Genomic DNA, 114,902 nt, shown 5'->3' on the forward strand with positions numbered 1-114,902 from the left:
CGAACTGGCTGCCAGCTACGAAAAACCGGCTGATGTGGTGCGTTGGTACTACGGCGACAACCGCCGTATGGCCGAAGTGGAAGCCATCGTCATCGAAAACAACGTGACCGAGTTCGTGTTGTCCAAAGCCAAGGTGTCCGAAAAGGCTATGTCCTTTGACGACCTGATGGCACAGAACTAAAGCGTTTTGAGTTTTTAAGTCAATGGGGGTGGTGTGCGGATTGAACTCCTGCATACCAGCCCCATTTGTTTTGGGTAAAGTCGCATTTATTCAACCTCTGGAGCCATTTCATGTACAAAAACCAAACTGACAGTATCCCGTTCGGCGCGTACGATTCCATTCAAACCGAGGGTTTGGGGCTTGTACCCATGGTGATTGAGCAATCGGGCCGTGGCGAGCGCTCGTATGACATCTACTCGCGTTTGCTCAAGGAACGCGTGATTTTCCTCGTCGGCCCGGTCGAAGACTACATGGCCAATCTGGTGGTCGCCCAGTTGCTTTTTCTGGAAAGCGAAAATCCGGACAAAGACATTTCCCTCTACATCAACTCACCGGGTGGCTCTGTCAGTGCTGGTCTGGCGATTTTTGACACCATGAACTTCATCAAGCCCGATGTGTCAACCCTGTGCACGGGTATGTCTGCCAGCATGGGCTCGTTCCTGTTGGCTGCCGGTGCCAAGGGCAAGCGTTTTGCATTGCCCAATTCCAGCGTCATGATTCACCAACCTTCAGGTGGCGCGCGCGGGATGGCGAGCGATATTGAAATTTCCGCACGGGAAATTCTGAAAACCCGCGAACAGCTCAATAAAATCTATGCGGAACGCACGGGCCAGCCGATCGAAAAGATTGCGCGGGACATGGAGCGCGATTACTGGTTGTCGGCCAACGAGGCCAAAGAGTATGGCCTGGTGGACCACGTGATCGCCAAGCGCCCTTAAGCGGATTCGCGAAAGCATCTCCCAACGGTGCCCTCCTGGCGGAACGGCACCGTTTTTATTTGGTTATCATTGAGCAACTTAGCGGAAAAGGCAGTCTCCCCATGGCCGAGAAAAAAGGCTCTTCCAGCGAAAAAACCCTTTATTGCTCTTTTTGCGGCAAAAGCCAGCACGAAGTCAAAAAGCTGATCGCCGGACCATCGGTGTTTGTCTGTGACGAATGCATCGAACTGTGTAATGAAATCATCCGTGATGAGTTGCCAGCCACCACAGAGGGGAAAGACGCGCGCGGCGATTTGCCCACACCGTCCGAAATCAAAGCCAACCTCGACAACTACGTGATCGGACAAGAGCCTGCCAAGCGTACGCTGGCGGTCGCTGTCTACAACCACTACAAGCGCTTGCGCCACAAGGAAAAGTCCAAGAAGGACGACGTGGAGCTGGCCAAGAGCAATATTTTGCTGATAGGCCCCACGGGTTCGGGCAAGACGCTGCTGGCCCAAACGCTGGCGCGCATGCTGGATGTGCCCTTTGTAATGGCCGATGCCACGACATTGACCGAAGCCGGTTATGTGGGCGAAGACGTGGAAAACATCGTGCTCAAGTTGCTGCAAAGCTGCAATTACGAAGTCGAACGCGCCCAGCGTGGCATCGTCTACATCGACGAAATCGACAAGATCTCCCGCAAATCCGATAACCCATCCATCACCCGCGACGTGTCGGGTGAGGGCGTGCAACAGGCTTTGCTCAAGCTGATTGAAGGCACCATGGCCAGCGTGCCACCGCAGGGGGGGCGCAAGCACCCGAACCAGGACTTCGTGCAGATTGATACGACCAACATCCTGTTTATCTGTGGTGGCGCCTTCTCGGGATTGGAAAAGGTTATTGAAAACCGCACCCAGTCGTCCGGTATTGGCTTTGGCGCCTCCGTCAAGAGCAAGCAGCAACGCAGCCTGACCGAGGTGTTCAAGGATGTGGAGCCGGAAGACCTGATCAAGTTTGGTTTGATACCTGAGCTGGTGGGCCGTATGCCCGTGGTGGCCACGTTGGCGGAATTGACCGAAGACGCATTGGTGCAAATCCTGACTGAGCCCAAGAACGCTTTGGTCAAGCAATATGCCAAGCTGCTGCAGATGGAAGGCGCCGAGCTGGAAATCCGCCCCAATGCGCTCAAGGCGATTGCCAAGCGTGCCTTGGCCCGCAAGACGGGTGCGCGGGGTCTGCGCTCCATTCTGGAGCAGTCGCTCATCGACACGATGTACGAACTGCCCAATGCGGCCAATGTCGAAAAAGTGGTGGTGGACGAGTCCACTATCGAAGAAAACAAGCCCCCGCTGCTCGTTTATCGCGAGACGGCCAAGAAGGCCTGAACCATGCCCGCGCAAATGCCTGATATGACGGGCTTTTGTGCGGGTTTCGAAGAATTTTCTCCCGGTCGCTGCTTTGATAATGGTTGCAAGCTTGAAATTCAAGCCTTACCGACCATATTCAACAGGTAACTAAAAGGTTCCCCATGTCTGGCCAAACTCCCCTGCCTGCAACTCCCATTGATTTGCCCCTGTTGCCTTTGCGTGATGTGGTGGTGTTCCCCCATATGGTCATCCCGCTGTTCGTCGGGCGACCCAAGAGCATCAAGGCGCTCGAAGCGGCCATGGAAGCCGAGCGTCGCATCATGCTGGTAGCCCAGAAAGCTGCTGCCAAGGATGATCCGCTCGTTTCCGACATGTTCGATGTTGGCTGCGTGTCCACGATCCTGCAGATGCTCAAGCTGCCTGATGGCACGGTGAAGGTTTTGGTGGAAGGCCACCAACGCGCCTCGGTCAACAAGATCGAAGAGGGAGAGTCCCACTTCACTGCCAATGTGACACCGATTGAGGTGGTCGAGGTTTCTACCGACAAGGCCCGTAGCAAGGGCAGTGAGGTGGAGGCTTTGCGCCGCGCTGTGATGCAGCAGTTTGACCAGTACGTCAAACTCAACAAAAAAATTCCTCCTGAAATTCTCACGTCGATTTCCAGCATTGATGACGCGGGCCGCCTGGCGGACACCATCGCTGCCCATCTGCCGCTCAAGCTGGACAGCAAGCAGGCTGTGCTGAGCCTGCCCAGCGTTAAGGATCGCTTGGAAAATCTGTTTGAGCAGATCGAGCGTGAGGTCGACATTCTCAACGTGGACAAGAAGATCCGTGGTCGCGTCAAGCGCCAGATGGAGAAGAACCAGCGTGACTTCTACCTGAACGAGCAGGTCAAGGCCATCCAGAAGGAACTGGGCGAAGGCGAAGAGGGCGCAGACATCGAAGAGATCGAGAAAAAGATCAAATCTGCCAAGATGCCCAAAGAGGCCCTGAAGAAGGCCGAGGCAGAGCTGAAGAAACTCAAGCTGATGTCGCCTATGTCGGCAGAGGCCACCGTCGTGCGCAATTACATTGATGTGCTCACTGGTCTGCCCTGGACCACCAAGACCAAGATCAAACACAACCTGGCCAATGCAGAGGCCGTGTTGAATGAAGACCATTACGGCCTTGACAAGGTCAAGGACCGTATCCTGGAATATCTCGCAGTGCAACAGCGCGTGGACAAGGTCAAGGCACCTATCCTGTGTCTGGTCGGCCCTCCGGGCGTAGGCAAAACCTCTTTGGGCCAGTCGATTGCGAAAGCAACCGGGCGCAAGTACGTGCGTATGGCGTTGGGGGGGATGCGTGACGAGGCCGAGATTCGTGGCCACCGCCGCACCTACATCGGCGCGATGCCGGGCAAGGTGCTGCAGAGCCTGTCAAAGGTGGGTACCCGTAACCCGCTGTTCCTGCTCGACGAGATCGACAAGCTGGGCACGGACTTCCGTGGTGACCCGAGCAGCGCGTTGCTGGAAGTACTGGATCCTGAGCAGAACCACAAGTTTGGCGACCACTACGTCGAAGTCGATTACGACCTGAGCGACGTGATGTTTGTGGCAACGTCCAACTCGATGAACATTCCGCCAGCGCTGCTGGACCGGATGGAAGTGATTCGCCTGTCGGGTTACACCGAAGACGAAAAGACCAATATCGCCATCACCTACCTGTTGCCCAAGCAGATGAAGAACAACGGCGTCAAAGATGCCGAGTTGTCGATCAGCGAAGAAGCGGTGCGTGACATCGTGCGTTACTACACCCGTGAGGCCGGCGTGCGGTCTCTGGAGCGCGAACTGTCCAAGATTTGCCGCAAGGTGGTCAAGGGCCTGTTGCTCAAGAAATTGGAGCCCCAGGTACAGGTCACGGTCGACAACCTCAACGACTACCTGGGAGTGCGCAAGTACACCTATGGCCGTGCAGAGGATCAGAACCAGGTCGGTCAAGTGGTTGGCCTGGCTTGGACTGAAGTCGGTGGCGACCTGCTGACCATTGAGGCCGCACTCACGCCGGGCAAAGGCGTCATCACCCGCACCGGCTCACTGGGCGATGTGATGAAGGAATCTGTGGAAGCTGCGCGTACCGTGGTGCGCAGCCGCTCGCGCCGCCTGGGCATCAAGGATGAAGTGTTCGAGAAGAAGGACATTCACATCCACGTACCCGATGGTGCGACGCCCAAGGATGGCCCTAGCGCGGGGGCCGCCATGGCGACCGCGTTTGTGTCTGCGTTGACCGGCATTCCTGTGCGTGGTGATGTGGCCATGACGGGCGAAATCACCTTGCGCGGTGAGATCACTGAAATTGGTGGTTTGAAAGAAAAGCTGCTGGCCGCGCTGCGCGGAGGCATCAAGACTGTGCTGATTCCAGAAGCCAATGCCAAGGATTTGCAGGACATTCCCGAGAACGTGAAGAACGGTCTGGAGATTGTGCCTGTGCGCTGGATCGACAAGGTGCTGGAACTGGCTCTGGAAACCATGCCTGTGCCTTTGCCAGAGGAAGAAGTCGTTGCCACGCCCGCAGTTGCGGCGGCCGTCCCTGCAGCGGTTCCACAGGAGTCTGTGAAGCATTGAGGAAGTTTGTGCGGACTTTTTTCGTGACTTTCAAAATCGCCAAAAAAGTGCGCTATAATTCGAGGCTTGAAATGCGGGAATAGCTCAGTTGGTAGAGCGATACCTTGCCAAGGTATAGGTCGAGAGTTCGAACCTCTTTTCCCGCTCCAAATTTCGAAAAGGGAAGCAGTCGCTTCCCTTTTTCTTTAGTTGGAAATAACACGGCGCGGTAGCAAAGCGGTTATGCCCCGGATTGCAAATCCGGTTAGTCCGGTTCGACTCCGGACCGCGCCTCCAGAATATTCTGGATTCAAGTGCCCCGTCGGCTCCGGTTGACGGGGCATTTTAATTTCGACGGATCCTTTTCAAGGCCAGTCTTCTCTGAAGACTGCGCTTTTGTTTGACAATAGACCGTCTGTGCCCGAGTGGTGAAATAGGTAGACACATCGGACTTAAAATCCGCCGCTTCGTGAATAACGGGCGTACCGGTTCGATTCCGGTCTCGGGCACCATTACACTCATCCCATGCCACGCTACAACGCTCCCTTCGAGATCCATGTGCACGGACAGGTGCTGCTGCGGGCTGACGTGCAATTCGACCAGCTTCAGGATGCACTCAAGCCGCTGTGGAAGTACGCGGGGGCACGGTCCCTGTCGGACGGCGCGAGCAGCTCCTACGAAGACGAGCCTGGCATCAAATTCGATGCGCAGGAGCACTTGCTGCAGATGTGCTGGACGGTTGCGGGTGACGATGATTTCCGCCAGACGCTGGATGAAGTCTGCATGAACCTCAACGAGTTGGCGGAAGCCGGTGCGGCGATTGAGGTGACCTTTTACGACGCTGACTTTGACGAGGAAGAGGGGCAATCCGGCGCCGAATCGCGTGACGATTTCATGATGCTGTTTGTAGGGCCCAATCCTGCAGCCATCATGCAGGTGCAACGCGACCTGTTGGTGCAAGACCTTATCAACATGATGGAGCGCCACTTCGATGGTGCGGAACTCGGCGGTGTGGTGGCTGAAGTAGACAAACTGTTTACCCAGCGGTTTGACGCACTGGTCAGCTCACTGGAGATTGGCCGTCCACCGCGGGGGCCGGGTGGCGGTCATGGCGGTGGTCACGGCGGTGGCAGAAAGCCCCGGCATCTGCACTGACATTCCGCGTCAGCTCGCTTGAAGACGGCTCACCTATACTGTTACTACACGCCTGACCCGCAGTTGGCATCCCCCTTATTCAGCGCTTGGTGAACCGAAGAACGACGCATACATGCTCAAGAAGATCAGCGTAGAACAGCTTACCCTTGGCATGCACCTGAAGGAGTTTTGTGGCTCCTGGATGGAGCACCCTTTTTGGCGCAGCGGTTTCGTTATCACCGACCCCAAAGACATCACCACCATTCTTGCCAGCAGCATCAAGGAAGTCTGGATTGACTGCGACAAAGGGCTTGACGTAGCGGTTGGCCAGTCGGCCATGTCTGAAGAAGAATCCGAAGCGCAGGTCGAGGCAGAACTACTACAGGCGGTTACCGAGCAGCGGGAGCTGGCCCCGGTCTCCGCCGATATGGAATTCGAGCGTGCTGCCAAAATTTGCCTGCAGTCCAAGCAGGCCGTGATATCCATGTTCCAGGAAGCACGCATGGGCAAGGCGGTTGATACCGGCGGTGCCCGGCGCTTGGTCGAGGAGATTACCGACTCTGTCACCCGCAACCCTGGGGCTCTGATCAGTCTGGCCCGGTTGAAGACTGCGGATGACTACACCTACATGCATTCGGTCGCTGTGTGCGCCATGATGGTTGCGCTGGCCCGGCAATTGGGACTGGACGAAGAACAGACCCGTTTGGCGGGTATCGCTGGTTTGATGCATGACTTGGGCAAGGCGGCCATGCCCATGGAGGTGCTGAACAAGCCCGGCAAACTGACGGATGGCGAATTCGCCATCATCAAGACCCACCCAGAGGAAGGTTACCGCCTGTTGCTGACGGGCCAGGACGTTGCTCCGCTGGTGCTGGATGTCTGTTTGCACCACCACGAGAAAACAGACGGCTCAGGCTACCCCAAAGGCCTCAAAGGGGATGCAATAAGCCTGTTTGCCAAGATGGGGGCGGTGTGTGACGTGTACGACGCGATTACCTCCAATCGGCCCTACAAGTCTGGGTGGGATCCGGCGGAGTCTTTGCGAAAAATGGCAGAGTGGGCCAATGGGCACTTTGATCCCAAGGTGTTCCAGGCCTTCGTGAAAAGCCTGGGCATCTACCCTATTGGCTCACTGGTGCAGCTGAGTTCGGGGCGTCTGGGGGTGGTGATTGAGCAGACCGGAAAATCCCTGACCACACCGTGCGTCAAGGTGTTTTTCTCCACCAAGTCGAATATGCGCATCGTGCCCGAGGTGATCGATCTCTCCAAGCCGGGCACCACCGAAAAAATTGCGAGCCGTGAAGATCCCGCCAAATGGCGTTTTGCGGATTTGAACGAGCTCTGGTCCGGTTTGCCCAGTGCCGCACGTTGAGAGTGAAATAGCGCTCTAGCCCTTATGGGCCCTGCGCGAGCAGCTATAAAAAAAGGAGCGAATGCCCGTTGCCAGGCATTCGCTCCTTTTTGCTTCAGCAGCCGCGCGTAATCGGCATTTCTACCGGTTTCGGGTTGACCGCGTACTTGCCCAGCTCCAGCTTGGCAATCGCGTTGCGGTGTACTTCGTCCGGGCCATCGGCAAAACGCAGTGTGCGCGCTGCGGTGTAGCTGTAGGCAAGCGGGAAGTCGTCGCACATGCCGCCGCCGCCGTGCACCTGCATGGCCCAGTCGATGACCTCGCAGGCCATACTGGGGGCGACCACCTTGATCATGGCGATCTCGTTCTTGGCGAATTTGTTGCCACCCATGTCCATCATCCACGCCGCCTTGAGTGTCAGCAGGCGTGCCATATCGATCTTGCAGCGGGCTTCGGCAATGCGTTCTTGCGTCACGGTTTGTGCGGCCACCGGTTTACCAAAGGCGATGCGGCTGGAAGCGCGCTTGCACATCAGCTCCAGCGCGCGCTCGGCCAGGCCGATCAGGCGCATGCAGTGGTGAATCCGACCGGGGCCAAGGCGGCCTTGGGCGATCTCAAAGCCACGGCCTTCGCCCAGCAGGATGTTGCTGACGGGCACACGCACGTTCTCGAACAGGATTTCCATGTGGCCGTGCGGCGCATCGTCGTAGCCGAACACATTGAGCGGTCGTACGACGGTAATGCCTTTGGTGTCGGCCGGGACCAGCACCATGCTTTGCTGCGAGTGACGTGGGGCTTCCGGGTCGGTCTTGCCCATGGTGATGTAGATCGCGCAGCGTGGGTCTCCTGCGCCCGAGATCCACCATTTGCGGCCGTTGATCACGTACTCGTCACCCTGGCGCTCGATACGGGTGGCGATGTTGGTCGCGTCACTGGAGGCCACATCGGGTTCGGTCATGGCGAACGCGGAGCGGATCTTGCCTTCCAGCAGGGGCTTGAGCCAGCGTGCCTTGTTTTCTTCGGAGCCATAACGGGCGATGGTTTCCATGTTGCCGGTGTCGGGCGCCGAGCAGTTGAATACTTCGCTGGACCAGAGCACGCGACCCATGATTTCGGCCAGGGGGGCGTATTCCTGGTTGGTCAGTCCGGCACCGTGGTAGCCCGAGGCTTCAGCGCTGTCCACCGGCAGAAACAGGTTCCACAAACCGGCGGCTTGTGCCTTGGGTTTGAGGTTCTCGATGGTTTGCAGCGGTGTCCAGCGTTTGCCGGCTGCCGTGTTGGCCGTGATCTCGGCGTGGTAAGCGGCTTCGGACGGGTAGATGTGCTCATCCATGAACTTTTGCAGTCGTGCCTGAAGCTCTTTTGTTTTGGGGGAATAGTCAAAGTCCATGGGGTCTCCGTTGAAATAAGGTGCGTTTGAAGTGTTGAGGACTGAGCTGCGTTATGCGAAGGTCTGCCCCTCAAGGGTTCATGATTTCTGTGCAAACTGCCAGGCCATTTCCGCCAGTGGGCGCGCACCGGCAGCTGAGCTAACGGCCTGGGCGCTGGAGGCGGTGCCGGCCTCCACGCGTTTGGCAATGCCTTGCATGATGGCTGCGATGCGAAACATGTTGTAGGCCATGTAGAAATTCCAGTCGGCCTTGAGCTGTTCGGGGCGGACCAGGCCGGTGCGTTCGCAGTACAGGCGGATGTAATCGTCTTCCAGCGGGATGCCCAGCGCCGCAAAGTCCAGCCCGCCGATACCGCGGAACACGCCCGACGGAATGTGCCAGGCCATGCAGTGGTAGCTGAAGTCGGCCAGCGGGTGGCCCAGTGTGGAGAGTTCCCAGTCCAGAATGGCGATGACCTTGGGGTTTTCGGCGTCGAACATCAGGTTGTCCAGGCGGAAGTCGCCGTGCACGATGCTCACCATGCTGTCATCCTTGGCCATCGCCGGAATGTGCTGCGGCAGCCATTCCATCAGTTTGTCCATCTCGGGAATAGGCTGGGTGATGGAGGCGACGTACTGCTTGCTCCAGCGGCCAATCTGGCGTTCAAAGTAGTTGCCCGGCTTGCCGTAACCTGCCAGCCCGCGTTCTGCAAACTTGACGGTGTGCAGCGCAGAGATCACACGGTTCATTTCATCGTAAATGGCGCCGCGCTCAGCAGGTGTCATGCCGGGTAAGGCCTGGTCCCACAGCACACGCCCCTGCATGAACTCCATCACGTAAAAGGCACGGCCAATCACGGACTCGTCTTCACACAGGCAGTACATGCGGGGCACCGGCACGCCGGTTCCATGCAGCCCGCCCATCACTGCAAACTCACGCTCTACGGCGTGGGCCGAGGGCAGCAACTTTGCCACGGGTCCGGGCTTGGCGCGCATCACATAACTCTTGGCGGGCGTGATGAGTTTGTAGGTGGGGTTGGATTGGCCACCCTTGAACATTTCCACACTCAACGGGCCGACAAAACCTGCCAGATTTTTGTCCAGCCAGGCAGTCAGGGCAGCCGTATCAAAAGCGTGTTTTTCGGACACGGAACGCGTACCTACAAAATGGTCGAAATCGCTCATGGGGTGGTCGTGGGTTGGCTCAGTTGTCAGATTCAATGATGCGCATCAGCAATGCGCGGTCGCGTATCACCAGGCCGCCCGGCTCGATGCGGATGGCGTCCTCGCGCTCCATGGCCTTGAGCTCCTGGTTCACGCGCTGGCGTGAAGCGCCCAGCAACTGCGCCAACTCCTCCTGCGCCAGTTGCAGGCCAATGCGTATTTCGCTGCCGTCGCTCAGGGAGGGTACGCCGTAGCTGCGCACCAGGTGCAGCAGCTGCTTGGCCAGGCGTGCGCGCAGGGGCAGGGTGTTGAGGTCTTCCACCAGGCCGTAGAGCTGGCGTATGCGGCGCGAGTGCAGGCGCAACAGCGCTTCGTACAACTCCACATGCGAAGCCAGAATTTTCTTGAAGTCGGCCTTGGCCACACACAGGATGGTGCTTTCCCCGTGGGCGTAAGCATCGTGGGTGCGCCGCTCGCCGTCGAAGATCGACACATCGCCAAACCAGATGCCCGGCTCCACATAGGTCAGCGTGATCTGCTTGCCCGAGATGGAGGTGGAGCTCACGCGTATCGCGCCCTTGGCGCAGGCAATCCATTCCTCCGGCGGTTCTCCGCGCGCACCAATCAGGTCGCCGTCTTTGAAGCGTTTGACATAAGCACATCGGAGGATGTCGTGTTTGAGGGATGGGGAGAGCGAAGAGAACCAGCGACCGCCGTTGATCGCTGCGCGTTCCTCAATGGTAAGAATGGGTTCGTCCATAGCCTGTCTTTTCGGTGACTGTGTGCATTGGTGCAGACCTGTGCATTGTCACCCCCGCGACCCCATCCTGCGCAGGTCTTTGTCACCTGCGTGTCTGCGCCTCTGAGTCCGTCTTATGCCTCGACGTGCAACAGGCTCAAACCGATGGCGCCGCGCCTGCGCAGCCAGGGGCTGGGGCGGTAGCGCTGGTCGCCATACACCGTTTGCATGTTGAACAGTACTTCCAGCACATTGGTAGGGCCATACAGGTTGCCCATGGCCAATGGGCCCAGCGGGTAACCCAGGCCCAGTGTGACGGCGGTTTCCAGATCCTCGGGTGAACAGATGGATTGCTGGCAGATGTCGCTGGCGATATTGACGATGTTGGCCACCACGCGCTGGCTCACAAAACCCGCGCTGTCGCGGATCACGCTGACGGCCTTGCCATCGCGCGCAAAAAGCGCATGCGCTGCATCACGCATGTCGGTACGCGTGGCAGGGTTGGTCGCCAGCACACGCCGTTTGGTCGTGGCATCGTCCACCAGCATGTCAATGCCCACGGTACGTGCCGGGTCCAGCCTTTCCACCACGGCCACCGTCGTCACGTCAAAGCCCAAAGGCGCCACCAAGGTCAGCGCTGTGGGTGAGGGCGATTGGCCCGTCTCGATGGTGGCGCCCAGGTTTTTCAGCAGCATCAGCAGTTCCACACGCCGTGCGGCGCGCGGAGACAGCCACACGGGCGGCATTTCTTCCACCACGGGTACCGCGGGTTCTGGCGCCGTTTGCGCCGCACCGTCGATGTATTTGTAAAAACCTTCACCGACCTTGCGCCCAGTCATTCCACCGGTCAGGCGCTGTGCGGTGATGACGCTGGGGCGGTAGCGTGCTTCCTCGTAGTACTGGTGGTAAATCGACTCCATCACCGGGTGGGAGACATCCAGCCCGGTCAGGTCCATCAACTCAAAAGGTCCGAGCTTGAAGCCGATCTGGTCGCGCAGGATGCGGTCCACGGTGGTGAAATCGGCCACGCCTTCCGACACGATACGCAGCGCTTCGGTGCCGTAACCACGCCCTGCATGGTTGACGATGAAGCCGGGCGTGTCCTGGGCCTGTACCGGTGTGTGCCCCATCTGCCGCGCATAGTCAGCCAGTGCTTTGCAGACTGCGGCATCGGTCTTCAACCCGCCAATGACTTCCACCACCTTCATAAGCGGGACCGGGTTGAAGAAGTGAAAGCCCGCAAAGCGCTGCGGATGCTGCAGACCCGCCGCAATGGCGGTCACCGACAGGGACGATGTGTTGGTGGCCAGCACGGTACCCGGCGAGACCACCGCTTCGAGTTCCTGGAACAGGCGTGTCTTGATATCGAGGCGCTCCACGATAGCTTCGATGACCAGATCACATGCGGCCAGTTCACGCAGCTCCTGCACGGTGGTCACGCGGTCCTGGTAGGCCTGCGCATCCTGCGGGCTGATGCGCTCCTTGTCGCGCAGTTTTTCCCACTGGGTTTTTAAATGCGCCTGGGCGGCCGTGGCCGCTTGGGCCTGTGTGTCATACAGATAGACCTTGCTACCCGCCTGTGCGGCAATTTGGGCAATGTCCCTGCCCATGGCGCCGGTACCGACGATTCCGATGTGTGCGTAATGTGGTGTCATGCCTTAATTATCGCCATGCCTTGGTGGCAGCCCAAACGCGTAACTATCCGGGTATGCGAAAATCAAATCCATAAATGAAGCCATCCTTAACGTTGAAATCGTCGCTGCTGGGGTTTATCTTGTTGTGCCTAGCGGCAGGCAGTTCCGCATTGACTCTCGGCCGTGTCCGCGGCGCAGTGATGCTGGGGCAGCCGCTGGAAGTCAGCGTACCGGTCCAGGTGGATGCCGAAGAGGGTGGTGTGGCCCAGTGTTTTGAGGCCGATGTTTTCTACGGTGATACGCGATTGGAAGCCAGCCGCGTGGTGATCAGTGCCGACGCGGCGACCCAGGGAAACACGGTGCTGGTCCGCGTATCAGCCTCCCCGCGTGTGGATGAGCCAGTGGTCACGGTGTATCTGCGCGCCGGCTGCGCCCAGAAAACATCGCGCCGTTATGTGCTGCTGGCAGACCTGGCCAGTGAAGTATCTCCCCCGGTCGCAACCCCTGCACCTGCGGCCAGAGCGGTGCCTGCACCAGAGCCTGTACGCGCGGCACCTGTCGCTCCCCAAGAGCCTGCCCGCTCCACTGTTGCGGCACCCCAGAAAGCTCAGAAGGCCCAACCTGCCCGGGTGGAAAAGACCGAACCTGTAGCCTCCGCACCGCGCAAGCCGGAACAGGCCGCACCGTCCCGCAAACAGGCCCGTTTGAAACTGGCGCCGCTGGATTTGCCCGAACGTGACCCAACCCTGAAGCTCAGCTCCGAGCTTCTTTCTGCCCCGCTGGAAGACTTGCAAAAACGCGCCGAAGCCATTGCAACGTGGCGCGCGCTGAACGCCACACCGGAAGACATGCTGCGCGAAGATGCCCGCATGCACGCGATGGAAGGCGACCTGAAGAATCTGCAGGCATTGACGGCCAAGAACAAGCAGAGCTTGTCGGATATCACCACCCGGCTGGAGCAGGCAGAAGCCCAGCGTTATGCCAATCCGATGATCTACGGCCTGATTGCGCTTCTGGTGCTCTTTGGTGCTGCGCTGGTATTCGCATGGACGCGTTTGCGCGATGCCAGCCGCAGTTCTGCGCCCTGGTGGCGTGATTCGGTGAAGCCGGAGACCGCGCGTACTACATCCGGTGTTGCGGCTGAGCAGGACGAAGACCATTTCTCGGGAACACGGGGCGACACGGATTCGCCCATCACGCTGGCTCCTGCTCCGTTTGCTGCGGCACCAGTCGGCATGGCCTCGGTGGATATTGATCTGGAGCTGGGCGAGCCGGACTTTGCCAGTGCGATCAAAGCACCGCCTGTTGCGCAAATGGCCGCGCGCCCGACGGCGCAAGACCACCATGGTTTTTCTTCGAGTGCATTGGGCTCGCTGCGTGCCATCAATACCAAGGAGATGCTGGACGTGCGCCAGCAGGCTGAGTTCTTCATGACACTGGGGCAGTACGAAGAAGCTATCACGCTCTTGAAACACAGCATCAGCGACAGTGGAGAGGCCAATCCGCTGGTCTACCTGGATTTGCTCAAGGTGTTTCACACCCTGAGCCGCAAGGACGACTACGACCACTACCGCGACGATTTCAACCGCTTGTTTACCGGCCATGTGCCCGTGTACACGGCGTTTAACCGGGGCGGCAACAGCCTGGACGCCTACCCCGAGGTGTGCCAGCGCATCGCAGAACTCTGGCCGTCACAAGATGCGGTGGACTACATCGAGCGCTGTCTGGCGCGTACGCCAGGCGCATCGGAAAACCAGGAATTCGATCTGGAGGCCTACCGCGAGCTGTTGATGCTGCACGGGGTGGCCCAGCGCATGGACGGTGCATCGGATTCGGCCCTGGCGCCTTTCAGCGCTGTCCGAAGCGTGCCTTACCTGAGCGGTGGCGGGTCTTACGGGGCCGAACCCACTATCGCGGTGCCTGTCGTGCAGGTTGAATCCGCATCGGTGGACCTGGATTTGTCGGAGCCGGAGCACAACCTCATTGATTTTGAGGTGTCCGGTTTTTCCCAAACAGGCCCACTTACCCCGCCCAAGCCCAAGGCCTGAACCCAATCTAGCGGCGCACCTGCAGGGCGCCGGGGTTGATGATGTTGGTAGGTGTGCCGCGGATGAAGTTGATCACGTTGTCAAAGGCGGCGCCAAAGTACATCTCATAACTGTCCTGCTCCACGTAGCCGATGTGGGGAGAGCAGACACAGTTCTCCAGACGCAGCAGGGCGTGCCCTTGCAGGATGGGCTCGGTTTCAAACACGTCGACCGCCGCCATGCCGGGGCGGCCCCGGTTAAGTCCACCAATCAAGGCATCGGTTTCTATCAGCTCGGCGCGGGAGGTGTTGACCAGCAGCGCCGTGGGCTTCATGAGCGCCAGGTCGGACGTATTGACGATGCCGCGCGTCGCTTCGTTAAGCCGCAGGTGGAGCGACAACACATCGCAATGCGAGAAAAATGCCTCGCGGCTGGCCGCCGCCGCGTAACCATCCTGTGCGGCCTTGGCGCGCGATGTTTCGCTGCCCCACACCAGCACCTGCATGCCAAACGCCTTGCCGTAACCGGCAACCAGTTGGCCAATCTTGCCGTAGCCCCAGATGCCCAGTGTCTTGCCGTGCAGGCGCGTGCCCAGACCAAAATTGGGGGGCATGGAGCCGACTTTTAAGCCGGATTGCTGCCACGCGCCGTGTTTGAGGTTGCCGATGTAGTGGGGCAGACGGCGCATGGCGGCCATGACCAGTGCCCAGGTCAACTCGGCGGGCGCAATGGGTGAGCCCACGCCTTCGGCCACGGCAATGCCGCGTTCGGTACAGGCCTGCACGTCCACATGCTCACCAGCGCGCCCGGTTTGGGCAATCAGCTTGAGTCGGGGGAGTTTGTCGATCAGTTGCCGCGTCATGTGGGTGCGTTCGCGGATCAGCACCACGATATCGGCGTCCTTCAGGCGGACAGCCAACTGTCCCATGCCTTTGACCGTATTGGTATAGACCTTGGCCTGGTAGGCATCGAGCTTGGCAGCGCACTCCAGCTTGCGCACAGCATCTTGATAGTCATCCAGAATCACAATATTCATGCCGTCATTGTGCCTTGTTGGTAGGGGCTCCAAGCGGGGTATCTCTGTAACCGACAGCAAAGTTGCCACCAAAGCACTACTATCCGCGCTTCTGTTTTCCAAAGGCCAACTATGTCCATCTCCATGTCATCCGCCAGCGTTCCGGTATTCACCCACATGTTGGGCAATCTAAGCCATTTGCTGGACAAGGCGCAGACCTATATTGATGAAAAAGGCTGCGATCCGGTCGCCCTCACCCAATTCCGCCTGGCACCCGACATGCTGCCGTTCACGGGGCAGATACTGATTGCCTGTGATGCCGCCAAGAACGGCGTGGCCCGTATCTCGGGTGTGGAAGCCCCCAAATTTGCCGACACCGAGCAAACCATTGCGGAGCTCAAGGCGCGCATCCAGAAAACGCGGGACTATCTGGCCACCGTACCGGCAGCGGCGCTGGACGGTACCGAAGACAAGGACATCACCTTTCCCGTGGGGCGCGAGCGCACCCGCACCATGAAGGCCGAGGACTATCTCAAATTGTGGGTGTTACCCAATATGTTCTTCCACATCACCACGGCCTACGCCATCCTGCGCCACAACGGTGTGCCAGTGGGCAAGCAGGACTACCTGGTGGGCGGTCAGGGCTGATGTGAAGGGGCCCTGCGCGCAGCCGGGCGTTCTGTTGCGTAGCCCAAAAAGACCTAGAACAGGCTCTCAGTGGCAGGTGGCTTCGCTGGCGGCCAGGCGGTCCAGCTCGGCGCATACGTCGGCCATGCGCCCGGAGATCACCATGCGGCCCACGCTGGCGCGGGTCTGGCCGGCCTCCAGCACACGCACCACACGCAAGGGCTTGCGATGGGCATGAATTGGGGCTATAGCCCGCGCGGGTATTGCGCAAGCAGCTACCAATTTAGGAGCAATTTTAGTAACCGCCGACGCATGTGTCGCGGTTCGCTGCGGGTTGGCAATGGCATGTGGCAGCGGACGGGCCGGGGTGCCGATCCAGCGCAGCAAACCCTGCAGGGGCAGAAAAACACCGGAATGGGCAAAAAGCGCGAGGTTCATAAGAGGCCTTGTAAGTGCTGCTGGTTCACATGAGCATGGTGTTGCGGATCAGGCCGACGGCCAGGCCTTCAATCTCGAAAGGCTCGCCGGGTTCCACCACGATGGTCTGGTAGTCGGGGTTCTCGGGGTGCAGCTCGATCAGGTGTTTGTTGCGGCGAAAACGCTTGACCGTGACCTCGTCGCCCAGGCGGGCCACCACGATCTGGCCATTCTTGGCGTCTTTGGTGGCTTGCACGGCCAGCAGGTCGCCGTCCATGATGCCGGCGTCGCGCATGGACATGCCGCGTACCTTGAGCAGGTAATCGGGCTGGCGCTGGAACAGGCTGTTTTCTACATAGTAGGTCTGGTCCACATGCTCCTGGGCGAGAATGGGCGAGCCTGCGGCTACCCGACCAATCAGCGGCAGGGCCAGTTGGGCCAGGTTGGGGAAGGAGAGCTGCTTGAGGCGTGTTTCGTGGATGGAGCGCAGCGTGTCACTCTTGAGGCGGATGCCGCGCGAGGTGCCGCTGACCAGTTCGATGACACCCTTGCGCGCCAGCGCCTGCAAATGCTCTTCGGCGGCGTTGGCAGACTTGAAGCCCAGCTCAGTCGCGATTTCGGCGCGCGTGGGGGGCGCACCGGTGCGGGCAATGGCGCTCTGGATCAGGTCCAGAATCTGCTGTTGGCGGGCGGTGAGTTTGGGACTCTCAAGCATGGCTGACTCCTTAAAAATGGGTCGGTACTGGCTGTGGGTCTATACACACTGTTTTATCATCCAGTACCTGTATTTTTAACCAGTTTTATTTTCTTTGCAAGCAGGACGTTGAAATATGTCGAAAAAAGTGGTGTTTCTGGGCATGGGCGGCACGATTGCGGGCCAGGCCCAGAGTGCGACCGACAACGTGGGCTACAAGTCCGCCCAAGTGGGCGTGGCCCAGTTGCTGCAGGCCGTGCCCGCTCTGAAAGAGGCGCTGGGCAAGCGGACGTTGGTCTCCGAGCAGGTGGCCCAGGTGGACAGCAAGGACATGGAATTTGCCCACTGGTCCCTGCTGGCCCAGCGCGTCGTGCACCACCTTGCCTCGCCGGATGTGGATGGCGTGGTCATCACCCACGGCACCGATACGCTGGAGGAAACCGCGTACTTTTTGTCCTGCGTGGTGTCCGCAGCCTTGCTGGCGGCCAAACCGGTGGTGTTGACCTGCGCCATGCGGCCCGCCTCGGCTCTGGTGCCCGATGGGCCGCAAAACCTGCTCGATGCCACAGCGGTGGTGTGCACTGCGGGCGCGCACGGCGTGCTGGTGGTCTGCGCGGGTAGCATCCATGACGCGCGGGAGGTGCAAAAGGTGCATCCCTACCGCGTGGACGCGTTTGACTCTGGGGATGCCGGCCCTTTGGGCGTGGTGGAAGAGGGCGCTGTGCGCCTGATGCATGGCTGGCCCGCCGCAGAGGCGCAGACGGGTCCGAGCCTGGACACCATCGCCACCCACACCTGGCCCCGCGTGGAGATCGTGATGAACTACGCCGGTGCCACCGGGGCCACGGTGCGTGCCCTGTGCGCGGCACCTGCAGACGGCAGCGCAGCGGTGCGCGGGCTGGTGGTTGCAGGCACGGGCAACGGCACCATCCACAAAGACCTGGAAGCCGCCTTGCTGCAAGCGCAGGCCCAGGGCGTGCGCGTGGTGCGCACCACGCGTTGCGCGCGCGGGCAGGTGGTGCCGGGGTCGGTGCGCGGTTTTGCCTTTGTCGATTCGCAGGGGCTGTCACCGGTCAAGGCGCGTATTGCCTTGATGCTGGCGCTGATGGCTTAGCTGGACGCCTGGGACTCTGCAAACTCACCCGTTTGGGGGATACCCAATCTCTGGAGCATCGGGTACCGTGCGTTCACAGTCAGGCAGTCACTAGGCTTGGCCTTCATTCAGTCGGAGTGGGATGACATTTGCTATCAAAAGAGAAGCTGCTTGCGCAGGTGCAGTAAGGGCTAGAGGCCAATTTGATCAATATTTCCCCTCCAGCCCGCCGTCCATTCATCGAAATTCGCACAACAACAATCGAATATGCCCACCGCGCACACGCCTAACTCTCTACGTAGCTGGTTGCAAGCTGCAACAAGCCGGACCCTGCTGGCTGTGGGCTTGTTTGTTGGCCTGAGTGCCTGCATCGGCGTAGCTGGGGCCGCTGGTTCTGGTGGCGACACCTGGCAAGAAGAAGTGCTGCTGCACGACGGGCAAACCGTGGTCGTGCAGCGCAGCCAAACTTATCGGGGCCGTTTTGAGCCCGGCAGCAGCGCGCCGGTAGGCGACCACACCGTGCGCTTTGTACTGCCACGTGAACAGCGTGAATGGAGCTGGACCAGCGACTACGGCCCCGAGCTGGGCCGCACCAACTTCAATCTGGTGGCCATCCACGCGAAAGACGGCGTGCCCTACATCGTGGCCACGCCCAACCTGTGCCTGTCCTACAACAAATGGGGGCGCCCCAACCCGCCCTATGTCCTATTCAAGGGCGAGGACAACGGGCAATGGAAGCGAATCACTATGGAGCAGTTGCCAGCGGAGTTCACCACCATCAATGTGGCCGTCTCCGCCGTTTCCCATTTCCGGATCAAACAGTTTCAAGAATACCCAGTGGTGCCTGCCGCAAAGGTACGGGAATTCAACAGTGCACAAGGGTCTCCTGAATACAAAACCATTGTTCGGGAGCCGATGACCTCCGAGCAGATTCTTTCCATGTGCGATGAGTTGGTTAACTACAAAGGATATTGGATAGATCCTCGCAACCCTTTTGCACGCAGAAATATCGATGACAAGCAGAAGTAAGCAATACCTCTCAATCGCAGTCAAGGCACGTATCAGTTTGAAATCTGGGAAACAAAAAAGGCCGCAGTAGCGGCCTTTTTTATTGCAGAAGCGCAGTATCAACCAGCCAGCGCCGCATACACCCGTGCCGTGATCGCATCCACGTCCCCCATGCCGCTGATGGCGCGGTATTTGGGGGCCTTGGCGGCGTCTTGCTTGGCCCAACTGGAGTAGTACTCCACCAGAGGGCGGGTTTGGGCGCTGTAGACGTCCAGGCGCTTCTTGACGGTTTCTTCCTTGTCGTCGTCGCGCTGGATCAGGGGTTCACCGGTCACGTCGTCCTTGCCTTCCACCTTGGGTGGGTTGAACTTGACGTGGTAGGTGCGGCCCGATGCGGGGTGCGAGCGGCGGCCGCTCATGCGTTCGATGATGGCTTCAAAGGGCACATCGATTTCGACCACATAGTCCAGCGCCACGCCGGCGGCCTTCATGGCATCGGCCTGGGGGATGGTGCGGGGGAAGCCGTCAAACAGGAAACCCTTGGCGCAGTCGGGCTGGGCGATGCGTTCCTTGACCAGGTTGATGATCAGGTCGTCGCTGACCAAGCCGCCAGACTTCATGATGGCGTCGGCTTGTTGGCCCAGGGGGGTGCCTGCCTTGACGGCAGCGCGCAGCATGTCACCCGTCGAAATTTGTGGAATTCCATATTTTTGGCAAATGAATGTGGCTTGCGTGCCTTTGCCTGCGCCTGGTGCGCCCAATAGTATGAGTCTCATGGATATCCTCGGATAGTTCTAAAACCGTACGCGCCGCGATGGGCACTCTGATGGTGCATATCGGCGTGTGATTAACGCAGAAGAATAGCACGGGGCGCCCCCGCGCTAACTTACAGCGGGGCCGCCTGTGCGGAAAACAGCGCGCGCACGCGGGCCAGGTCTTCCGGCGTGTCCACGCCCGGGCCTGGCGCGTGGGGGCTGACGTGCACTGCGATGCGGTAGCCATGCCACAGCGCACGCAGTTGCTCCAGCGCTTCGCAGACCTCGATAGGGGCCTGGGGCAACTGGGGGAAGCGGCGCAGAAAGCCCACGCGGTAGGAATAGATGCCGATGTGGCGCAAGGGGGTGAGTGGGGCGGGCAGGGCGGTAATGCCTTGCGCAAAGCCGTCACGCCACCAGGCGATGGGCGCACGGCTGAAGTACAGCGCCAGATGGTTAACGTCGGTCACCACCTTGACCACGTTGGGGTTGGCAAAGTCTTCGACCTTGTCGATGGCGTGGGCTGCCGTGCCCATGCTTGCGTCGGCATGGGTGCGCAGCAGGTCGGCCACGGCATTCACCAGGGCCGGGTCGATCAGCGGCTCGTCACCCTGCACGTTGACCACAATCTCGGCCGCATCGAGGCCCAGCAGGTCGCAGGCTTCGGCCAGGCGGTCGCTGCCAGAGGGGTGGTCTTCACGCGTGAGCACGGCCAGCACGCCGTGCGCCTGGCAGGCTTCGACGATGGCGGGGCTGTCGGCGGCGACCACGATGCGGATGGCCGGGTCCACACCTTGGCGCACACGCTGCGCCACGCGCACCACCATGGGTACGCCGGCGATGTCGGCCAGGGGTTTGTTGGGCAGGCGGCTGGAGGCCAGCCGGGCGGGGATGAGAACGGTGTAACCCATGGGCAGCGCGTTACAGACCGAGTTCGGCGTCGCTGAGGGTGCGGGCTTCGTTTTCCAGCAGCACCGGAATACCGTCGCGCACCGGGTAGGCCAGGCGTGCGCTGCGGGAGATCAGCTCCTGCTTTTCGCGGTCGTATTCGAGGGGGCCCTTGGTGACGGGGCAAACCAGCAGTTCAAGAAGTCGTGTGTCCATGGGGGGATGATAACTTTGGAGTCAGATGCGTCGCCACCGCATCATCCAGCGCAGTGAAGAAGGCCGCATCCATGGTTTGCACCAGCGGAATGGCCAGCGCATCAGGCACGTGCTGCCACAGCTTCATGGCGTCTTTTTCGGTGCAAATAAGCTGGTAGCCCTCATGGATACTGCGCGGCAAGCTATCAAAATCATAGTGGTCCGGCAACGCCAGGGTGTGCGCCAGCGTCAGCCCACCGGCACGCAGCATGGCGAAGAAGGATTCCGGTTGCGCAATGCCGGCCAGTGCCAGCAGGGGTTTGGCGTCCGCGGTTTGCAACGCACTCCATGGCACGGTGCTGCCATCACGGCGGACAGCGTACGGAGCCAGCCTGCGCTGCGCGGTGTAACCCGCAAAGGCGGGGTGGCTACCGGTGTGCAGCATCAGCAGGCGGTTGTCCGCTTGCCCCACGCTTGCTACCTGCGTGCGCGGCCAGGGTTCACGCAACGGCCCGGCGGGCAGCACAAAACCGTTGCCCGTGCCGCGGTCGTCAAACACACACACTTCGAGATCGCGGTAAAAGGCGTAGTGCTGCAGGCCGTCGTCGCAGACCAGTATCTGCGTCTTCGGGTGGCGTGCCAGCAGGGCGGTGGCTGCCGCATGGCGCGTGCGGGCGACAAACACTGGCGCTCCGGTAGTGCGCTGCACCAGCAGGGGTTCGTCGCCCACGTCTTGCGGTAGCGCGCCTGGCAGCACTTCCAGACATTCCTGGCTGCTGCGGCCATAGCCGCGGGAAATCACACCAACCTGCAACCCTTGCGCCTGCAGATGCAGCACCAGCGAAATAACGGTAGGCGTTTTGCCCGCACCACCGGCGACCACGTTGCCCACCACGATGACCATGGCGTCCACGCGCTGGCTGTGCAGCCAACCCCTTTGGTAGAGCTGGCGGCGCAAGGCCACCAAGGTGCGAAAAACCAGGGAGACGGGCCACAAGGCCCAGGCCAGCGGCCCGCGCCGCGTCCAGCTGCGCAGCAGCGCGCCTTGCATGAGACTACTTGCCGCCCGCCTGTGCGGACGATTGGGTGGCAAAGGTGATCTGGTTGAGTCCGGCGCGGCGCGCGGCTTCCATCACGGTGACAACGGCCTGGTGTTTGGCGCTGGCGTCGGCGCTGATGATGACCACGGTGTCCTTGCCGGCCTTGGCGGCTTCCGTCAGGGCGGTAGCCAGGTTTTCCAGGCTGCGGCCGGAGACGGCGGTTTGATTGACGCTGTAGGCACCGTCGGCGCCCACGCTGACGATCATTTCCTTTGGGTAGTTGCGCTGCGCGTCGGTGTCGGCTACGGGCAAGGTCAGCTGCATTTCGGTGAACTTGCTGTAGGTGGTGGACAGCATCAGAAAAATCAGCACCACCAGGAGCACGTCGATGAACGGGATCAGGTTGATCTCGGGCTCTTCCTTGGTGCGGGGGCGAAAGTTCATGGGCGAATTGGGTAACTAGCGGATGACTTAGCGGCGCAGGGCCTTGAGGTGGCGTGCCAGGCGTTCGGCGGACAGCTCCAGCGTGAGCAGGTAGGCGTCCACCACACCGCGGAAGTAGCGCCAGAAAATCAGCGAAGGAATGGCAATGATCAGCCCAAACGCGGTGTTGTACAGCGCGATGGAAATGCCGTGGGCCAGTTGGGCCGGGTTACCGCCGGTCGCGCCACCCGGGGCTTGGGAGCCGAAGATTTCAATCATGCCGACCACGGTGCCAAACAGGCCCATCAAGGGGGCGGCGGATGCGATGGTGGCCAGGGCGCTGAGGTAATGCTCCAGGCGGTGGGCTACAGCGCGGCCCGAGCCTTCCATGGCGGCGCGCAGGTCGCTTTCGGTGCAACGGGGGTCGGAGTTGAGTGCGCGCAGGCCGCTGGCGAGCACCTCGCCCAGCGCGGAGTTCCTTTCCAGTTGTGCCACCACGTCAGGCGCGGGCACGCTGGTGCGTGTCACGCTCAGCACTTCCTCGAGCAATTTGGGCGGGGCCACCTTGCTGGTTTTCAGGCTGACGAAGCGTTCAATGATGATGGCCAGGGCCAGTATGGAGCAGGCGATCAGCGGCCAAATGGGCCAGCCTGCAGCTTGTATGATGGAAAACAAAAGGTAGCTCCATGCGGAAGTAGGGCCACGCGATTATGGCCCACGCTTGCTGCCCCGCAGCCCACAGAACTTGTGGATAACTTTGGGGAGAACATGGCTGGGTGGTGGCGTGAAGCCGCGCCAATGCGCTGTTTTGACAGATTGATGACAAATGCAGCACGCAAAAATTCAATGAAATCAATGACTTTTCACGAAAAGACTGGTGTTCCACAGGGTTGTGTATGCAACCCGGCGCTTTCCCGCCGGGTGTGGAGCGTTTCATAGTGGCAGCCGTCATGCCAACTTCGGTATCGCGCGTATGGCCGGTCGGTGCGCTGTGCCGTGCCATCGCCGACGCGCTGGACGCCCGCTTCAACCCGGTGAGTGTGGGCGGCGAGATCACCGGTTTCACCCGCGCTGCCAGCGGGCACTGCTACTTTTCCCTGAAGGACGAAAGCGGCCAGTTGCGCTGCGCCATGTTCAAGCGGGCAGCAGGCATGTTGGACTTCAGCCCGCGCGACGGCGAACGTGTGGAAGTGCGCGGCCGATTGGGCGTGTACGAGCCGCGCGGCGAACTTCAACTGATTGTGGAGACCATGCGCCGCGCGGGCCAGGGCACGCTGTTTGAGCAGTTCCTGCAACTCAAGGCCAAGCTGGAAGCAGAAGGCCTGTTTGCCCCCGAGCGCAAACGCGCGTTGCCAGTCTTGCCCCGGGGCATTGGCCTGGTGACCTCTCTGGGCGCCGCGGCCCTGCACGATGTGGTGACGGCCTTGCAACGGCGCGTGCCGCATATCCCGGTGGTGCTGGCGCCGGCTTCGGTGCAGGGGGGCCAAGCGCCCGCCGAGCTGGCCCAGGCGCTATCAAATTTATATCTGCTCGCGCAAGATCCGCGCGGTCTGGAGGCCGAAAAGGCTTCAAAAAATGCCCCAATGGTCGATGTGATCCTGCTGGTGCGGGGTGGCGGCTCCATGGAAGATTTGTGGGCCTTCAACGACGAACAACTGGCGCGCACCATTGCGGCCAGCCCGGTACCGGTGATTAGCGGCGTGGGGCATGAAACCGACTTCACTATTGCCGACTTTGTGGCCGATATGCGCGCGCCCACGCCCACGGCCGCAGCCGAGCTGGTGTGTGAACCCACGCAGGTCTGGCTGGGTGCCACACAAATGCTGGAAGACCGGCTGCACGACGCGATGCAGCGGTATCTGGACCGGCAGTCCCAGCGCATGGACCTGGTGTCCAGCCGCATTGGCCGGCCTTCCGCGCTGTCGGCCCAGCAGCGCTTGCGCCTGGCCACGGCGGAGCAGCAACTGCAGCATGCCCTGCGCACCGCCATGCAGAGCCGCCGCACCGAGGTGCAGCGCTGGCAGCAGGCTTTGACCCCGGCAGTGGGCCGGGTGGCACAGGCACAGCGTGAGCGTGTCGCGCGGGCTGCGTTGCGGCTGGAGTTGCTCGATCCTTCGCTGGTGCTGCAGCGCGGGTACGCGTGGCTCTGCGACGAAGCAGGGCAGGCAATTACCAGCGTGGCCCAAGTCCATGTAGGGCAGGGCGTGCGTGCCACCCTTGCTGATGGTGCGGTCGATCTGGTAGCGCACGGACGCAGCACCAATTAGTTTCTACAATCGGCCTTTTCTTGCCAACCAACTGAGAGGACTCCATGGAACATACCTTGCCCGCACTGCCTTACGCCATTGACGCTTTGGCACCCGCTTACTCCAAAGAAACTTTGGAATTCCACCACGGCAAGCACCACAACGCCTATGTGGTCAACCTCAACAATCTGCAAAAGGGCACCGAGTTTGAAAGCATGTCCCTGGAAGAAATCATCAAGAAATCCAGCGGCGGCATCTACAACAACTCGGCCCAGATCTGGAACCACACTTTCTTCTGGAACTGCATGAAGCCCGCTGGCGGCGGCGAACCCACCGGTGCACTGGCTGCGGCCATCAATGCCAAGTGGGGCAGCTACGCAGCCTTCAAGGAAGCCTTCGTGAAGTCCGCCGTGGGCAACTTCGGTTCGGGCTGGACCTGGTTGGTCAAGAAGGCTGACGGTTCGGTGGACATCGTCAACACCGGCGCTGCCGGCACACCCCTGACCACCGCTGACAAGGCCTTGCTGACCGTGGACGTTTGGGAACACGCTTACTACATCGACTACCGCAACATGCGTCCCAAGTTTGTCGAGACTTTCCTCGACAAACTGGTGAACTGGGGCTTTGCAGAAGCCAACTTCGCCTGAAGTTGATGCGTTCGCACAAAAGGCTCGAGGGGTGACCTTCGGGCCTTTTTTGTTGGCTTGTTGCAGCCCTTGCGTAAAAAATATTTTCCCCCAATGGTTCTAAATTTCATTAAATGAAATTTTCTGGCAAAAAAGCGGGTTCGGGTCAGACCACTGAAAGCACAATCACGCACTATCCGGCGTCTGCCGTCCGAGGCCCCTGCGGACAGGCGACAGTTGCCATAACAATTTTTGGAGACAAGAGATGAGTACCCAGCAACCCACCATCATCTACACCCTGACCGACGAGGCCCCGCGCCTGGCCACGGCTTCTTTCCTGCCCATCGTGCGCGCCTTTGCAGCACCCGCGGGCATCCATTTTGCAGAGGCGGACATCTCGGTGGCCGCGCGTGTTCTGGGTGAGTTTCCGGAAAGCCTGACAGAGAGCCAAAAGCTGCCCAACACGCTGGCCGAGCTGGGCAAAAAGACCCTGCAAGCGGACGCCAACATCATCAAGCTGCCCAACATCAGCGCCTCGGTAGGCCAGTTGCAAGCCTGTATCAAGGAACTGCAGTCCAAGGGTTACGCCATTCCGGATTACCCCGAAGCACCCAAGACCGAAGAAGAAAAAGCCATCCGGGCCCGTTACGCCCGTTGCATCGGCTCGGCCGTCAACCCGGTGCTGCGCGAAGGCAACTCGGATCGCCGCGCGCCCAAGGCCGTGAAGGAATACGCCCGCAAGAACCCGCACAGCATGGCCGAGTGGAGCCAGGCCTCGCGTTCACACGTGTCGCACATGCACGCTGGTGACTTCTACCATGGCGAAAAATCCCTCACACTGGACCGCGCCCGTGACGTCAAGATGGAGCTGATCACCAAGAGTGGCCAGACCATCGTGCTCAAGCCCAAGGTGTCGCTGCTGGATCGCGAAATCATCGACAGCATGTTCATGAGCAAGAAAGCCCTTCTGGAGTTCTACGAACGCGAAATTGAAGACGCGCGCAAGACGGGCGTGATGTTCTCGCTGCACGTGAAGGCGACCATGATGAAGGTGTCTCACCCCATCGTGTTTGGCCACTGCGTGCGGATTTTCTACAAGGAAGCGTTTGAAAAACACGGCGCCCTGTTCAAGGAACTGGGCGTCAACGTCAACAACGGCATGGCCGATCTGTACGCCAAGATCGCCACCTTGCCGCAAAGCAAGCAAGACGAGATCAAGCGTGACCTGCACGCCTGCCACGAACACCGCCCCGAGTTGGCCATGGTGGACTCTGCCAAGGGCATCACCAACTTCCACTCGCCCAACGACATCATCGTCGACGCGTCCATGCCCGCCATGATCCGCAACGGCGGCAAGATGTGGGACGCCAACGGCCGCCTGAAGGACGTGAAGGCCGTGATGCCTGAATCGACCTTTGCGCGCATCTACCAGGAGATCATCAACTTCTGCAAATGGCACGGCAACTTCGACCCCAAGACCATGGGCACCGTGCCCAACGTGGGCTTGATGGCCCAGCAAGCTGAGGAATACGGATCGCACGACAAGACGTTTGAGATCTCCGAAGACGGTGTGGCCAACATCACCGACCTGGCCACTGGCGAAGTGCTGCTGAGCCAGAACGTGGAAGCGGGCGACATCTGGCGCATGTGCCAGGTCAAGGACGCTGCGATCCGTGACTGGGTCAAGCTGGCGGTGAACCGCGCGCGGAACTCCGGCATGCCGGTGGTTTTCTGGCTCGATTCCTATCGCCCGCACGAAGCGCAATTGATCACCAAGGTCAAGATGTACCTGCACGAGCACGACACCAACGGTCTGGACATCCAGATCATGAGCCAGGTGCGTGCGATGCGTTACACGCTGGAGCGCGTGATCCGCGGCCAGGACACCATCAGCGCCACGGGCAACATCCTGCGCGACTACCTGACCGATCTGTTCCCCATCATGGAACTGGGTACCTCGGCCAAGATGTTGTCCATCGTGCCCCTTATGGCCGGTGGCGGCATGTACGAAACCGGTGCCGGCGGTTCTGCACCGAAACACGTGCAGCAGCTGGTGGAAGAAAACCACCTGCGTTGGGATTCGCTGGGTGAGTTCCTCGCGCTGGCGGTGTCCTTGGAAGACCTGGGCCTGAAAACGGGCAACGCCAAAGCCAAGGTGCTGGCGAATACGCTGGACGCCGCGACGGGCCAACTGTTGGACAACAACAAGAACCCTTCGCCCAAAACCGGTCAGCTCGACAACCGTGGCAGCCAGTTCTACCTGGCCCTGTACTGGGCCCAGGAACTGGCCGCGCAAAAGGACGATGCCGCTTTGGCCAAACAGTTTGCGCCGTTGGCCAAACAATTGGCGGACAACGAGCAAGCCATCGTGGCCGAGCTGGCCGCCGTACAAGGCAAGCCCGCGGACATCGGTGGTTACTACCTGCCCGACGTTGCCAAGCTGGACGCCATCATGCGCCCGAGCGCTACCTTGAACAAGGCGCTTGCTTCTGTGAAGGCCTAAGGGATTTGCAGGCTGAGTGCCTGCGCCCCAAAACGCTTAAAGGCGATCCAGACTTTAGTCTGGATCGCCTTTATTCATTGGAGCTGGCAGAAACTATTTAAACGGTACACCCGCCAATTTGGTGCCGGCCTTGATGCCGCGCTTGGCGAACCAACCTTGGTTCATCTCCAGCACATAACGCACCGGTTTGGTGGCGCAGTGCGAGTCGGTGGTCTGGGGCTTCATGTCGGCGAGGTTGACGATGGTGCCATCATCGGCCACGAAGGCTGCGGTGAGCGGCAGCAGGGTGTTCTTCATCCAGAAGCACAGGCTGGAAGGCTGTTCGAAGACAAACAACATTCCCTCGTATTGGGGCATCTCGCGGCGGAACATCAGACCGGTGGTGCGTTGCTCCGGGGCCTGCGCCACTTGTGCATCGATTTGGTACATCCCGGCCGTGATCTGGATGCGGGGCAAGTTGAGCTGCGGATTGTCCTGCGCCTGGGCAGCGCCCGTGAGCAGCAGAACGAAGGAAAGCAGGTGGGTGACTAAGGGTTTCATGCGTTGTGCTTTGACTGGTTTGGTGCGCCAATGGTTCCCTGAATTGTCTGGCATCCCAATGCAGGGCAGTTTTGAATTTGCAACTAAAATTGTTTGATTAAAGTTTAAGCACTCATGGTTCCGCTCAGGTGCCTGGAGTCCATTGTCATCGCATTGAACACGGAGTTCCATTTTTATGTACCAGCACATCAAGGTGCCTGCCGAAGGCCAAAAGATCACCGTCAACGCGGACATGTCGTTGAACGTCCCTGATCAACCCATCATCCCGTTCATCGAAGGTGACGGTACGGGGTTGGACATTACGCCGGTGATGCTGAAGGTGGTGGACGCCGCGGTGGCTAAAGCCTATGGCGGCAAGAAAAAAATCCACTGGATGGAAGTCTATGCGGGTGAAAAATCCACCAAGGTGTACGGTCCGGATGTCTGGTTGCCCGAAGAAACCCTGCAGGTCCTGCGCGAGTATGTTGTCTCCATCAAAGGCCCGCTGACTACGCCGGTGGGCGGTGGTATCCGTTCGTTGAACGTGGCGTTGCGCCAGGAGCTGGACCTGTATGTTTGCCTGCGCCCGGTGCAGTATTTTGCGGGTGTGCCTTCGCCCGTGAAAGAACCGCACAAGACCAATATGGTGATCTTCCGCGAGAACTCGGAAGACATTTATGCGGGCATCGAATACGAAGCCGAATCCGACAAGGCCAAGAAGCTGATCAAGTTTTTGATCGAGGAAATGGGCGTCAAGAAAATCCGCTTTCCGAACACGTCGGGTATTGGCATCAAGCCGGTGTCCCGTGAGGGTACGGAGCGTCTGGTGCGCAAGGCCATCCAGTACGCGATCGACAATGACAAGCCCAGTGTGACCATCGTGCACAAGGGCAACATCATGAAGTTCACCGAAGGGGGCTTCCGTGACTGGAGCTATGCCTTGGCGCAACGTGAGTTTGGTGCCGAGCTGATGGACGGCGGCCCCTGGATGAAGTTCAAGAACCCGAAGACGGGCAAGGACATCATCATCAAGGATTCGATTGCAGATGCCTTCTTGCAGCAAATTTTGCTGCGTCCTGCCGAATACAGCGTGATCGCCACGCTCAATCTGAATGGTGACTACATCTCGGATGCCCTGGCAGCCCAGGTGGGAGGCATTGGTATTGCGCCCGGCGCCAACCTGTCGGACTCCGTGGCCTGTTTTGAAGCCACACACGGCACAGCCCCCAAGTACGCGGGCAAGGACTACGTCAATCCGGGGTCCGAAATCCTGTCCGCAGAGATGATGCTGCGTCACATGGGCTGGTTGGAAGCCGCGGACCTGATCATCAAGTCCATGGAAAAATCCATTCTGAGCAAGAAGGTGACCTACGATTTCGCCCGCCTGATGGAGGGGGCGACCCAGGTGAGCTGCTCTGGTTTTGGCAAGGTGATGATCGATAATATGTAAATACCGTCTGTTTGTGGTTGCTAAAGCCACAATTGAGCGTATTCCCGGAGAAGCCGCCCTGGATGCCGATTCCAGGGCGGCTTTTTCTTTGTGGCGTCACTTGAATGTGGTGAATCAGTCTCCAATTCGGATGAGTGATGCAGCAAGAGTGGGTGACCGATAGAATCAATCGCATGGCTACAAATAACCCCGTTAAACCACCCGAAGTCCCATTGCAGAACCCGCAGAAGGACGACGGTGGCTCCGTGGTGCTGGAGCGCCGCACCCAGCGCGTGGGGCCGCCCCAGATGTACCAGGTGTTGATGCTGAATGACGATTACACGCCCATGGAGTTTGTGGTCGTGGTGATTCAGGAGTTTTTTGGCAAGGATTTGCAGGCCGCCACGCAAATCATGCTGAAGATCCATCTGGATGGCAAAGGTGTGTGCGGGGTGTACTCCAAAGACATCGCTGCGACCAAGGTGGATCAGGTACTGGAGGCCGCGCACAAAGCGGGGCATCCACTCAAGTGCGTCATGGAACCCGTAGATTTTTAGGGCAATACCGCAAGTAAAAGCCTGGTGTCGGGAAAACGGTTTACAGTTAATCATCAACGCAAGGCAGAGAAGGATTTCACATGATTGCCCAAGAATTGGAAGTCAGCTTGCACATGGCGTTTGTCGAGGCACGCCAGCAGCGCCACGAATTCATTACTGTCGAGCATTTGCTACTGGCTCTGCTCGACAACCCCAGTGCTGCGGAGGTATTGCGCGCCTGCTCGGCCAATATCGATGATCTGCGCAAATCGCTGTCAAATTTCATCAAGGACAACACGCCCCAGGTCGCGGGTACGGATGATGTGGACACACAGCCTACACTGGGCTTCCAGCGTGTCATTCAGCGTGCCATCATGCATGTGCAATCCACAGGCAGCGGCAAGAAGGAAGTGACCGGCGCCAATGTGCTCGTCGCCATTTTTGGCGAGAAGGATTCGCATGCCGTGTATTACCTGCACCAGCAAGGCGTGACGCGCCTGGATGTGGTGAACTTCATTGCCCACGGCATCAAGAAAAGCGATCCACCCGAAAGCACCAAATCCAGCGAGAGCCCGTCCGAGAGCGAAGAGGGCGGTAACGAGAAGAATGAGAAGGCTTCTCCCCTGGAGCAGTACACCGTCAACCTGAACCAGCTCGCCAAGGATGGCAAGATTGATCCGCTGATCGGGCGCGAGTATGAAGTTGAGCGCGTGATCCAGATCCTGTGCCGCCGTCGCAAGAACAACCCGCTGTTGGTGGGTGAAGCTGGCGTGGGCAAAACAGCCATCGCCGAGGGCCTGGCCTGGCGCATTACGCAAAACGATGTGCCCGAGATTCTGGGCGATTCCGTGGTGTATTCACTCGATATGGGCGCATTGCTCGCGGGTACCAAATACCGCGGCGATTTTGAGCAACGCCTGAAGGGTGTGTTGAAAGCGCTCAAGGACAAGCCCAATGCCGTGTTGTTCATTGATGAAATTCACACGCTGATTGGTGCGGGCGCAGCTTCGGGTGGCACGCTGGATGCATCGAACCTGCTCAAGCCCGGCCTGAGCTCGGGTCAGCTGAAATGCATTGGCGCCACCACATTTACCGAATACCGTGGCATCTTCGAAAAAGACGCTGCGTTGTCGCGCCGCTTCCAGAAAATCGATGTAGTTGAGCCCACGATCGACCAGACGGTCGAAATCCTCAAGGGCTTGAAGTCCCGCTTTGAAGAACACCACAACGTCAAGTACGCCATGGCCGCCCTGCAGGCTGCTGCGGAGCTGAGCGCCAAGTACATCAATGATCGGCATTTGCCTGACAAGGCGATTGACGTCATCGACGAGGCTGGCGCAGCCCAGCGCATCCTGCCGCCGAGCAAACGCAAGAAGACCATCAGCAAAACTGAGGTGGAAGAGATCGTGGCCAAGATTGCCCGCATTCCCCCTGCCAATGTGTCCAATGACGACCGCGGTAAGCTCAAGACGCTGGAACGCGACCTGAAGAACGTGGTGTTCGGCCAGGACAAGGCGCTGGATGTGCTGGCCTCTGCCGTGAAGATGGCACGCTCGGGTCTGGGCAAGGGTGACAAGCCGATTGGCTCGTTCCTGTTCAGCGGCCCCACTGGCGTCGGCAAGACCGAGGCGGCCAAGCAACTGGCCTACATCATGGGCATTGACCTGATTCGCTTTGACATGAGCGAATACATGGAGCAACACGCGGTAAGTCGCCTGATTGGTGCGCCTCCTGGTTATGTCGGTTTTGACCAAGGCGGTCTGCTCACCGAGCAAATCACCAAGAAGCCGCATTGCGTGTTGCTGCTCGATGAAATCGAGAAGGCGCACCCGGCCATATTCAACGTGCTGCTGCAGGTGATGGACCATGGCACGCTGACCGACAACAACGGACGCAAGGCCGACTTCCGCAACGTGATCATTGTGATGACCACCAATGCGGGTGCCGAGACCATGAACAAGGCGACCATTGGGTTCACCAACCCGCGTGAGGCGGGTGATGAGGCTGCAGACATCAAACGTCTGTTTACGCCTGAGTTCCGTAACCGCCTGGACGCGACTGTCAGCTTCAAGGCGCTGGATGAAAACGTAATCCTGCGTGTGGTCGACAAATTCCTGTTGCAACTGGAGACCCAGTTGGCCGACAAGAAAGTCGACGTGACCTTTACCGACAAGTTGCGCAAGCACCTGGCCAAGAAGGGCTTTGATCCCCTGATGGGCGCGCGTCCGATGCAGCGTCTGATTCAGGACACCATTCGCCGTGCCTTGGCGGACGAACTGCTGTTTGGCCGCCTGACCGACGGTGGCCGCCTGACGGTGGATATGACGATCACCACCGACGACAAGGGTGTCGAGACCGGTGAGGTGGTGCTGGATATTCAGCCGCTGCCGAAAAAAGAGGGCAAGTCCAAGCCGGAAGAGGCTACCGCTGGTTAATTTGGTAGCCTAAAGCGATAGGATTTCGGGCTCAGTTTGTCGTGAACTGGGCCCGAATACTTTCTACCCGCTCGCGGTTGACGTTGAAATCCTTCTGGCCCAGACGGCTGGCAGATCGCACGTGGATGACGCCTGCCGACTTGTCCAACCAGAATTCGATGTCGTCAGTGAACTTCAGCAATTTTGTCGTGCATTGGGCGTACAGGTAACCCGGCTCCTGGGTAACAACAACCGTGCGATCAGTGCGCTTCAGTATTTCTGCAATGCGGGCCATCGCTTTTTCTCCGTCACCGCTGAACTGGAAGGGTGCGATAAGGGCATAGTCCTTTTGCGGATGGTCAGGGTACAAGTTTGCCTGGCTGCTGACGCTGTTGGGAGTTTGCGACGGTGGTTTCAGTCGACCGTCTTGTACCCCCAGATTCTTGGGTGTGCGACCGGTCAGCAAACCTACTTGGCCCGCTACCAACAGAGCAGCAGCCACCGCGATGAAAAACAGCACCGCAAATCCAAGAATTTTCATGACCCATGCCCCGTTAAAAATGCACAGCTTACCCCGAAGTGGTTGTTTGTGAGGGCATTGCCAAACCAAGCCGTTAAGCTACCCCCATGTTTCAGTGCAAATTGTCAGTTCTCATGAAGTCCTTGGTGATGTCTGTGTGTGCAGCTCTTTTGGTGGGCTGCAGCACCACGACCCCTCCAGTCGTTCCCGTTATAGAGCCGCCCTCGGTGGCTTTGCCAGCCGCCAAAGTTCCTCCGCGCATTGGATTGGCTCTGGGTGGTGGCGCTGCGCGTGGGTTCGCCCATGTTGGTGTGATTCAGGTCCTCGAGGAAGCCGGTATTCGTCCTGCCCTGGTGGCGGGTACTTCTGCAGGAAGTCTTGTGGCGGCGATCTACGCCAGTGGGAAGAATGGCGCGCAGTTACAGCGCGTAGCGGAGACCATGGAGGAGGCGGCGATTGCCGACTGGACACTGCCGATCTTCAGCCGCGGCATGTTGCGCGGCGAGGCGCTGGCCCGTTACGTGAATACACAGGTGGGCGGGCACCCGATCGAAGACATGCCCATGCCTTTGGGCATTGTGGCCACCGATCTGAACAGCGGGCGCGATGTGCTGTTCCAACGCGGAGATACCGGTATGGCGGTGCGTGCGTCCAGCGCAGTGCCTGCCGTGTTTCAGCCCGTCCGGATTTCCGGGCGTGAGTATGTCGATGGTGGGTTGGTATCTCCCGTGCCCGTGCGCGCCGCCCGCAGGATGGGGGCGGATCTGGTGATTGCCGTGGATATCTCCAGTCCACCGGAGGGCAGTCTGACGGGCGGCACGCTGGACATTCTGCTGCAAACCTTTTCCATCATGGGTAAAAGCATCAACAGCCTGGAATTAAAGGATGCCGATGTGGTGGTTCGGCCCGCATTGCAGGGCATCTCCAGCTCGGATTTCAGTGCCCGCAAGCGTTCTATTGAGGCCGGGCGCCAAGCCATGTTGCAAGCTTTGCCGTTGTTGCGTGCGGCGATTGAAACCAAAACGCGCTGAACAACGTGTGACTGTGTGCCGTTGGGCTAAAAAAAAGGCCCCGTTTTGCAACGAGGCCTTGAAGGGATCCCTGAACCTGAAGGTTTCGAAAGGACCCGAGGAGACAACCGGTAGAAACAAACTGGGTCTGTTTCTGATGAATTGAATTATCTCAGGGTTTTCCCTTGGTTGTTAGAGAGTTCACACAAAAAGATGAACTCTTTTGCAAACCTGAGACAGATTAGCGTTTTTTGGCAGCTTGCTTGGTAGCGTTGGTCGCTGTAGCGGCGACTGCATTGAAGTTGGCTTCTGCCACTTCAGTCGCTTGCTTCACAGCCTTTTGAACCGATTCCAGCGCGTTGTTGGCAGCAGCCACGGCGCTTTTCATCACTGCCACTGCGGCTTCGGAACCTGCGGGTGCGTTCTTGGCGGCGTTGTCTACCAAGCCCATGAATTTCTTCTGTGCATCGGAAGCCTGGCCTTCAAAGGTCTTGGTGAAATCAGCGCTGGCGCTGGTGGCGATGTCGTACAGGTGACGGCTGTAAGCAGCGGTCTTTTCTGTCAGGGGCTGGAGCAGGCCGGATTGCAGGGCCAACAGTTCCTGGGCATCTTTGACGCTCAGCAGGGACTGGGTATGGGCATTGGCTTCAGAGAGGGCAGCCTTGGAAGCGGTCAGATTGAGTTCAACAATCTTTTCCACGCCTTCGAAAGCCTTGCTGGTCAGACCAAACAGGGTTTCGAGATTGGTTTTTTGGGAAGCAACAACTTGTTCAACGGTCAGCATATGAGTATCTCCAGAAGTAAGGGTTAGAAATCACTATCTGCTCCGTAACTGGGTCCTCTGACCGTTTATGTTGCAGTGCAGCATGGATTGAATTATAGGGATGCTGCAGTGCAATGCAAGCATTATTTGTTGCAGTGCAGCAAATTAGTGGGGGTTTTCTAAAAACCGGTCTTTCCAGCCTTCAACCAGATGGGAAACACGGGGGAAGTTGGGCACTGTGGGCTGGCAGAATCAGACCATGCAGGAATCCACGCCCCCCAAACCCAGCCCCGAACCGCGCAGCGCCTACCGGGCTTTCCGTTCCATTGCCACGCGCTGGATGGACAATGATGCGTATGGCCATGTGAACAACGTCGTCTATTACAGCTGGTTCGATACGGCGGTCAACGCCCACCTGATAGAGCAGGGCGCGCTTGATATCCACGAAGGCCAAGCCATCGGTCTGGTGATAGAGACGCAGTGCAACTACTTTGCCTCGTTGGCCTTTCCGCAAGTGATTGAGACGGGCATTCGCGTGGCGCGTATAGGCACCAGCAGCGTGCGCTACGAAGTCGGCATTTTCGGAGAGGGCGAGATGACTGCCGCCAAAGGCCACTTTGTGCATGTGTACGTGGACAAGACCACACGCCGCCCGGTGCCCCTGCCCGAAAAATTGAAAACTGTTCTGGAGACTTTGGTATGAGCGTTTCTGCTGTGGATGCGGCCATCACATCGCGTATGTCCGTGCGGGCCTTTACCGATCAGTCGGTGGCGCGGTCCGATATTGAAGCGCTGTTGCAGGTGGCAAGCCGTGCTCCCTCGGGTACCAACACGCAGCCCTGGAAGGCGTATGTCTTGCAGGGCGCCAGCCGCAATGCGCTGGCGGACAAGGTTTGTGCCGCACACGATACGGTACGTGCTGACCCGGCCTTGGCTGCCCAGTACGTGGAAGAGTACGACTACTACCCGCAGAAATGGGTCAGCCCCTATATTGACCGGCGCCGTGAAAATGGCTGGGGTCTGTACGGCTTGCTGGGGATCGGCAAAGCCGACAAGGACAAGATGCACGCCCAGCACCAGCGCAACTACCGCTTCTTTGATGCGCCCGTAGGCTTGATGTTCACGGTTGACCGGGTTCTGGGCCGTGGCTCGCTGGTGGACTACGGTATGTTCCTGCAGAACATCATGGTGGCGGCGCGCGGGCGGGGTCTGCACACCTGTCCGCAGGCGGCGTGGAACGGGTTTGCCAAGATCATCTTGCCGCATATCGGGGCTGGACCCGATGAAATGCTGGTGTGCGGCATGGCGCTGGGTTATGCGGACGACAGCGCGACAGTCAACACCTTCCACACCCCACGCGTGCCAGTGCAGGACTTTACGACCTGGCTCGAATAGCGGGCAGTCTTGAATTTGCTATATTTTTAGTAGCTGGTTGCGCAATAGGGGTAAGGGCTAGAGGCCATTTCTGCTTGAAATTCCCCTGCAGGGGGTGTTGTCCCCTGTGTTGCGCGGCGCGCCGATAGGTGCGGCTTATTACACTGGCAGCAGTACCGCTTGCCTAAACACTCTTCACCATGATCATCACCAGCCTGCTGGACACCGACCTGTACAAGTTCACCATGATGCAGGTGGTGTTGCACCAGTTTCCTGGCGCGCAGGTGGAATACCGCTTCAAGTGCCGCAACCCCGGCGCCAACCTGGCCATACACGCGCAGGAAATTCGGGAAGAAATACGCTCCCTTTGCAGTCTGCATTTCCAGGAAAGCGAGCTGGCCTATCTGCGCTCCATGCGCTTTATCAAAAGCGACTTTGTTGATTTTCTGGGCCTGTTTCGGCTTAACGACAAATACATCACCGTCACGCCGTTGGCCAACGGGGATATCGACATCGTCATCGTTGGCCCGTGGTTGCACACCATCCTGTTTGAGATCCCGGTGCTGGCCATCGTCAACGAGGTCTATTTCCGCAACACGCAAAAAGTGCCCGACTTTGTGGAAGGCCGCAAGCGGCTGGACCTGAAGATCAGCCAGTTGCGCGGCGAGGGTCTGGGGGAACTCAAGATTGCAGACTACGGCACGCGCCGACGTTTTTCCCGCGCTTGGCATGACGAAGTGCTGCGTGTACTCACGGCGCGTTTGGGCACGATCCACCGTCCAGAGCATCCCGGTGGTCTGCCCGGGCAACTGGCGGGCACTAGCAATGTGCTGCTGGCCCTGAAGCTGGGCCTGACCCCACTGGGTACCATGGCGCACGAGTATTTGCAGGCCTCACAGGCACTGGGGCCGCGTTTGCGCGACAGCCAGATTTTTGCCTTCGAGTCATGGGCAAAGGAGTACCGCGGAGACTTGGGCATCGCCTTGTCAGATGTGTATGGCATGAGCGCGTTTCTGCGCGACTTTGACATGTACTTCTGCAAACTCTTTGACGGCGCCCGCCACGACAGTGGTGACCCGTTCAACTGGGGTGAACGCATGCTGGGCCACTATGTCAACAACCGGGTCGACCCTCTGACCAAGACGCTGATCTTTAGCGACGGCCTGACCGTGCCGCGCACCATCGAGCTGTACCAGCAGTTCCGCGGGCGCTGCCAACTGGCTTTCGGCATTGGCACGAACCTGACCAATGACCTGGGTTACGAGCCGCTGCAGATCGTCATCAAGATGGTGCGCTGCAATGGCCAACCGGTGGCCAAGTTGTCGGATACACCTGCCAAGAACATGTGTGAAGACGAGAAGTACCTGGCCTATCTGCGCCAGGTGTTTGAGATTGCACAGCCCACCGCCTGAAAGCCGCATACCGTATGTCACCTATTTCTGCCAAGCCCCGAGTGCTAGTTACCCGGTCCATTTTTCCGGAAATCATTGCCAGCCTGGAAGCCCACTTTGAAGTGACATCCAACCAGTCGGACGAAGCTTGGTCACTCGAGCAACTGACGGCGCAGTTGCAAGGAAAGCAGGGGGTATTCACCACCGGGGGCGACCGCATTGATGCTGCGTTGCTGGCTGCATGTCCGGAACTGAAAATTTGCGCCAACATGGCCGTGGGCTACAACAACTTTGACGTGGATGCCATGACGGCTGCGGGTGTGCTGGGTACCAATGCGCCGGATGTACTGACGGAGACCACTGCCGATTTTGGTTTTGCGCTTTTGATGGCGACGGCGCGCCGCGTGAGCGAGAGCGAACACTTCTTGCGTGCAGGCTTGTGGAAGCGCTGGCGGTACGACATGTTCTCAGGCACCGAGATCCATGGTTCCACACTGGGCATCATCGGCATGGGGCGCATAGGGCAGGGCATTGCCAGGCGTGGTGCGCATGGCTTTGGCATGCAGGTGATTTACCACAACCGCAGCCGCCTGGATGCCGCAACCGAAGCCGATTGCCGCGCGCGCTACGTCGAGAAGACCGAGCTGCTGCAAACCGCAGACCATGTGGTGCTCGTGGTGCCGTACTCGGCCGCCTCACACCACACGATTGGTGCGGCAGAGCTGGCGCTGATGAAACCCACGGCAACCCTGGTCAACATTGCACGCGGCGGTATCGTGGACGATTCCGCTTTGGCTGTGGCCCTGCGTGAGAAACGCATTGCAGCGGCTGGTCTGGACGTGTTTGAAGGTGAGCCATCGGTGCACCCGGACCTGCTCACGGTGCCCAATGTCGTGCTCACGCCGCACATTGCCAGTGCTACCGTCGGAACGCGCCGGGCCATGGCACAACTGGCGGTGGACAACCTGATTGGCTACCTCGTCCATGGGCAAGCCCGTACACCTGTCAACACGCTGGTCCAGGACCGCGTCTGACGCCGATGATCTGATCTTTGCGGGGCCACGCCAGTTTCATGTTGACGACGTCTGACCAGGACAACCTCGCTGCGGTCGCCCGCGGTTTCAATGCCAGCCTTTTGTGGGCCGTTGGGCTGGGGCTGGCCATCGCGGCGGGTCTCGGACTGTTTTCAGATTGGGACAACCTGATCATTACCGGGGCGGTACTGCTGGTGATGGGTGGGTTGCAGGTATTTCTCGTGCGGGGCTGGGTGCGAGCTACCTCGTTGGCCATGTTGCTGCTTTTGTTTTTCGGAATTTTCTATTCCATGGTGCGCTTTGGCTCGGTCAGCATTGCACAGGCTTCGCTGGCGGGAATCCCTCTGATTTACTGCGTAGTGATCCTGGGCGAGCTCGCGGGTGCCACGTTGTTGTTGGTTTGTGTAGCGGGCAGTGCGTGGATTACTTGGAGCCAGGTGAATGGCCAATTGCGGCCCGCGGCCCCTACGGTGCCTGCCGCGCAGTGGGTTGTTCTGACAGTGGGCTTTGTGGTGGCCTACTGCATGGCCATCTTGTTCAAACGGCACCTGATGGATGCAAGCCGCAAGCTAAATGCAACGCAGGCCTTGCTGTTGCAAGAGCGTGAGCGCAGTAACACCCGGGTCATGGAAACCCTGGCCGAACTCGAACGGCAAAAACACGTGATCGACCAGCATGCCATCGTCGTCACCATCAGCCTGGCTTCCAAGATCACTTACGGCAATCAGAAGTTTGAGCAGGTGAGCGGCTACAGCCCTGCTGAGTTCCTGGGGAACGACTTCACCAAGATGCGCTCAGGTGTGCATGATGATCGTTTTTTTCAAGACATCCGCACAGCCGTGGAAGACGGTGCAATCTGGCAGGGCGCTGTATGCCTTCGGGCCAAGGACGGTCGCCTGTTCTGGCTCGATTCCACCCTCATGACGTTCAGGAATGCAGATGGAACGGCCCGCGAATACATCGCTGTAAGCACCGACGTGACCCAGCGCCGCCAGGCCCAGGAGGCCGCGCAGGCGGCGAACCGCGCCAAATCCCAGTTCCTGGCCAACATGAGCCATGAAATTCGCACGCCCATGAACGGTGTGGTGGGTACCGTGGATATTCTGCGCGCCACGGCGCTGGATGCGGGGCAACAGCGCTTGGTCTCCACTATCCACGACTCGTCGGTGGCCCTTTTGCAGATCCTGAACGATGTGCTGGATTTTTCCAAAATCGAGTCCGGCAAGCTGGAGGTGGAAAGTGCCGCGACGGATTTGCGTGAACTGGTGGAGGGCGTGGCCCGCCTGATGGACAGCATTGCTCTGGCCAAAGGCATCGCGCTTCAGATCGATTGGGGCACTGATGTACCCCGCTGGATTTACACCGATCCCATGCGGCTGCGCCAGGTGCTCTACAACCTGGTGGGCAACGCATTGAAATTCACACCAGGCGATACGGGGCGCGCGGGCCAGGTGACTTTACGGGTGGCGGTGCTTGCTGTCGATGACAGTGCACAGGGACTGGAGTTCCGCGTGGTGGACAATGGCATTGGTATGCGACCGCAGGATGTTGAAAGCGTCTTTGAAGCTTTTACCCAGGCGGATGTCAGTACCGCACGCACCTTTGGCGGAACTGGTCTGGGCCTGTCCATCACCCAAGGGTTGCTGCGCATGATGGGTGGAAGTATTGCCATGCACAGCACGCTGGGGCAGGGCTCCGAAGTGGTGGTGGTGTTGCCCTTGCGCCTAGCGCCTACTCCTGTTGTGGCTCCTGATTGCACAGACTCCCTTGACGTGCGCAATGCGCGTGCGGGGGGCGCGGTCGTTGGGTTGGATGAACGCAGGGTGCTGCTGGCAGAGGACAACGCGACCAACCGCGAGGTCATACAGGCACAACTTCGCCTGCTGGGTTTTGATTGTGATTGCGCCCCCGACGGGGTGTCTGCATTGCAGCTATGGCGCACTGGGAACTATGCACTTTTGCTCACGGATTGCCAGATGCCGGGTATGGATGGCTTTGTATTGGCCGACTCCATCCGTGCCGCAGAAGATCCCAAGGTCCACATGCCCATCATCGCTGTCACAGCCAACACCCAGCCAGCGGATCTGCAGCGCTGCATGGATTACGGCATGGACGACACCTTGGCCAAACCGCTGCGTTTGCAGGCGTTGGGAGCCATGATGGCCAAGTGGCTGCCGCCGCTGGCGCCTGGCCCGGATAACGACCGTGTCTGGGATACCCGGATTTTGGGACAACTGTTGGGAGAGGACACACACCTGCAAGATGGGGTGTTGCATCGGTTTCTGGTGGACACCCAGCAGACCTTGGTTCAACTGGATGCATTGCAGGCGGCCGAAGACGCACCCGGTCTGGCGGCGCTGCTGCATAAAATGAAGTCCTCTGCCCGCACCGTGGGTGCCCTGCAATTGGGAGACTTGTGCCAGACACTTGAATCGCATGCAGGTACTGCGAACTGGGCTGCGCTCAAGCCTGGCCTGAATGCGGTGCCGGCGGCATTTACTGCACTGTCGAATCGCATCCAGACCAGCCGTGGCTTGCCATTTATCTGATTTTTATGAGAACCCTGTCGCGTGAATGAATTTGTACTGTGGGCCATCGTCGCCCTTGCTGTGCTCAATGCCATCGTGCTGGCCTGGCTGGTGGCCCAACGCATGGCGGGTTCCGATACGGCCGCCCAACAGCAACAGGATTTGCAAGCGCTGTTGCAAGCCAGTACCGAACGGCTGGAGCGCGAGCTGCGCCGCGAGATTACCGAGTCGTCCCGCGGTGCGCGGCAAGAGGCCACGCAAAACCTGGCGACCTTCCAGCAGACGCTGACGCAACAAGGTGCCGAAGCCACACGCACGCAAAACACGCAGATCGACGCCTTTGGCCAGCAATTGACCTTGCTCCAGAAAAGCCTGTCAGACACGCTGGCCAATCAGCTTAATGCCTTAAGTGAGTCCAACGCGCGGCGCATGGCCGAAGTGCGTCAGACACTGGAAGCCCAACTGGCCCAGTTGCAGACCACCAATGCCACCAAGCTCGACGAAATGCGCGCCACGGTGGATGAAAAGTTGCAGTCCACGCTGCAGACTCGCTTGAGCGAGAGCTTCAAGCAGGTGGCCGAGCGGCTGGAGCAGGTGCACAAAGGCCTGGGTGAAATGCAGACGCTGGCGCAAGGTGTGGGTGACCTTAAACATTTGCTCACCAACGTCAAAACCCGTGGCATGTTTGGCGAGGCGCAACTGGAAAGCCTACTGGAGCAGGTGTTCGTACCCGACCAGTACGCCGTGCAGGTGGCCACCCGCCCAGGCAGCAAAAACGTGGTCGACTTCGCCATCAAGCTGCCGGGCCGCTCGGACAGTGGCGAGCCGCTGTGGTTGCCTATAGACGCCAAATTTCCCAATGAAGACTACGAACGCCTGCTGGATGCACAAGGGCGCGCCGATGCATTGGGCGCCGAGGCTGCAGGCCGGGCGCTGGAAGCACGTATCCGGCTGGAGGCCAAGTCCATGGCCGAAAAATACGTGGAGCCACCGTACACCACCGACTTTGCGATTCTGTTTTTACCCACCGAAGGGCTGTATGCCGAAGTGCTACGCCGGCCCGGCTTGATGGAAGGCCTGCAGCGCGAACACCGCATCACACTGGCCGGCCCCACCACGCTGCTGGCCATGCTGAGCTCGCTGCAAATGGGCTTTCGCACACTGGCTCTGGAGAAGCGCTCCAGCGAAGTCTGGCAGGTGCTGGGTGCCGTCAAGACCGAGTTCGGCAAATTCGGCGATGTGCTGGCCAAAGTCAAGGCCCAGACCCAGACCGTGCTCAACACGCTGGACAACGCCGAGACGCGTAGCCGTGCCATGGGCCGTGCACTCAAAAAAGTAGAGGCGTTGTCTGACGGCCAAGCGCAGGCGTTGATCCCGGTGGACAAGGAGCTGGACCGCGACGCTGATGCAGACGCGGCTTCCACGTGAGTCGTACGGATACCAACAGCACCACGCCACGCGGGGCGCTGGCCCGATTAATCTGCGGCCAGATCTGCCTGCACGGCAGCATGGCGGGCATGCGCATGGCTGCACCGCTGCTGGCCTTGCGCGATGGTTACAGCGCCTTGTCGGTGGGCGTCTTGCTCGCGCTGTTTTCACTAACACAGGTGTTTCTGGCGATACCCGCCGGCCGTTATGCCGACCGGCATGGCCTGCTCAAACCCATGGGCTTGGGCGTGTCCTCCGCCATGCTGGGTGCGGGGCTGGCAGTGCTTTTCCCCAACTTTCCCATGCTGTGTGTCAGCGCGCTGCTGATGGGTGGCGCCACGGGCGTGGCCATCGTTGCCTTGCAACGGCATGTAGGGCGTGCTGCACAGGATGCGACCGAACTCAAGCAGGTCTTCAGCTGGTTGGCCATCGGCCCTGCGGTGTCCAACTTTCTGGGCCCGGTGGCGGCCGGGCTACTGATTGACCATGCCGGTGTGTGGCTGGGCGGTACCGCCGGTGACACCAATGGTTTTCGGGCTGCGTTCCTGTTCATGGTGTTTATGCCCTTGATGACCTGGTTCTGGGTGCGCCATACGCAGGAGTTACCTCCGGTGGTGCATTCCGAGCAGACCCGCAACGCCAAGGTCTGGCATCTGCTGCGTGAGCCACAGATGCGGCGCCTGTTGCTGGTGAACTGGCTGCTCTCCAGTTGTTGGGACGTGCATACCTTTGTAGTGCCCATGCTGGGCCATGAGCGCGGCTTCAGCGCTTCGGTTATCGGTACAGTGTTGGGTTCCATGGCGGTGGCGGGCGCCAGCGTTCGCGTGCTGATGCCGCTGGTGGCGGCGCATCTGCGCGAGTGGGCGGTGATCACGGGAGCCATGGTGGTGACGGCCGTGATTTTTGCGATCTACCCCTTGATGATGTCACCTTGGACCATGGGTCTGTGCTCGGTGCTGCTGGGGCTGTCTCTGGGCGCGGTTCAGCCCATGATCCTGAGCACCCTGCACCAGATCACGCCCCACGCACTGCACGGCCAGGCCATCGGGCTGCGGATGATGACGATCAACCTCTCCAGCGTGCTAATGCCCATGTTGTTTGGCACGGCGGGGCTGGTGCTGGGGGTGTCCGTGGTCTTCTGGACCGTGGGCGCGATGGTGGGGGCAGGCGCACGCATGGCCTGGAAACTGCGGCCCTAGGGCCGTTCCCACCGCCTAAGGCGCTGGTCCGGCGCCGATGGCGCCTACAGGTTGTAGAAGTTGCGGATGAAGTCCCAGGCTTCCTGGGGATCGTCTGAGTACTTGAACAACGACAGGTCTTCAGGCGAGATGGCGCCTTCTTCCACCAGCACATCAAAGTTGATCAGGCGTTTCCAGTAGTCCGAGCCAAACAGCACGATGGGCACGGGCTTGGCCTTTTTGGTCTGCACCAGGGTGATCACTTCAAATAGCTCGTCCAGCGTGCCAAAGCCGCCGGGAAACGCCACCAGCGCTTTCGCACGCATCATGAAATGCATCTTGCGCAGCGCGAAGTAATGGAACTTGAAGGAGAGCGATGGCGTGACGTAAGGGTTGGCCTGTTGTTCGTGGGGCAGGGCGATGTTCAGGCCCGGTGTCAGTGCGCCCATTTCAAATGCACCCCGGTTGGCTGCTTCCATGATGCCGGGGCCGCCACCGGTGCAGATGAACAGTCGGTCTTTCAGCGGCTTGCGTGCGCTGTGGCCAGCCACCAGGCGGGCAAACAGGCGGGCGTTTTCGTAGTGCATCGAATTGCGTACCTGGCGCTGAGCGTTGGCAATCTGCGCTGCATCTCCGCCACTTTGTGCGCTACGCAATGCCTGCTTGGCTGTTTCGGGGGAGGGAAAGCGGGCGCTGCCAAATACCACGATGGTGTGCTCCACACCTTGGGCAGCCTGGTCCAGATCGGGTTTGAGCATCTCCAACTGCATGCGCAGGCCGCGTGTCTCGCGCCGCAGCAGGAACTCGGGGTCGGCAAACGCCATGCGGTAGGCATCTGCCTGCAGCAGGTTGCCCTTGTCGGCGTGGGCGTGAAGATCAGCCCAGGCATTGGCCAGGCGGCTTACATCAAGGTTTTGGGTGTTTTCCATGGGTGAATTGTGTTCCTATTTGCGGAGCATGGGGCGCCTGCAGTCCGTGCAATAGCGGCAGCATCCTGCCACTCCTCGATAATTTATAAACCACCGCTTGCCGTCACAACCCATGCTGCCGCTCACGACGTCCCCGCTATCCACAAACACCGGTGCCAAAGCAGCCTTGCTGCAATGGCTGCGGGCCTTCTGGCCGGCGCCTGTGACCATCGATGCGCGGGAGCGCTGGCGTTCTCTGCTGGGGGCTGCGTTGGGCATGGGTTTGACTGCACTGATCAGCCACTGGTGGTTGGGTGGTACGCCGGGCGGCTTGTGGTTGTTGGCGCCCATGGGGGCCAGTGCGGTGTTGGTGTTTGGTGTGCCGGCCAGCCCGCTGGCACAACCCTGGGCGGTGCTGGGTGGCAACGGTTTGTCGGCCCTAGTCGGTGTGGCTTGTGCACGCTGGATCGCAGACCCGGTGCTGGCGGCAGCGATTGCCGTGCCGCTGGCAATACTGGTCATGTTGTGGCTGCGTTGCTTGCATCCACCTGGCGGTGCCATGGCCCTGTCTGCCGTGTTGAGCCACTGGATGGGACTGGAATGGGTTTGGCACCCATTGGTGGTCAATATGGTGCTGATGGTTGGCGTGGGGGTTGTCTACAACACCTTGAGCGGGCGCCCCTATCCCCATGTGCAAACCCGTGCACAGGGTCATGCCACCGATGCCCGCGCCATGCACTTTACCGAGGCTGACCTGGATGTCGCTCTGGCCCAATACAACCAGATTCTGGACGTGAGCCGTGACGATTTGCAGGACCTGCTGCAGCACGCCGAGATGGCGGCGTACCGCCGCACCTTGGGTGGTCTGGCCTGTGCCGATGTGATGTCCAGCGACCCGATCGCCGTGGAGTTTGGTACGTCCCTGCAAGAGGCCTGGGACCTGATCCACAAACACCATGTCAAAGCCTTGCCGGTAGTGGACCGGGTGCGGCGCATTGTGGGCATCGCATCGTGACGGTGGCGGACTTCCTGCGCCACGCCGAGTTGGGGCAGACCGATGATCTGGGCCTCCGGTTTCGCGCATTCATCCGGCGTTCCGGTAAGACCCGCTCAGACAAGCCCGAAGTGGTGGGCCAGATCATGACGCGTCAGGTGCGTGTGGCCAGTGCCCACAGGCTGTTGACCGAGTTGGTGCCGCTGTTCTCCGAAGGTGGGCACCACCACATTCCCATCATCGACGGCGAGTCGCGCCTGGTGGGCATCATCACGCAGTCGGACTTGGTGCGGGCGCTGTACCGCGCGGTGCGGGTGGACGCCTGAAACAAAAAAGGCTTCCGAAGAAGCCCTTTTATTGAGTGCGACTGGTTAGACGCGCTTGCGGTATTCGCCAGTGCGGGTGTCGATTTCGACCTTGTCACCTTGGGCCACGAAGATTGGCACGCCGATCTCAAAACCGGTGGCGATCTTGGCAGGCTTCAGCACCTTGCCGGAGGTGTCGCCCTTGACGGCGGGCTCAGTCCAGGTGATTTCGCGCACAACGCTGGTGGGCAGTTCGACCGAGATGGCCTTGCCGTCGTAGAACACCACTTCAACGGCCATACCGTCTTCCAGGTAGTTCAGCGAGTCTCCCATGTTTTCGGCTTCGACTTCGTACTGGTTGAATTCTTCGTCCATGCAGACGTACATCGGGTCCGCGAAGTAGGAGTAGGTGCAATCCTTCTTGTCGAGGATGACCTGGTCGATCTTGTCATCGGCCTTGAACACGACTTCGGTACCGAAGTTGGCGATCAGGCTCTTGAGCTTCATGCGCACGGTGGCAGAGTTGCGGCCGCCGCGGCTGTATTCGGTCTTCAGGACGACCATAGGGTCTTTGCCGTGCATGATCACATTGCCGGCGCGGATTTCTTGAGCGATTTTCATAGCGAACTAGGGTTCAGTTGTCGCTGGCAAAATTACCAGCGGTTAGGCCGCACACGGCGACGAAGACGCCGTAAAGTCCGTTGACTTGCGGCGGGGCATGATTTGCCCTTCAAACTCGCGGCAAATTCAGCAAAGCCTCACATTTTAACGGCTTTTTGCCACGAAGCTGGCCAGTTGGCTTGCCAGGTCGTCCATTTGCAGCAACCGCGCCCGGGCCGACTGGGCGGTTTGCGCCCAAGGGCCAAGCTCCAGCGGCGGCAGATCGCCTTGGTTCAAACCATTCCATGCATGGTGAAACTGCCGCAGGGAAATCCCGGCCCCCAGTTGGTCGAGAAAAGCATCCAGCTTGTCGTGGTGCGCCGCGTCGTCCTGCGGGTAGATCTGCCAGACCAGCGGTTTGCCGGCCCACAGCGCGCGGATAACCGAATCCTCGCCACGCACGAAATTCAGGTCGCATGCCCACAGCAGGTGGTCAAAATCCTGCTGGCTGAAGCTGGGTAAGTATGAAATTGATAGCGCCTTGCGCTCATTCCATAAGGGCTGCAGCCTGTTTTTATCCAAAACTGCGGCCTGCACCGCGGCGCTTGCACGCCCGACGGTCACCATCAGGCGGGTGGGTTCGCTGTGGTTGGCAAGTTGTGCCAGCAACTGGGGCAGGGCGGCGGGCTCGTAGCAAAACAGCGAGATCAGGCGTTCAGCGGGTTGGCGCGCAACGCCTTGCTGCGCCAGCCATGCGGCAGCGTCGAACTGGGCCATGCGTGCCGTCAGGTCGGTTTCTCGCAGCAAGCCGCCCGTACGCTGCGTGAAGCCGGGGTAGAAGAAATGTTTGGTTGCCCCTTGCGCCGGGCCCTGCATCACGGGGGAGGGCAGGCCGTGGGAACGCTCTACATACGCCTCGGCTGACAGATACTCCAGATTGATCCACACTGGAAATTCCAAGCCTTTTTGGCCTGTAGCCCCCGTGGATTGTGCGCGGAAAGCTATGAATTCAGGAGCAATTTCGCAGCCAAAGCTCTCTACCCAGACATCTGCAGGTGGCATCTGTGTCAGCAATGCAAGGTCTCGCGACTGCTCCCAGTCCAGCACTTGCACGCCCGGCCAATGCCCTTGCCGCGCACCCGGCGCCATCCAGCCCAGCGCGCTGGTGTCGTCCACCCACAGTCGCACGTGATGACCGCGCGTTGCCAAGTCGGCGCACAGGCGCCAGCAGACGCCGATGTCGCCAAAGTTGTCGATGACCCTGCAAAAAATATCCCAACGCATAAACAGCATTGTCCACGCTGCACAATAGCCACCCATGTCCGACGCCCCATCCGCGCCCTCCCACTCTGACGAACTGTTGCGCCAGGTCGCGGCCTTGCCATTGCTGCCGGGGGTGTACCGCTACTTCGATGCGCAGGACCAGTTGCTCTATGTAGGCAAAGCCATCAGCCTGAAGAAGCGCGTCTCCAGCTATTTCCAGAAGAACCATGGCGGCACGCGCATTGGCCACATGGTCAGCAAGATTGTGCGTATGGAGACCACGGTCGTGCGCTCCGAAGCCGAGGCACTGCTGCTCGAAAACAACCTGATCAAGACGCTCAACCCGAAGTACAACATTCTGTTTCGGGACGACAAGAGCTACCCGTATTTGAAGATGAGCGGCGTGGCCAAACTCCCCAAGGCTATGGCGGAAAAATCCGTTCGCGTTGAGCCTGTCGAAACGCAGCCTCCGCACGTCAAGGACCTGCAGAAGGCTTCGACAGGCTCAGCCCGAACGGAGGTACTTGTTCAGCGTACGTCCAATGCGGCAGAGTTTTCCCGCGTGTCCTACTACCGCGGCGCGGTGGAAAAGAAGCACCGCTACTTCGGTCCGTACCCCAGCGCGTGGGCGGTGAAAGAGGCGATTTTGCTTATGCAAAAAGTCTTTCGCCTGCGCACCTGCGAAGACCCGGTGTTCAGCAACCGCACGCGGCCCTGTTTGCTGTACCAGATCAAACGTTGCTCCGCGCCGTGCGTGGGCCATATCTCGGCGCAGGACTACGCCGAAGACGTGGCCAACGCAGAAAAGTTTTTGCGCGGCGATGCGCAGGAAGTGATGCGCGAGCTGGAAGTCCGCATGATGGCGCACAGCGACAAGCTGGAGTTTGAGCAGGCCGCCGAGCTACGCAACCAGGTGTCTGCGTTGTCCAACGTGCTGCACCAGCAATCGATGGACAACGTGGCAGATCGCGATGTGGACATCCTGGCTGTCAAGGTGCAGGGCGGCAAAGCCTGCGTGAACCTGGCCATGGTGCGCGGTGGGCGGCACTTGGGCGATCGGCCGTACTTCCCGGTGCATGTGGACGATGCCTTCACGCTCAGTGAAGAAGAGGCCGCGGAGGTGCAGCCCGACGCCGTTGAAGTGCAAGTGCTCGAAGCGTTTCTGGCGCAGCACTATGTAGAGGTAGCCATTCCGCCCACGCTGCTCGTGAGCCACCCGGTCAGCAAGAGTTTGTTGGCTGCCTTGTCGGAGCAAACGGGCGTCAAGATCAGCGCGGTGCATCAACCGCGCGAACAACGCCGCGCCTGGCTGGAGATGGCGCAGACCAATGCCGCGCTGCAGCTAGCGCGCCTGTTGGCCGAAGAAGGTTCGCAACAAGCGCGCACCCGTGCATTGGCCGAAGCGCTGGACATGCCGCAGGAAGATCTGGATTCTTTGCGCATCGAATGCTTTGACATTTCGCATACGGGGGGCGAGAACACCCAAGCGTCGTGCGTGGTGTTCCAGCACCACAAGATGCAAAACGCCGAGTACCGCCGTTTCAACATTACCGATATCACCCCCGGCGACGATTACGCCGCGATGCGCCAGGTGCTGACGCGCCGTTACAGCAAGCTGGCCGAAACTTTGCAGGAAGCCAAGCACAACGGCACCACGCCTGCCGGCACCGGGCGCCTGCCCGACCTGGTGCTGGTCGACGGCGGCAAGGGCCAAGTCTCGATGGCGCGCGAGGTGTTTGCGGAATTGGGGCTGGACCTGTCGCTGATCGTTGGCGTAGAGAAGGGTGAGGGCCGCAAGGTCGGGCTGGAAGAACTGGTGTTTGCGGATGGCCGTGAGAAGGTCTATCTGGGCATGGACTCGGCGGCGCTAATGCTGGTTGCGCAAATCCGTGACGAGGCCCACCGTTTTGCGATCACCGGCATGCGCGCTGCGCGGGCCAAGGTGCGTATCGGTGGCGGCAAGCTGGAAGAAATTCCCGGCATTGGCCCCAAACGGCGTGCGCGTTTGCTGCAGCGCTTCGGTGGCGTGCGTGGTGTGGCGCTGGCCAGCGCGGAAGATCTGTCCACGGTGGAAGGCATCTCACGCGAGCTGGCCGAAGAAATTTACCGGGCCCTGCATTAGCCATGCCACAATTGCCGCATATGTTTATGACGATACCAACCATCATGACCTGGACGCGCATCTTCGCGATCCCTCTCATCGTCGGTGTCTTCTACCTGCCGGAGTCGATGGCGTCCACTGCCGACAAGAATCTGGTGGCCACCATCATGTTCGTGGTGTTCGCGCTGACTGACTGGTTGGATGGTTATCTGGCGCGCAAGCTGAACCAGACCTCATCCTTTGGCGCCTTTCTCGATCCAGTGGCGGACAAGTTTCTGGTTTGCGCCTGTGTACTGGTTTTAGTACACCTGCAGCGCGCGGATGTATTTGTGGCGCTCATCATCATTGGGAGAGAGATTGCCATCTCCGCCCTGCGTGAATGGATGGCCCAAATCGGCGCCTCCAAGAGCGTGGCCGTGCACATGATAGGCAAGCTCAAAACGGTGGTGCAGATGGTGGCCATTCCGTTTTTGCTCTTCGACGGCATGCTGTTTGGGCTGATTGACACGCACCAGTGGGGTGTGGCACTGATCTGGGCAGCGGCGGTGCTAACCGTCTGGTCCATGGTGTATTACCTGCAGAAAGCCATTCCCGAGATTCGTGCCAAGGCGCGCTGACGCTGCCCCGAAGCGGTGCATTTTTATTCGGATGGTGCACCTTTCTTCGCACTTACATTTAGCACAAAAATTCTTGGGTTCTGCGGAAAAAATGAATCACAAATGCGACTAGAATTCGCGTCCGCACTGTCGTAATGCTGCACGACGTATTGACATGGGTTGGCCCCGTGGCTTTAATGGAAAACAGCAGTTGCGACTGCTACCTAAGAATATTTTGAAGAGACAAATCGTTTAACACTGCTTGCATACAAGGGGTCTTTGTGAATAAAACTGAATTGATTGAGCACATCGCAAAACACGCTGACATTTCCAAGGCCGCTGCCACGCGCGCACTGGAATCCACCATTGGTGCTGTGAAGACGACCTTGAAAAAAGGCGGCTCCGTTTCTCTGGTTGGTTTTGGTACGTTTGCGGTGGGTAAACGTGCTGCACGCACCGGTCGCAATCCCCGCACCGGCGATGCGATTAAAATCAAAGCTGCAAAGGTCCCCAAGTTCCGTCCAGGCAAAGCGTTGAAAGACGCTCTGAACTGATACGGTCAAGAGTTTCAGGTTTCAGGTGGGGTGATTAGCTCAGTTGGTAGAGCAACGCCTTTACACGGCGTGGGTCGGCGGTTCGAGCCCGTCATCACCCACCACCACCCAACAAAGGCGAACTTTATGTTCGCCTTTTTTGTTATTTTCCGAAAGAGTTAGCGCATGTTCGATTTTGTTCGCAAGCACACCAAGGTCATGATGTTCCTCATGTTCTTGCTGATCATCCCGGCGTTTGTGCTGGTGGGCATCGATGGCTTCAAAAGCATGGGGTCCGATGGCGCTGTTGTCGCCAAGGTCGGCAGCCACAGCATCAAGCAGGGCGAATGGGATGCCGCACACAAGATGGAAGTGGACCGCATGCGTGCTTCCATGCCGAACCTGGATGCCAAGTTGTTGGACTCTCCCCAGGCCCGTTATGTCACGCTGGAGCGTCTGGTGCGAGAACGTGTGCTGGCCGAGGCGGCGCTGGTATCGCACCTGACCACTACCAACGCGCGCCTGGCCAACGAACTGCAACAAAACCCCACGATTGCATCCTTGCGCAAACCTGATGGCTCACTGGACATGGACCGTTATCGCCAACTGGCTGCGAGCCAGGGTTTCACCCCTGAAGGTTTTGAGGCCCGTGTGCGCAACGATCTGTCGGTGCGCCAGGTGGAGTCGGGTGTGGTGGCCACCGCGTTTTCCACGGCGGCTGTTGCCGACGTCTCGCTGAATGCCTTCTTTGAAAAGCGCGAGATACAAATTGCCCGCTTCAACCCCGCTGATTTCACCAGCAAGGTGGTGCTGACGGACGCCGATATCGAAGCCTTCTACCAGGCCAATGCGCCCTTGTTCCAGGCGCCCGAATCTGCAAGCATTGAATACGTGTTGCTGGACTTGGATACCGTGAAGAAAGGCATTGTTCCCGATGCGCAGGAGGTGAAGTCTTACTACGAGCAAAACGTCGCCCGCCTGAGCGGCAAGGAAGAGCGCCGTGCCAGCCACATTCTGATCAATGCGCCCAAAGACATGCCCGCAGCAGAGCGTGAGAAAGCCAAGGCGCGTGCTGCTGCCCTGCTGGAGCAGGTGCGCAAGGCCCCCGCTTCTTTTGCAGAGGTTGCGCGCAAGAATTCGCAAGACACGGGCTCTGCCCCCAATGGCGGTGATCTGGATTTCTTTGGCCATGGCGCCATGGTCAAGCCATTTGAAGATGCGGTATTCGCCATGAAAAAGGGTGACATCAGCGACGTGGTGGAGTCCGACTTCGGTTTTCACATCATCAAACTGACCGACGTGAAGACCCCCAAGCAAAAGAGCTTTGAAGAGCTGCGTGCCGGGATCGAAGCCGACTTGCGCACCCAGCAAGCCCAGCGCAAGTTCGCCGAAATCGCAGAGTCATTCACCAATGGTGTGTACGAACAGTCCGACACCCTCAAACCGATTGCCGACAAGCTCAAGCTCGAAGTAAAAACCGCAACCGGACTGCAGCGCAATCCCGCACCCGGTGCAACAGGCGTGCTGGCCAATCCCAAGCTGTTGGCCGCCGTCTTCAGCCCCGAATCGGTGGACAAGAAACGCAACACCGAAGCTTTGGAAATCGCCCCCAACCAACTGGCATCTGCCCGTATTACCCAATACACCGCAGCCCGTACTCTGCCGTTGACCGAAGTGCGCGCCAATGTGCGTGAACGCCTGTTGGCAAGCCGCTCCGCCGAACTGGCGAAGAAAGAAGGCGAGAGCAAACTGGCCGCGTGGAAGGCAGATGCCAGCGGCGCCAACTTGCCTGCTGCCGTGGTGGTGTCGCGCGAACCTGGACAAACTATCCAGGGCGCAGTGCTGAACGCTGCATTGAGCACCGACACCAGCAAGCTGCCCGGTTGGAGTGGTGTGGACTTGGGGGCCCAAGGCTACGCCGTGCTGCGCGTCAACAAGGTGATGCCGCGTACCCCGGTCGCGGATTCCACCTCCAAACAGGAACGTGCACAGTACGCCCAATGGGTGGCCAACGCAGAAAACCAGGCCTACTACCAGTTGCTCAAAGACCGCTTCAAGGCACAGATCAAGGTACCACGCCCCACGGGAGCGGTGGGAAGTGCCTCCGCTTCGGCGGAATAGCCCAAAACAGCAGCTATAATGCTGCTTCTGCGGTGGCTGTAGCTCAGTTGGTAGAGTCCAGGATTGTGATTCCTGTTGTCGTGGGTTCGAGCCCCATCAGCCACCCCATTTAGCGTTTTTCATGTGGTAAGTCCTTGATTTCCTTGTAAATCAAGGGTTTCCAGCCAGATATAAAGTCTGGTTGTTACACAGCCTGTTACACAACTCAGTGATACAGGACCACATGAAAGCAATCGCAAAACACCTCGCCGTACGCGGCATTTCTAGCAGTATTTATTACCGCCGCCGTATCCCAACGGCGATTCGTAGAGCCTATCCGCCCAAACAAACGCACATCATTGAGTGTTTGTTCACGTCGGACCTGGCTACCGCGAAAAAACTTCAAAAAGTTATTGACCTTCGTGTAGAGGCTGAATTTAGTCAGCACGCACGGAATTTGAAGCAACAGCATGTTGAATTGCGCTGAACCCTGACCCAACCTTTCCATCAAATCTTGACCCACACGATTTGTGTGCACAAGGTGCTCACGTTGTGGATAAGTTCTTGATCTCCTTCTTCTTGGGTTGAGTTTTTGCAGTACTGTTGTGTAGATCTGCTTCAAATTGCGCCGCTGTTTCCGCGATTTAGTTGCCTCCATTCCGAGCCAGATGGCCAGCTTCTCGGCAAATGGATCGAGCTTGCTTGAGCTCACCCGCTTTGCGTAGGTGGGCTCAGTCTCATCTGATCGCAGGTACTTCTTTACGGTGTTGCGAGCCATGCCTGTACGCCTGGAAATCTCGCGGATGGACATGTTTTCTCGCAATGCCCAACGCCTGATGACATTCAATGTCGCCACGTTTATCACTCCTAAATTCCCCCCGCTTTAAAAACTAGCAGGGTAGGTCCTACGTGGGTCAGTTTTGAATGGAAATTACTGTCCTAAGTGGGTCAGATTTCGACGGAATTCAACATCGGGGGGAGATTTCTGAAGGTGCCTAGACGTTTCGACAGCAATTGGCTGTCGTTTTCAGAGAACCCCGTATGCAAAACGAAGGCAAAACCCCGGTAGGTAGGCGAAGCCCGCCGCCGCTCCGGCAGGATGAACAGGCGCTCCTTCAGTTTTTGGTGGCAGAGGCGAAACGGCGTGGTGACTCCATGACGCAACTGGCTAAATCACTGGGAGTGACATATGCGCGACTTGCGCAGTGGCGAAGGGAGGACGCACGTATTGAGAATTCCGGGCGGCCAGTATTTGAAAAGGCTGCGCTTTATCTTGGATGGCCGACGTTGTTTGTGCTTCTGCATGCAGGCGTTGTCAGACTGTCGGACATAGCGTGGCCTGGCAAAGGCAGTTTGGCGGATTGCATGGCCCGAGAAATCGAGCGCATGCGCCAGCATCCGCGGATTGGTCCCTGGATACCTCCTGCAATCGAAAAAGCCAACCTAGGCATTCGTCTCTTCGTTGCGTTTCTATTCAATGAATACGAACGGGCAACAAAGGCTGACGAATCTCGACTGGACTGGCTGGAGGAGCTGCGCAACGTATCTCAGACGCATTTGAAAGAAGCTAAGACCGCATTGAGAGGCCGGGCGCGTACAGCGAAGAAGAGGGACAACTAGGCTTATTCCAGAGTATTGATTTGCGCCTCCCTCATGGAGGCGCTTTTTTGCAGCCACAAACGCTGCCGGTGATGCTCAGGTCTAGGGCAGGGATGTCCCGTGAGTCGGAGCCGTGTGGGCGGGATGTTTATACGTGTTGCACGTCTCCCTTATTGCGGGTGCAAGTGATGTGACTGCCACCGATGACGGGACTTGACCTGCAGTGCTCATTGGGGAAGTAATCTGATTGCATGAAAAATTCTTAAATATTCCCCCTAAAGGGGAATATTTGTAATTTATATATCCTAGTATTCAATATTTCACCGGGTTTCGGCTTGACGTTTGCATAAATTAGTTGCTAATATTCCCCCCAAATGGGAACTTCTCCAACTTTTTCATTCAAGACGCTCCTCTCTGAGCGACCTCGCGGCCAGCCTCTTGGGACACGCTGGATGGGTGAGCACGGATTAACGGCCAAGCACGCTGCGCGGCTTGCAAAAGAAGGTTGGCTGGAACGGCTAGGGCATGGCACTTATGCCTTGCCGGGTGAGACCCTGGACCGTGATGCAAGCCTCGCCTCGTTAGTGCCGGCCGTGCCTGGCTTACACGTTGCTGGAAAGACGGCACTTAGCTGGCGGGGAGTGCGGCACAACCTCGCTTTCCGAGAGACGCTAACACTGTGGGGCGACAAGCCGACCAAACTTCCGGTTTGGTTCACTACGCGCTTTCCCGCTCACTACCAGGCTACGCACCTCTTCGATGCGGAGATGCCGCCGGAGCTGGGAATAGCACCCTTGCCAGCCGGGCGACCTGATGTCCCCGTATCAACGCCAGAGAGGGCCCTGCTGGAGCTCCTGAGCGACGTCGGAACGCGGCAGACATTGGAAGAGGCGCGCCATCTTGTCGAAGGTGCCCGTTCATTGCGGTTGCCAGTGCTTGAAGAACTCTTTTCGCATCTGACCCGCATCAAAGTTGTGCGGTTGGCGCATGCCCTTGCAGACGAGCTCAGTCTCCCTTGGGCGTCCCTCGCACAGCAGCACAGCGAGCGTCTAGGCGGTGGCAAGCGCTGGGTGAGTGTCGGAAAAAATGGGGAACGCCTGGACCTCAAACGCAACCCATGAATCAAGCCTACACATCAACGGTCCAGCTCCTGCTGGCTATCGCACCTGCAATCTTCGAGAGCCCGCTCTTTGCTATGAAGGGCGGAACAGCACTCAACCTGTTCGTCCAGGACTTGCCTCGGCTGTCAGTGGACATTGACGTGGTCTTCCTGCGGCATGACCTGACACGCGATGAAGCGCTCAAGGCCATCAAAGAGGAACTAGCAGTCGCGAAAACGCGAATCGAACGCATGGGATTTAAAGCTGAAGTTCGTCCAAACAATGTTGGAGACGAGGCAAAGATGTTCGTCACAGACGGCACATCCGAGGTCAAGGTTGAGGTGAATTTCGTATTCCGGGGCACCGTGCTGCCACCTGTCCGCACCTCGCTAACCGCAGCGGCGCAAACACTTTTTGCGGCGAACGTAGAGGTGCCTGTACTGGCGGTTCCCGAGCTGTATGGCAGCAAATTGGTGGCGGCCATGGACCGGCAGCATCCGCGGGACATTTTTGATGTTCAGCATATGTTTGACCGGTTTGGCATGCCATCTGACTTCGTCGACTGCTTTGTGGTCTACCTGGCAGGCCACAACCGTCCCGTGCATGAGGTTTTATTCGCGCAGTTGCAACCTCTTGCGGAGGTGTTTGCCAATGAATTCGTTGGTATGACCGCTGTACCGGTTACTTTGGAACAGTTGGAGGCCACAAGGGCTCGGCTGTTTGAATCCCTGCCAAGAGCGCTAACCCCAGCGCACCGCACCTTTTTACTCACCCTTGTCCAGGGTGAACCTGACTGGGACCAGATGCCATTCGCGCATTTGCGGGAACTCCCGGCGATTCGCTGGAAGTTGATGAATCTCGCCAAGCTAAAGAAGAGCAATCCGAAGCGGTTCATGCAGCAACACGATGAGCTTGCGGCGCGCTTGGCCGCCGCCGTTTAAGTAGTGGGTTTGCCACGGGGCGATGAGCGGGGCAAGACCTTATGCAGCAAACTTCAATCGCTCACAACGCACCGGTTGATGTGCATGCACTTTCGTCCCTGGAATTGAAATGGCCCAAACGTATAAAACAAAAAGGGTAGGGCCAAAGTTGTGCCGCGTATAAAAATCAGAACCAATAAATGTGGAGGCTAGACATGAGTCCAGTCTTGGATTGTGAAGGTGGATTTTTGGGCATAAATAGTGTTCAAAAGGACCGAAAATTGTTACACTAACTGCTACACACGGCTGTGTAACAACCTCTGGAAACCCGCATGGATACTGGGGTTCTAGCTTGGTCAGTGGCTCCCCATCAGCCACCCCAAAAATATGAAAACCCCGCTATCTCTCTGGTAGCGGGGTTTTTTCTTGTCTGTCGCTCGGTACCGGACACAAAACCGGACAGCCCGCCTGCCCAAGTCGCTCCGGTTCACAAGAGCAGGCTGCAGATATGTGTCTCCCTCATCTGGCCCACACAAATACTGGTAATCCCGCTACTCAAAAGATAGCGACCGTTTTTGCTTTTAGGCAACACAATGCTTTTGCCGCGGGGGCAAGCCTTATAAACTACGCCCCCAAGCAGCCATGTAGTGATGTGGGTCCGCATGCACAGACACATCAGGGATGACCGTACGAATGAATGCCAAACCTTTGGCCGTTGATAGCCCGCCCGAAAAGCCAATGATCCTGGTCGTGGACAACACACCGGGCAGTCAGGCTTGGGTGCAGCATCTGCTGGAAGACCTGTATGAGGTGCAGGGTGCGGGTACGGCTGAAGCTACTTGGGCTGCGGCCTTGTCGGATAGCCCACCCGATCTGATCCTGCTGGCCGCCGTGTTGCCGGATGCCGATGGTTACGCGGTGTGCCGCAAACTCAAGGCCAATGCCAAAACGCGCGACATCCCGGTCATCATGCTCACGGCCGACGTGGGCGCGGTGGACGACCACATGCTGTTCACCGTGGGGGCATCGGACTACATTGCCAAACCGCTGAGCCCACCCACGGTGCGGGCCCGCATCAAGACCCATCTGGCGCTCAAGGGGGCGGCAGATTTCTTGAACGACAAATACAGTTTTCTCCAAAGTGAGATCACCGCGCGTACGCGCGAAGCCAACGCCATCCAGGACGGCACCATCATGGCCATGGCCTTGCTGGCCGAAACCCGTGACGCCGATACCGGCAACCACATTCGCCGCACCCAGTTGTATGTGCGTGCGCTGGGCTGGAAGCTGTGCAACCACCCGCGCTTCAAGACCTACCTGACAGTGGCCAACATAACCTTGCTGTTCAAGGCAGCGCCTCTGCACGACATTGGCAAGGTGGGCGTGCCCGACCGCATTCTGCAAAAGCCCGGCAAGCTCACGCCCGAAGAATTCGAGATCATGAAGACCCACACCACGCTGGGGCGCGATGCCATTGCACACGCGGAGCTGGAGTTGGGAACCGAAGTGCCGTTTTTGACCATGGCCCGCGAAATTGCCTACTGCCACCAGGAGAAATGGGATGGCAGTGGTTACCCGCAAGGGCTGGTGGGTGACGACATACCGATTGCCGCGCGGCTGATGGCACTGGCCGATGTGTATGACGCGCTGATCAGCCGGCGCATTTACCGCGCCGCGATGTCACATGCCGAGGCGGTGAAGGTGATTGAACACGTCAAAGGCAAGCACTTTGACCCTGACGTGGTGGATGCATTTTTGGAGATCCATGAGCAGTTCAACGCCATTGCCATGAGTTACCACGACTCGGACGCGGACCTGCAAAAGAAAGCCGACTTCCTGGAGCTCTCCAGGGCCTCGACTCCCGGCGAACTCTCATAGTGCATCAAGGAGCGATCGGGGCCACAACTCACCGCCGGGCCGCCCCAAGGTGAGTTAACCCCCTTTGGGGGGGCAGCGACCCGCGCAGCGGCGGAGCGTGGGGGCCAATTTCCTTTAGTTCACCATTACCAGCTTGCCCTTGACGCCGCGCGAGCCCATGTGGGCGTAGGCGGCCTTCAGGTCGGCCATGGGCATGGTGCTGTCGATCACAGGTTTGATCTTGCCCGCGCCGTACCACTGGGCCAGCTCGCCCATCATGGCGGCGTTGGCCTTGGGTTCCCTCTTGGCGAAGTCGCCCCAGAACACACCGACGATGGAAGCGCCCTTGAGCAATGCCAGGTTGAAGGGCAGGGCGGGAATGGGGCCAGAGGCAAAACCTACCACCAGGTAACGGCCGCGCCAGGCGATGGAGCGGAAGGCGGGCTCGGCGAAATCGCCACCCACGGGGTCGTAAATCACGTCCGGGCCCTTGCCGTCGGTCAGTGCCTTGATGGCGTCGCGCAGATTCTCTGTGCTGTAGTTGATGGTGGCATCGGCACCAATCGATTTGCACAAGTCGCACTTCTCTTGTGTAGACGCCGCTGCAATCACGCGAGCGCCCATGGCCTTGGCGATCTGGATGGCCGAGGTGCCGACACCACCGGCCGCGCCCAGCACCAGCACAGTTTCACCGGCCTTCAGTTGTGCGCGGTCTACCAGCGCGTGGTAGGACGTGGCATAGATCATGATGAAAGCGGCCGCATCCACAAAGGGAAATCCGGCCGGAAGCGGCATGCAGATTGCGGAAGGCGCTATGGTATGTGTAGCAAATCCGCCAGTGCCGCTGAGGCAGGCCACGTTCTGGCCGACCTTGAGGTGGGTCACGCCTTCGCCCACGGCCTGCACTACGCCAGCATATTCTGAACCCGGCACAAAGGGCAGGGCGGGTTTCATCTGGTACTTGTTTTGCACGATCAGGATGTCGGGGAAGTTCAGGCTGGCCGCCTTGATTTCCAGCAGCACCTCGCCGGCCTTGGGGCTGGGTGTGGGCAGCTCCTTCCAGGTCAGTGCGTCGATACCAGTGGGGTTTTCACAAAGCCAAGCGTGCATGGGATGTCTCCAAAAATTATGGGGCCATCATAGGGGGCGACAGCCGCATTGCCAGCATTTCTCCAGCGGGAAATGTCTCTCGCGCGACGCGCTGCCAGCGCGCCAACCTACAATGAACGGCAACTTGCAGTACTTATGAAAATCCTGATTTCCAACGACGACGGTTACCTGGCGCCCGGCATTGTGGCGCTCTACGAGGCACTCAAAGACATCGCCGAGGTGGACGTCATTGCGCCCGAGCAAAACAACAGCGCCAAGTCCAACGCGCTGACCCTGCATTCCCCGCTGTACGTGCACCGTGCGGCCAATGGTTTTCGGTTTGTGAATGGCACGCCGGCAGACTGTGTGCACATTGCGCTGTCCGGCCTGCTGAACTACCGCCCTGATCTGGTTGTCTCTGGCATCAACAACGGCGCCAACATGGGCGACGACACCATCTACTCCGGTACCGTGGGTGCAGCCATGGAAGGGTTCCTGTTCGGCGTCCCGGCGATTGCGTTTTCGCAGGTGGAGAAAGACTGGGTCCACCTGGACTCGGCCGCGCGCAAGGCGCGTGAGTTGGTGCTCAGCATGCAGCAACAGCAGTTGATCACGCCTACGCCCTGGCTGCTCAACGTGAACATTCCCAACCGCCCGTTTGCCGAAATTGGCAGCATGAAACTGTGTCGTTTGGGTAAGCGCCACGCGGCGGAGAAGGTGATCCCGCAGCGCAGCCCGCGCGGCGAAACCATGTACTGGATCGGCGCGGCCGGCCCGGTAAAAGATGATGCCGAGGGCACGGACTTCCATGCCACGGCCCAGGGCCATATGGCCATGACCCCGCTCAAGGTTGATCTGACCGACCACGACAGCCTGGGTTACTGGGCACAAACGGCGGCCCGCTTGACCAGCCACACGCCACCTGCGCCATGACCACGAAGCAGCGGCCCTCTTTCCCTGCGCGGCTGGATGCCAAGCCGGTGGCGACACCTGCCAAGACGGCGGTGCCGGTGTTGAAATCCGTGCCTGCGACGCCGCAGGGCGTGGGCATGGACTCCAGTGCGGTGCGCATGCGCATGGTGCAAAAACTTCAGGGTCAAGGGGTCAGCCATCCGCTGGTGCTGGGTGCCATGGGCGCCGTGGAGCGCCACCGGTTTGTCGACAGTGCGCTGGTCAACCAGGCGTATGAAGACACCAGCCTGCCCATCGGCTTGGGGCAGACCATTTCCAAACCGGGAGTGGTCTCGCGCATGGCCGAGTTGCTGCTGCAAGGCGGTGCCAAGGGCCCGCACGGCAAACTCGGGCGGGTGCTGGAGATTGGCACCGGCTGCGGCTACCAGGCTGCTGTGCTGAGCCTGCTGGCCGATGAGGTTTACAGCATCGAGCGCCTGCGCGGCCTGCATGACAAGGCGCGTGAAAACCTGCGCCATCTGCGCTTGCCCAATGTGCATCTGCTGTTTGGCGATGGCATGGAAGGGTATGCCAAGGGCGGGCCTTACGCGGCCATCATTTCGGCCGCGGGTGGCGATAGGCTTCCGCAAGCCTGGGTGGACCAGTTGGCGATGGGCGGGCGCCTCGTAGCGCCGACGGTAATGCCCGGTAGCGCCGGGAATACACAGGCCTTGCTGGTGCTGGACAAGACGCCACAGGGCATCCGCCAGTCGATTTTGGAGGCGGTGCACTTTGTCCCCCTAAAATCGGGTGTTGCTTGAAAGAAAGTGTTTATGACCGGTTTGTCGTATCGTGGTTCGTGGTCGGTGGGTATTGCAGCAGCCTTGCTCTTGTCGGGCTGCGGCTCCAGTGTGCACAATCGTCCGCCGGTGGAAGACCGTGGTACCAGCGTCAAGTCGGGCGCTGCCCTGGATCCACGGACCCAGGCGGTCAAGCAGCCCCCGGGCTTTGAGAACGCCGGCAAGGCGGGTTATTACACCGTCAAGCCCGGTGACACCCTGATCCGCATTGGCCTGGAGAGCGGCCAAAGCCACCAGGACATCACGCGCTGGAACGCGCTGGAAAACCCCAACAAGATTGAGGTTGGTCAGGTGTTGCGCATCGTGCCTCCGGTGGCCGGAGAAACTGCCGTCGTGACCAAGCCGGTCACGACGAGCACCGCAACGACCACGCCGATTGCTGCCGCTTCCGCGCCTGCCAAGGCGGCGTCTGCGCCCACGACTGCCACCTCTACGCCCGCACCTGCACCGGTGGCCGCAGCAGGCGGTGATGACGATCTGAACTGGATCTGGCCCGGCAACGGCCCGGTACTGGCCGGGTTTGACGAAGTCAAGAACAAGGGGCTGGACATTGGCGGCGCTGCGGGTGACACCGTGCTGGCTGCGGCCGATGGCAAGGTGGTCTACGCCGGTGCTGGCCTGCGCGGCTACGGCAACCTGATCATCCTCAAGCACAACAACACCTATCTGACGGCCTATGCCCACAACCAGAGCCTGATGGTCAAGGAAGACCAGACGGTGAAGAAGGGCCAGAAGATTGCCGAGATGGGCAGCAGCGATGCCGACCGGGTCAAGCTGCACTTTGAGGTGCGTCGGCAAGGCAAGCCGGTAGACCCGGCCAAATACCTGCCCGCCAAATAGAGGCCCTATGCCGTGAAAACTCCCCGCCCCCCCCGTCTGGACAGCAGTGCTTCCAAGCGCGGTGTGGCAGGGGAGATTCATGTGCCAAATAGCCTTCTAGCCCCCGAGGACAGTGCGCAAGAAGCTATCGAATTTATAGCGCCCACCGGGCTGGACGCGCTGGCCAAAGAGTCCCAAGCGGGTGACGAGTCGGCCGATGCGCTGGCGGTCTACCTGCGCGGCGTGCGCCGCACCGAGCTGTTCACCCCCCAGGAAGAGTTTGAAGCCGCCACCCGTGCCCGCGCCGGTGACTTTGCCGCGCGCCAAAGCATGATCGAGCACAACCTGCGCCTGGTGGTCAGCATTGCCAAGGGTTACATGGGCCGCGGTGTGCCCATGGCCGACCTGATCGAGGAAGGTAATCTGGGGCTGATGCACGCGATCGACAAGTTCGAACCCGAGCGGGGCTTTCGTTTCTCGACCTACGCCACTTGGTGGATACGCCAGTCGGTAGACCGTGCGCTGATGTACCAGGGCCGCGCGGTGCGCCTGCCGGTGAACGTGGTGCGCGAGGTGCAGCAGGTGTTGCGCGCACGCCGTGTGCTGGAAAACGATCCGGTGCTGGCCGCGCAGCGGCCCGAGGGCATCCGCGTGGAAGACATTGCCGCGCTGCTGGGCCAGGAGCCCAGCCATGTGTCCGATCTGCTGGCCATGGCCGAGGCGCCGCGTTCGCTCGACGCTTCGTTGGACCATTCGGGGGAGGAGCAAACACTCGGCGACAGCCTGGTGGATGTGCTGGCGCTGGACCCGTCGGACGTGACCCAGGCGCATGAGGTGGACCACTTGCTGGAGTCCTGGGTGGCCACGTTGTCCGGGCGTGAGCGCGAGGTGCTGGAAGGGCGTTTTGGCCTGCACGACCGCGATCCCGAAACCCTGGATGTGTTGAGCCAGCGCCTGGGCCTGACCCGCGAGCGCGTGCGCCAGGTGCAAAACGAAGCCTTGCAGAAACTCAAGCGCCACATCCTGCGCCGCGGTATCAAGCGCGAATTCCTGATGTAGGGTGTGGCCCCCACGCTCCGCTACTGTGTGGGGCGCTGCCCGGCGAAAAATTACTCGCCCTCTGACCTGAGACAATTCAGGCATGACAGACGCAATTTTGACCGTTCCTACGACAACTTCCCCCGCAGACAACGCCTTGCCCGAAGGCTGGCTGGCCGTGAAATCCCTGGACCTGGAGGCGCAGGGCGTGGCCCACCGTCCCGATGGCAAGGTGGTATTTATCGACGGCGCCTTGCCCTTTGAGGTGGTGAGCGCCAATATCCACCGCAGCAAAAGCAGCTTTGAGAAAGGCACGCTGACCCAGATCCACCGCGAGTCTTCGCAGCGCGTGCGCCCGGACTGCCCGCACTTCGGTCTGAGCCCCCAGTCCTGTGGCGGTTGCAAGATGCAGCACCTGCATATTGGCGCCCAGGTGGCGGTCAAGCAGCGGGTGCTGGAAGACAACCTGTGGCACATCGGCAAGGTCAAGCCCGGCAATATGCTGCGGCCCATCGAGGGGCCAACCTGGGGCTACCGCTACCGGGCGCGCCTGTCGGTGCGTTTTGTGCGCAAGAAGGGCGAGGTGCTGATCGGTTTCCACGAGCGCAAGAGCCACTATGTGGCCGATATCAAGGAATGCCGGGTGCTGGTGCCGCACGTCAGCGCCATGCTGCTGCCGCTGCGCGCGCTGATTGCCTCCATGGACGCCATAGAGACGCTGCCGCAGATTGAACTCGCCGTGGGCGACATGGGACTGGGCGCGGCAGAAGTGACGGCCATGGTGCTGCGGCACATGGAGCCCTTGAGCGAGGCCGATCTGAACCGCCTGCGCCAGTTTGCCGTTGCGCACCCGGGCGTGCAGTGGTGGTTGCAGTCCAAGGGGCCGGACACGGTGAAACGCCTGGACGAGCTGCCCGGCCATGAGACTGGCCAGTTGGCCTACACGCTGCCGCAGTTTGGCATCACCATGCCGTTTCGGCCCATCGACTTCACGCAGGTCAATCCGCATATCAACCGCGTGCTGGTGCAAAAAGCGCTGGCGCTGTTGCAGGTGGAAAAGACAGAGCGTGTGATTGACTGGTTCTGCGGTCTGGGCAACTTCACACTACCGCTGGCCACCCAGGCGCGTGAGGTACTGGGTGTGGAGGGCGCCGAATCGCTGGTCGCCCGTTCGCGTGAAAATCTGACGTTCAATCGGTCTCAAGCCCAGGCAGGGATTGCGCTGGCGGCTACTGAATTTGTAGCGCGTAACCTGTTTGAAATGACACCGGAGTTGCTGGTGGGTGACGGCGCCGCCGATAAGTGGCTGGTCGACCCGCCGCGGGAAGGCGCATTTTCGCTGGTGCAAGCGCTGGCGGCCTTGAAACAGTCACCTGAACTGCGTGGAGCGTTAGGTGCCGGGTGGACGCCGCCCAAGCGCATCGTTTACGTGAGTTGCAACCCGGCCACGCTGGCGCGTGACGCGGGTGTGCTGGTGCAGGAGGCGGGCTACTGCTGCGCGGCAGCGGGGGTGGTCAACATGTTCCCCCACACGGCGCACGTGGAGAGCATTGCGGTGTTTGAGCTGGAGGCTTGACCCGTCGGGCGGCCGATCAGGCCGCCTTGGCGCCCGTTTTGGGCTTGGCTTTGTCTTCTTCGATGATTTCCTCAACAGGCGCGGCTGGTGCGGCCGGCTTGGCGACGGTGGACGGCACGCCGTCGATCTTGTTGTCGCGCATGTACTGGTCCATGTCTTTCCAGCCCTGGAACACCAGCGATTTGGACGCCTTCTCGTTGAGGGTGTAGCAGTCCTCAATGCTGCGCATGGCATAGCGGCAGGCGCCGCCTATGGCCTTGGCATCGGCCTCGCGCTGGACGGCCTTGGGGTCGGCCAGCAGCGCGGCGATGTCACACCCGGCCAGCAGCAGGGTTAAAGCGATAGGAATCAGGCGTGAAATCATGCGACAAAGGTGAGGGTGTTAGGGTCATATCGGCAAATTTTGCCGCGTATTGAGCAAAGCACTCCGGTTCAAGCCAAAGAAAAGGCCCCTTTCGGGGCCTTTCACGCAAAGGCCTCGACGGAAACCTCTGACTTTGGTGGTGCGTTGAAGTTCAGTCGCGTTCGCCACCAAAGATGCCCAACAAGGCCAGCAGGTTGCTGAAGATGTTGTACAGGCTGATGTACACGCCCAGTGTGGCGCTGATGTAGTTGGTTTCTTCGCCGTTTTGTACGCGCTTGAGGTCGTACAGGATAAAGGCCGACGAGATACCGATCACCAGCACCGATAGCGTGATCATCAGGGCGCTGCTTTGCAGGAAGATGTTGGCCACCGCTGCAATCAGCACCATGATCATGCCGATGAACAGGAACTTGCCCATGGACGACAGATCGCGCTTGATCACGGTCGACAAGGTCGCCATGCCGAAAAACACGCCACCGGTGCCGGCAAAGGCCAGCATGATCAGGCTGGCGCCGTTGCTCAGGCCCAGCACGGAGCCAATCAGCCGCGACAGCATCAGGCCCATGAAGAAGGTGAAGCCCAGCAGGAGGGGGACACCAGCGGCCGAATTTTTGAACTTTTCGACGGCGAACATCAGGCCGAAGGCGCCCACCATGAACACAATCATGCTGATGCCGGGTGTCAACGCGGCGGTGATGCCGGTGGCGACGCCAAGCCAGGCACCCAGGATGGTGGGGACCATGGAGAGGGATAACAGCCAATAGGTGTTGCGCAGCACTTTGTTGCGCTGCTCGGACGATGCCGCGTAGCCAAAGCGGTTGTCCAGAGTGGTGATGCGATCGGTCATGTAGTTACTCCTTCTAGGTCTGCAGTCTGCAGATGACACCATTCTAGGGTTTATCAAGTTCTGCGCCGTCAAATTCCGGGGGATTGGCCGGACGGATTGCAGGGCTGTTATGCCTGTGGCGCGGGGAATCGGCGGGCAGGCACGCGGTATGGCGCGTTATGCTTGGGGTATTCCATTACTTCCAAGGTCTTGCCCCATGAAAACCAAAGCCGTTCTCGAATTTGCTGACATCAAAGCCATTGCCGCCGCTGCAGAGGCCGAGGCCCTGAAAAACAACTGGGCCGTGAGCATTGCCATCGTCGACGACGGCGGCCACCTGCTGCACTTCCAGCGCTTGGATGGCGCTGCGCCCATTTCTTCCCATATCGCGCCGGGCAAGGCGCGCACCGCGGCCACCGGCCGGCGCGAAAGCAAGGTCTATGAAGACATGATCAACGGCGGACGGGTGTCGTTCCTGAGCGCGCCTGGTCTGGAAGGCATGCTGGAGGGCGGAGTGCCAATCCTCAAAGACGGCCAATGCCTGGGTGCGGTAGGGGTAAGTGGTGTGAAATCTACCGAAGACGCGCAGATCGCCAAGGCCGGGATTGCCGCCATCGGCCTCTGATTTGCTATTAAAAGAATAGCTGCTTGCGCACTTTCCATGTGCGCTAGCGGCTATTTTTACCTCTATTTGGTGAGGATGAGCTTGCCCGAGCGGGTGCTTTGCAGGCGGTAGACCAAGCCGTTGTGCTCGATCTCCACCGCCTGCTGGGCACCCAACAGGTCGGTCGACCGCAGCGGGCCAGGCCGCCCACCGGCCTGCGGCGCAGCCTGCACCATGGCGGGTGCCGGTGGTGCGCTGACGGGCGGGTTGGGGGGCTGGGTCACCATGGTTTTACTTGGCGGGTTCGGTGATGAAGCCGATCTTGCGCAGACCGGCCTGCTGTGCGGCCGCCATGGCCTGTGCCACAAACTCGTAACGCACGGCCTTGTCGCCACGGATGTGCAGTTCGGGCTGGGGCTCCTTGCCCGCTTCGGCTTGCAGCAGGGTGGGCAGGGTGCCGTCGGCTACCTTGTTCTGGTTCCAGTAGTAGCTGCCCTGGGCATCCACGCTGAGCTGGATGGTTTCGGGCTTGGCGTTTTGCGGCTGGCTGGTGGCGCTGGGAAGCTCCACGTTGACCGCATGTTTCATCACCGGCACGGTGATGATGAAGATGATCAGGAGTACCAGCATCACGTCCACCAGGGGCGTCATGTTGATCTCGTTCATCACCTCGGTATCACCGTCCGAGGTGGCGTCTTGCATTCCGAAGGCCATAGGGGTTCCTTAACCTCAGGCTTTCTTCATCGCGACGACTTTGCCGTCCACACTGCCATTGCCGACGCGGGCGCCGGTGACAAAGTAGGCGTGCAGGTCATGCGCAAAGCGGTTGAGCTTGGTCAGGATGGACTTGTTGCCACGCACCAGCGCGTTGTAGCCCAGCACGGCAGGGATGGCCACGGCCAGACCCAGCGCGGTCATGATCAGCGCCTCGCCAATGGGGCCGGCGACCTTGTCGATGGTTGCTTGGCCCGCGCTGCTGATACCCATCAGTGCGTGGTAAATGCCCCAAACCGTGCCAAACAGACCCACGAATGGCGCGGTGGAGCCAACCGAAGCCAGGATGGCCAGACCGGACTGCAGGCGTGCGGTGCTGTCGTCAATCGAGTTGCGCAATGAGCGGCTGATCCAGTCGCTGATGTCCAGCGAATCGTGCAGTTGGGTCTGGGTGTTGCGGTGGTGGGCGGTTGCCTCGCGGCCGGCATGTGCCAGTTGTACGAAGGGATTGCCATCCTGTGTGCCCAACTGGCGCAAGCCGCTGGCGTAATCCTCGCTGTGCCAGAAGGCTTCGGTGCGCTCGCCTAAGGACTTGAACTTGAAGATGTCCAGCGCCTTGATCAGGATCACGATCCATGATGCCAGCGACATGACCAGCAACAGCAGGGCGACGGCCCTAGTGACCCAGTCGCCTTCGGTCCACAGTGTGATTAATCCGAGTTGAGAATCCATAACTACTCCGCTAAAAAAATGGGGTGAACTATTCAAGTACAAAGGTAAAGGGCACGTTGAACCACATGGCCTCGGGCACACCGGCCCGTTTGCCGGGCACGTAGCGCCACTTCAACGCGGTGGCCAGGGCGGCCTGGTCCAGCCGGTCAAAGCCGCTGGACTGTTTGATGCTGGCTTCCTTGGCAATGCCATCGGCGCCAATCAGCGTGCGTACGACCACCTTGCCTTGTTCGCCCAGCCGTTTGCTCAGGGGCGGGTACGGCGGCTTGGGGTTGTTCAGGTAGTCGGCATCGCTGGAGGGCAGCTCAAGCTTGGCGATTGGCTGGGCGTTGGCGCTGGGGGCCGTGCCCGCAGACGCATTGGCATTAGCAGAAGCGGCGGCAGGCGCCACACTGGCCGGAGCGATGGCACTGGGGGCGGGCGCAGCAGCCGTTTCAGGCAGCGCCATGGGCGTTGGCAATGGCGCGGCTTGGGGTGCTGGTGCCTTGGGTGTGGGCTGCTGGGTGGGCAGGGGCTTGGGTGCAGGTTTGGGTTGCACCACGGCGGGCGGGGCTTCGGCAGCCGGCGGCGCCATCATTTCCACCAGAATTTCCGCAGGTACCACGATTTCAACTACTCGGCGCAGCAGGCCGGATTGCAGCGCCCACAGGGCACCGATGTGCAGCAGCACGACACTCACGGCAATGGTCGTGTTGCGACTCATGGCGGGTACGGTCCTGGAGGGGGCTGCGGCGGGAGAAGAGAGGGTAGCCATAGTGTAAAAGTCTGCCAGTGGTTCAGGTGTCTGCCCACATGCGCAGGAGGTTGTGGTACACGCCGGTCAGGGCGGTGGTGTTTTCGTTGTCGCCATGGCGCTGGCGCATGCCCAGCAAGTTCATGTCCAGCTCATACAAAGTTCGCCGTTGTTCGTCGCTGCGCACCATGCTTTCAATCCAGAAGAAACAGGCCAGACGCTCACCGCGCGTGACCGGTTTGACCTGGTGCAGGCTGGTGCCGGGGTACAGCACCATGTGGCCGGCAGGCAGTTTGAAGGACTGTTCGCCATAGGTGTCGGCAATACACAGCTCACCACCGTCATAGTCTTTCGGGTCGGACAGAAACACCGTACAGGAAATGTCGGTACGCAGCCGTGTGCCACTGCCCGGCATGTAACGCACAGCGCCGTCGATATGGTTGCCATAAAAGTTGCTGTCACCGCCATAACGGTTCAGGCGTGGCGGGAACACTTTCTTGGGCAAAGCTGCGGAGAAGAACGTCGGGTTGCGGTCCAGCCCGCGCAGCACCATCTCGCGGATGGCCCGCGCTGCGTCACTGTCGTGGTCCAGTTGCTCGTTGTTCTTGACTTGCCGGGCCAGCTCGCCCGCACCTGCTTTTCCATCGGCCCACGGCGCAGTCGCCAGCAAGGTTTGTGCTTGTTGTACTTCGTCTAGGGTCAGGATGTCGGGCAGGTGCAGGAGCATGGCGGCGGCTAGCTTTTGTGGAAGGGTTAGAACTTGATGTTCATCGTGGCCTGGATGTTGCGGGCGGAGCCAGGAACATAGGTATTGGTATACAACGCATCGGCATACAGTTTGTCCAGTGCATTGGTCACATTGACCTTGAGCACATAACGCTCGCTGAATTTGTACTCACCCATGAGATCCAGTGTGGCAAAACCAGGCACCATAAAACCAGGATTGGTCGCAGGAGCTTGCTCGCTGCGGAAGTTAACACCAGTACCCAGGCGCAGTTCGGGGGTGAACTGGTAGGTCGTCCACACGGTACCGCTGTGGATAGGTGTCAGACCAGGGCGTTCGCCTTTACGGGCGCCCGCGCCAGCGGTAGAGGCCGCCTCATCAATCATGGCATCTGGCATCCACATGTAAGATGCATACACTTCCCATTGAGGGGTCAGCTTGCCAGAAGCGTCGATCTCCAATCCGGTGGTGTGGCGTGCACCTGACAGCAGAAGCTGAGTGGCCGCGGAATCGGGGTCAGTATTGCGCTCGTTGAACTTGGTGGACTGGAAGATAGCCAGGCGTGTTGTGTAGCGCTTATCGGCCGAGTCCAGCTTGGCACCGATTTCGATATTGCGGCTTTGTTCTGGCGGCGTGTTTGCAGCCTGCTGTCTCGCTTTGTCCGTATTTCCCGCATACGAATAAGTGTCTGCAGACGTATTGAACGAAGTGCCCCAGGAAAAGTGGTAAGAACTCAATTCGTCGGGTTGATAAAGCACACCGAGCCGTTGGCTCCAATTGGACAACTCTTGGTCATAAGCACCTGTTTTGGCACCTGTGGTGTTGTAGTTGGCGAAGTTGGCGCGCATACGGTCAAAGCGCAACCCCCCCAAGACTTTCCAGTACTCCGCGACCTGCACCAGATCCATCCCGTATAGCCCCAAATTATCCGCTTGGAATGCGCTGGAGCGTGTAATGGTGCGTGAGGCTTCATCAAACCACGCTCCATCATCTGGTGTTCCTACCCGTGTGGGAGTTTTATTGGTACCTTGGCCTGAAGAGGTGTATACATTTTTGTTTTCTTGCCCGAGATCTGCGCCAGCGAAGACCTCATGCTTGAAGCCCAAAGCGGAGAATTTTTTGGTGTAGTCACTCTGTGCATACACGGAGTTCAGATCCTGAATTTTGTTTTGTGTTTGACGCGTCAGAGTCGTGGCGTCCGAGAACGTGTCCGCCGCGGTTCCGCCCCCAATAAAGGAGGCGCGCTGGTCGCGGGTGTAGACACCTCTGCGAACCGAGGTTTTCAATTCGCTGTCATCGTCAAATCGATGGGTGTGGCTGGCGGTGATGTAATCCGCCGTGCCTTTGTTGTAGTCGCTGGCCATGCCGTAGTAAGTATTGGCGGCAATGCGATCATTTACCGTAGACGTGGAGGCCGGGGATGTTGCAGTAGGCCTGATGTAACGCACGCCGTAGTTCATACCGTTGTCGTTTTTCAGTGTGTAAAGCCCCACGGAAAATTCATCCGCGGTGCCGATACCGAAGCGGTAGTTCGCTGCCAGGCCCCGCTTGTCGAGTTTGGTACCTGCGCCGTTGGTGTCCGCCTTGGTGGCCATCGCATTGATACGCAAACCGGCATCTTCGCCGGTCTGGATATTGAAGTCACCGGTGACGCGGCGGTAGTTGTAGCTGCCCAACGTGGTGCTTACTTCGTTGTCACTGAATGCGCGGGCCTGTTTGCTCGCCTGGTTGACGGCACCGCCGGTGGAGCCGCGACCAAACAGCATGGAGGCTGAGCCACGCAGTACTTCGATGCGGTCACTGTTGAAGGTGTCTCGCTCGTAGAAGGCGGGGTCGCGCATGCCATCCACGTAAATGTCACCGGTGGTCGCCAGCGAGAAGCCGCGCAAGCGGATGTCTTCTTCACCACCTTCGGCGGCCAGGAATGTCACACCTGCAGTGTTGTGCAACACCTCTTTCAGCGTGTCCAGATTGCGGTCATCAATCAGCTTTTCCGTCACCACGGTGATCGATTGGGGAATGTCGCGGAGATCCTGCTTGCCTTTGCCGATCGTCGTGGTCGTCGCGCGCACGGAGTCTTTGCCTTCGGCAGCTTCAGCCTTTTCCTTGATGACGACAGGCTTGAGGGTCTTATCTTCCGTTGGCGCATCCTGTTGCGCCATGGCGCTCATGGAGCCCGCCAGCAGCATGGCGCCGATGGGTAGCAGGTTGCCGGGTGCTACTGTTTTAGTAGCTGCTTGCGCAGAAGGGGCAAGGGTCAGGCGGGTCTTTTGCTTGGAAATATGGATGTGTGACATAGCAGTGGAGGTTCAGTCAAGAAAATTCGCTGGCTATGTCGTGGGTGACGGAAGGCACTGCACGATGTGGCTTGCTGTTAGACAAAAAAGATCTTGGCTATTGTAAATCAAATGCGAATCATTCTTATTGCATTTGTAAATTTTATGGATTTGTGAGGCGCATTTCCCACATAGCCGTGCGTGGACTGCCAGCACGACCAGCGTCCCGGTGTTCAGGGAAAGACGTGCGCCTGGCCTATGACCTGGATCTGCACCTGTGCACCTATGGCAGGTACATGGTTGGCAGGGCCGTGCACACGCAGCGGCATTTCATCGCTGTGCAGCAGGCGCACAACCACCTCACACGTGGGGCCACAAAAATCGGCTTCCAGCACGACGGCAGCGCGACTTGCGGCGTTGGGGTTTTGCAATGCCTGTGGGTGCGACAAATCTTCGAGTCGCAATTGCTCAGGGCGCAGCATGATCTGGCCCGATCCGCTGTACTGCGTATTACCCACAGGGATACGCCCTAACGAACATTCCGCCCAGCCGTTCGATATCTGCGCAGACAAGACCATGGCTTCACCCAGAAAGCGGGCCGTCACCGGATCGGCAGGGCGTTGGTACAGGTCCAGCGGTTTACCCACCTGGGCCAATTGCCCGTTGCGCATGACGGCGACTTGGTCGGCAAACGACAGGGCTTCGGCCTGGTCGTGGGTGACCAGAATGGTGGTGATGCCCGCCGACTGCAGCAGTTGAGCGACAGCCTTGCGCGTGGCGGCGCGCAGGCCGGTGTCCAAGGCGGAGAACGGTTCGTCCAGCAGCATCAGCCGGGGCCTTTGTGCCAGGGCGCGCGCCAATGCCACGCGCTGCTGCTGTCCACCGGAAAGTTCATGCGGGTAGCGCTGCAGCATGGCGGTATCCAGTGCCACCATGTCCATGAGCTCGGCGATGCGGGCCTGGCGTTGTGGTGTATCGCGTGGCAGCCCGAAGCCCACGTTGTCGGCAATACGCAGATGCGGAAACAGCGCGCCGTCCTGCGCCACATAACCAATGCCGCGCTGGTGCGCGGGCACTGCCTGCGGGCCATCGGCCAGTAACTGTCCACCCAGCACCACTTTTCCTGCATCCGGCAGATCGAAGCCGGCGATGATGCGCAGCAGGGTGGTCTTGCCCGAGCCGGACGCGCCCACGATGGCCGTGCGGCTACCTTCAGGCACCGCCAGCGATACCGTATCGAGGGCCACCACCGGCCCGTAGGATTTGCGCACTGCGCTGAGGTCAAGAAAGGTCATGGCGGATAGGGCCTGTTCACACTATTTTTAGAAGTGCGAACGTGGTTAAAACAGCGCCAATCTAGGCGCACAGAATTTCTTGCTTTGGCGCCCAGACCGGGAGTCTGGGTTAGGAGTGCAACAACGAATGGCGCTGTTTTAACCACGTTCCCTTCGGGTTGTGGCCAAAACCGCAGGTTTCTATAAAACAGCCATGCGCAGCGTTGCGAAGCCTTGCCGGGGGGATACCCCGGCCGCGTTTCGCGCCTTGCGCATGGCTGTTTTGATCCGCAACGCATCTTGTAAAAATAGTGTGAACAGGCCCTAGCGCCCTGCGGAGCGTTTGGATTGAAGGTAGAGCAGCCAAGTCAGTGGCATGGAGAGCAGCACCATCAGCAGGGCATACGGTGCCGCCCCGGTGTAGTCGATTTCGCTGCTGTGTGCCCAGAAGGCGGTGGCCAGGGTTTGCGTGCCGCTGGGCGCCAGCAGCAACGTGGCGGTGAGTTCGTTGGTAATGGCTAAAAACACCATGGCCACGCCCGAGGCTACGCCGGGTGCGGCCAGACGCAAGGTGATCTGCCACAGCGCTTGGGTGGGGGTGCGCCCCAGACTGCGCGCGGCCTGTTCCAGCTCGACCGGTGCCTGGGCGATACCAGCCCGGAGGTTGACCAGCGCGCGCGGCAAAAACATCAGCACATAGGCCAGCAACACGGTCACCACGGTCTGGTAGATCGGCAAGGCCACCCGCACGGTGATGGTCACCAGGGCCAGCGCCACCACGATGCCGGGCAGTGAGCCCACCAGGTAGTTGCTGCCCTCAATCACACGCTGCAGTCGCCCTGGTGCGCGTATCGACAGCCAGGCCATGGGGATCGCCACCAGTGTGGTCAACAGAGCGCCCACGGCGGCCAGGCCCAGGGTCTGGCTCAGCGCGGGCATCAGGTCAGGCAGGCTCCATACGCTGGTGCCGCCGAGCACCAGCCAGCGCAGCAAGGTGATCAGTGGTACGCCCAGTGACAAGGCCACGGTCAGTACTGGCAACAGCAGGCAGGCAAAGCGATAAACACCCAGGCGCGCAGGCCGTGGCATGCGGGCTGAACCGGTGCCGACGCGCGCATAACGTTCCTTGCCGCGGGTACCGGCCTCCAGCCCCAGCAGCACAAAGCAGCACAGCACCAGCACGCCAGCCAGCATATTGGCGGCCGGGCCGTTGTAGGTGGACTGGAACTGGTCGACGATGGCAGTGGTGAAGGTGTCAAACCGGATCATCACGTACAGGCCGTACTCCGCCAACAAGTGCAGGCCCACCAGCAACGCACCGCCCCAGATGGACAGCCGCAACTGCGGCAGTACGACGCGAAAGAAGATGCTCCATGGGCCCAGACCCAAAGACGCCGCGGTGTCTTCCATGCCCGGATCGAGCCGCCGCATCGAGGCGGCGATGGGCAAGTACAAAAACGGAAAGTAGGCCAGCACCGACACCATCACCGCACCCCACAGGCCCTGCAATCCGGGCGCCACGGTGATCCAGGCATAACTGTGGACAAACGCAGGCACCGCCAGGGGGGCAGCAGCCAGCCAGGCCCAGTGGCGGGCACCGGGCAGGTCGCTGCGTTCGGTCAACCACGCCAGCGCGGTCGCCAGCGCGATACACAGGGGCACGGTCACGGCGACCAGCAGGGCGGTGTTGATCAGCAACTCGCCCACGCGCGGGCGGAATACCAGGGCCGCTATCGTCTCCCAGCCCGATTGCACACCCACCCAGACCACAAACCCCAAAGGCAACAACGCGGCCAGCGAGACCAGCAGTGCCGCAATTGCCACCCAGGACATGCGCCAGGGCTGCCTCGCGCGCGCGACGGGCGCGATGGCAGGGGCGATGGAAGGAAGGGCTGCGGCAGTCAATTCAGGTTCAGAGCAGGCCAGCCTCGGTCATCAAATCCGAAACCTTGCGGCTGTTGAGTTTGGATGGCTCTACCTTGGGCGCCTGCAGGTTGGCCAGCGGCACCAGGTTACGGTTGGATGCTGCATTCAGGCCCACCGCGTATTCGTAGGAGTCGCCCGTGCGCAGGATGTCCTGACCACCCTTGCCGGTGATCCATTTGATAAAGGCCTGGGCATTGGCCTGGCGCTTGCTGGAGGCCAACACGCCGCCGCCGGAAATGCTGACAAAAGCGCCCGGATCTTCATTGCGGAAATAGTGCAGGCTGGTGCCGTCGCTGTTCTCGCCGGTTTTGGCCTGGTCGGCAAAACGGTAGTAGTGGTAAATCACCGCACCTTCCACCTGGCCGGCGTTCACGGCTTTCATGGCCACGCCATTGCCCTTGTAAGTCAGCGCGTTGGTTTTCATCGCCTTGAGCCAGTCGGCCGTGACCGCTTCACCCTTGAGTTCCAGCAGGGCGCTCACGATGGCCTGGAAGTCAGCGCCGGCGGGCGATGCGCCCCAGCGGCCTTTCCATTCCGGTTTGGCCAGGTCGAGCATGGACTTGGGCAACTGGGCCGAGGTGAGCTTGCGCTTGTTGTAGACGAATACCGTGGTGCGTGCGGCAATGCCGATCCAGCGACCGTGGGCGGGGCGGAAATTGGGTTCTACCTGGGCGATGGTGTCGGCGGACAGTGGCGCAAACAGGCCCTTGGCATCCACCAGCGCCATGGCGGGAGAGTTTTCTGTCAGGAACACATCGGCGGGTGAGGCGGCGCCTTCCTGCACGATCTGGTTGCCCAGCTCCGTGTCGCTGCCGTTGCGCAGGGTGACCTTGATACCGGTCTCGGACGTGAATGCGCTGGCCCAAGCCTGTGCCAGGCTCGCGTGTTGCGCGTTGTAAACCACGATGGGTTCGTTGTTGGGGGTGCTTTGTGCCTGTGCCAGTAAAGACAGGGTGCCAATGCTCAAGGCCAGTGTGGCCTTTCGGACGAAGGACGTGATCATGGGATGCGGTTCCTGGAGTAGAGGTCAAGAAAACAGAAGGGGGCTATCGACGGCCGGGCTCGGCACGATATGCGTATGGTGCAGATCTATCGGGCCATGGACAGCGTGATGGGCATCCAGCCCTGCTGTGCCAGACCCGCCTTGGCGTGGCACTGCTCGATCACTTCGCGTGCGCAGTCTTCACATTTGCCGCATTGGAGAGCCACACCCAAATCGAACTGGATGTCGTCAAAGCCTTTGCCCTCAGCGGCATGCTGCGCAATCTCTTTCTCGGTCACACGGCGGCAAACACAAACAATCATGGCAAATCGGTGGAAGCTGATTTCGGTAGTGTCAATTCTAAATGCGAATTCATACTATTTGCATTCCATGGATAAAAAGGGTTATTTGGGGCAGTTTCTGAGAAATGGGCTGTCCCCGGGGCGCCCCAAGTTGGGTTTCTTCGATTGGGCCAGTGGCTACCCCGCACGGAAACCTGCAACACCTGCGGATTGGACATCAAATCGGGCTGCAGCCCTTTTGAGGTATGCGCAAGCAGCTATGTAAACGATAGCATTGCGGCGTGGTTGTCCCACGGGGTGGTGACGCTGTAGCGCTGTGGCTGGGGCGTGTTGCCGCGGTAGAGCAGGGCAGATTCGTCGCCCCCCACCAACCAGCGCTCGCCAGCCGAGGCCAGTGCACCAGCGCCGGGGAGTACCCGAATTTGCAGGCCATCCCCTTGCACTGACCAGGAGGCTACCCAGCCTGCATGCGGCGCGCTGGCCCAGAACCGGCCCGCGGCAAAACACACGTCACCGGCGTAACCGTCCCATGCGCTGGGCACCTGGGACGCAGCCCAGTCCACCGTGCGCAGGGTATCGCCTTGCAGCAACGCCAGCGCAGGTGAGGTCTGGCGGTCCTGGTTTTGGGGGTGTTCGGCCTGCAGCGCGATACCCAAGGTGCCATCGGGCGCCAGTGCCAAGTGGCGCAGGCTCAGATAACTGTCGCTCAGGCGGTATTGCGCCATCACCTGGCCGCTTTGCGCGTCCAGCCGGGTGAGGTTGGAATCCATGCGGCCGATGTTGAGCTTGCGCCGCCCGGTTTCGGGCAGGTTCAGGATGCCGCCGTTGGCCACCAGCAGCGTGCCTGCAGGTTCCAGTAACAGCGCGTGCGGGCCAATGCCGCCGCTGGGGAATTCGCGCAGCTTTTCCAGCGTGTGTATGTCGCGCTCGGCGATCAGGCCCTGGCCGGATTCACCATCGGTTTCGGTGGTGAAAAAGGTCTTGCCGTTGGCGGACAGCGCTGCGTGGCCACCGAGGTAACGGTCGTCTTCCATGGTGTGCCATTGCAGGGCCTTGCCGCGCACCGGGTCCATGCGCAGCAGGTATTCGCCGGGGCGGCGTGCCAGCACCAGCGCTTGCAATTGCTGGCGCTGGGCGCTGGTGGGCAAGACCAGCAGTTGGTGCGCGCGGGCGGGCAGGGCTACGCCGCGGGGCGTTTGCCCTGGCGTCCAGAGGCCGGCCCAGGACTGTTCGCCGCGCATCCACGCGGTGAGTACGCGGGGCGGGGCGATGGGAGCGGCCTCGCGGCCCCAGGCGCTGGCGCCCAGGCCGAGCAGGGCAGCCTGGGCCAGCAGGCTGCGGCGCGTGGGGTGTTCAGTCGCCATCAGCGTCGGTAAAGCCCATGCTGATGTGCAGCACGCTGTCGGCCAGGCTGCTCAGGTATTGCGAGAGTTGGGCCAGCGCGCGCTGGGCGGTGCGCAACGAGGCCGCGTTGTCAGGGCGCGCACGCGCGCCACTGCGCAGTGCCGCCAGGGTGAGCGTTTGCAACTTGCGGCTGGGTTCGGGGTTGTCGTTGCCCAGCAGCAGCCCTTGCAGGCTGCTCGCCACGGGCAAGTCGGGCCGGGCCGCCTGCGCGGCGGGTGATCCGACCAGAAAAACCTGCACGCCCTGGAGCTGGGCCTGCCATGCGGCAGCGGTTTGCCCGCTGACGCCACGCACCCACAGAGAGACTTCTTTGCCCCGGGTGTCGGGCACCATTTTCTTGATGCGCAACTGGTCCAGCCCGCCCACGGCCTGGCCATACCATTCACCGTAGAGCGCAGTGGCCTCTTCTTCGCTGCGAGGCGCAGCGGCCATGGCGCGGTAGCCGTCTAGCAGGATGGTGCATTCGTTCAGGATGTGCTGCGCCAGCAGCCGGGCGTAGTGCTGGCTGGACGGGTTGGCGGGCACGCGCCAGAACATCCACTCCAGCGCGGGCAATCCGCGTGCGGCGCTGCCTACCGATTCGATCTGTTGCGGCGTCAGGGGGCTGGCCGCGTTGGCATCCAGTTGGCGCTGGATTTGCGCCGGCCGCGTGGGCCAGAAATCGATGGACCGTGCGGCGCGGCGCTCCAGCAGCGGCCCCACGGCCACGGCGGCCAGGCGCTCCCAGTGCAACATCGTCTGCACCCACAGGGGCTGCTGGGTTTGCCAGTGCGTGGCGGGCTGGGCCAGTGACTGGTACAGGGCAGTCGCACTGTGTTGCAGGGCATCGGCCACGGGAATGTAGTGGTCCTGCAAGAGTGCCTGCACCCGCTGACGTGCAGACAGGTAGGGCCCGATGCGGGCAGACGTACCTGCGAAGCTGTCAAACGAGGGTTGGGTTGCTCCTTTTTTAGGAGCTGCTTGCGCATGTTCCATAAGGGCTAGAGCCCCAAAAGGCATGCAAGTTAGCAGGGTGCGTCGTTTCACAGGGACTCCACAAAGGCCACCAGCGCTTGCCGGTCGCGGGCATTGAGTTGCAGCACGTTGTTCTTGGCGGGCTGCGCCTCGCCACCGTGCCACAGAATCGCCTCCAGCACGCCGTTGGCGCGGCCATCGTGCAGCAGGCGGCGGTGGCCGTTGACGTCATGGATCAGGCCCACGCCCCACAGCGGCGGCGTTTTCCATTGCTGGCCATTGGCCGCAAAGTCGGGGCGACCATCGGCCAGGTCAGGGCCCATGTCGTGCAGCAACAGGTCGGTGTAGGGCCAGATTTTCAGGCCCTGCACTTTGGTGCTGGACAGGCGCGGGAACGGCGCGGCACCCGTGGTGTAGCTGGGCCGGTGGCATGCACTGCACTGGGCCTGGGCAAACAGGGCCTGGCCGCGCAGTACCTTGGCATCGTTCACATTGCGCCGTGCGGCCGGTGCCAGCGTGGCCTGGTAGAAGATCACGTTGGACAGCGTGCGGTCGTCGATCTCGGGTGCCTTGCCCAGAGATCCGCGCGGTGCCGCCAGGCAGTCTTTCTGCGTCGGCGTGCAGGCCTCATCCGGGTGCTGGGTGGAGGTAATGCCGATGTCGCCGAGGAACGCACCCGCGGTCTGGCTGGCCACGCTGGCCTGGTTGGCCTTCCAGCCGAAGCGGCCTATGCGTTGGGCTTGGGCAAAGTCGTCCCACACCAGATTGGGCTGGCCTTTGACGGGGCCCGCAGCCGCAGCCTGTGTCGCCGCGTTGGCCAGAATGTCGGCTTCGGGAATCGCCTCTAGCAGGCCCACGCCAGCCATCTGCGGCGCAATGCGCGGGCTGATCATCAGGCCAGGGGCCGTGGGGCCGTATGCGAGTTTGGTCAGGCTGTAAAGAGGCTTGCGCAGCGTGTACGCCGTGCCGTCGGCAAACGTGCCGCGCAGGGGCTGGTAGCGAATGCGCACCTGGCCCTCGGGCAACACGCCCTGGATGGCGGCGTTGTTGAGCTGGTCGCCATAGACCGGGTCGGGCACCACACCACCGTGGGCGCCGATGCCGGGAATGGACAGACGCATCAGCAGCGCCACGGGCGGCTCACTCAGGCCCTTGCGGAAATCGGGGGGTGCGCCGCGGCCGTCCTGCACATGGCAGCCGCCGCAGGAGCGTGCAATGAAATGCGGCCCCAGACCATCACGCGCGGTGGTTGAGGCTGGTGCTTCGACCCAGTTGCGCCGGAAGAAGGAGTTGCCCACGGCAAAACGTGCATTTTCTGCGTCGTCCAGCGTAGGCAGGGGCATGGAAAAGGCGTTGCGCCCGGTGGCAAAGGCAGTGGCCTCGCCGGCCGTGAGTTCACCTTGAACCACGCCGGAGAGGTCTGCCTCGCCATGGCCCCACAGAGGCCACAGCAAACCAACGATAGCGCCCGCCGCAGTCAGCGCGAGGCCGACTTTTTGACGGGTGCGCAACTTCATTTGGCTTGTGCGAGCTTGGTGATGCCCAGCGCCGCTGCCGCTTCGGTGATGTCCTTGGACTGTTGCACCAGGCTGTCAATGGTCTTTTGCACACGGATACGGCCGGGTGCATCTTTCGCGCCCACGATTTCGCGGTCAAACGGCGCCTGGATGGCGTTGGCGTTGGCCACGCTCTGGGCAATCTGTTTGCTGACCTTGTCGGCCAAACCAGCGTTTTTGGCGGCTACCAGGTCCTTGAGCGAAGCGCCTTGCACCATGCTGCCGTCCAGGCGTTTGTAGCTGCCCAGCCAGACGTTTTCAATGCCTTGTGCATTGGCGACCACATCGCGGTGGGTGTTGTCGGAGAAGCAGGAGTGCTCGTCTTCCTTGTCTTGCGTGTTCATGGCCACTTCCAGGCGTTCACCGGCCAGTTCACCGCGCGACAGCGAGCCCAGGCCCACGATCATCTTGCGCACCGACTGGATGCCACCTTGCTCAAACTTGGCGCGGTAGTTCTTGGCGCCCGGTGTCCAGGCTTTGACGAGGAAACTCAGGTCGTCGATCAGCAGTTCGGTGACAGTGGTCAGATAGGCGCGGCGGCGGTCGGCGTTGGGCGTCTTGCCATCCACATAGTCTTCGAACGAACGCTGACCGGGCAGGGTTTCGCTCAGGTCCTGGCCCCACAGCAGGAATTCGATGGCGTGCCAGCCAGCCGCAATGTTTTCTTCACCACCGCGCTCGTTGAGTTTGGCCAGGCTGGCTTTGTTGATCTTGATCTTGGGGTTGTTGACGATGCCAGCCTTGGGCTTGCCGACCACGCTGTCGATGTAGGACTCGTCCAGGGGCCAGGCATTCAGGCGGCCTTCAGGGCCGTTGTCGTCGTCGATCGGGCCGCTGTAGAAACGGAAGGCTTCGGTCTGGCCATAAAACTCACGCGCCGCCAGCCAGGCTTTTTTGGCATCTTCCAGACCCTGGGCCGAAGGGGCCGCCGTAAACGCGGTGATGGCCTTTTGCAGGGTTTGCGCGCTCGTCAGCACGTCGCTGTAGTTGGCGTACACCAGAGCGCTGTAGTGCTGCACCACGGCTTTGGGTTCTACGGTTTGGGCCTGGGCTGCAAAGCCCGCGAACAGGGCTGCGCCCAACAGGGTGGCATGGAGGAAGCTGCGCTTTTGCATGAGTGTCTTTCGAGAGTACAAAAATGGGGTCGCGTCCGAAGCCGCGTGGCCGGACTCAAGTGCATCTTAATACAAATCGTTCTCATTTGTCGCGCAAAAAAAACGCCAGACAAAGCTGGCGCTTAGGCAAACGCAGTACGGGCGGCTTAAGACAATTCGCCCATCTGTGTCTGCAGGTAGTTTTGCAGACCGACCTTGTCGATCAGTTCGATCTGGGTTTCGAGGAAGTCGATGTGCTCTTCGGTGTCATCCAGGATTTTTTGCAGCAGGTCGCGTGACACATAGTCGCGCACGCTTTCGCAATGGGCAATGCCAGCCTTGATGGTGGCTTGTGCGCCGACTTCGGCTTTCAGGTCACAGGCCAGTGCTTCCGGTACGTTTTCGCCAACGAGGATCTTGGCCATGTCCTGCACGTTGGGCAGGCCGTCGAGCGTGAAAATGCGGTCCATCAACTGGTCGGCGTGTTTCATCTCGCCAATCGACTCCGAATATTCTTTCTTGGCGAGCTTGTCCAGGCCCCAGTGTTTGTACATGCGGTAGTGCAGGAAATACTGGTTGATGGCCGTGAGTTCGTTTTTCAGCTGGGCCTGCAGATGGCCAATGACTTGTGCGTCACCTTTCATGGGGAACTCCTGATGGTCAAAACCCCATTATGGCCAGCCCAGGTGAGGGCGTCGCTGCACAGCGCGGGGTTTTTACAAAGAAATATCGGGTCAAAAAAACAGCGTTGCAAATGCGAATGATTCGCATATACTGAATTCCATGGCATCGCATCTCATTCCGCATTCACCGTCCCCGCAAAAGCGATTGGATGCCGCTGCCGATGTGTTGTCGTCGCAGCCCGTACGCGGCGCTTGAATTCAACATAAAAAATGCCTCTAGCCCTTATGAATATTGCGCAAACAGCTATCAATTCAGTAGCAACAGGAGCCCAGACCATGCCCCAGACTGCACACACCCACGGCGCTTACTGCCACCACGAGCCTGCAACCGTGCCCGCATCGGGTTCCCGGCGCCGTCGCCTTTGGGATTTGGGGCACGCATGCCACTGCCCGCTGGTGGGCGTGAGCCTGCCCATGGACACCTTGCGCCGTCTGGTGCAAAAGGCGCTGGGCGCCGGTGTCGTGGCCAACGACTACGAGGTGCATGCCGGTGCGGTGACCGAGTGCGGGCGGCGCTGCAAGCTGTCGGAACTGATGCAGGCGGAGCTGGACGCCCGCTACGTCCGCGAAATCCAGGTCTTCCGGGCTGCCAAGAGCGCCCTGGCCGTGGCCGAGCTGTGGATCAAATACGTGAAGGCGGGCGATGTGGCGGGTGCATTCTGGGCCGCGCTCAGCCACCCGCGTTGCGATGTGCCCTTGCAGGAAGCCATGTGCAAAGACCTGCACATGTTCCAGCACCAGGCCGGTGCCGGTGTGCGGCTGGAGATGGCCAAGTTCAACGTGCTGGCCGACGAAAACGCGGTGCTGGCCCGCGAGTTGGGCAAGGTGCAGGAACGCATCACACGTGTCATGGCGCAGAAAGCGACCGACGTGGAGCAGTTGAATGCACAACTGCTGCAGGCGCGCGCCGAGGGTATTGCCAAAGACAGCCGTATTGCCTTTATGGCGCACGATCTGGAAGCTCTGCAGGCCTCCATCCCGCAACTGGAGGACAAGCAGCGCCTGCAAAAACGCCTGGACCAGATGGCGCAGCGCCAGACCGAACTGGAAGCGCAGAACGCAGACTTGCGGCGCAAACTGGTGCTTGCCGAGAAAGCCGCCGCCGAGCGCGCCGCAACTGCCGCCGCGTCGCGCGAGGCGGTGCTTAGCCAGGGAGAGGGCGCTCTTGCGGGTGTGCAGGCCATGGTGATCCAGTTGCACCAAAAGATGGTGCTGTGTGTAGGCGGGCGCAGCGGCAATATTGCCAACTACCGTGATGTGGTGGAACGCGTGGGCGGACGCTTTACCCACCACGACGGTGGGCTCGAAGACAACTCCAACGTGCTGGATGCCAACCTGGCCGCTGCAGACCTGGTGATATGCCAGACCGGCTGCATCAGCCACAACGCCTACTGGCGCGTCAAAGACTTCTGCAAACGCACCGGCAAGCGCTGCGTGTTTGTAGAAAACCCCAGCGCATCTTCATTGGAGCGCGGGTTGGCCCAGATCACGACGTCCAAGACCGCTGTGGCTGAGTTGGTTGTGAGCGAACAGCCAGAAGCACTCTGATGTGTGAACGCCGGAATGCCAACTTGTAAATAAAAGTATCCCTTAGTCAGTAAATGCGAATACTTCTCATATAGAATTGCATCATCGAGTAGCAAGCCAAGACAGGTACCAGGGTTTTTGACAACCCCCAAACCCATCGCCTAGCCAGCCAGCGTGTACAACTTTTTTCTATAGGTGGCGTATGGCGAATGTAGCTGTGTCTGGGCGTTTTTCTTTGACCCAGTTGTCTTTGTGTCTGGGGTTGGCGTTTGGTGGTGGTGTGGGTTGGGCGCAAGTGTCTGCGCCGGAAGCGCCTGCTGCTGCACAGCCTGTTGTCACGCTGAAAGAAGTTGTTGTCAGTGCAAGTCGCGTCGAGGAAGACGCGAACAAGGTGGCTGCCACCGTGACGGTGATCAAGAGTGAGGATGTGGACCGGCGCAATGCTTCCAATCTGGAAGAGATGCTGGAAGACGAAGTTGGAATTTCGGTGCGGGCGCTCCCTTCGCGCGTTCAGACCGCATTTTCTGGCACGGGTCGTGGTGGCAACGAAGGCATCAATATTCGTGGTCTGGAGGGTGATCAGGTCAATTTGCTGGTCGACGGCGTGAGTCTGCCATCGAGCTACAGTTTCAGCTCGGTGCAGGCCGGTCGTGGTGACTACCTGGATCCCGAGGGGTACAAACAGGTCGAGATCGTGCGCGGTTCCACCAGTACGGCGTACGGTTCTTCCGGTCTGGCAGGTTCCGTCATGTTTGTGACGAAGGATCCCGAGGATTACCTCAAGGGTGGCAAAACTGAGCTGTTCCGCCTCAAGACGGGTTACTCCTCGGCTAACCGCTCGGTGCAGATCGCTCCCAGTTTTGCTTTCGCGGCCGGCGATACCCAGGGCCTGGTGCTGGCCAGCCTGCGCAGCGGGCACGAGACCGACACCATGGGTACCAACACCTCCAGTGGCAGCAGCCGTACGGCCGCCAATCCGCAGGACAGCAATGCAGGTTACCTGCTGGTCAAGCTCAAGCAGAAGGTCAGCGCCGAGAACGGCTTCAAGCTGACGCTGGAATCGCTGCGCCGCAAGTCGGAAATAGAAAGCTTGAGCACACGCACGGCGGTCATAACGGATGACGACTCCACAGACTCGACCACCCGCACCATGGTCAAGCTGGACTGGCGCAACACGCCCCAAGGCAGCTGGTATGACGTGCTGGATGTGAGTCTGTATAGTCAGATCAGCCAGGTGGATCAGTTAGGGGTGCAATTGCGTCCAGCCTCTGCGCCGCCCCAGCGTTCGCGTGACGCGGCGTACAACGAGAACACCACCGGAGTCAGTGCGCAGTTTGAAAGCAACTTTGGCTCGGCGACGCAGCACCGTTTGGTCTATGGAGCGGATGTCAAGACCAGCGCCTATGACATGGTGGTCAACCGCACGGGCGACTTCAATACGCCGGTCAAGTACTTTCCCGATACCGACGGCGTGAGCGCTGGCACCTTTGTGCAAGACGAAATCACGCTGGGTGCAGTCAAGCTGACGCCGGGCCTGCGCTATGACTACTACAAGTTCACGCCCAAGCGGGTCAGCACCGGGTATGTCGCAACCTATGATGAGCTCAGTGACAGTGCCCTGTCGCCCAAGCTCGGGGCGAACTGGGAGTTGAACCCGGAGTTCAGCCTCTATGGCCTCTATAGCCACGGTTTCCGCGCGCCCAAGTCTGGGCAGATCAACGGCAGTTTTTCCAACGGTACCCAATACGTCTACCTCGGCAACTCGAAGTTGAAGTCTGAGCGCAGTGAGTCGCTGGAGTTTGGCTTCCGGGGGCAGGCCGGCGGTACTAAGTACAGCGCCACAGCTTTCCATGGCGAATACAAGGATTTCATCCAGGACAGTGTCAACACGGGAAGTTGCACGTACTCCGCGGTGACTTACACCACCTGCTACCAAGCACAGAACCTGAATCGTGTGACGATTTCCGGCTTTGAGTTGCGCGGTGACTTCGCATTGGCAAAGAACTGGCGTGCTACGGCGGCTTACGCCCATGCGGAGGGGCGCTCGAACAACGACAACCTAGCATCTGTGGATCCGGACAAGTTCGTGGGCTCGCTACAGTACACCCCTTCCGGGACGTGGGGACTGGGGGGGCGCTTGACTGCGGTGGATCGCAAAGAGAATGCGCAGAATTCTGCGGCCGTTATTCCGGGTGGCTACACCATCTTTGATCTGACGGGCTGGTACCAGCCTTCCAAGGCTACGCAGATTTCGGTTGGTCTATACAACCTCTTCGACAAGAAGTACGTGCGCTGGGCCGATGTACGGGATTTAGCGGCAAGTGGTGTCGAGGCAATCGACGCCTATAGTCAACCGGGTCGCAACTTTACAGTGAGCCTGACCCACAGTTTTTAATCAAATCGCCCCAAAAAAAGAAGGGCGCCCGCGGGCGCCCTTTGGGCTTTATTGCAGAAGAGTGACATGAAATATTTGATAGGGCTGTACGGCCGACGCCAACCTTTGTCGTGGTTGGTTTTGTTGTTTATGGCCTGGCTTGCGCCCTCGGTGGGGTTTGCTGCATCCATGTTGTTTGTTACCACCGGCCCCATCACCCCCGGCAAGTTCAAGGTGTTGTCCGAAGCAGCGGCGCCCTATGGCGTCAAGGTGGAGGCGAAGTTCATTGAGAAGCTGGGCGTGATTGATTCGCGCCTGTGGGCGGGCTATGACATGGTGCTGTTCGATGCACCGCGTGATCACATCGAGGAGGCGGTTGCAGCGAAGGTGAAAGACGCGCTGCCCGCATTGGCGCAGTCCAAGACGCCTTTGCTGTGGTTACACACCTCCAAGCCGCATTGGAAAAACTTGTCCGATGACCTGGCCCAGCGCCTGCATGCCTACTACGTGAATGGCGGGCGCACCAACAGCGCGGGCTTCTTTGCCACGGTTGCTGCGCACTTTGCCAAGAAGCCCTGGAAGGGCATTGCGCCGCCGCAGGTGTTTCCGGCCACAGCCATTTACCACCCCAAAGCACCTTCGCTGGTGTTTGCCGACACGGCGTCTTACCTGCGCTGGAAGGGCCTACCCAAGGGCAAGCCGGTGATTGCGGTGGCTTTCCACCAGCAGGCGATTGCTGCCGAACAGACCGGCATGATCGACGACCTCATCGCCCGCATCGAAGCCGCAGGCGCGGTGCCGCTGGCCTTCTACAGCCCGGTGATGGACAACGACGCCAACACGAAGATCCTGGCGCCCGAGGGCAAGCTGCTGGCCGATGTATTGATCACCGCACAGATCATGCTGAACCCGGAGGGACGGCGCACCGAATTTGAAAAGCTGGGCATCCCGGTGATCCAGGCCATGGCTTATCGCAAAGGTACCGCAGACGCCTGGTGGAACGACACCACGGGTATTGCGCTGATGGACGTGCCGTTTTACCTGGCCCAGCCGGAGTACGCAGGCGTGCACGACATCATGGTGATTGCGGCCACCGACAAAGACGACCAGTTGCGCCCGATCCCCGAGCAGGCCGCTGCTGTGGTGGGCAAGGCCATGGCGCTGTCGCGTCTGGCCCATGCGCCCAATGCCGACAAGAAGGTCGCCATCATGTTCTGGAACTACCCTGCGGGTGAGAAGAACCTGGGCGCGTCGTTCATGAATTTGCCCACCAGCCTGCAAAGCACGCTGGCCGCCATGAAGGCGGACGGCTACCGCACCGAAGCCATGGACGCAGACACGCTCCGGCGCAATCTGCAGCGTCTTCTCACGCCGTTTTACCGGCCTGGCACGGTGGGCGAAGAAATGGACGCCCTGGTGCGCGATGGCTTGGCCGAACTGATGCCATTGGCTACTTACAAGAAGTGGCTGGAAACCCTGCCCGAAGAACGCCGCGAAGTCTGGGCGTCTGCAGTGGCGCAAGTGGACAAATCGGTATTTCTGGTGCGCCGCAATGGCGAAGCCTTCTTTGCCGTGCCGCGCCTCAAGCTGGGCAATGTGGTCATCATGCCGCAGCCTCCGCGTGGTGAACCTCTGGGTGGTGGCCTGTATGCCAAGAACAAGGACATCTACCACTCCAGCAGCGCCGCGCCGCCGTATTCCTACATGGCGGGTTACCTGTGGATGCGCAGCCAGTTCAAGGCCGATGCATTGATCCACTTCGGCACCCACGGTTCGCAGGAGTGGCTGCCCGGCAAAGAACGTGGCCTGTGGGTGAATGACTATCCGCTGATGGCGGTGGGCAATGTGCCGGTGATCTACCCCTACATCGTGGACAACATTGGCGAAGCCGTGCAGACCAAGCGCCGTGGCCGCGCGGTGAACATCAGCCACCAGACGCCTCCGTTCGCGCCGGCCGGTTTGCACGCGGTGTTGACCAAGCTGCACGACGATCTGCACGCCTGGCTGGCCCAGGACCAGGGCGCTGTGAAAGAACAGTTGCGCCTGTCCATCACCGCCCAGGTACGCAAGGAGCGTATTGACCGTGACATGGCCTGGACGCCCGAGCGTTTGGAGCGTGAGTTCCCGGCCTTCATTAACGCGCTGCACGACCATTTGCACGAGTTGGCACAGTCCGCGCAACCACTCGGTTTGCACACCTTTGGCAAGGGCTCGGACGAGCAAGGCCGCCTGTACACCGTACTGATGATGCTGGGCGCACCGTTCTGGGAAGCCACGGCCACGTTTGTGGATGGCAATAACCTGGAAGCGGACGAAGCCATCGTTGCGGACTACGCCAAGATGACGCAAACCGCGCCCTACAAGTTGCTGGTCAAACACGTTGTAGAAGGTCAGTCCATCGATGGCCTGCCGCCCAAACTCAAGACCCAGGTGGAGCAGGCGCGCCGCTGGTATGTCGATTTGCAGGCCGAGAACGAAACGCGCAGCTTGTTGGCCGCACTGAGTGGCCGCTACATCCCCACGTCGTATGGCGGTGACCCGATCAAAAACCCTGACAGCCTGCCCACGGGCCGCAACCTGTATGGCTTTGACCCGTCACGCGTTCCTACCAAGGCCGCGTGGGCTGCAGGCAAAGAGGCGCTGGACAAGCTGGTCGCTGCGCACAAACAAAAAACAGGCGTGACACCCTCCAAATTCACCTTCACGTTGTGGTCGGTGGAGACCATGCGCCACATGGGCATGCTCGAAGCCCAGGCTTTGTGGGCCATGGGTGTGGAGCCGGTGTGGGATGCGGGTGGTCGGGTTACCGATGTGACGCTGGTGCCGCGCAAGGACTTGGGCCGGCCACGCATTGACGTGGTGCTGTCGGCCACGGGTTTGTACCGCGACCATTTTCCCAATGTGATGAAGCAGTTGACCCGGGCAGCCCAACTGGCCTCGCAGGCCACGGCAGAAACAGACAACGCGGTCGCCAAGAATGCCAAGACCATAACCAGCCAGTTGGTGGCGCAAGGCTGGCGTGCGGATGCGGCGCAGCGCGCGGGCGAGACCCGTGTGTTCTCTGCTGCCACGGGCAACTATGGCACGGGCTTGGACGATGCGGCCCTGGCGACCGACACTTGGAAGACCAAGGAAGAGGGTGACCGCAAGATGGCCGAGCTCTACCTGCGCAAGATGCAGTTTGCCTACGGCCCCGTGGAGGCTGACTGGGGCAAGAGCGGTGCGGACTTGGCCCGTGAAGCCGGTGGCAGCAGCGGTGGCGCCAGCATGAACTTATATGCCGCCCACCTCAAGGGCACGCAAGGTGCGGTGCTGGCACGCAGCTCCAACCTCTACGGCATGTTGACCACGGACGATCCGTTCCAGTATTTGGGCGGCATCGCTACCGCGGTGCGCTATCTGGACGGCAAAGCGCCCGAGTTGTTCATCTCCAACCTGCGCGGTTCGGGCTCGGGCAAGGCCGAAGACGCCGCCAGCTTTCTGGCCAAGGAACTGGCCACGCGCAACTTCCACCCGGGCTACATCAAGGGCCTGATGAAAGAGGGTTACGCCGGCACCATCGAGATGCTGGACAGCATGAACAACTTCACCGGCTGGACCACCGTGGCGCGCGAGATTGTGCGTGACGACCAGTGGCAGGAGTTTGCCGATGTGTATGTGCGTGACAAACACAACTTGGGGCTACGCCAGTACATGGAAAAGAACAACCCCCACGCGCTGGCCCAGATGATGGAGCGCATGCTGGAGATGGCGCGCCAGGGTTACTGGCAGGCGGACGCCGCCACAGTGGACGAACTGAAGGAACGGTACACGGACTTGGCCAAACGCTACGACGTGCGTACCAGCAACACCACATTTCAGGAGTTTGTGGGCCTGTCCGGTTATGGCCTGGCACAGCCTGTGGACGGTGCAGCGGCACAAGCTGCGCCGGCGGCACGCGCCGCAGCGGCAGCCCAGCCCCAGCAGGCGCCATCGGCGGATAAACCTCTGGAGCCGCAGGCGCCTCCGCTGATTGAAGGTATGAAGCTGGAGCAAGTGGCGGAGCCCGTCGTCCAGGCCTTGAGCACCATGCTCTTGTTTGCCGTGGGCTTGTTGTTGATGACGCCAGCGATTGGCGCCTGGCGCCAATGGAGAAAAGCATGAAAACCACCACCAGTACCACTACTTTATGGGGCAGCGTGCAGCTGTCTATGGGCCTGTGCATGGCCGTAGCCACGCATGCCCAAACGCCTCACGCCTTGCAAGGCCGCATCTGGGACACGCGTGCCCAGCAGTTCATCACCGAGGCCACGCTGTACCAGCGTGCCGCAGCAGCCCGTTATGTGTTGCTCGGTGAAAAACACGACAGCGAGGTCCACCATGCACGCCAGCTCGATGTGCTCAAGGGCATGGCCGCGCTGGGTGCCAAACCTGCATTGGCCATGGAGCAACTGGATTCCGAATTCCAGGCGGCACTGAGCCAGGCACAAGCTGCGGGGCAGACCGATGCCGAAGCCCTGGCCGATGCGGGGCAACTGAACCGCAAGGGCTGGCGCTGGCCCATGTACAAGGACATGATGGCCTTTGCCGCGCAGCGCCAGTGGCCGCTGCGCGCTGCCAACTTGTCGCGTACCGACGCCCGCAAGATCGCCATGGGTGAAGTCGTTCCCGCACTGCCCGTGGCCACCGCCGCGCAGCAGGCCGCGCTGGAAGATGACGTGGTGCAAGGCCATTGCGGCCACCGCCCCGAGGCCGCGCGCCTGAACGGCATCGTGGCCGCGCAGCGCGCCCGTGATGCCCGCATGGCCCAGACGCTGGATGCCGTGGGCGGCCCGGTGGTGCTGATCGCTGGTGCAGGCCACGTGCGCGCCGACCGTGCCGTGCCGCGTTACCTGGCGGCCCCCGAGCAGGCGCTGACCATTGCCATGGTGGAAACCATGGAGGGCAAGGCCCTGCCCGCGGATTACGACCGTGCCGGATTCGATGTGTTGTGGTTCACCACCGGCCTGGATCGGCCCGACCCCTGCGCCACACCTTTGCCGGGCTTGGCCGCGCCAGCCAAACCTGCTTCAACCCCTTCTTCTACTCCCAAGCCTTAAGGAAACCCCATGAGCCAAAGCTCGATGATTGAAATTTTCATGTACCAGGTCGGCCAGCTGTTTTTGCTGCCCGTACTGTCTCTGGTGGCGCTGTTGTTTGTCTATGCGCTGTATGTGCTGGGCTCGTTCACCGTGCAGACCCTGCAACGCCGCAACCCTGAAAAACTGGGCGGCTTCCCGTTGATGCGTTACGTGGCCAAACGCCCCGAAGCAACCGAAGACGAACTCGACCTGTTTGCCCACAAGCTGCTGGAACCAGAACGCCTGGCCAGCCGCATTGCGCCCATGCTGGGCCTGGTCGGCACCATGATCCCCATGGGCCCCGCGCTCAAGTCCCTGTCGGACGGCAACCTGGCCCAGGTGTCGGGCAGCCTGACGGTGGCGTTTTCTGCGGTGATTCTGGCGCTGATTGCGGCCAGCATTACCTACTGGGTGGCCAATGTGCGCCGCCGCTGGCTGGCTGAAGAGCTGGTGACCTTGCAGCAAAGGAAAGCAGTATGAGCCTGAAGCTGTTGCACGAACCGGAGAACGACGATCCCATCCTGTCGGTGGTCAACATCATCGACATCTTCCTCGTCATCATCGCAGCGCTGCTGATCACCGTGGCGCAAAACCCCATGCTCAATGCGTTCAGCAAGCAGGATGTGACGGTGATTACCGATGCCGGCAAGCCGACCATGGAGATGATGGTGAAAAAGGGCGAGAAGATCGAGCGCTACAAGTCCAGCGGCCAGATCGGACAGGGCGAGGGCGCCAAGGCCGGTACCGCCTACCGCATGAAAGATGGCGGCATCGTTTACGTGCCGGAGTAAGCGGATCCAGGCATCAAATCAGCCTTTAACCCTTATGCAGATTGCGCAAGCAGCTATTAAAAATATAGCTTTTTGCGCGGCATGGTGCCGCCGAATCGGGCCCCAAATTGCCCACCAGACCATGCCAAAGCGCGTGTAAAGAATGCTGCAGTCTATTTGTAAATACGAATAATTATCATATAGAATCAATCCCAGTAGCAAGCTACGCCAGCCGCCTGGGCGCACACCACTGCACCCACGGGCCAGCCCAGCCAGCCAATGTTGATACCTGCACCCTGGCGCACTCCGCCAGTTCAGTGAACAGGTGGTTTCTATGGTTTGGTGTTCGTTCAAAAGGGTCTGATCATGGCGATTTCCAGCTCTGCGTCCATGCGTGAAGAAGAAGCCTCCAGCGCGGAGGAATACCAGATGCCCGGCCTGGAGGCGATGCTGGCGGGCACTCTGGCACTGATGACCGGGTATGCCGAAGCGGAGAACCCGCAACAGCGCAACGCGATGTCCCAAAAGATCTTTTGCAACCTGGGGCTGCTGTCACAGCACCCGCTGGTGTCACCTGGCTTTCAGGCCATGACCGACAAGTTGCGTATGCATTGGTTGGCCCAAAAGTCCGCCAGCGACCCCGATACACAACAAGCCCGTGCCCTGTGGCACACCACACCGGAGAAATTGCAATGAGTGCCGTACTTGATACCCTGAATCCCGCCGACCTGCGCGAGCGCTTTACTGCCGCACGCAACGCCGGCAAACGCGCGCGCGATGCTGCACATGCCGTGGGTGTGAGCGAAGGCGCGGTGCTGGACGCCCACACCGGCGAACACGCGTTCAACCTCAAAGTCATTTCATTGCAAGGCCCCTGGCTGGACGTGCTGCAAGGCGTACAACACGTTGGAGAGGTCATGGCGCTCACGCGCAACGAATCCACCGTGCACGAGAAAACCGGTGTGTATGAAAACGTCAGCGCCAACGGTGGTGTCGGCATTGCGCTGGGTGAAGTGATCGACTTGCGCCTGTTCTTCATGCGCTGGCATGCCGGTTACGCCGTGACCGAACTGGCCAACGACCCGGCCAACCCACCTTCGCAAAGCCTGCAGTTCTACGACGCGCATGGCGATGCCGTGCACAAGATTTTTGTGCGTCCCGGTACTGATCTGGCGGCCTTCAAGGCGCTGGTGGACAAGTTTGCCGTGCCCGGCAAGTCCTATGCGTTCACGCCGGCTCCCGCACCCGCAGTGGCGCGCCCGGATGCCGATATTGACGCGACCGGTCTGGCCGAAGGTTGGGCCAACCTGAAAGACACCCATGAATTCTTCGGCCTGTTGCGCAAGTTTGACGTGCAGCGCCAGCAAGCATTGGCTGCAGTAGAAGGGCGTTTTACGGCGCGCCTGGAAACCACCGCTGTGCGCCATCTGCTGGACGAAGCTGCCATGGAAGCCACCCCCATCATGGTGTTTGTCGGCAACCCCGGTTGCATCCAGATCCACAGCGGCCCGGTCAAACGCATCGAGCCCATGGTGTCGCCTGCGGCGCGCTGGATCAACGTGCTGGACGCGGGTTTCAACCTGCACCTGCGCGAAGACATGATTGTCAACATCTGGGCCGTGGAAAAACCCACCGCCGATGGCGTGGTGACCTCGATCGAAGTGTTCGACGCCCGTGAGGAATTGATGGTCCAGTTCTTTGGTGTGCGCAAGCCCGGTTTGCCAGAGCTGCAGTCCTGGCGTGACCTGGTGGCCGGTGTGCCACGTCTGGGCGCCAAAGCAACGGCGAGCGTGTAAACGTGCGTAGCGGAAAGAAAGACCATGTCCTACCCTCTCTCGACCATGCAACGGCGCACGGTACTGCGGCAAGCCGTGGCAATCGGTGGCGTGCTGTCTGCGAGTGCTGCGCTCCCGAGTCTGGCACTGGCCCAATCAAACCCAGCCAGCGCATCGCGCTCCGCCAAGAACGGCTTGCCCAGAATCGTCTCGGTGAACGGGGCGATCACTGAAGTCATCTACGCACTGGGCGCACAGGCCCAATTGGTCGGTACTGACACCACCAGCCTGTACCCCGAGGCGGCGCTTGCCACCCCCAAGGTGGGCTACATGCGCCAGTTGTCGGCCGAAGGGCTGCTCTCGCTCAAGCCCGATGTGTTGCTCGCTACCAGCGACGCGGGTCCGCCCGCGGTGCTGGACCAGGTGCGCAGCGCCGGTGTCAAGGTGGAGATGATGGAGTCTGACCACACCTGGGGTGAGGTGCAGCGCTTGGTGACCGTGGTGGGCAATGCCGCGGCGCAGCAGGCCCGCGCCAAGGCCTTGCTGGCCGACCTGAACGCCCAGTGGGCTGCCACGCAAAAGCTCGTAGCCGCTGCGCGCGGCCCCAAGCGTCGTGTGCTTTTTATCCTGGCCCATAGCGGTACTCCGCAGGTGTCGGGCAGCAAAACGGGTGCAGATGCGCTGATCCGTTTTGCGGGCGGCGTGAATGCGATTGACGGCTTCGCAGGCTACCGCCCCATGACCGCCGAGGCCATGGCGGTGGCGGCACCGGACCTGATCTTGACCACTACGCAAGGCATCACCGCTGCAGGCGGCATCGACAAGTTCTGGGCCCGCCCCGAGCTGGAATTGACCCCGGCCTACCGCAACCGTGTGCTGGTGCACATGGACGCGCTGGAGCTGCTGGGCTTTGGCCCGCGTCTGCCCGCCACGGTGGCCACCTTGCACCGCCGTCTGCTCACCGCATGACCGCGGTGCTGTCGCACAAAGGGGCTGCCGTGCGCATGCCTCGGTCCATGGTGTTGGGGTTGGGCAGTGTGCTGGTCGTGGTCAGCCTGTTGGTGTCCAGCGCCCGCGGTGCCTACGCCATCAGCCTGTCGGACCTGTGGGACATGCTGAACTCTCTGTTGGCCTGGGATGCACAAAGGTCTTCTGCTGAACTGGTGTTCCTGCACATCCGCCTGCCGCGTCTGGTGCTGGGCCTGGTGGCGGGTGCTGGCCTGGGCTTGGCTGGTGCGCTGATGCAGGGCATGTTTCGCAACCCGCTGGCAGACCCCGGTCTGATCGGTGTGAGCGCCGGCGCTGCTCTGGCGGCAGCCATGGCCATTGTGCTGGGGGCGGCCTGGTTTCCTTCGTTGTCCAACACGCTGGGCAGTTGGATGCTGGTGTGCTCGGCCTTTGCCGGTGGCCTGCTGGTCACCATCGTGATTTACGGCCTAGCCCAGTCGGAGGGGGAAACCCGCGTCGGCATGATGCTGTTGGCCGGTATCGCGATGAATGCGCTGGGTGGCGCGGGGCTCGGCTACCTGACCTTTCTGGCGACCGATGAACAACTGCGCAGCCTGCAGTTCTGGCTCTTGGGCAGCTTGGGTGGTGCGCGCTGGAGCGCGGTTGCCTTGATTGCGGCCATCGTGGCCGCCTGTATTGCTGCGGGCCTGCGGCTGGCGCGTCCGCTCAATGCCATGGCGCTGGGCGAGGCGCAAGCCACGCTGCTGGGCGTGGACGTGGAACGTGTCAAACGCCAGGCGGTGGTGATCACCGCGCTGTCGGTGGGCGCCGTCACTGCCAGCACCGGCATGATCGGCTTTATTGGCCTGGTGGCACCGCACTGTGTGCGCCTGATTGCCGGGCCTGACCAGCGTGTGGTGCTGGCCGGCTCTGCCATGCTGGGCGCCGCACTGGTGCTGCTGGCGGACAGTGTGGCCCGCACCATCGTGCAACCGGCGGAACTGCCGCTGGGTGTGCTCACCGCGTTTGTGGGGGTTCCGGTGTTTTTGCTGCTGTTGCGCACTTTCAAGGGGCGAGTGTGATGTCCCAATTACAAGTCCAGGCGGCGTCGTTTGCGGTGCAGGGCTTGCATTTGTTGCAGCCCGTGTCGCTGGACCTTCAGCCGGGCCAACTCACAGCGCTGTTAGGCCCCAACGGCGCGGGCAAGTCCACCTTGTTGTCGCTGATCAGCGGCCAGCGCCGTCCCTCGGGTGGGCATGTGGTGCTCAACGGCCAGGCGCTGTCCGGTTACCGGCCCGAAGCGCTGGCGCAGGTGCGTGCACTGCTGCCGCAAGACAGCAGCATTGCGTTTGATTACACGGTGCGCGAGGTGGTGGAATTGGGCCGTTTTCCGCACCGCCTGAAGCCCAACCAGGACGAGGCTGGCATTGTGGACGCTGCGATGCGCGCCACCGACATGCATGCCTTGCAGGACCGCGTAGTCAACACCCTGAGCGGTGGCGAACGTGCCCGCGCCCAGTTGGCACGTGTGCTGGCGCAGATCTGGGACCCGTTGCCGGGCGGCGCACCGCGCTGGTTGCTGATGGACGAGCCCACTGCGGCGCTGGATTTGTCACACCAACACCAGGTGCTGCGCCTGGCCCGTGACTGGGCGGTCCAGCAGGGTGTGGGGGTGGTGGCCGTGCTGCATGACTTGAACCTGGCGCTGCGTTACGCCGACCAGGTGGTACTGCTGCAAAAAGGGCAGGTGTTTGCCCAGGGCGCTCCGCACGAGGTGCTGCAACCCGAAACCGTGCAAACGGTGTGGAAAGTGCAGGCCCAGGCGATCCAGAGCGACGACGGGGTCGCGCAGTTGCTGGTGCACTGAATCTACGAATTGTTCTGCGGCGGTTTTCGGCCGTACAGGCCCACGCGGTGTGCCAGTTCCACCGCCGATTGCACCTTGAGTTTTTCAAAGATGTTGGCGCGGTGGAATTCGATGGTGCGCGGGGTGATGCCCAGGTGGTCCGCAATGTTCTTGTTGTAGTGGCCCTTGAGCAGTTCTTCCAGCACTTCGGTTTCGCGCGCGCTCAGTCCATCCAGCGCCAGCTGAAACTCCAGACGTTCCAGTGATTCCGTTTGCTGCTGCAGTGCAACGGCCTGCGCTGCAATGATCTTGTCGACCAGCAGGTTGTTCTGGAAGGGCTTTTCCAGAAAATCCCACGCCCCTTGTTTGACTGCAGCCACCGCCATGCCCATGTCGCCATGGCCGGTCAGGAACAACACGGGCCAGGGCCAGCCCATGGTCTTGAGCTGCTCAAAGGTGGCCAGACCGGAGAGCGGCTCCATACGGATGTCCAGCACCAGCACTGAGCATTCCCAGGGCCACGTGCCTTGGCGCAAGGACTCCAGAAAGCTGTCGCCCGCGCTCCAACTGCGTACCGTCAGGCCGCGGGAATCGAGCAGCCAGGCCAGTCCTTCCCGGAAGTCGACGTCGTCGTCCACCAGGTACACAGCGGGGGTTATTGGAGCGGTAGCCACAGGGTGAATTGTGCTCCGCCGAGCGCGGCGCTGTGTGCCACATCAATACGGCCGTGGTGCGCCTCGGCAATCGAGCGGCAAATGGACAGGCCCATGCCCATGCCGCCGGGTTTGCCGCTCTCGAATGCATCAAAGATGCGGGGCGCCTGGTCTGCCGGAATGCCGGGGCCGCTGTCTTCCACACGCAGGCCTGCCATGTGGGTGTCCATTTCCAGGCTGACCCGGACGGTTGGTATTGGCGCCTGGCCTTGCCCGGCCCATTCCGTGGCGTTGAGTACCAGGTTGTGCAGGGCATGTTCCAGTAGCAGGGCGTCGGCGGGTAAAGGGGGCGCGTTGGTGGGAAGCACGATGTCCCGCACCATGCTGGCAGGCAGAGGCACTTGCTGGGCTACCCGTCGCATGAATGGCAGCACATCCAGGGGTTGGCGCTGCATTTCCTGGCGCCGGGCGAAGGCGTTGACCCGGTGAATCACCCGCCCGGCCTTGTCGGCCAGTTGTTCCATGCGTTCAACCACAGGGGCAATATCCTCAAGGCGTAAGCGCTGTTCTTGCAGGTTGTTGCGCAGGCCGGTGGCAAAGCTGCTGAGTGCGCCCAGGGGCTGGTTAAGCTCATGTGCCAGCGTGGAGGCCACTTCGCCCACGGCAATCAGCCGCCCGGATGCTTCGAGTTTTTCCTGCTGGCGGGCCGCCAGCTGCTCCATGCGTTTGCGTTCGGTAATGTCCAGAGTGGAGCCCATCCAGCCAATCACCGTGCCGTCCACCTTGGTCAGCGGCGCATGGTGTTCCAGCACCGACAGTGTGTGGCCATCGCGGTGGGTCAACACCCCCTCGCGCTCATGCTCGACAAGTGCAGAGGATGCCGCTGTGGCTCCATCTCCCATGGCAGGTGCGGGCTCGGCCATCAGCTCTGCGGCGCTGCGACCCACCATGCGGCAAAAGGCCTGGTTGACGTAGAGCAATCGGCCCTGCAGGTCCCAGGCGCGCAGGCCGAGCATGACGGCGCGCTCCATGGCTGTGCGCAGGACGATCTGGGTTTGCAACTGCGACTCCGCGCGCCGGCGTCGCGCAATATCGCGCCACAGCAGGTACAACGCCAACAACATGCCCAAGAGGCACAACAAGGCCACGGAAAAAAAGGCGCGTGGTGCCAGTGCGGGCTGGTAATCCAGCACGTCTACGGCCAACCGCCACTGGGTACCGGGCAGGTTCACGGGGGCCAGATAACGCGTCGTACCGGGGAGGGTGTTGGCGTTCGCCAGGGTGATGCGGTGGTCGTTCAAAAACCAGGCGGGAATGGCCTGGGTCAGCATGGGCTCCAGCTGAATGGCCGCCACGTAGTCGCCGGCAAAACGCCCTTGCTCGAACAGCGGCACGGCCAGCCACAGGGTGCTGCCATGCTCAGCGTCATAGGGCAGAGGCCCCGCATAGGCAGCGCGCTGCAATCCGCGTGTGGTCTTGAGCATGGTGCGCAAGGATTGGGCGTCGGCAGGCGCTTCAGCTGCCTTGCGCAAGCTGGGCGGCCAGAACTGCGTATCGTTTTGTACCTTGGCCGGAATCCAGCCGTGAAAAGCAATCACGCCGGGGCTTTGCCACAGCAGGCCGGGCTGCAAGGTGGCGGCAGCGTTGGGGTTTTGCGCGGTCAGGGCCATCACGCCCAAATCGCTCTCCAGCCGGCGAAAGTGAAAGCGCAGGGTCTGGTCCAGCCATTCGGCGTCTGCGCTGCGCCGGCGTGCTTCTTCTTGCGTCTCCACCTGGCGCAGGAACATGGCCAGCAACACGATGGAGATGCCCACCAGCACCAGCATGCCCATCAGCCCGCGCATGGCGCTGCGGCTCAGGCTGGAGGCTTGGCGCGCGTTGAGGTCCAGCAGGTCGAGGTCGAAGGTGGTGGGCATGGCAGGCGATTAGCATAGCGGACATGTCTCGCGCTTTCCGCCTTCTTTTTGCCTGCTGGCTGTACGCGGCGCTGTCGCCCTTGCATGCGGCGACCGCTGCGCCGGTAGTAGTGCGTTTCTCGCATGTGGTGGCCAACGACACGCCCAAAGGGCGCATGGTGTTGCAGTTTCAGGCCTTGGTGGCTGCGCGTTCGCAGGGGCGTATCCAGGTCAACATTTACCCCGATTCCCGCCTGTATGGCGATGACGACGAGATGGAGGCGCTGCGCCTTGGCGCCGTGGAAATGCTGGCGCCTTCGCTGTCCAAATTCGGCAATGTGGGCCTGCCGGAATTTGAAGTGTTTGATTTGCCTTTCCTGTTCAGCGACCTCGCGCAGGTGCACCGGCTGACCCAGGGCGCGGTAGGGCAGCAACTGCTGGCCGCATTGGGGCGCCAGCAGTTGCAGGGCTTGGGGTTCATGGACAACGGGTTCAAACAAATGAGTGCGCGCAAGCCGCTGCGCACGCCTGCCGATTACCAGGGGTTGCGGCTGCGCGTGCAGGCCTCGTCCGTGTTGCTGGCGCAAATGCAGGCGTTGGGCGCGCAAGGTGTTGCCTTGCCTTTTGGCGAGTCGCGGCGGGCCTTGTCCAGCCGGGTGGTGGACGGCACGGAGAACCCGCTGTCCAATTTCCTCACGCAGGGACTGGCCGACGTGCAGTCCGATGTGACGCTGACGCGGCATGGCTACCTGGGTTATGTGGTGCTGACCAATCCGCGCTTTTGGGCCAGCCTGGCTGCGGCAGACCGCCGCCTGCTGCAAACGGCGTTGGCAGATGCGCTGGCCTTTGGCAACGCGTTGTCGGCCACGCTGGACCAACAGGCGCTGACGCAATTGCGCAGCATGCCAGGTGTGCGGATTCACGCTTTGAGTGAAGCCGAACGCGAGCGTTTGCGCACTGCTGCCCAACCGGCCTATACCTACTTTGAACGCAGTGTGGACAAAGCTTTTTGGGCGCAAATTCGCAAGGATTTGGCGGCAAATTAAGGGTTAACCCGACTGTTGAACGCCACAGTTGGCGGCACGGGCACGGTTCCGTATCGTTGCGCTCTGTCCGGTAGCCCGGATCACCGCATGGTCGTTGGCCTCACAGCCCCCAGCCATTTTCCGTTCAACCTTTTCTCGCAAGGCCCCTGCCATGTCTTTGACCACTGCGCGCAAGCCGCTCTACAAATCTCTTTACGCACAGGTCCTGTTCGCCGTCACCGTCGGCGTACTGCTGGGCCATTTTTATCCGCAAGTGGGGGCTGACATGAAGCCCTTGGGCGATGGCTTTATCAAGCTCATCAAGATGATCATCGCCCCGATCATCTTCTGTACCGTGGTGGTCGGCATTGCCGGCATGGAGGACATGAAGAAGGTGGGCAAGACTGGCGGGCTGGCGCTGCTGTACTTTGAAATTGTTTCCACCCTGGCCCTGGTCGTGGGTCTGATCGTGGTGAACGTGCTGCAGCCTGGCGTGGGCATGCATGTGGATGCGGCATCGCTGGACACCAAGGGCATTGCGGCCTACACGGCACCCGGCAAGATGCAGGGCACCGTGGACTTCCTGTTGAATGTGATCCCCGTCTCTGTGGTCGATGCATTTGCCAAGGGAGAAATTCTGCAGGTGCTGCTGTTCTCCATGTTGTTCGGCTTTGCGCTGCACCGCTTCGGCGGCCGCGGCACCATGGTGTTTGACTTCATCGAGAAGACATCCCACGTGTTGTTTGACATCGTGGGCATCATCATGAAGGTTGCTCCCATCGGCGCTTTCGGTGCCATGGCGTTCACGATTGGCAAGTACGGCGTGGATTCGTTGTTCTCCCTGGGCAAACTCATGGGGGCGTTCTATATCACCTGCCTGTTCTTTGTGTTTGGTGTGCTGGGTGTGATTGCCAAGCTGCACGGCTTCAGCATCTTCAAGTTTGTGCGCTACATCAAGGAAGAACTGCTCATCGTGCTGGGCACCTCATCCAGCGAGTCCGTGCTGCCGCGCATGATGGAAAAAATGGAAAACCTGGGTGCCCGCAAGTCGGTTGTGGGCCTGGTGATTCCTACCGGTTACTCGTTCAACCTGGACGGCACGTCCATCTACCTGACCATGGCAGCGGTGTTCATTGCCCAAGCGACCGATACGCCGTTGGGTATCGTGGAACAGATCACATTGCTGGCCGTGTTGTTGTTGACCTCCAAAGGCGCGGCCGGCATTACGGGCAGTGGTTTTATCGTGCTGGCTGCCACCTTGTCTGCCGTGGGCCACGTCCCGGTGGCAGGTCTCGCCTTGATTCTTGGGATTGACCGGTTCATGTCGGAGGCACGTGCACTGACCAATCTTGTGGGCAATGGGGTCGCCACGCTGGTGGTGGCCAAATGGACGGGTGACCTGGACATGAAGCGCTTGCAGGCCGGGCTGAACCACCCCACCGCGCAAGAATCCCAGGAGCCAGAAGTGATTCTGGACCAGCAGGTGGCACACATGGCCGTTGCATCGGGCAAACGTGCCTGAGTATTCAGGGCGTTTACGGCAAGGGCACCTTCGGGTGCCCTTTTTGTTGGGCGGGTGACCTCATCTTGAGGGGCTGACCCACTTTGGCGGGTATAGGCAATGTCGCTCTAAATTTATGTGAAAAGTGCCTCTAGCCCTTATGTAATATGCGCAAGCAGCTATTGAAGATATAGCAAACTCTAATACGTCAGCCGCTCCGGGTGGATTTCCTGCAGGATGGTGGTGGCGATTTCTTCGATGGACTTGGTCGTGGTGGACAGCCAGCGTATGCCGGTGCGGCGCATCATGGCCTCCGCCTCGGCCACTTCCATGCGGCAGTTCTCCAGCGAGGCGTATTTGGAGTTGGGGCGCCGTTCGTTGCGGATTTCGGAGAGGCGCTCGGGCTGGATGGTCAGGCCGAAAATCTTCGCCTTGTGGGCCACCAGTGCCGGTGGCAGTTGGCGCCGGTCAAAGTCTTCCGGGATCAGCGGGTAGTTGGACGCCTTCAGGCCGTATTGCATAGCCAGGTACAGCGAGGTGGGCGTCTTGCCGCTGCGGCTCACGCCGACAAGAATCACGTCGCTTTGCTCCAGGTCGCGGTTGCTCTGGCCGTCGTCGTGCGCCAGCGAGAAGTTGATGGCCTCAATGCGGTCGTGGTATTCCTTGCTTTTGCTGGCATCGCTGAAACGGCCGATGCGGTGGTTGGACTTGATCTGCAGCTCGTTTTCCAGCGGGTTCACAAACATGCCAAACATGTCCAGCAGCATGCCCTGGCAGCCTTCCTGGATCACTTTGAGCACCTCCATGTTCACCAGTGTGGTGAAAACAATGGGTTTGTTGCCGTCTGCCACCCCGGTGTGGTTGATCTGGCGCACTGCCTGGTAGGCCTTGTCGGCCGTGTCCACAAAGGGCAGGCGCACGTGGCGGGCCTTCATCTCAAACTGGGCCAGGATGGCGTTGCCAAAGGTCTCGGCGGTGATGCCGGTGCCGTCTGAAATGAAAAATACGGTGCGTTGGTGCATGGGGTGGGGTCCAGGGTGTCAGTGATCTGCAAGCGCGCCCGGGTTTTCCGCCGCCTCAACGGCCGCCCTCGCCACCTACAATCACCGCAATTTAGCGCATTTGGCAACCGGCGCGTTTTCCAGAACACCAACAACAGAAAACGGGCGGGTCCTGCGCGGCTGCGGGCGGGTCCAGGACCTGCGGGCCATGAAACGGTTTTAACTTCTGGAGCATTCCTATGTCTAATCTTTTCAACCCCACCGACCTGGTCGTCCCCTTCGAGCTGCTGCGCATGGCCGATGTGGAATCCGTGGGGGGCAAAAACGCCAGCCTGGGGGAGATGATTTCCCAGCTACCGCAGGGCGTGAAAGTGCCTACCGGGTTTGCCACCACGGCGCATGCTTTCCGCCAGTTTCTGGCGCACGCTGGCCTGGCCGAAAAGATCAGCGCCAAGCTGAAAACCTTGGACACGGAAGATGTACGCGCGCTGGCCCAGGTCGGTGCCGAGATTCGCGCCATGGTGGAGGCCCAGCCTTTTCCCGCCGATCTGGAAAAAGCCATCCGTGCAGCTTTCGTCACCTTGTCCGGTGGCCAAGCCCAAGCCAGTTTTGCCGTGCGCTCGTCTGCCACGGCCGAAGACTTGCCTGATGCGTCCTTTGCCGGCCAGCAGGAAACCTTCCTCAATGTGGTCGGCATCGAGGACGTGCTGCACAAGATGAAAGAGGTATTTGCCTCGCTCTACAACGACCGCGCCATCAGCTACCGCGTGCACAAGGGCTTTGCCCACGACGTGGTAGCCCTCTCTGCCGGTGTGCAGCGCATGGTGCGCTCCGACTTGGGCGCGGCTGGCGTGATGTTCACGATCGACACCGAATCGGGTTTTGACCAGGTGGTGTTCATCACCTCCAGCTACGGCCTGGGTGAGACGGTGGTGCAGGGTGCTGTGAACCCCGACGAGTTCTATGTGCACAAGCCCATTCTGCGCGCTGGCAAGAAAGCCGTGATTCGCCGCAACCTGGGCTCCAAGCTCTTGCAGATGGTGTTCACGACACCCGAAGAAAAAGTTGCAGAAGGTCCGATGAAGGGCAAGCTGGTCAAAACCACCGACGTGCCCACCGAGCTGCGCAACCGTTACTCGCTGACCGATGCCGACGTGGAGCAACTGGCCCGCTACGCGCTGGTGATCGAAGAGCACTATGGCCGCCCCATGGACATCGAGTGGGGCAAGGACGGCATCGACGGCGAGCTCTACATCCTGCAGGCGCGCCCCGAGACGGTGAAGAGCCAGGCTGGCGACAAGGTCGAGCTGCGCTACAAACTCAAAGGCAAGGGCGCGGTGCTGGTCGAAGGCCGTGCCATTGGGCAGAAGATCGGCACCGGCCCGGTGCGCATCGTGCACAACATCAGCGAGATGGACCAGGTGCAAGCCGGTGACATTCTGGTGACCGACATGACCGACCCGAACTGGGAGCCGGTCATGAAACGCGCCAGCGCCATCGTCACCAACCGCGGTGGCCGCACCTGCCACGCTGCCATCATTGCGCGCGAATTGGGCATTCCGGCTGTGGTGGGCTGTGGCAATGCCACCGATACGCTCAAGGACGGCATGCTGGTGACCGTGAGCTGCGCTGAGGGTGACACCGGTTTCATCTACGACGGCCTGCTGGAAACGGAAGTGTCCGAAGTACAGCGCGGCGCGATGCCCGAGATTCCCGTCAAGATCATGATGAACGTGGGCAACCCTCAGCTCGCGTTTGACTTCTGCCAGTTGCCCAACCAGGGCGTGGGCTTGGCCCGGCTGGAGTTCATCATCAACAACAACATTGGTGTGCACCCCAAGGCCATCCTCGACTACCCGAATGTGGACGCGGACCTGAAAAAGGCCGTGGAATCCGTGGCACGCGGACACGCTTCGCCACGCGCGTTTTATGTGGACCGCGTCGCCGAAGGGGTGGCCACCATTGCTGCGGCCTTCTGGCCCAAGCCGGTGATCGTGCGCCTGTCGGACTTCAAGAGCAACGAATACCGCAAGCTGATTGGCGGCAGCCGTTACGAGCCCGAAGAAGAAAACCCGATGCTGGGCTTCCGCGGCGCCGTGCGTTACACCAGCACCGAGTTTGGTGAAGCCTTTGCCATGGAGTGCGAGGCCCTCAAGCGCGTGCGCAACGACATGGGCCTGACCAATGTGCAGGTCATGGTGCCCTTTGTGCGCACGCTGGGCCAGGCCAAGAAGGTCACCGAACTGCTGGCACGCCACGGACTGCAACGCGGTCAGGATGACCTCAAGCTGGTGATGATGTGCGAGATTCCCAGCAACGCCATCCTGGCCGACCAGTTCCTCGAATACTTCGACGGCTTCTCCATCGGCTCCAACGACCTGACCCAGCTCACGCTGGGCCTGGACCGCGATTCCGGGCTGGAGCTGCTGGCAGCCGACTTTGATGAGCGTGACCCGGCCGTCAAGGCGCTGATTAGCCTGGCGATTGCCGCATGCAAACGCCAGGGCAAGTACATCGGCATTTGCGGCCAGGGCCCCAGCGATCACCCGGATTTTGCGGTGTGGCTGGAGCGTGAGGGCATTTCCTCGATTTCCCTGAACCCGGACTCGGTGATCGCGACCTGGCAGCAACTCGCGACGAAATGACGCAGCCGCAGACCAAGCGCCGCTGGCAACTGCACGCAGGCTTGTTGGCGCTGTGGTTTGCCGCGTCGTTCGGGGTGGTGTTCTTTGCCCGCGACCTGCAGACGGTGGTCGCGTCCTGGCCTGTGAGCTTCTGGTTTGCAGCCCAGGGCTCGGTGCTGGTTTTTATTGCCATTGTGGTGGTGTTCGCGTGGCGCGCCAACCGAAGGGAAGGGGACGCTCCGGACTTTGACCAACATGCGTATGGCCAATACAAACGCCGGATCAACCGCCGTTTTGTTTTCTATGTCGGTGGGCTGCTTGCGCTGTTGCTGGCGCTGGCGGTTGCCGAGCATTTTGGCCTGCCCAAAGCCTGGGTGGCCGGACTGTTCCTGTCGGTCACTTTGATTCTGTACGCGGTGATAGGCGTGTACGGACGCACTGCCGATGCGGCGGAGTATTACGTGGCCGGGCGGCGCGTTCCGGCCATGTACAACGGCATGGCCACAGCCGCAGACTGGATGAGTGCGGCGTCTTTCATCAGCCTGGCTGGTGGCTTGTACCTGCAGGGGTTTTCGGGCTCCAGCAACCAGCCCGGCGGTTTGGCCTACGTTCTGGGCTGGACTGGGGGGTTTTGCCTGGTGGCCTTGCTGGTGGCGCCTTATCTGCGGCGCATGAAGCTGTACACCGTGCCCGACTATTTTGCCGTGCGTTTCGGTGGGCGCTGGCCGCGCATGATTGCGGCGTTGGCAGCAGTATTGTGTTCATTCACCTACGTGGTGGCGCAGATTTACGGTGTGGGGCTGATTACGTCGCGCCTGACGGGGGTGCATTTCGAGATCGGCATTTTGCTGGGCCTCGGTGGTGTGCTGGTGTGTTCGTTCCTGGGTGGCATGCGTGCAGTGACCTGGACGCAGGTGACCCAGTACGTGGTCATCATCCTGGCGTTCCTGATTCCTGTGTCCTGGCTGGCCTACAAGCAGATCGGCAACCCGCTGGCGCCCCTGGTCTATGGACAGCAACTGGAAAAAATCGCCACCATGGAGAAGCAGTTGATGGACTCGCCGGCAGAGCAGCAGGTGATCGCTGAGTATGCCCGCCGTGCCGAGTCGTATGCGAAGAAACTGGAAAACGTGGAGAAGTCCTTGTATGCCGAGCGACAGGCATTGCGTGACCAATTGCGTGCCTTGGCGGAAGCCCGCATAGATGATGGACGCGTCACGCTTTTGCGGCGCGAACTGGCGGCATTGCCCAAGGATGCTGACACGGCACGTGAGGTCTGGAGCCGGGCGCGGGCCGACAACCTGGAGCGAGCCTGGCCGCTGGGCGGGATGCCGCCCCATGCGACTCCTTTTGCCGGTGATCCGGCAGGCACGGATGAAGAACAGCAGATCTTTGACAATTCGCGCCTGAACTTCTTGGCCCTGATGTTTTGCTTGATGGTCGGAACGGCAGGTTTGCCGCATTTGCTGACGCGTTACTACACCACGCCCACCGTGTCCGAGTCCCGCCGCTCCGTGGCCTGGTCTTTGTTTTTCATTGCCCTGTTGTATTTATCAGCGCCCGCGCTGGCGGTGATGGTCAAGTACGAAGTCATGACGCACCTGGTCGGCCAGCCTTTTGACAGTCTGCCCGCCTGGGTCGCCCAGTGGGCGCGGGACCCGGCACTGCTGGCGGTGTCGGATGTGAATGGTGACCATATCCTGCAGTTTGCCGAGCTCAAGATCGGCGCCGATCTGGTGATGTTGGCCACGCCTGAAATTGGGGGCTTGCCCTATGTGGTGTCGGTGCTGGTGGCTGCGGGTGGTCTGGCGGCAGCGCTGTCCACGGCCGACGGCCTGCTGCTGACCATTGGCAATGCACTGGCCCACGACGTTTACTTTGACGGGGACGACGGCAACAAGGCCCGGGCGATGCGGCGCGTCATGTGGTCCAAATTTGCCTTGCTGGTGGTGGCCTTGATTGCGGCGTATGTGGCGGCGCAGCGGCCGATTGGCATCCTGTACTTGGTTTCTGCGTCCTTTTCGCTGGCCGGCGCGGCTTTTGTGCCTGCCATGGTGCTGGGGATTTTCTGGAAAGGCTGCACGCGGGCTGGCGCTGTGGGTGGCATGTTGGCGGGCTTGAGCATCACGATGTACTACATGGCGTTCAACCTACCGGCGGTCCGCAGTGCGTTCAACCTGAGCGGGGACGGGCTGTGGTTTGGTATCCAGCCCATATCCGCCGGGGTTTTCGGGGTGGCTGCGGGGCTGTGTGTCACCGTCGTGTTGAGTCTGCTGACCCCGGTTTCCGAACCGGCAGCGCCCGCTGCCTAGGCGCCGGGTTGAGGTTCCTGGCGAGCTGGGCTATAATCGCGGGCTTCGCCTTGCTGCACCTCAATTAGACGCTGAGGGCAGCTTTATTTTCACCGGCACGAAAGTGCTGGGCCCAGATACTGGGAAATCCACAAGGAGTATCAATGCGTCATTATGAAATCATCCTCATGATCCACCCGGATCAGAGCGAACAAGTTCCTGCGATGCTGGAACGTTACAAGGGCATGATCACCGCTGGCGGTGGCAAGGTCCACCGTGTTGAAGACTGGGGCCGTCGTCAGATGGTTTACATGATCAACAAGCTGGCCAAGGCCCACTACCTGTGCGTCAACATCGAAGCCGACCAGGCCGTGATGTCCGAACTGGAACACGCTTTCAAGTTCAACGACGCCGTGTTGCGCCACCTCACCGTGCTGAAGAAAAAAGCCGAAACAGGTCCTTCGTCCATGATGAAGACTGTGGAACGCGAAGACGCACGCAAGGCCCAACAGGCCGAGTACCAAGCGTAATCAACGCATTTGCCTGAAAAGGAGTGCAAGCCAACTCACTGGTTTTAAGTGCCTGTATCGCAGCGGTGGAATCCATGCGTTACACGCCAGCCGGTTTACCCGCTCTGAACCTGCAGCTCGAACACGAGTCGCAGGTGACAGAAGCAGGGGGCCAGCGAACCGTGAAGGTGGTAGTGAAAGCAGTGGCTTTCGGCACATTGGCAGAGCGGCTTGCAAAGCAGGCCCTCGGCAGTGTCTGGAAGTTCAACGGTTTTCTCGCCAATGCACGCCACGGCAAATCCGTCGTTTTCCATATTCAAGATTTCTTGCAAGATTAATTTTTTAGGAGTCCATCATGCCCGGACCAAAACGTTTCAACAAAGACAAGCGCCCCAAGCGCAACACACAATCACTGCTGTTCAAGCGCAAGCGCTTTTGCCGCTTCACCGTAACCGGTGTGGAAGAGATTGACTACAAAGACATCGACACGCTGCGTGACTTCATTGCTGAAAACGGCAAGATCATCCCCGCACGCCTGACCGGTACCCGCGCTATTTTCCAGCGCCAACTGAATACCGCTATCAAGCGCGCTCGCTTCCTGGCGATGCTGCCTTACAGCGACCAGCACAAGATCTAAGGAGCTCCGACCATGCAAATTATTCTGCTCGACAAGGTCGTGAACCTCGGCAACCTGGGCGAAATCGTCAAGGTCAAAGATGGCTACGCACGCAACTTCCTGATCCCTTCCGGCCGTGCACGCCGCGCTACCGAATCTGCCAAGGCAGAGTTCGAAGCCAAGCGCGCCGAACTGGAAAAGGCTGCTGCCGCCAAGCTGGCTGAATGCCAGGCTCTGGGTGCCAAGCTCGGTGGCACGACCATCAAGCTGACCCAAAAGGCCGGTGTGGATGGCCGTCTGTTTGGTTCCGTGACCAACTACGACATCGCTGAAGAGCTGGTCAAGGGCGGCTACAAGGTTGCCAAGTCCCAGATCCGTATGCCCAATGGTCCTATCAAGCTCGTGAGCGATAGCACCGTGAGCGTGGCTCTGCACACCGACGTGGTGGTGGACATCACCGTTTCCGTGTACGGCGAAACCGCTTAACAGCATTTGACGGCGTACCCCGGCAACGGGGAGCCTTCTACCCAAAAGCCGCCGGGGCAGGTCCCTTGCGGCTTTTGTGCTTTGGGTGCGTAGTTATCCCGCTATTTACACAGTTTGTCCACAACTTGCTCCCAGCCTTTCCATCGACGCGACCCCATCCGCGTCGTAGTATGAAAGGCTTGAAGGAACCCCCCCATGTCCGCCGTTTTGTCTACCAGTGACGCATTTAATTCTGATCGTCAGATCGCCCAACTGCGTGTGCCACCGCACTCCATCGAAGGTGAGTCCAGCGTGCTGGGCGGCCTGTTGCTGGACAACGGTGCCTGGGATCGCGTGGGCGATATCCTGGCCGATGGCGACTTTTACCGCTACGAACACAAGCTGATCTACGCGGCCATTGGTGTGCTGGTTAATGCCAACAAGCCAGCCGACGTAATTACTGTCTATGAACACCTGCAAAGCCAAGGCAAGGCTGAGGAAATCGGTGGACTGGTCTATCTGAACTCGCTGGCGCAGTACGTGCCCAGTGCAAGCAATATCCGCCGCTATGCCGAGATCGTGCGCGACCGCTCCATCTTGCGCAAGTTGGTCAGTGCCAGCGACGAGATTGCGACCAATGCTTTCAATACCCAAGGGCGGCCGGTCGCGGACATCGTGGACGAAGCGGAGCAGAAGATATTCAATATCGGGGAAGATGGCGCACGCAACAAACAGGGCTTCCAGGGCATGGATTCGCTGGTCGTTGAACTGCTGGACCGTGTTCAGGAGATGGCAGACAACCCCAGCGACGTTACCGGTGTGCCCACTGGGTTTTACGATTTGGACCACAAGCTGTCGGGCATGCAGGCTGGTGATCTGATCATTCTGGCGGCACGCCCTTCGATGGGCAAGACCGCGCTGGCCATCAACATTGCCGAGCATGTGGCCTTGAACGAAGGCCTGCCTGTGGCTGTGTTCTCTATGGAAATGGGCGCCGCTCAGTTGGCGGTGCGTATCGTGGGTTCGATCGGTCGTATCGACCAGGGCCATTTGCGCACGGGCAAACTCACCGATGAGGAGTGGCCACGTCTGTCCGAAGCGATTGAAAAACTGCGCACTATTTCCCTGCACATCGATGAAACCGCTGGCTTGACGGTCAGCGAGCTGCGTGCCAACGCACGCCGCCTGGCGCGCCAATGCGGAAAGCTCGGTTTGATCGTTGTGGACTACCTGCAATTGATGAGCGTCTCCAGCAGCATGAGCGACGAAAACCGCGCGACTGCCGTTGGCGAGATTTCGCGCGGTCTCAAGATGCTGGCGAAGGAGCTGCAATGCCCGGTGATCGCACTGTCGCAGCTTAGCCGAGGTGTGGAGCAGCGCCCTGACAAGCGCCCCATGATGAGTGACTTGCGCGAATCCGGCGCGATCGAGCAGGATGCAGATGTCATCATGTTCATTTATCGCGACGACTATTACAACAAGATGGACGGCCCGAATCCCAGCAAGGAGCCTGGCGTGGCCGAGGTGATCATCGCCAAGCAGCGTAATGGTCCTACGGGAACAACCAAGCTGGCCTTCCTGCGCCAGATCACCAAGTTCGAAAGCCTGGCCAGCGGTGGCGGCGGCGAAGATTATTGACCCGCAAAAGAACAAGGGCTAGAAGCCAAATTGGCCTCTAGCCCCCGTTGATAGTGCGCGAGCAGCTATTGAATCAATAGCAATTTAATCCGTTGGAATCAAAGCACCTCGCTGGCAAAGTCTGCCAAGCGTGAACGCTCGCCGCGTGCCAGCGTGATGTGCCCGCCGTGTGGCCAGCCCTTGAACTTGTCCACGGCGAAGGTCAGGCCCGAGGAGCCTTCGGTCAAGTAGGGTGTATCGATCTGCGCCAGATTGCCCATACAGATGATCTTGGTGCCGGGGCCGGCACGGGTGATCAGGGTCTTCATCTGCTTGGGCGTCAGATTCTGCGCTTCATCGATGATCACGTACTTGTTGAGGAAGGTCCGGCCGCGCATGAAGTTCATGCTCTTGATCTTGATGCGGCTGCGGATCAATTCGTTGGTGGCGGCGCGGCCCCATTCGCCGGCGTTGGTGTCGGTCTTGCCCAGCACTTCCAGGTTGTCGTCCAGTGCGCCCATCCAGGGGCCCATCTTTTCTTCCTCGGTGCCGGGCAGGAAACCGATGTCTTCGCCCACGCTCACAGTCGCGCGGGTGACGATGATTTCGGTGTAGCGGCGGTCGTCCAGCACCTGGGTCAGGCCGGCAGCCAGGGCCATCAGCGTTTTGCCGGTACCGGCGGTGCCGGTCAGCGTGACAAAGTCCACTTCCGGGTCCATCAGCAGGTTCATCGCGAAGTTCTGCTCGCGGTTGCGGGTGGTCACGCCCCACACCGCGTTCTTCAGGTGGGTGAAGTCGCGCAGGGTCTTGAGCACGGCGGTGGTGCCGCGGATTTCGGTCACGCGGGCGTACAGGCTGGGTTCGCCGGGGGACTCAAAAAATACAAACTGGTTGATGTGCATGCTGGGCACCGCGGGGCCATCCACCTTGTAGAAAGTGTGCTGACCTTGCTGCCAGCTTTCTACAGTCTGGCCATGTGTGGCCCAGAAGTCGGTGGGCAGGGCCAGCGCACCGGAGTACAGCAGATCGCCATCTTCCAGCGTCTTGTCGTTCTGGTAGTCGTCGGTGGCCAGGCCCAGAGCACGGGCCTTGACGCGCATATTGATGTCCTTGGACACCAGCACCACTTCGCGTGGTGCGTATTTCTGGCGCAGGGCTTCCACCACGCCCAGGATCTGGTTGTCGGCCTTACCCTGGGGAAGGCTGGTGGGCAGGGTGTAGTTCAGCGGCTGGGTCTGGAACAGCAGCTTGCCGCCCGCGTCGCGGTGGCCGGTGCTGTCGAGCTGGAAGCCCAGCGCGATGTCGGCACCCGGTGTGCCAGCCAACGCGTCCAGCGTACGGCTGGTCTGGCGGGCGTTGCGCGCCACTTCGGTCATGCCTTTCTTATGGCCGTCCAGCTCTTCCAGAACAATCATGGGCAGGTAGATGTCGTGTTCCTCAAAACGGAACAGGCACATCGGGTCGTGCAGCAGGACATTGGTGTCCAGCACAAACAGCTTCGTCGGGCCGGTACGGGCGCGTTTCTTGGAGCGGGTTTCCACGCGCGGGGTGAGGCGGGCAGTAGCGGGTGCTTCGCTGACCAGTACCAGCTCGGGTTTGTGCGTGAGGGCCGCTTTGGCTTGGGGGCGGTCGTTACGGACCGATGTATTGAGAACCGAGGTGGGGTGTTCTACCTGCACGTCCTGTTTGCGTGCGGGGCGTTTGGGAGTGCGTGCCGCCGGGGCATCAAAATCTTTGGAGGACAGAAGGTCTGCGCGTTTGGTCGGGGCGGGAGGCAGGGGCATGGAGTGGGCTCGTGGAATGGGAAACAGGAAAAGTTGGGTTTGCAAAAGCGAAAAAGCCGCCTTGAGCCAAGGCGGCTTTTTGTAGAAACGCGGTTGCAAACTTCAACGGCATGTGGACCATTATGCATGGCCCGGATGACGCGTCCACAAGGGAGTGCGCCAAAACAACATCCCGGGTCAGGCCGCTTTTTTCAGCGCTTTCACGGCTTTGAGGACTTCGTCCACGTGGCCGGGGACCTTCAGGCCGCGCCATTCTTCCTTCAGGATGCCATCGGCACCGATCAGGAAGGTGCTGCGTTCAATGCCCTTGACCTTCTTGCCGTACATGATCTTGTTTTTGACCACACCGAACATGTGGCACATTTTTTCTTCGGTGTCTGCAATCAGTTCGAAGGGGAGTTCCAGTTTGGTCTTGAACTCGTCGTGGGACTTCATGTTGTCGCGGGATACGCCGAACACGTTGGCGCCAGCCTTCACGAAATCCTTGTATTTGTCCCGAAACTGCATGGCTTCGGTGGTGCAACCGGGGGTATTGTCCTTGGGGTAGAAGTACAAGACCATGGTTTTACCAACGTGGGTGGTGTTACTCACCTTGATGCCGCCGGTGGCGTTGGCTTCAAATTCGGGGAGGGGTTTGTTGACAACAATCGCCATAGGGTATTTCAGTCTCGCGTGCAGGTGTCAGTCATAGTGAAGGGTGTGAAACGTGACAGCGTTTCCCACCCTCGACCGCAACCCGTGATTTTACTCTGAATTGGCCCCGTTCTGACCTTAGAGCCTGTTCAATGCCTTTACGGGGCCACGCAAGTACCTTTTCGGGATGGGATGCTAGGCGCAAAACGCAGCCGGGCTAATGCCCGGCAAGGCTTTGCAACGCCGCAGACCGCCCGAAAAGGCACTTGCCCTCCGGGTTGGGACGACGGCAAACGCGGTCGCGTTTGCGTCCCAACGTGACCCCGTAAGGGCATTGAACAGGCTCTTAGGGCCTACCCGGGTTACAACAAAAGGGCAGCAACGACCTTGCGGCCTTCCCCGGCGAGGAAGTTGTAGGTGCGGCAGGCGGCCTGTGTGTCCATGGTTTCCAGCCCGATACGGCGTGCATAGAGGGTTTGCAGCCATTGGGGTTGGGGGAAACGGATACGGTCGCCGCTGCCAAACAAGACCAGTTCTGCGCCCAGTTCTGCCAGCGCGTCAAAGTGGCTGGCCTGCAGGTCCTCAAACGTGCGCACGTTCCAGTCCAGGCGCTGGCCCATGCTGCTGACCACCAGACTGGCGTGGAACTGCTCGCCGTTCACGGCGATCCAGCCTGGCCCATAACCCGTGATGGATGGACCCTGGATAGCGTCTGGCTGGAGTTTCATGGGTGGTAAGGGCCGGATTGGGTTGGGAAATGCATGCTGCACCGCACTAAAAACGTGCGGAAATGTGGTTCAATTATAGGTTTCGCCCTTAGAGCCTGTTCACGATCTGTACGGGGTCACGTTGGGACGCAATCGGGATGAGTTGTCCGCCAAGACCACGCCGCATGGGCTCCTGCCCATGCAAAGGGTTTGGTGGGCAAATCGCCCGATTTCGTCCCAACCCGAAGGGCAAGTGCCTTTTCGGGCGGTCTGCGTTGTTGCAAAGCCTTGCCGGGCACCAGCCCGGCTGCGTTTTGCGCCTAGCAGCCCATCCCGAAAAGGTACTTGCGTGACCCTGTACAGACCGTGCACAGGCTCTTGACTGAACGCTCCCGGAGGGACTTTGAAAACCATTCAGAAATCTGCCAAGCTCGCCAACGTGCTCTATGACGTGCGGGGCCCCATTGTGGACGCGGCCAAGAAGATGGAGGACGAGGGGCAGAAGATCATCAAACTCAACATCGGCAATCTGGCGCCGTTTGGTTTCGATGCCCCTGAGGAAATCCAGCAGGACATGATCCGCAACCTGCCTAACTCGGCGGGTTACTCCGACAGCAAGGGTATCTTCGCCGCGCGCAAGGCGGTGATGCACTACACCCAACAGCAGGGCATCGCAGGCGTCACGCTGGATGATATTTATCTCGGCAATGGCGCGAGCGAGCTGATCGTGATGGCGTCCAACGCGCTCTTGGACGATGGCGACGAATTGCTGGTGCCTTCGCCCGACTACCCCTTGTGGACCGCGGCCACCAGCCTGTCGGGCGGCAAACCTGTGCACTACCAGTGTGACGAAGACAACGGCTGGATGCCCAACCTGGCGGATATCCGCGCCAAGATCACGCCCCGGACACGCGGCCTGGTAGTCATCAACCCGAACAACCCCACCGGCGCCTTGTACAGCGACGAGTTGCTGCGCGGCCTGGTGGCCATTGCGCGCGAGTTT

The 114,902-nt window shown here is 60.2% G+C and carries 103 protein-coding genes, 5 tRNA genes and 2 pseudogenes (2 of these 110 only partly in view); 66 read left to right on the forward strand and 44 right to left on the reverse strand.

Features of this window, described 5'->3' with window-relative positions; genetic code table 11:
• The 9 genes from tig to RS694_RS08155 all read left to right on the forward strand — a co-directional run.
• On the forward strand, positions 1–181 hold the final stretch of the coding sequence (tig, locus tag RS694_RS08115; RefSeq protein ID WP_029708724.1) for a trigger factor. Its footprint begins 1,130 nt before the window's first position; only the last 181 of its 1,311 coding nucleotides appear in the window; the start codon falls outside the window, past its left edge; it ends in the stop codon at positions 179–181.
• Between the two features lie 110 nt (positions 182–291).
• Positions 292–939 carry an ATP-dependent Clp endopeptidase proteolytic subunit ClpP gene (gene clpP / locus RS694_RS08120; protein WP_051392000.1) on the forward strand — a complete coding sequence of 216 codons (648 nt, stop codon included), beginning with the start codon at positions 292–294 and terminating at the stop codon, positions 937–939.
• Positions 940–1,040: 101 nt separating this feature from the next.
• Complete coding sequence (clpX, locus tag RS694_RS08125) at positions 1,041–2,306, forward strand: ATP-dependent Clp protease ATP-binding subunit ClpX (RefSeq protein ID WP_029708726.1); 1,266 nt, start codon at positions 1,041–1,043, stop codon at positions 2,304–2,306.
• Between the two features lie 143 nt (positions 2,307–2,449).
• Complete coding sequence (lon, locus tag RS694_RS08130; protein WP_029708727.1) at positions 2,450–4,891, forward strand: endopeptidase La; 2,442 nt, start codon at positions 2,450–2,452, stop codon at positions 4,889–4,891.
• A 73-nt stretch (positions 4,892–4,964) separates the two neighbouring features.
• A tRNA-Gly gene (locus RS694_RS08135) sits at positions 4,965–5,040 on the forward strand.
• Positions 5,041–5,093: 53 nt separating this feature from the next.
• A tRNA-Cys gene (locus RS694_RS08140) sits at positions 5,094–5,167 on the forward strand.
• Positions 5,168–5,289: 122 nt separating this feature from the next.
• Positions 5,290–5,382, forward strand: a tRNA-Leu gene (locus RS694_RS08145).
• Between the two features lie 13 nt (positions 5,383–5,395).
• Positions 5,396–6,025 carry a DUF6806 family protein gene (locus RS694_RS08150; RefSeq protein WP_029708728.1) on the forward strand — a complete coding sequence of 210 codons (630 nt, stop codon included), beginning with the start codon at positions 5,396–5,398 and terminating at the stop codon, positions 6,023–6,025.
• A 112-nt stretch (positions 6,026–6,137) separates the two neighbouring features.
• Positions 6,138–7,376 carry an HD-GYP domain-containing protein gene (locus RS694_RS08155; RefSeq protein WP_029708729.1) on the forward strand — a complete coding sequence of 413 codons (1,239 nt, stop codon included), beginning with the start codon at positions 6,138–6,140 and terminating at the stop codon, positions 7,374–7,376.
• Positions 7,377–7,470: 94 nt separating this feature from the next.
• Here RS694_RS08155 and RS694_RS08160 read toward each other — a convergent pair whose 3' ends face one another.
• From RS694_RS08160 to RS694_RS08175, 4 genes are all read right to left on the reverse strand, one after another.
• Entirely contained in the window at positions 7,471–8,745 is a 1,275-nt protein-coding gene (locus RS694_RS08160; RefSeq protein ID WP_029708730.1) for an acyl-CoA dehydrogenase family protein, read from the reverse strand.
• Between the two features lie 78 nt (positions 8,746–8,823).
• Complete coding sequence (locus RS694_RS08165) at positions 8,824–9,909, reverse strand: phosphotransferase family protein (RefSeq protein WP_029708731.1); 1,086 nt, start codon at positions 9,907–9,909, stop codon at positions 8,824–8,826.
• Between the two features lie 19 nt (positions 9,910–9,928).
• A complete protein-coding gene (locus RS694_RS08170) occupies positions 9,929–10,648 on the reverse strand; it encodes a Crp/Fnr family transcriptional regulator (protein ID WP_029708732.1) in 720 nt (239 codons plus the stop codon).
• A 113-nt stretch (positions 10,649–10,761) separates the two neighbouring features.
• Positions 10,762–12,282 carry a 3-hydroxyacyl-CoA dehydrogenase gene (locus RS694_RS08175; protein WP_029708733.1) on the reverse strand — a complete coding sequence of 507 codons (1,521 nt, stop codon included), beginning with the start codon at positions 12,280–12,282 and terminating at the stop codon, positions 10,762–10,764.
• 74 nt (positions 12,283–12,356) lie between these two features.
• On the opposite strand from RS694_RS08175, the gene RS694_RS08180 reads away from it, so the two are divergent.
• Positions 12,357–14,309, forward strand: coding sequence for a type IV pilus assembly protein FimV (locus RS694_RS08180; protein WP_152528865.1), 1,953 nt, complete (start codon positions 12,357–12,359; stop codon positions 14,307–14,309).
• A 7-nt stretch (positions 14,310–14,316) separates the two neighbouring features.
• Here the strand turns inward: RS694_RS08180 and RS694_RS08185 are convergent, their stop codons facing one another.
• Complete coding sequence (locus RS694_RS08185; RefSeq protein ID WP_029708735.1) at positions 14,317–15,324, reverse strand: D-2-hydroxyacid dehydrogenase family protein; 1,008 nt, start codon at positions 15,322–15,324, stop codon at positions 14,317–14,319.
• 111 nt (positions 15,325–15,435) lie between these two features.
• Between RS694_RS08185 and RS694_RS08190 the strand changes: the two genes are divergently transcribed.
• The gene (locus tag RS694_RS08190; RefSeq protein WP_029708736.1) at positions 15,436–15,951 is read left to right on the forward strand and encodes a DUF1993 domain-containing protein; all 516 of its coding nucleotides are present in this window, start codon (positions 15,436–15,438) and stop codon (positions 15,949–15,951) included.
• Positions 15,952–16,017: 66 nt separating this feature from the next.
• Here the strand turns inward: RS694_RS08190 and RS694_RS08195 are convergent, their stop codons facing one another.
• Together RS694_RS08195 and lexA are read right to left on the reverse strand one after the other, a co-directional pair.
• Entirely contained in the window at positions 16,018–16,368 is a 351-nt protein-coding gene (locus RS694_RS08195; RefSeq protein ID WP_029708737.1) for a hypothetical protein, read from the reverse strand.
• A gap of 25 nt (positions 16,369–16,393) precedes the next feature.
• Complete coding sequence (gene lexA, locus RS694_RS08200) at positions 16,394–17,062, reverse strand: transcriptional repressor LexA (RefSeq protein WP_029708738.1); 669 nt, start codon at positions 17,060–17,062, stop codon at positions 16,394–16,396.
• Between the two features lie 115 nt (positions 17,063–17,177).
• Here lexA and RS694_RS08205 point away from each other — a divergent pair, with 115 nt between their 5' ends.
• Together RS694_RS08205 and RS694_RS08210 are read left to right on the forward strand one after the other, a co-directional pair.
• On the forward strand, positions 17,178–18,155 hold the full coding sequence (locus tag RS694_RS08205; RefSeq protein WP_029708739.1) for an asparaginase: 978 nt from the start codon (positions 17,178–17,180) through the stop codon (positions 18,153–18,155).
• Positions 18,156–18,401: 246 nt separating this feature from the next.
• Positions 18,402–19,163, forward strand: coding sequence for a hypothetical protein (locus tag RS694_RS08210; protein WP_156876171.1), 762 nt, complete (start codon positions 18,402–18,404; stop codon positions 19,161–19,163).
• 98 nt (positions 19,164–19,261) lie between these two features.
• Here RS694_RS08210 and adk read toward each other — a convergent pair whose 3' ends face one another.
• From adk to RS694_RS08240, 6 genes are all read right to left on the reverse strand, one after another.
• On the reverse strand, positions 19,262–19,918 hold the full coding sequence (gene adk, locus RS694_RS08215) for an adenylate kinase (RefSeq protein ID WP_029708741.1): 657 nt from the start codon (positions 19,916–19,918) through the stop codon (positions 19,262–19,264).
• 110 nt (positions 19,919–20,028) lie between these two features.
• A complete protein-coding gene (kdsB, locus tag RS694_RS08220) occupies positions 20,029–20,808 on the reverse strand; it encodes a 3-deoxy-manno-octulosonate cytidylyltransferase (RefSeq protein ID WP_029708742.1) in 780 nt (259 codons plus the stop codon).
• Between the two features lie 10 nt (positions 20,809–20,818).
• Positions 20,819–21,001 (reverse strand): Trm112 family protein, encoded by a 183-nt coding sequence (locus RS694_RS08225; protein ID WP_029708743.1) that lies wholly within the window; start codon positions 20,999–21,001, stop codon positions 20,819–20,821.
• On the reverse strand, positions 20,982–22,031 hold the full coding sequence (gene lpxK, locus RS694_RS08230; RefSeq protein ID WP_029708744.1) for a tetraacyldisaccharide 4'-kinase: 1,050 nt from the start codon (positions 22,029–22,031) through the stop codon (positions 20,982–20,984). Before lpxK ends, RS694_RS08225 begins: the two co-directional genes overlap by 20 nt.
• Before the next feature lie 4 nt (positions 22,032–22,035).
• A complete protein-coding gene (locus RS694_RS08235) occupies positions 22,036–22,464 on the reverse strand; it encodes an ExbD/TolR family protein (protein ID WP_029708745.1) in 429 nt (142 codons plus the stop codon).
• A gap of 27 nt (positions 22,465–22,491) precedes the next feature.
• Positions 22,492–23,118, reverse strand: coding sequence for a MotA/TolQ/ExbB proton channel family protein (locus RS694_RS08240; RefSeq protein WP_029708746.1), 627 nt, complete (start codon positions 23,116–23,118; stop codon positions 22,492–22,494).
• Between the two features lie 275 nt (positions 23,119–23,393).
• Between RS694_RS08240 and xseA the strand changes: the two genes are divergently transcribed.
• The 3 genes from xseA (at position 23,394) to RS694_RS08255 (ending at position 27,818) form a co-directional block, all read left to right on the forward strand.
• Positions 23,394–24,710, forward strand: a complete 1,317-nt coding sequence (gene xseA, locus RS694_RS08245) for an exodeoxyribonuclease VII large subunit (protein WP_029708747.1) — start codon at positions 23,394–23,396, stop codon at positions 24,708–24,710.
• A 44-nt stretch (positions 24,711–24,754) separates the two neighbouring features.
• Complete coding sequence (locus RS694_RS08250) at positions 24,755–25,336, forward strand: superoxide dismutase (RefSeq protein ID WP_029708748.1); 582 nt, start codon at positions 24,755–24,757, stop codon at positions 25,334–25,336.
• A 244-nt stretch (positions 25,337–25,580) separates the two neighbouring features.
• Positions 25,581–27,818, forward strand: a complete 2,238-nt coding sequence (locus tag RS694_RS08255; protein WP_029708749.1) for an NADP-dependent isocitrate dehydrogenase — start codon at positions 25,581–25,583, stop codon at positions 27,816–27,818.
• Between the two features lie 93 nt (positions 27,819–27,911).
• Here the strand turns inward: RS694_RS08255 and RS694_RS08260 are convergent, their stop codons facing one another.
• Positions 27,912–28,358: a DUF192 domain-containing protein gene (locus tag RS694_RS08260; RefSeq protein ID WP_029708750.1), complete on the reverse strand. Its 447-nt coding sequence runs from the start codon at positions 28,356–28,358 to the stop codon at positions 27,912–27,914.
• Positions 28,359–28,527: 169 nt separating this feature from the next.
• On the opposite strand from RS694_RS08260, the gene icd reads away from it, so the two are divergent.
• From icd to clpA, 3 genes are all read left to right on the forward strand, one after another.
• The gene (gene icd, locus RS694_RS08265) at positions 28,528–29,787 is read left to right on the forward strand and encodes an NADP-dependent isocitrate dehydrogenase (RefSeq protein WP_152528867.1); all 1,260 of its coding nucleotides are present in this window, start codon (positions 28,528–28,530) and stop codon (positions 29,785–29,787) included.
• 173 nt (positions 29,788–29,960) lie between these two features.
• Complete coding sequence (clpS, locus tag RS694_RS08270) at positions 29,961–30,323, forward strand: ATP-dependent Clp protease adapter ClpS (RefSeq protein WP_029708752.1); 363 nt, start codon at positions 29,961–29,963, stop codon at positions 30,321–30,323.
• A gap of 80 nt (positions 30,324–30,403) precedes the next feature.
• Complete coding sequence (gene clpA, locus RS694_RS08275; protein ID WP_029708753.1) at positions 30,404–32,737, forward strand: ATP-dependent Clp protease ATP-binding subunit ClpA; 2,334 nt, start codon at positions 30,404–30,406, stop codon at positions 32,735–32,737.
• A 31-nt stretch (positions 32,738–32,768) separates the two neighbouring features.
• Here clpA and RS694_RS08280 read toward each other — a convergent pair whose 3' ends face one another.
• Positions 32,769–33,257 carry a DUF1499 domain-containing protein gene (locus tag RS694_RS08280; protein WP_029708754.1) on the reverse strand — a complete coding sequence of 163 codons (489 nt, stop codon included), beginning with the start codon at positions 33,255–33,257 and terminating at the stop codon, positions 32,769–32,771.
• 113 nt (positions 33,258–33,370) lie between these two features.
• Between RS694_RS08280 and RS694_RS08285 the strand changes: the two genes are divergently transcribed.
• Positions 33,371–34,267 carry a patatin-like phospholipase family protein gene (locus RS694_RS08285; RefSeq protein WP_037247828.1) on the forward strand — a complete coding sequence of 299 codons (897 nt, stop codon included), beginning with the start codon at positions 33,371–33,373 and terminating at the stop codon, positions 34,265–34,267.
• Between the two features lie 220 nt (positions 34,268–34,487).
• On the opposite strand, the gene RS694_RS08290 is transcribed toward RS694_RS08285, so the two are convergent.
• Positions 34,488–35,030: a phasin family protein gene (locus tag RS694_RS08290; RefSeq protein WP_029708756.1), complete on the reverse strand. Its 543-nt coding sequence runs from the start codon at positions 35,028–35,030 to the stop codon at positions 34,488–34,490.
• A 238-nt stretch (positions 35,031–35,268) separates the two neighbouring features.
• Between RS694_RS08290 and RS694_RS08295 the strand changes: the two genes are divergently transcribed.
• The 7 genes from RS694_RS08295 (at position 35,269) to RS694_RS08325 (ending at position 43,963) form a co-directional block, all read left to right on the forward strand.
• The gene (locus RS694_RS08295; protein ID WP_029708757.1) at positions 35,269–35,712 is read left to right on the forward strand and encodes an acyl-CoA thioesterase; all 444 of its coding nucleotides are present in this window, start codon (positions 35,269–35,271) and stop codon (positions 35,710–35,712) included.
• The gene (locus tag RS694_RS08300; RefSeq protein ID WP_029708758.1) at positions 35,709–36,404 is read left to right on the forward strand and encodes a nitroreductase; all 696 of its coding nucleotides are present in this window, start codon (positions 35,709–35,711) and stop codon (positions 36,402–36,404) included. Before RS694_RS08295 ends, RS694_RS08300 begins: the two co-directional genes overlap by 4 nt.
• Before the next feature lie 179 nt (positions 36,405–36,583).
• Positions 36,584–37,795, forward strand: a complete 1,212-nt coding sequence (pncB, locus tag RS694_RS08305) for a nicotinate phosphoribosyltransferase (protein WP_029708759.1) — start codon at positions 36,584–36,586, stop codon at positions 37,793–37,795.
• A gap of 14 nt (positions 37,796–37,809) precedes the next feature.
• On the forward strand, positions 37,810–38,808 hold the full coding sequence (locus RS694_RS08310; protein WP_029708760.1) for a 2-hydroxyacid dehydrogenase: 999 nt from the start codon (positions 37,810–37,812) through the stop codon (positions 38,806–38,808).
• Positions 38,809–38,846: 38 nt separating this feature from the next.
• Positions 38,847–41,357 carry a PAS domain-containing hybrid sensor histidine kinase/response regulator gene (locus RS694_RS08315; protein ID WP_029708761.1) on the forward strand — a complete coding sequence of 837 codons (2,511 nt, stop codon included), beginning with the start codon at positions 38,847–38,849 and terminating at the stop codon, positions 41,355–41,357.
• Positions 41,358–41,378: 21 nt separating this feature from the next.
• Positions 41,379–42,764, forward strand: coding sequence for a DNA recombination protein RmuC (locus tag RS694_RS08320; protein ID WP_029708762.1), 1,386 nt, complete (start codon positions 41,379–41,381; stop codon positions 42,762–42,764).
• A gap of 80 nt (positions 42,765–42,844) precedes the next feature.
• Positions 42,845–43,963, forward strand: a complete 1,119-nt coding sequence (locus RS694_RS08325) for an MFS transporter (protein ID WP_051392013.1) — start codon at positions 42,845–42,847, stop codon at positions 43,961–43,963.
• A gap of 44 nt (positions 43,964–44,007) precedes the next feature.
• On the opposite strand, the gene RS694_RS08330 is transcribed toward RS694_RS08325, so the two are convergent.
• Positions 44,008–44,871 (reverse strand): LOG family protein, encoded by an 864-nt coding sequence (locus tag RS694_RS08330; protein ID WP_029708764.1) that lies wholly within the window; start codon positions 44,869–44,871, stop codon positions 44,008–44,010.
• Positions 44,872–44,983: 112 nt separating this feature from the next.
• On the opposite strand from RS694_RS08330, the pseudogene RS694_RS08335 reads away from it, so the two are divergent.
• Positions 44,984–46,170: pseudogene (locus tag RS694_RS08335) on the forward strand (HPP family protein).
• 45 nt (positions 46,171–46,215) lie between these two features.
• Here RS694_RS08335 and efp read toward each other — a convergent pair.
• Both efp and earP read right to left on the reverse strand, forming a co-directional pair.
• Positions 46,216–46,770: an elongation factor P gene (gene efp / locus RS694_RS08340; RefSeq protein WP_029708765.1), complete on the reverse strand. Its 555-nt coding sequence runs from the start codon at positions 46,768–46,770 to the stop codon at positions 46,216–46,218.
• Positions 46,771–46,914: 144 nt separating this feature from the next.
• Complete coding sequence (earP, locus tag RS694_RS08345) at positions 46,915–48,033, reverse strand: elongation factor P maturation arginine rhamnosyltransferase EarP (protein ID WP_420805952.1); 1,119 nt, start codon at positions 48,031–48,033, stop codon at positions 46,915–46,917.
• A 34-nt stretch (positions 48,034–48,067) separates the two neighbouring features.
• On the opposite strand from earP, the gene uvrC reads away from it, so the two are divergent.
• The 7 genes from uvrC (at position 48,068) to RS694_RS21090 (ending at position 53,829) form a co-directional block, all read left to right on the forward strand.
• A complete protein-coding gene (uvrC, locus tag RS694_RS08350) occupies positions 48,068–50,134 on the forward strand; it encodes an excinuclease ABC subunit UvrC (protein ID WP_029708767.1) in 2,067 nt (688 codons plus the stop codon).
• Positions 50,135–50,154: 20 nt separating this feature from the next.
• The gene (pgsA, locus tag RS694_RS08355; RefSeq protein WP_029708768.1) at positions 50,155–50,730 is read left to right on the forward strand and encodes a CDP-diacylglycerol--glycerol-3-phosphate 3-phosphatidyltransferase; all 576 of its coding nucleotides are present in this window, start codon (positions 50,155–50,157) and stop codon (positions 50,728–50,730) included.
• 260 nt (positions 50,731–50,990) lie between these two features.
• The gene (locus tag RS694_RS08360) at positions 50,991–51,263 is read left to right on the forward strand and encodes an HU family DNA-binding protein (protein ID WP_007874140.1); all 273 of its coding nucleotides are present in this window, start codon (positions 50,991–50,993) and stop codon (positions 51,261–51,263) included.
• A gap of 28 nt (positions 51,264–51,291) precedes the next feature.
• Positions 51,292–51,367, forward strand: a tRNA-Val gene (locus RS694_RS08365).
• Positions 51,368–51,428: 61 nt separating this feature from the next.
• Positions 51,429–53,363, forward strand: a complete 1,935-nt coding sequence (locus RS694_RS08370; RefSeq protein WP_029708769.1) for a SurA N-terminal domain-containing protein — start codon at positions 51,429–51,431, stop codon at positions 53,361–53,363.
• A gap of 32 nt (positions 53,364–53,395) precedes the next feature.
• Positions 53,396–53,471, forward strand: a tRNA-His gene (locus tag RS694_RS08375).
• 115 nt (positions 53,472–53,586) lie between these two features.
• Positions 53,587–53,829: a DUF6538 domain-containing protein gene (locus RS694_RS21090; protein ID WP_420805957.1), complete on the forward strand. Its 243-nt coding sequence runs from the start codon at positions 53,587–53,589 to the stop codon at positions 53,827–53,829.
• Between the two features lie 120 nt (positions 53,830–53,949).
• Here RS694_RS21090 and RS694_RS20465 read toward each other — a convergent pair.
• Positions 53,950–54,207: pseudogene (locus RS694_RS20465) on the reverse strand (IS21 family transposase); the annotation flags it as partial.
• A gap of 176 nt (positions 54,208–54,383) precedes the next feature.
• Here RS694_RS20465 and RS694_RS08385 point away from each other — a divergent pair.
• The 4 genes from RS694_RS08385 to RS694_RS08400 all read left to right on the forward strand — a co-directional run bounded on the left by RS694_RS08385 (position 54,384) and on the right by RS694_RS08400 (position 58,839).
• Positions 54,384–54,962, forward strand: coding sequence for a hypothetical protein (locus tag RS694_RS08385; RefSeq protein WP_029708771.1), 579 nt, complete (start codon positions 54,384–54,386; stop codon positions 54,960–54,962).
• 353 nt (positions 54,963–55,315) lie between these two features.
• Positions 55,316–56,062, forward strand: coding sequence for a type IV toxin-antitoxin system AbiEi family antitoxin domain-containing protein (locus RS694_RS08390; RefSeq protein WP_029708772.1), 747 nt, complete (start codon positions 55,316–55,318; stop codon positions 56,060–56,062).
• The gene (locus RS694_RS08395; protein ID WP_037247834.1) at positions 56,059–56,982 is read left to right on the forward strand and encodes a nucleotidyl transferase AbiEii/AbiGii toxin family protein; all 924 of its coding nucleotides are present in this window, start codon (positions 56,059–56,061) and stop codon (positions 56,980–56,982) included. Before RS694_RS08390 ends, RS694_RS08395 begins: the two co-directional genes overlap by 4 nt.
• A gap of 672 nt (positions 56,983–57,654) precedes the next feature.
• Positions 57,655–58,839: an HD domain-containing phosphohydrolase gene (locus tag RS694_RS08400; protein ID WP_037247836.1), complete on the forward strand. Its 1,185-nt coding sequence runs from the start codon at positions 57,655–57,657 to the stop codon at positions 58,837–58,839.
• 114 nt (positions 58,840–58,953) lie between these two features.
• Here the strand turns inward: RS694_RS08400 and RS694_RS08405 are convergent, their stop codons facing one another.
• Positions 58,954–59,928, reverse strand: coding sequence for an NADPH:quinone oxidoreductase family protein (locus tag RS694_RS08405; RefSeq protein WP_029708775.1), 975 nt, complete (start codon positions 59,926–59,928; stop codon positions 58,954–58,956).
• A 135-nt stretch (positions 59,929–60,063) separates the two neighbouring features.
• Here RS694_RS08405 and surE point away from each other — a divergent pair, with 135 nt between their 5' ends.
• The 5 genes from surE to rlmD all read left to right on the forward strand — a co-directional run bounded on the left by surE (position 60,064) and on the right by rlmD (position 65,091).
• Positions 60,064–60,840 carry a 5'/3'-nucleotidase SurE gene (gene surE, locus RS694_RS08410; RefSeq protein ID WP_029708776.1) on the forward strand — a complete coding sequence of 259 codons (777 nt, stop codon included), beginning with the start codon at positions 60,064–60,066 and terminating at the stop codon, positions 60,838–60,840.
• Entirely contained in the window at positions 60,837–61,619 is a 783-nt protein-coding gene (locus tag RS694_RS08415; RefSeq protein ID WP_029708777.1) for a protein-L-isoaspartate(D-aspartate) O-methyltransferase, read from the forward strand. Before surE ends, RS694_RS08415 begins: the two co-directional genes overlap by 4 nt.
• A gap of 12 nt (positions 61,620–61,631) precedes the next feature.
• Entirely contained in the window at positions 61,632–62,498 is an 867-nt protein-coding gene (locus tag RS694_RS08420) for a peptidoglycan DD-metalloendopeptidase family protein (RefSeq protein WP_029708778.1), read from the forward strand.
• A 135-nt stretch (positions 62,499–62,633) separates the two neighbouring features.
• Positions 62,634–63,536, forward strand: a complete 903-nt coding sequence (locus tag RS694_RS08425) for a sigma-70 family RNA polymerase sigma factor (protein WP_051392014.1) — start codon at positions 62,634–62,636, stop codon at positions 63,534–63,536.
• Between the two features lie 82 nt (positions 63,537–63,618).
• Positions 63,619–65,091 (forward strand): 23S rRNA (uracil(1939)-C(5))-methyltransferase RlmD, encoded by a 1,473-nt coding sequence (rlmD, locus tag RS694_RS08430; protein ID WP_029708780.1) that lies wholly within the window; start codon positions 63,619–63,621, stop codon positions 65,089–65,091.
• Between the two features lie 16 nt (positions 65,092–65,107).
• On the opposite strand, the gene RS694_RS08435 is transcribed toward rlmD, so the two are convergent.
• Positions 65,108–65,455 (reverse strand): hypothetical protein, encoded by a 348-nt coding sequence (locus tag RS694_RS08435; RefSeq protein ID WP_029708781.1) that lies wholly within the window; start codon positions 65,453–65,455, stop codon positions 65,108–65,110.
• Positions 65,456–65,606: 151 nt separating this feature from the next.
• A complete protein-coding gene (locus tag RS694_RS08440; protein ID WP_029708782.1) occupies positions 65,607–66,302 on the reverse strand; it encodes a Bax inhibitor-1/YccA family protein in 696 nt (231 codons plus the stop codon).
• A 196-nt stretch (positions 66,303–66,498) separates the two neighbouring features.
• On the opposite strand from RS694_RS08440, the gene RS694_RS08445 reads away from it, so the two are divergent.
• Entirely contained in the window at positions 66,499–66,906 is a 408-nt protein-coding gene (locus tag RS694_RS08445; protein ID WP_029708783.1) for a GlcG/HbpS family heme-binding protein, read from the forward strand.
• A 62-nt stretch (positions 66,907–66,968) separates the two neighbouring features.
• On the opposite strand, the gene hemP is transcribed toward RS694_RS08445, so the two are convergent.
• From hemP to bfr, 15 genes are all read right to left on the reverse strand, one after another.
• Complete coding sequence (gene hemP, locus RS694_RS08450; RefSeq protein WP_076069510.1) at positions 66,969–67,172, reverse strand: hemin uptake protein HemP; 204 nt, start codon at positions 67,170–67,172, stop codon at positions 66,969–66,971.
• Positions 67,173–67,176: 4 nt separating this feature from the next.
• A complete protein-coding gene (locus RS694_RS08455; RefSeq protein WP_029708785.1) occupies positions 67,177–67,599 on the reverse strand; it encodes an ExbD/TolR family protein in 423 nt (140 codons plus the stop codon).
• A 15-nt stretch (positions 67,600–67,614) separates the two neighbouring features.
• Entirely contained in the window at positions 67,615–68,331 is a 717-nt protein-coding gene (locus tag RS694_RS08460) for a MotA/TolQ/ExbB proton channel family protein (protein WP_029708786.1), read from the reverse strand.
• Between the two features lie 28 nt (positions 68,332–68,359).
• Positions 68,360–69,085: an energy transducer TonB gene (locus RS694_RS08465; protein WP_244898412.1), complete on the reverse strand. Its 726-nt coding sequence runs from the start codon at positions 69,083–69,085 to the stop codon at positions 68,360–68,362.
• Between the two features lie 22 nt (positions 69,086–69,107).
• Positions 69,108–69,791 carry a Fe2+-dependent dioxygenase gene (locus tag RS694_RS08470; protein ID WP_029708788.1) on the reverse strand — a complete coding sequence of 228 codons (684 nt, stop codon included), beginning with the start codon at positions 69,789–69,791 and terminating at the stop codon, positions 69,108–69,110.
• Between the two features lie 26 nt (positions 69,792–69,817).
• Complete coding sequence (locus RS694_RS08475) at positions 69,818–71,977, reverse strand: TonB-dependent receptor (RefSeq protein ID WP_244898413.1); 2,160 nt, start codon at positions 71,975–71,977, stop codon at positions 69,818–69,820.
• A 320-nt stretch (positions 71,978–72,297) separates the two neighbouring features.
• The gene (locus tag RS694_RS08480) at positions 72,298–73,359 is read right to left on the reverse strand and encodes an ABC transporter ATP-binding protein (protein ID WP_029708790.1); all 1,062 of its coding nucleotides are present in this window, start codon (positions 73,357–73,359) and stop codon (positions 72,298–72,300) included.
• Between the two features lie 303 nt (positions 73,360–73,662).
• On the reverse strand, positions 73,663–75,171 hold the full coding sequence (locus tag RS694_RS08485) for an ABC transporter permease (protein WP_081708673.1): 1,509 nt from the start codon (positions 75,169–75,171) through the stop codon (positions 73,663–73,665).
• Positions 75,172–75,250: 79 nt separating this feature from the next.
• The gene (locus RS694_RS08490; RefSeq protein WP_029708792.1) at positions 75,251–76,267 is read right to left on the reverse strand and encodes an iron ABC transporter substrate-binding protein; all 1,017 of its coding nucleotides are present in this window, start codon (positions 76,265–76,267) and stop codon (positions 75,251–75,253) included.
• Positions 76,268–76,353: 86 nt separating this feature from the next.
• A complete protein-coding gene (locus RS694_RS08495; RefSeq protein WP_029708793.1) occupies positions 76,354–76,569 on the reverse strand; it encodes a (2Fe-2S)-binding protein in 216 nt (71 codons plus the stop codon).
• Between the two features lie 236 nt (positions 76,570–76,805).
• Entirely contained in the window at positions 76,806–77,912 is a 1,107-nt protein-coding gene (locus RS694_RS08500; RefSeq protein ID WP_051392005.1) for a DUF1513 domain-containing protein, read from the reverse strand.
• Complete coding sequence (locus RS694_RS08505; protein WP_152528868.1) at positions 77,902–78,978, reverse strand: imelysin family protein; 1,077 nt, start codon at positions 78,976–78,978, stop codon at positions 77,902–77,904. The genes RS694_RS08500 and RS694_RS08505 overlap by 11 nt, the downstream gene beginning before the upstream one ends.
• Positions 78,975–80,423 carry a di-heme oxidoreductase family protein gene (locus RS694_RS08510; protein WP_029708796.1) on the reverse strand — a complete coding sequence of 483 codons (1,449 nt, stop codon included), beginning with the start codon at positions 80,421–80,423 and terminating at the stop codon, positions 78,975–78,977. The genes RS694_RS08505 and RS694_RS08510 overlap by 4 nt, the downstream gene beginning before the upstream one ends.
• The gene (locus RS694_RS08515) at positions 80,420–81,577 is read right to left on the reverse strand and encodes an imelysin family protein (protein ID WP_037247840.1); all 1,158 of its coding nucleotides are present in this window, start codon (positions 81,575–81,577) and stop codon (positions 80,420–80,422) included. The genes RS694_RS08510 and RS694_RS08515 overlap by 4 nt, the downstream gene beginning before the upstream one ends.
• Positions 81,578–81,723: 146 nt before the next feature.
• The gene (gene bfr / locus RS694_RS08520) at positions 81,724–82,200 is read right to left on the reverse strand and encodes a bacterioferritin (RefSeq protein ID WP_029708798.1); all 477 of its coding nucleotides are present in this window, start codon (positions 82,198–82,200) and stop codon (positions 81,724–81,726) included.
• 315 nt (positions 82,201–82,515) lie between these two features.
• Between bfr and RS694_RS08525 the strand changes: the two genes are divergently transcribed.
• The 11 genes from RS694_RS08525 (at position 82,516) to RS694_RS08575 (ending at position 96,599) form a co-directional block, all read left to right on the forward strand.
• Positions 82,516–83,787 carry a DUF2325 domain-containing protein gene (locus RS694_RS08525; protein ID WP_051392006.1) on the forward strand — a complete coding sequence of 424 codons (1,272 nt, stop codon included), beginning with the start codon at positions 82,516–82,518 and terminating at the stop codon, positions 83,785–83,787.
• Positions 83,788–83,968: 181 nt separating this feature from the next.
• Positions 83,969–86,161, forward strand: coding sequence for a TonB-dependent hemoglobin/transferrin/lactoferrin family receptor (locus RS694_RS08530; protein WP_076069515.1), 2,193 nt, complete (start codon positions 83,969–83,971; stop codon positions 86,159–86,161).
• A gap of 66 nt (positions 86,162–86,227) precedes the next feature.
• Positions 86,228–90,283, forward strand: a complete 4,056-nt coding sequence (gene cobN / locus RS694_RS08535; RefSeq protein ID WP_241464125.1) for a cobaltochelatase subunit CobN — start codon at positions 86,228–86,230, stop codon at positions 90,281–90,283.
• Complete coding sequence (locus RS694_RS08540) at positions 90,280–91,218, forward strand: ChaN family lipoprotein (protein ID WP_051392008.1); 939 nt, start codon at positions 90,280–90,282, stop codon at positions 91,216–91,218. The genes cobN and RS694_RS08540 overlap by 4 nt, the downstream gene beginning before the upstream one ends.
• A gap of 9 nt (positions 91,219–91,227) precedes the next feature.
• Complete coding sequence (locus RS694_RS08545; RefSeq protein ID WP_029708803.1) at positions 91,228–91,719, forward strand: MotA/TolQ/ExbB proton channel family protein; 492 nt, start codon at positions 91,228–91,230, stop codon at positions 91,717–91,719.
• Positions 91,720–91,721: 2 nt separating this feature from the next.
• Positions 91,722–92,030, forward strand: a complete 309-nt coding sequence (locus RS694_RS08550; protein ID WP_081708677.1) for a DUF2149 domain-containing protein — start codon at positions 91,722–91,724, stop codon at positions 92,028–92,030.
• Positions 92,031–92,375: 345 nt separating this feature from the next.
• Positions 92,376–92,705: a hypothetical protein gene (locus tag RS694_RS08555; protein ID WP_051392009.1), complete on the forward strand. Its 330-nt coding sequence runs from the start codon at positions 92,376–92,378 to the stop codon at positions 92,703–92,705.
• Entirely contained in the window at positions 92,702–93,805 is a 1,104-nt protein-coding gene (locus tag RS694_RS08560) for a hemin-degrading factor (RefSeq protein WP_029708806.1), read from the forward strand. The genes RS694_RS08555 and RS694_RS08560 overlap by 4 nt, the downstream gene beginning before the upstream one ends.
• A 24-nt stretch (positions 93,806–93,829) precedes the next feature.
• A complete protein-coding gene (locus RS694_RS08565; RefSeq protein ID WP_029708807.1) occupies positions 93,830–94,753 on the forward strand; it encodes a heme/hemin ABC transporter substrate-binding protein in 924 nt (307 codons plus the stop codon).
• Positions 94,750–95,814 (forward strand): FecCD family ABC transporter permease, encoded by a 1,065-nt coding sequence (locus tag RS694_RS08570; RefSeq protein WP_029708808.1) that lies wholly within the window; start codon positions 94,750–94,752, stop codon positions 95,812–95,814. Before RS694_RS08565 ends, RS694_RS08570 begins: the two co-directional genes overlap by 4 nt.
• On the forward strand, positions 95,814–96,599 hold the full coding sequence (locus RS694_RS08575) for a heme ABC transporter ATP-binding protein (RefSeq protein WP_029708809.1): 786 nt from the start codon (positions 95,814–95,816) through the stop codon (positions 96,597–96,599). The genes RS694_RS08570 and RS694_RS08575 overlap by 1 nt, the downstream gene beginning before the upstream one ends.
• A gap of 2 nt (positions 96,600–96,601) precedes the next feature.
• Here RS694_RS08575 and RS694_RS08580 read toward each other — a convergent pair whose 3' ends face one another.
• Together RS694_RS08580 and RS694_RS08585 are read right to left on the reverse strand one after the other, a co-directional pair.
• Positions 96,602–97,252 carry a response regulator transcription factor gene (locus RS694_RS08580; RefSeq protein WP_241464127.1) on the reverse strand — a complete coding sequence of 217 codons (651 nt, stop codon included), beginning with the start codon at positions 97,250–97,252 and terminating at the stop codon, positions 96,602–96,604.
• Entirely contained in the window at positions 97,234–99,147 is a 1,914-nt protein-coding gene (locus RS694_RS08585; RefSeq protein ID WP_029708811.1) for a sensor histidine kinase, read from the reverse strand. Before RS694_RS08585 ends, RS694_RS08580 begins: the two co-directional genes overlap by 19 nt.
• Positions 99,148–99,170: 23 nt before the next feature.
• On the opposite strand from RS694_RS08585, the gene RS694_RS08590 reads away from it, so the two are divergent.
• Together RS694_RS08590 and RS694_RS08595 are read left to right on the forward strand one after the other, a co-directional pair.
• Positions 99,171–100,172, forward strand: a complete 1,002-nt coding sequence (locus tag RS694_RS08590) for a DctP family TRAP transporter solute-binding subunit (protein ID WP_076069517.1) — start codon at positions 99,171–99,173, stop codon at positions 100,170–100,172.
• Between the two features lie 151 nt (positions 100,173–100,323).
• Positions 100,324–101,673, forward strand: coding sequence for a dicarboxylate/amino acid:cation symporter (locus RS694_RS08595; protein WP_029708813.1), 1,350 nt, complete (start codon positions 100,324–100,326; stop codon positions 101,671–101,673).
• Positions 101,674–101,852: 179 nt separating this feature from the next.
• On the opposite strand, the gene ppsR is transcribed toward RS694_RS08595, so the two are convergent.
• Positions 101,853–102,674 carry a posphoenolpyruvate synthetase regulatory kinase/phosphorylase PpsR gene (gene ppsR, locus RS694_RS08600; protein ID WP_029708814.1) on the reverse strand — a complete coding sequence of 274 codons (822 nt, stop codon included), beginning with the start codon at positions 102,672–102,674 and terminating at the stop codon, positions 101,853–101,855.
• Positions 102,675–102,892: 218 nt separating this feature from the next.
• Between ppsR and ppsA the strand changes: the two genes are divergently transcribed.
• From ppsA to dnaB, 7 genes are all read left to right on the forward strand, one after another.
• Positions 102,893–105,298, forward strand: a complete 2,406-nt coding sequence (gene ppsA / locus RS694_RS08605; RefSeq protein ID WP_029708815.1) for a phosphoenolpyruvate synthase — start codon at positions 102,893–102,895, stop codon at positions 105,296–105,298.
• On the forward strand, positions 105,295–107,589 hold the full coding sequence (locus RS694_RS08610) for a VC_2705 family sodium/solute symporter (protein WP_076069520.1): 2,295 nt from the start codon (positions 105,295–105,297) through the stop codon (positions 107,587–107,589). Before ppsA ends, RS694_RS08610 begins: the two co-directional genes overlap by 4 nt.
• A 143-nt stretch (positions 107,590–107,732) precedes the next feature.
• On the forward strand, positions 107,733–108,098 hold the full coding sequence (rpsF, locus tag RS694_RS08615; protein WP_029708817.1) for a 30S ribosomal protein S6: 366 nt from the start codon (positions 107,733–107,735) through the stop codon (positions 108,096–108,098).
• A gap of 23 nt (positions 108,099–108,121) precedes the next feature.
• Positions 108,122–108,415: a primosomal replication protein N gene (priB, locus tag RS694_RS08620; protein ID WP_029708818.1), complete on the forward strand. Its 294-nt coding sequence runs from the start codon at positions 108,122–108,124 to the stop codon at positions 108,413–108,415.
• A 17-nt stretch (positions 108,416–108,432) separates the two neighbouring features.
• Positions 108,433–108,714, forward strand: coding sequence for a 30S ribosomal protein S18 (rpsR, locus tag RS694_RS08625; protein ID WP_029708819.1), 282 nt, complete (start codon positions 108,433–108,435; stop codon positions 108,712–108,714).
• Between the two features lie 12 nt (positions 108,715–108,726).
• Positions 108,727–109,179, forward strand: coding sequence for a 50S ribosomal protein L9 (rplI, locus tag RS694_RS08630; protein WP_029708820.1), 453 nt, complete (start codon positions 108,727–108,729; stop codon positions 109,177–109,179).
• 195 nt (positions 109,180–109,374) lie between these two features.
• A complete protein-coding gene (dnaB, locus tag RS694_RS08635; protein ID WP_029708821.1) occupies positions 109,375–110,796 on the forward strand; it encodes a replicative DNA helicase in 1,422 nt (473 codons plus the stop codon).
• 98 nt (positions 110,797–110,894) lie between these two features.
• Here the strand turns inward: dnaB and RS694_RS08640 are convergent, their stop codons facing one another.
• The 3 genes from RS694_RS08640 to RS694_RS08650 form a co-directional block, all read right to left on the reverse strand.
• Positions 110,895–112,559 (reverse strand): PhoH family protein, encoded by a 1,665-nt coding sequence (locus RS694_RS08640; protein WP_029708822.1) that lies wholly within the window; start codon positions 112,557–112,559, stop codon positions 110,895–110,897.
• Between the two features lie 177 nt (positions 112,560–112,736).
• Positions 112,737–113,213 carry a peroxiredoxin gene (locus RS694_RS08645; RefSeq protein ID WP_029708823.1) on the reverse strand — a complete coding sequence of 159 codons (477 nt, stop codon included), beginning with the start codon at positions 113,211–113,213 and terminating at the stop codon, positions 112,737–112,739.
• Positions 113,214–113,554: 341 nt separating this feature from the next.
• Complete coding sequence (locus RS694_RS08650) at positions 113,555–113,920, reverse strand: Mth938-like domain-containing protein (protein ID WP_029708824.1); 366 nt, start codon at positions 113,918–113,920, stop codon at positions 113,555–113,557.
• A 382-nt stretch (positions 113,921–114,302) separates the two neighbouring features.
• Between RS694_RS08650 and RS694_RS08655 the strand changes: the two genes are divergently transcribed.
• A protein-coding gene (locus tag RS694_RS08655; protein ID WP_029708825.1) for a pyridoxal phosphate-dependent aminotransferase crosses the window boundary here: on the forward strand, positions 114,303–114,902 show its start. Its footprint extends 627 nt past the window's final position; only the first 600 of its 1,227 coding nucleotides appear in the window; its start codon is at positions 114,303–114,305; the stop codon falls past the right edge of the window.

Source organism: Rhodoferax saidenbachensis, assembly GCF_001955715.1.
Classification (GTDB): Bacteria; Pseudomonadota; Gammaproteobacteria; order Burkholderiales; family Burkholderiaceae_C; genus Allorhodoferax; species Allorhodoferax saidenbachensis.

Coding starts and splice junctions, on each gene's coding strand:
- xseA (WP_029708747.1), top strand. CDS start 23,394: ATGCCAACTTCGGTATCGCGCGTATGGCCGGTCGGTGCGCTGTGCCGT.
- RS694_RS08590 (WP_076069517.1), top strand. CDS start 99,171: ATGTCTCGCGCTTTCCGCCTTCTTTTTGCCTGCTGGCTGTACGCGGCG.
- RS694_RS08440 (WP_029708782.1), bottom strand. CDS start 66,302: ATGACCGATCGCATCACCACTCTGGACAACCGCTTTGGCTACGCGGCA.
- cobN (WP_241464125.1), top strand. CDS start 86,228: ATGAAATATTTGATAGGGCTGTACGGCCGACGCCAACCTTTGTCGTGG.
- RS694_RS08570 (WP_029708808.1), top strand. CDS start 94,750: ATGACCGCGGTGCTGTCGCACAAAGGGGCTGCCGTGCGCATGCCTCGG.
- RS694_RS21090 (WP_420805957.1), top strand. CDS start 53,587: ATGAAAGCAATCGCAAAACACCTCGCCGTACGCGGCATTTCTAGCAGT.
- RS694_RS08185 (WP_029708735.1), bottom strand. CDS start 15,324: ATGAATATTGTGATTCTGGATGACTATCAAGATGCTGTGCGCAAGCTG.
- RS694_RS08575 (WP_029708809.1), top strand. CDS start 95,814: ATGTCCCAATTACAAGTCCAGGCGGCGTCGTTTGCGGTGCAGGGCTTG.
- adk (WP_029708741.1), bottom strand. CDS start 19,918: ATGAGACTCATACTATTGGGCGCACCAGGCGCAGGCAAAGGCACGCAA.
- RS694_RS08300 (WP_029708758.1), top strand. CDS start 35,709: ATGAGCGTTTCTGCTGTGGATGCGGCCATCACATCGCGTATGTCCGTG.
- RS694_RS08260 (WP_029708750.1), bottom strand. CDS start 28,358: ATGAAACCCTTAGTCACCCACCTGCTTTCCTTCGTTCTGCTGCTCACG.
- RS694_RS08500 (WP_051392005.1), bottom strand. CDS start 77,912: ATGGCGACTGAACACCCCACGCGCCGCAGCCTGCTGGCCCAGGCTGCC.
- RS694_RS08495 (WP_029708793.1), bottom strand. CDS start 76,569: ATGATTGTTTGTGTTTGCCGCCGTGTGACCGAGAAAGAGATTGCGCAG.
- ppsR (WP_029708814.1), bottom strand. CDS start 102,674: ATGCACCAACGCACCGTATTTTTCATTTCAGACGGCACCGGCATCACC.
- RS694_RS08255 (WP_029708749.1), top strand. CDS start 25,581: ATGAGTACCCAGCAACCCACCATCATCTACACCCTGACCGACGAGGCC.
- RS694_RS08640 (WP_029708822.1), bottom strand. CDS start 112,559: ATGCCCCTGCCTCCCGCCCCGACCAAACGCGCAGACCTTCTGTCCTCC.
- clpA (WP_029708753.1), top strand. CDS start 30,404: ATGATTGCCCAAGAATTGGAAGTCAGCTTGCACATGGCGTTTGTCGAG.
- RS694_RS08645 (WP_029708823.1), bottom strand. CDS start 113,213: ATGGCGATTGTTGTCAACAAACCCCTCCCCGAATTTGAAGCCAACGCC.
- RS694_RS08150 (WP_029708728.1), top strand. CDS start 5,396: ATGCCACGCTACAACGCTCCCTTCGAGATCCATGTGCACGGACAGGTG.
- RS694_RS08485 (WP_081708673.1), bottom strand. CDS start 75,171: ATGTCCTGGGTGGCAATTGCGGCACTGCTGGTCTCGCTGGCCGCGTTG.
- RS694_RS08510 (WP_029708796.1), bottom strand. CDS start 80,423: ATGAAGTTGCGCACCCGTCAAAAAGTCGGCCTCGCGCTGACTGCGGCG.
- RS694_RS08595 (WP_029708813.1), top strand. CDS start 100,324: ATGTCTTTGACCACTGCGCGCAAGCCGCTCTACAAATCTCTTTACGCA.
- RS694_RS08530 (WP_076069515.1), top strand. CDS start 83,969: ATGGCGAATGTAGCTGTGTCTGGGCGTTTTTCTTTGACCCAGTTGTCT.
- RS694_RS08415 (WP_029708777.1), top strand. CDS start 60,837: ATGACCACGAAGCAGCGGCCCTCTTTCCCTGCGCGGCTGGATGCCAAG.
- RS694_RS08400 (WP_037247836.1), top strand. CDS start 57,655: ATGAATGCCAAACCTTTGGCCGTTGATAGCCCGCCCGAAAAGCCAATG.
- hemP (WP_076069510.1), bottom strand. CDS start 67,172: ATGGTGACCCAGCCCCCCAACCCGCCCGTCAGCGCACCACCGGCACCC.
- RS694_RS08555 (WP_051392009.1), top strand. CDS start 92,376: ATGGCGATTTCCAGCTCTGCGTCCATGCGTGAAGAAGAAGCCTCCAGC.
- clpP (WP_051392000.1), top strand. CDS start 292: ATGTACAAAAACCAAACTGACAGTATCCCGTTCGGCGCGTACGATTCC.
- RS694_RS08515 (WP_037247840.1), bottom strand. CDS start 81,577: ATGCAAAAGCGCAGCTTCCTCCATGCCACCCTGTTGGGCGCAGCCCTG.
- RS694_RS08650 (WP_029708824.1), bottom strand. CDS start 113,920: ATGAAACTCCAGCCAGACGCTATCCAGGGTCCATCCATCACGGGTTAT.
- RS694_RS08405 (WP_029708775.1), bottom strand. CDS start 59,928: ATGCACGCTTGGCTTTGTGAAAACCCCACTGGTATCGACGCACTGACC.
- RS694_RS08175 (WP_029708733.1), bottom strand. CDS start 12,282: ATGACACCACATTACGCACACATCGGAATCGTCGGTACCGGCGCCATG.
- lexA (WP_029708738.1), bottom strand. CDS start 17,062: ATGCTTGAGAGTCCCAAACTCACCGCCCGCCAACAGCAGATTCTGGAC.
- RS694_RS08250 (WP_029708748.1), top strand. CDS start 24,755: ATGGAACATACCTTGCCCGCACTGCCTTACGCCATTGACGCTTTGGCA.
- rpsF (WP_029708817.1), top strand. CDS start 107,733: ATGCGTCATTATGAAATCATCCTCATGATCCACCCGGATCAGAGCGAA.
- RS694_RS08170 (WP_029708732.1), bottom strand. CDS start 10,648: ATGGACGAACCCATTCTTACCATTGAGGAACGCGCAGCGATCAACGGC.
- lpxK (WP_029708744.1), bottom strand. CDS start 22,031: ATGCAAGGCGCGCTGCTGCGCAGCTGGACGCGGCGCGGGCCGCTGGCC.
- RS694_RS08205 (WP_029708739.1), top strand. CDS start 17,178: ATGTCGAAAAAAGTGGTGTTTCTGGGCATGGGCGGCACGATTGCGGGC.
- RS694_RS08470 (WP_029708788.1), bottom strand. CDS start 69,791: ATGCTCCTGCACCTGCCCGACATCCTGACCCTAGACGAAGTACAACAA.
- RS694_RS08525 (WP_051392006.1), top strand. CDS start 82,516: ATGCCCCAGACTGCACACACCCACGGCGCTTACTGCCACCACGAGCCT.
- rlmD (WP_029708780.1), top strand. CDS start 63,619: ATGACAGACGCAATTTTGACCGTTCCTACGACAACTTCCCCCGCAGAC.
- RS694_RS08315 (WP_029708761.1), top strand. CDS start 38,847: ATGTTGACGACGTCTGACCAGGACAACCTCGCTGCGGTCGCCCGCGGT.
- RS694_RS08160 (WP_029708730.1), bottom strand. CDS start 8,745: ATGGACTTTGACTATTCCCCCAAAACAAAAGAGCTTCAGGCACGACTG.
- RS694_RS08225 (WP_029708743.1), bottom strand. CDS start 21,001: ATGGACACACGACTTCTTGAACTGCTGGTTTGCCCCGTCACCAAGGGC.
- RS694_RS08560 (WP_029708806.1), top strand. CDS start 92,702: ATGAGTGCCGTACTTGATACCCTGAATCCCGCCGACCTGCGCGAGCGC.
- earP (WP_420805952.1), bottom strand. CDS start 48,033: ATGCGTTGGGATATTTTTTGCAGGGTCATCGACAACTTTGGCGACATC.
- RS694_RS08295 (WP_029708757.1), top strand. CDS start 35,269: ATGCAGGAATCCACGCCCCCCAAACCCAGCCCCGAACCGCGCAGCGCC.
- RS694_RS08280 (WP_029708754.1), bottom strand. CDS start 33,257: ATGAAAATTCTTGGATTTGCGGTGCTGTTTTTCATCGCGGTGGCTGCT.
- bfr (WP_029708798.1), bottom strand. CDS start 82,200: ATGAAAGGTGACGCACAAGTCATTGGCCATCTGCAGGCCCAGCTGAAA.
- RS694_RS08545 (WP_029708803.1), top strand. CDS start 91,228: ATGAGCCAAAGCTCGATGATTGAAATTTTCATGTACCAGGTCGGCCAG.
- rplI (WP_029708820.1), top strand. CDS start 108,727: ATGCAAATTATTCTGCTCGACAAGGTCGTGAACCTCGGCAACCTGGGC.
- RS694_RS08385 (WP_029708771.1), top strand. CDS start 54,384: ATGCAAAACGAAGGCAAAACCCCGGTAGGTAGGCGAAGCCCGCCGCCG.
- RS694_RS08540 (WP_051392008.1), top strand. CDS start 90,280: ATGAAAACCACCACCAGTACCACTACTTTATGGGGCAGCGTGCAGCTG.
- efp (WP_029708765.1), bottom strand. CDS start 46,770: ATGAAAATCGCTCAAGAAATCCGCGCCGGCAATGTGATCATGCACGGC.
- clpX (WP_029708726.1), top strand. CDS start 1,041: ATGGCCGAGAAAAAAGGCTCTTCCAGCGAAAAAACCCTTTATTGCTCT.
- RS694_RS08330 (WP_029708764.1), bottom strand. CDS start 44,871: ATGGAAAACACCCAAAACCTTGATGTAAGCCGCCTGGCCAATGCCTGG.
- lon (WP_029708727.1), top strand. CDS start 2,450: ATGTCTGGCCAAACTCCCCTGCCTGCAACTCCCATTGATTTGCCCCTG.
- RS694_RS08460 (WP_029708786.1), bottom strand. CDS start 68,331: ATGGATTCTCAACTCGGATTAATCACACTGTGGACCGAAGGCGACTGG.
- kdsB (WP_029708742.1), bottom strand. CDS start 20,808: ATGGGTTACACCGTTCTCATCCCCGCCCGGCTGGCCTCCAGCCGCCTG.
- dnaB (WP_029708821.1), top strand. CDS start 109,375: ATGTCCGCCGTTTTGTCTACCAGTGACGCATTTAATTCTGATCGTCAG.
- RS694_RS08435 (WP_029708781.1), bottom strand. CDS start 65,455: ATGATTTCACGCCTGATTCCTATCGCTTTAACCCTGCTGCTGGCCGGG.
- RS694_RS08480 (WP_029708790.1), bottom strand. CDS start 73,359: ATGACCTTTCTTGACCTCAGCGCAGTGCGCAAATCCTACGGGCCGGTG.
- ppsA (WP_029708815.1), top strand. CDS start 102,893: ATGTCTAATCTTTTCAACCCCACCGACCTGGTCGTCCCCTTCGAGCTG.
- RS694_RS08310 (WP_029708760.1), top strand. CDS start 37,810: ATGTCACCTATTTCTGCCAAGCCCCGAGTGCTAGTTACCCGGTCCATT.
- clpS (WP_029708752.1), top strand. CDS start 29,961: ATGGCTACAAATAACCCCGTTAAACCACCCGAAGTCCCATTGCAGAAC.
- RS694_RS08420 (WP_029708778.1), top strand. CDS start 61,632: ATGACCGGTTTGTCGTATCGTGGTTCGTGGTCGGTGGGTATTGCAGCA.
- RS694_RS08285 (WP_037247828.1), top strand. CDS start 33,371: ATGAAGTCCTTGGTGATGTCTGTGTGTGCAGCTCTTTTGGTGGGCTGC.
- RS694_RS08195 (WP_029708737.1), bottom strand. CDS start 16,368: ATGAACCTCGCGCTTTTTGCCCATTCCGGTGTTTTTCTGCCCCTGCAG.
- RS694_RS08180 (WP_152528865.1), top strand. CDS start 12,357: ATGAAGCCATCCTTAACGTTGAAATCGTCGCTGCTGGGGTTTATCTTG.
- pncB (WP_029708759.1), top strand. CDS start 36,584: ATGATCATCACCAGCCTGCTGGACACCGACCTGTACAAGTTCACCATG.
- RS694_RS08235 (WP_029708745.1), bottom strand. CDS start 22,464: ATGAACTTTCGCCCCCGCACCAAGGAAGAGCCCGAGATCAACCTGATC.
- RS694_RS08190 (WP_029708736.1), top strand. CDS start 15,436: ATGTCCATCTCCATGTCATCCGCCAGCGTTCCGGTATTCACCCACATG.
- pgsA (WP_029708768.1), top strand. CDS start 50,155: ATGTTTATGACGATACCAACCATCATGACCTGGACGCGCATCTTCGCG.
- RS694_RS08290 (WP_029708756.1), bottom strand. CDS start 35,030: ATGCTGACCGTTGAACAAGTTGTTGCTTCCCAAAAAACCAATCTCGAA.
- RS694_RS08475 (WP_244898413.1), bottom strand. CDS start 71,977: ATGCTGCTGGCGGGCTCCATGAGCGCCATGGCGCAACAGGATGCGCCA.
- RS694_RS08165 (WP_029708731.1), bottom strand. CDS start 9,909: ATGAGCGATTTCGACCATTTTGTAGGTACGCGTTCCGTGTCCGAAAAA.
- uvrC (WP_029708767.1), top strand. CDS start 48,068: ATGTCCGACGCCCCATCCGCGCCCTCCCACTCTGACGAACTGTTGCGC.
- RS694_RS08585 (WP_029708811.1), bottom strand. CDS start 99,147: ATGCCCACCACCTTCGACCTCGACCTGCTGGACCTCAACGCGCGCCAA.
- RS694_RS08490 (WP_029708792.1), bottom strand. CDS start 76,267: ATGATCACGTCCTTCGTCCGAAAGGCCACACTGGCCTTGAGCATTGGC.
- RS694_RS08370 (WP_029708769.1), top strand. CDS start 51,429: ATGTTCGATTTTGTTCGCAAGCACACCAAGGTCATGATGTTCCTCATG.
- surE (WP_029708776.1), top strand. CDS start 60,064: ATGAAAATCCTGATTTCCAACGACGACGGTTACCTGGCGCCCGGCATT.
- RS694_RS08445 (WP_029708783.1), top strand. CDS start 66,499: ATGAAAACCAAAGCCGTTCTCGAATTTGCTGACATCAAAGCCATTGCC.
- rpsR (WP_029708819.1), top strand. CDS start 108,433: ATGCCCGGACCAAAACGTTTCAACAAAGACAAGCGCCCCAAGCGCAAC.
- RS694_RS08610 (WP_076069520.1), top strand. CDS start 105,295: ATGACGCAGCCGCAGACCAAGCGCCGCTGGCAACTGCACGCAGGCTTG.
- RS694_RS08210 (WP_156876171.1), top strand. CDS start 18,402: ATGCCCACCGCGCACACGCCTAACTCTCTACGTAGCTGGTTGCAAGCT.
- RS694_RS08455 (WP_029708785.1), bottom strand. CDS start 67,599: ATGGCCTTCGGAATGCAAGACGCCACCTCGGACGGTGATACCGAGGTG.
- RS694_RS08325 (WP_051392013.1), top strand. CDS start 42,845: ATGGCGGGCATGCGCATGGCTGCACCGCTGCTGGCCTTGCGCGATGGT.
- RS694_RS08395 (WP_037247834.1), top strand. CDS start 56,059: ATGAATCAAGCCTACACATCAACGGTCCAGCTCCTGCTGGCTATCGCA.
- RS694_RS08390 (WP_029708772.1), top strand. CDS start 55,316: ATGGGAACTTCTCCAACTTTTTCATTCAAGACGCTCCTCTCTGAGCGA.
- RS694_RS08155 (WP_029708729.1), top strand. CDS start 6,138: ATGCTCAAGAAGATCAGCGTAGAACAGCTTACCCTTGGCATGCACCTG.
- RS694_RS08565 (WP_029708807.1), top strand. CDS start 93,830: ATGTCCTACCCTCTCTCGACCATGCAACGGCGCACGGTACTGCGGCAA.
- RS694_RS08465 (WP_244898412.1), bottom strand. CDS start 69,085: ATGGCTACCCTCTCTTCTCCCGCCGCAGCCCCCTCCAGGACCGTACCC.